The sequence below is a fragment of the Thioalkalivibrio sp. ALJ12 genome (genome assembly GCF_000378305.1).
Taxonomy (GTDB): Bacteria; Pseudomonadota; Gammaproteobacteria; order Ectothiorhodospirales; family Ectothiorhodospiraceae; genus Thioalkalivibrio.
Window position 1 is genome coordinate 394936 of the sequence record NZ_KB899538.1, and the last position, 114193, is coordinate 509128.

Consider the following 114193-nt stretch of genomic DNA (forward strand, 5'->3'; position numbering starts at 1 on the left):
CAAGAAAGTCGTCGCCCCCGGCGGCGATGGCCCGCAGCAGCGTGTGCTCGTCGTCCAGGGCCGTCAGGAAGATGACCGGGACAAACCGCCCGTCGCAGTCGGCCTTGATGCGGCGAGTCGCCTCCAGGCCATCCATCTCCGGCATCATCACGTCCATCAAGATCAGATCCGGTGGATCGTCCCGACAGATCGCGATGGCCTCGAGGCCATTCTCCGCCTCTACGGTGGTATAGCCGCAGCCTTCCAGCATCATGTGCAGCAGACGGCGATTGTGCTTGTCATCATCGACAACCAGCACGCGGCCCTCGCCGCTGAGGGGATCTTCAGCCGCCTCCTGCCGCGAGAATGCGTCGGAGGCGTACGTCACTGGATGGTGAACAGGCGGCCGAAGTTTGCGATATCCAGCACCTTGCGCACGCCCTCGGACGGGCCGGCAATCGTTACTTCGGCAAACTCGCCCCCGGCGTGTTCGCGCAGCAGGAGCAGCATTCCAAGGGCGGAGCTGTCCATATATTCCGTCTGCGAAAGGTCGACTACGTAGCGAATACCCGTGCCGGGCGTATTGCGATAGGCCGCGCGGAATTCCTGATGGGACTCGAAATCGAAACGGCCGCGGACGCGAATGCGAACTTCCTTGCCGTCGGCGCTGGAGTGGGATTCGATACTCATGCGTTCCTCGCTGTTTGTTGTCGGGGAATGGGTCTTCGACGGTTCAGAACAGTTCCACCTCGCCGGCACTCAGCCCCTCCTGGCTGACCGCGCGGTGATGCGTATTCTGCCGCTCCTCGCGCCACGCCCGCACCCGCCCGGCCATCGCATGGGCATCGTCGGTAGCATGCGCCTCCTGCAGGATGCCCTGCAGCTCGTGCAGGTGAGCGAGGGCATCCTCGGCCGTGCCGAGGGACTGCCGGGCGATATCCTCGAACTGCAGTGAGCGCACGGCGGTGGCCACCGCCTGGTGCATGCGCTCGCTGAGTTCCGCCTCTTCCTGCATGCGCATGTCCAGTTCGTCGGTGGCGCGCTGCACGTAGCCGAACAGCTCCTGGATGCGCTCCTTCTCCTCCAGGCTCTGGTTCATGTCGCGCGAGGCCATGTCGTGCACGGTGCCCGTGACCTTGGCGATCGCCTCACGGGCGGCATCGATCTGGCCGCGAATGTCCTCGTGGAAGGTCGCCGAACGCTGCGACAGGGCGCGCACCTCGTCGGCGACGACGGAAAACCCGCGCCCGGCCTCGCCGGCCCGCGCCGCCTCGATGCTGGCATTCAGCGCGAGCAGATTGGTCTGGCCGGCGATCGCCCCGGCCGAGTCGAGCAGCTTGAACACCCCGTCCATGTGCTGGCCCATGTCTTCCATGTGGTGCGCACTCTCGACACTCTGGCGCGAGATCTCCACCAGGGTGTCAATGAACATCTGCAGGGTCTCGTCGGAGCGCCGCGTAAGCTCCGCGATGATCTGGGTCTGGCTCATGCCTTCGTCGCCACCTTCCGCCTGCAGGTTGCTGTTCATCAGCTGCATCTGGCGCTCGGTGATCTGGTGCATGCTGGCAAAACTGTCGTTGAGGTCCCCGACCGCATCCGCGATCAGTCCCTTTTGTCGCGTCAGTTCTTCTTCCAGCTGCCCGAGCTCGAACTGCATGGCCTGATCGAGCTCCTCCGAGAATTCGGCGCCCCCGGTCACGCGGGGAGCATGGGAGTCAGTCCCCGATGGTTCACCGGAAGTCGCGGCCTCGCGCAGGCCAAAGCCAACGACGAGGAGCCCAGCCAGCACCAGGGGCAGCACCATCAGCGCGGCCTGGCCAGGATGTCCGCTGGCCGCGATCGCGAGGGCCAGAAGGAACAATACGCCGACCAGGGCCAACGCCAGCCCCCGCAGCGTGCCACTACGCACAATCCAGTCCTTGAGAGTTTGCATGACGACCTCCTGTTCAGATGCCCGTTCGGGCGGATTCGCGGTGGTCGCGGATCAGGGCGGCGGCGATACGGTTCAGTGGCAATACCTGCACGGCTGCATCCCGCTTCACGGCCTCCCCGGGCATGCCCCAGACGAGGCTGGTGGCCTCGTCCTGGGCAACGGTGTGGGCGCCCGCCTCGCGCAGGGCCAGCAGACCCTCGGCGCCATCATCCCCCATTCCGGTCAGCAGGGCGGCGACCACGTTGGCCCCCGCCTGTTCGGCGGCCGAGCGGAACAGCACATCCACACTCGGCCGGTGCCGGTTGACCGGCGCCGAGGTGTCGAGGCGGCAGACATAGCGGGCACCGTCGCGAGCAAGGCGCAGATGGTAGTCGGTGCCCGGGGCGACATAGGCGTGACCGGACATCACGACATCGCCATCGGCGGCCTCCTTCACGCTGAGCGCGGTGTTGCGGTCCATGCGCTCGGCGAAGGCCTTGCTGAAGCCCGCCGGGATATGCTGGGTAATCAGGATGCCGGGGGCGTCCGGCGGCAGCGCGGTCAGGACCTCGCGCAGGGCCTCGGTGCCCCCGGTAGAGGCCCCCAGCACGATGACCCGATCCGTGGTCTTCAGGCGACCGCCCACGGCGGCCAGCCGCTGCGGGGCTGGCGTGGCGGCACTGCGGGCCTGCAGGCGCATCCGCGCGGCCGCGCGCACCTTCTCGGCCAGCACGTCGCTGTAGGCCTGCAGCTCGTGCGACACATCGACCTTCGGCTTGGTGACAAAGTCCACCGCGCCAATCTCCAGCGCCTCCAGGGTCACCTCGGCCCCGGCCTCGGTCAGCGAGGAGACCATCACCACCGGCATCGGGCGCAAGCGCATCAGGTTGCGCAGGAAGGTGATGCCATCCATCTTCGGCATCTCCACGTCCAGGGTCAGCACGTCCGGTTCCAGCTGCTTGATCTTCTCGCGGGCATCATAGGGGTCAGTCGCGGCACCCACGACCTCGATCCCGTCCTGCGCGCCGAGGATCTCGGTCAGCAGCTTGCGGATCAGGGCCGAGTCATCGACGACCAGGACGCGAACGGGCTTGGCGGTGGCGGGCATCTAGAACAGCTCCACGTCGCCCCGCAGGGGATCGTCCTGCAGCCGGCGGCGGTAGTCCTGCTCGCGCTCGAGCAGGGTGTTGTTGTGCAGGGACACGAGCTTCTTGATGCGCACGCGCCCGGTGGCGGGGAAGAACACGACCTTGCGCGGCCAGTGTCCGCCGACGTCCTCGGCGACCAGGTCCAGGTTCTCCTCGCGCAGGAAGCGGCGCAGGAAGGTGATGTTGCCGGCGCCGACATCGGTCATCCCGGCCATTACGCGGCCGCCGCCGAACATCTTTACGCGCAGGTCGGTTCGCTCCGCGCCCAGCTTCAGCAGTTCGTTGATCAGGAACTCCATCGCATGGGTGCCGTAGCGCGTGGCATTGGAGACCGCCGGTCCCCAACCGCTGTCACGGGCGCCGTCCGGCAGCATGAAGTGGTTCATGCCGCCAACGCCGGCCGTGGGCGACCACACGCAGGCGGACACGCAGGAGCCCAGCACCGTGGTGATCAGTTCGGTCGGCGAGACCGATACGTAGCACTCCCCCGGCAGCAGCTTCGCGGCCGGGCAGGCGTGCACCCGGTCCCAGTAGCGGTTGATGTGCGCGAAGGCCCCATCGTGCAGCTGCGGCAGGGCGGACATCAGGCCGCTCTCCGGTACAGCGTCTGCTCCAGCAGCCGGAAGTCCTCGGTCACGCGGAACAGCGACTCGGAATGCCCGATGAACAGGTAGCCCTCCGGGCGCAGCAGGCGCGCAAAGCGTTCCACCAGCTGCTTCTGCGTCGGCTTGTCGAAATAGATCAGCGTGTTGCGGCAGAAGATCACGTCCAGCGGGCCCTTCATGGGCCACGGGTCGAACAGGTTCAGCTGGCGGAAGTTCAGCATGGCGCGCAGCTCGTCGCGGATCTTGACCCGGCCCTCGTTGGCGCCGGTCCCGCGCAGCAGCCAGCGCTTCTGGCGCGCCTGCGGGATGCCGGTGACGCGCTTGGCGTCATACACCCCGGCATCGGCATGGGCGACCACGCGCGAGTCGATATCGGTGGCGAGGATGCGCACATCCTCCGGCGACGGCAGGGCCTCGGCCAGCGTCATCGCGATGGAGTAGGGCTCCTCGCCGGTGGAGCATCCGGCCGACCAGACCTTAAGCGGGCCGGTCGGGTTAGCCCGCCGGAGCTCCTCCAGCACCGGACCGCCCAGCATCTCGAAGTGGTGCGGTTCGCGGAAGAACGCGGTCAGGTTGGTCGTCAGCGCATTGATGAACTCCTCCAGCTCGCCCTCGTCGCCGCCCTCGACCCGGTCCAGGTAGGTGTCGAAGGCATCCAGGCCGAGCACGCGCAGCCGCCGCGAGAGCCGGCTGAAGACCAGCTCCTTCTTGCTCTCGTTGAGCATGATCCCGGTGCGTTCCTGCGTCAGGCGCGCCACGCGCCGGAAGTCGCGTTCGCTCAGGCGATCGGAGGCGGCCATCTAGCATCGAGCCCCCATCCTCAGAACTCCTCCCATTCTTCGGAGGCCTCCTGGCGCGACGGGGCCGGGGTCGGGCGCTTGCTGCCGGCGTTGCCACTGGCAGAGGCCGGCCGCTTCAGCGCAGAGGCGCCGCTCTGGGCGCGGGCGCCCGCCGGGGCCGAACGGGCACTCGGTTGCCTCATAGCCTGCCCGGCGGCCGCGGCCTGCTCGCCCTTGAAGAAGCTCATCAGGTCCAGCAGCTCGCGCGACTGGTCGTCCAGCGATTCGCTGGCGGCCGCGGCCTCCTCGACCAGGGCGGCGTTCTGCTGGGTGACCTCGTCGAGCTGGGTCACGGCCTTGTTGATCTCGTCGAGGCCGGTGGACTGCTCCTCGCTGGCCGCGGCGATCTCGGCGATGATGTCGGAAACCTTCTTCACCGAGTCGACGATGTCCTCCAGGGCCTTGCCGGAGTTGTCGACCAGCTTGCTGCCCTCGCCGATGCGCTCCACCGAGTCGTTGATCAGGGTCTTGATCTCCTTGGCGGCCTGAGCGCTGCGCTGCGCCAGGTTGCGTACCTCGGTGGCGACCACCGCGAAGCCGCGGCCCTGTTCGCCGGCCCGCGCCGCCTCGACCGCCGCGTTCAGTGCCAGCAGGTTGGTCTGGAACGCGATCTCGTCGATCACGCCGATGATGTCGGCGATCTTCTTCGAGGACTGGTTGATCTCGCCCATCGCGGTCACGGCCTTGTCGACCACCTCGCCGCCTTCCTGGGCCTTGTCGCGGGCGGCGCTGGCGAGCTGATTGGCTTGCTTTGCGTTGTCCGCGTTGGACTTGACCGTGGAGGTCATCTCTTCCATTGACGAGGCGGTCTCCTCCAGCGAGGAGGCCTGTTCCTCGGTGCGCTGGGACAGGTCGGTATTGCCCTGGGCGATCTCGGCCGAGGCCGAGCGCACGTTGCCGGCGCCCTCGAGGATCTGCCCGACCAGCTGGTCGAGGTTCTCCAGCGAGGTGTGGATGGCGTCGCGGAACTCGGCGAATTCGCCCCGGAACTCGCCTTGCATGCGCACGCTCAGATCGCCCTCGGCCATGGCCTGCATCACCCGCGAGCCCTCGCGCACCGGCGGGACGACGGCGTCGAGCAGCTCGTTCAGGCTCTCGGCGATACTTTGGGTGAATCCGCTGTAGCGCTCGGTCTCCAGGCGTTCGCCCAGATTGCCGCTCGCCGCGTCGCGGATCAGGGCATCGATCTCGGCCTCGGCGGTCCGCATCTCCGTGACATCCCGCCACTCCAGCATGTTGCCGGCATAATTGCCTTCGTCGTCGATGATCGCGGTCGCGTTAATCCAGAAGCGCAGGTCGCCCAGGCTGATTTCGGTTTCGTACGGCAGCCTGGACGGGTCCTTAAGGATCGAATGCTGATGCGACGGAACCGAGTGAAACTGGTCGATGGACTGACCGACCAGGTTGTGGGGGTTGAAGCCCGGGAAGGCCTGGGTGAAGGCCGCAAGATGCTTCTGGAACATGGCCGTCAGCGATGTGTTGGCGAAGGTGATGGTCATGTTCTCGTCGCACATCATGAGCGGGGTGGTCGCGCCATCAATCGCGGCCTTGAAGCGTGCGCGCTCGCGCTCCAGCGTGTTGACCTCGGTGATGTCCTGCCACTCGACCATGTTGCCGATAATCTGACCGCTGTCGTCCGTGACGCCGGAGGCCAGCAGCCTGAACTCGATGCCGCCGACCTCGATCTCCGCGGTGTAAGGCAGCATGGCGGGGTTGCTCAGGATCACGCGCTGGTGCGACGGATCCTTGTGGAACTGGTCGATGGACTGGCCGATCAGGTTTTCCGGATCGAAGTTCGGAAATACCCGGCGGATTGCATCGCGCCGCTCGCGCAGGAAGGACAGCACGGACGGGTTGGCATAGATGATGTTCATGTCCGCGTCGCACATCATCACGGCCATCTTCGAGCCTTCGCAGGCGGCCTGCATGAAGCGGTTGTCCATCAGTTCGTCCGGGGCAGTGCCGGCAACGTTCGGTTTCGGATTGGCGGCCATTGCTGTGTCCTCGCTTGGCGTGTTCGTCTGTCGCGCAGCCGGTTTCCGGCGGCGCGTGGATTGGCGTGTCTTCTGTGTCGGAACCGGTTCCGGGCCGGGTTCGGGCGCGGCAGTCGCGACCTCGGTGGCGCTGTCGTCGGGACTCGCGTCGGACGCTGAGGCAGCGGTGTCCATCCAGCCCAGCGGGTCGGTGCCCAGCTTGTTGCGCTTGCGTGTGGTCATGGTCCGTTCTCCCCGGCTCAGGCGTGTGCCGCCGGTGGGCGGGTCGTCGGTTGTGCCCCGGCCGCGACCAGGTCGGCGGCCAGCTGCTGGAAATCCCTGGCCGCGCGATGGCGCGGCTGGTACTCGAAGATCGTCTGCCCGAAGCTCGGGCTCTCGGCCAGCACCACCGTTTCGCGGATGGTGGTGGGCAGCAGGGCAGCGGCGAAGTGTTCGCGTATGCGCTCGCGCACCTCGCGGGCGTGACGGCGCTGCTCGACAAAGCGCGACAGCACGATCCACTTGGTGCGCGCCCGGCCCAGGCGCTGTTCGATGCCCTGCAGGATGCGCATCAGCCGCGACAGCCCGTTCAGGGCCAGAAAGTCTCCGGCGACCGGGATCAGCATCTCGTCGGCGGCGATGATCGCATTCACCCCCAGCAACCCGGCCGAGGGCGGGCAGTCGATCAATACGAAATCGAACGGTTCCGGCAAATCGTCGAGCGCACGCTTGAGGCGCCAGCCCCGCTGGGCCCCTCCCGCGTTCAGGTTTTCCACCTCCTGCAGCTGCGCCCCGGCGGCGACGATCTGCAGGCCGTTGCCGGCCTCGCTGAAAGCGTCCGCCAGGCGCGCCCCGCCGTGCAGGACGCGGTCCAGCCCGGCGGGGTCCTCCAGGCCGAAGGCCATGGACAGGTGACCCTGCGGATCGGCGTCGATCGCCAGCACGCGATACCCGGCCAGCGCCAGGGCATGCGACAGGTTCAGGGTCACGGTCGTCTTGCCGACCCCGCCCTTCTGGTTGATCACCGCGATCGTCCGCATCGTCCTTGTCGGGCCGGCCTCAGGCCGTAGCCCCCGCTTCGATGGCATCGGCGCTGGCGATCAGGCCGGCGCCGAGCAGGGTGTCGATATCCAGCATCAGGATCATCTTTTCGTCCAGCGTCGCCAGGCCACGCACGAAGTCGACTCCGATACGGGTGTTGAAGTCCGGCGCCGGCTGCAGGTCCTCGGCGCCGACGTTGTAGACCTCGGAGACGGCGTCGACCACCACCCCCATCACGCGCTCGCGGTCCTCGTTGATCGCGCGCAGCATGATCACCACGGTGGTGGGACCGTAGTCCAGCGGTTCCATGCCGAAACGCAGGCGCAGGTCGATGATCGGAACGATCATTCCGCGCACGTTGATCACGCCACGGATGTAGTCGGGCGTGTTCGGCAGGGGTGTGGGGCGTTCCCAGCCCTTGATCTCCTGCACCCGCAGGATGTCCACGCCGTATTCCTCCTCGGCGAGGATGAAGGTCAGGTACTGGTCTTCGCCGGCCGTGGCCGGGTCGTGGATGGACTGGGTTGCGTCGTTCGCCATGATGCTTGGCTCCTTTTAGGTCAGGCCGCGCGGGTATCGCGCCTGGCGGCCATTCGCGCGATGCCCGCCGCATCCAGAATCAGGGCGACCTGACCATCCCCGAGGATGGTGGCGCCAGCGGTACCGGGGACCTTGCGGAAGTTGGTTTCCAGTGTCTTGATCACGACCTGCTGCTGGCCGAGCAGGTCATCCACCCGCAAGGCCACGCGCTGGTCGTCGGCCTCGGCTACCACCAGCAGGGCCGGGTCCGGCAGCGGGCTGGGCTCGGCGCGCCCGAACAGGGCGGCCAGGTCCACGATCGGGATGTACTCGTCGCGCAGTCGGTAGAGCGGCAGCTTGCCGAAGGCCTGCTGCACGCTGCCGGCCTGCGTCTGCAGCGACTCGACAATCGCGATCAGGGGGATCACGAAGGTCTCCTCGCCCACCTTCAGTAGCTGGCCGTCCATGATTGAGAGCGTCAGCGGCAGGCGGATGGTCAGGCGCGAGCCCTTACCGGGTTGAGACTCCAGCTCCACGTTGCCGCCGAGCCCGCGGATGTTCTTGCGGACCACGTCCATGCCAACGCCGCGCCCGGAGAGGTCGCTCACCTGGTCGGCGGTGGACAGCCCGGGCTCGAAGATCAGCTGCAGGACCTCGTGGCGTTCCAGGTGCTGATTCGGGCCGACCAGGCCGGCATCGCGCGCCTTGGCGAGGATGCGTTCGGCATCCATGCCCTTGCCATCGTCGCGGATCTCGATGATCACGTTGCCGCCGCGATGGTAGGCCTCCAGCGTGACCTGGCCGGTCTCCGGCTTCCCGGCCGCGCGACGGGCCTCGGGCAGCTCGATGCCGTGGTCCACCGCATTGCGCACCAGGTGGACCAGCGGGTCGCCCAGGTGCTCCATCACGGTCTTGTCGATCTCGGTGTATTCACCCTTGAGCGTCAGCTCGATCTGCTTGCCGAGCTTGCCGGAGATGTCGTGCACCAGCCGCGGAAAGCGATTGAAGATCTGCGCGATCGGCACCATGCGGATGCCCATCACGCTCTCCTGCAACTCGCGGGTGTTGCGCTCCAGGTCGGCCAGGCCGGTGCGCAGGCGTTCGATCTGTGCCTCCACCTGCGACGGGTCGTCCTCCAGCTGCTCGCTGATATCGGTCAGCATGGACTGGGTGATCACCAGTTCGCCGACCATGTCGATCAGGGCGTCGATCTTGCCGGTATTGACGCGCATGGAGCTGGACTCGGCCCCCCGACTGGCGGCGGGCTGACGGGCGCCACCTTCGGCGGGCTCTCGCTCCCCGGTTGAGCTTTCCTCCACAACCGGCACGTCCTGGCCGCTGGGCGCGGAGGGGGATGGCAGCGGCTCAATGCTCAGGTCGCACTCATCCTCGACCCACTCGAAGACCTCGCGCAGCTGATCCTCGGTCGCGTCACCCTCCAATTCCATGGTCCAGGCAAGGTAGCAGTCCTCCGGGTCGAAGCCGGCGGCGGTATCCGGCAGATCACCGGTCTCGCAGGTCACCCGCAGCTCGCCGAGCTCCTCCAGCACCTCGAACATACGCAGCGGGTCATTGCCGGTGCGCATCAGGTCGCGGTGCGGCCGGAAGTGGATACGCCAGCCCGAGCCGGCGCGCGACTCCCCACCGGCACTCCCGGGTGCCGGCTCGGCCGATGACGGCTCGCCCAGATGGGCCTCGATCAGGGTGCGCACCTCGGCCACCTCGGCCGGGTCCGCCTCGCCGCCGTCGCGCGCGGCCTCCAGCTGCGCGCGCAGGATGTCCACCGCGCGCAAAAGCAGGTTGACCGTGTCACGGTCGGCGGCCTGTTCGCCATTACGCAGGCGGTCGAGCAGGGTCTCCACGCCATGGGTGAATTCGGAGATCGCGGCAAAGCCGAAGGTCCCGGCCCCGCCCTTGATGGAGTGCGCGGAACGAAAGATGGTATTCAACGTCTCCGGATCGCCACCGCCCTCGAGCGCCAGCAGCTCGGTCTCCATGCGCTCCAGCCCCTCGAAGCTCTCCTCGAGAAAGGCGTCGACGAACTGGGCCATGTCGATGGACATGACTAGCGCAGCACCCGGTTCACGGTGTTCATCAGCTGGTCCGGGTCGAACGGCTTGACCAGCCAGCCAGTCGCGCCGGCCGCCTTGCCTTCCTGCTTCTTCTCCGGGCCGGCCTCGGTAGTCAGCACCAGGATCGGGGTGAACTTGTAGTCGCCGAGCTTGCGCAGCTCGCGCGTCATCTGCAGGCCGTCCATACCCGGCATGTTCACGTCGGTGATCACGAGATCCGCCTTCTGGCCCTGGGCCTTGCTCAGCCCATCATTGCCGTCGCGGCCTTCGGTGACCTCGTGGCCCGCCTGCTTGAGCGTGAATGCGACCATCTGGCGCATCGAGGCCGAGTCGTCCACCACCAGTACCTTCGCCATACGTTATGTCCTCAAATCGGGTCGTGAGTGGCAGGCGCGGCCTGCATCCGGGCATGCAGTTCAGCCAGACCCAGTGCGGCCAGCGCCTGTTCAAGGGTGTTGTTGCAGGACTCGTAGACCAGGGCCTGACCCTGGTGGCGAGCGGCCTGTTCTGCCATCAGCAGCATCTGGGCGCCCGCAGCGTCGACATCCCGCACACCCGCTGCCTCCAGCGCGACCGGCTGGCCTGCCTCGATCGCCCCTCGCAGGCTCTCCCAGCATTCGCCCACCGTGTCGATGCGCAGCCTTTCCGGCAGCAGAACCTTGTTCATGTGCAGTACCCTTTGTGAGTGACGAAGCGACGGATCCCCATGCTCCGGACTCTTTTGTACAGGATCTGTACAAGAAAATACAGGGTCCCTGTAGAATACTTGTACGGCCTCCGAGTCGAAAACTTGAGAACCCGTTCTCAACAATCTGCTGGCAGCGTGGGGCCGCGCGGGCCTCTGCACGATTACCCGGATATTTTGCCGGGCACGCCGAAAGGCGAATGGGGATGGCGGTGAACACCCTTTTTCGGCGCGTGCTCGCGCTCCGCGGGTCGAACCAGGGTCGGGACCAGGCGACGCGCTGGCTGGCGCGCATGCCGGACAACTGCCAACCGCTCTGGGTGGGCAGCCATCCACCAGAAGGCGTGCCCCGTACCCGGCCGGCCCAGGCCGGCCACTGGCTGGGCCACGAGTGTGATGCAGTGGTGTTCGAGGCCACCACACCCCTTCCCGGTGATGCCCTTGCGATCGCCGCCGGGCTCCTGCGCGGTGGTGGGATTCTGCTGTTGCTGGTGGACGAACCCGGCCACGGGGCCTGGTCCAGGCGCTGGCGCACAGCGCTGCGGGCGCCACTGGTGGAATGGGTCCAGGAAGGACCGGATCGCTGGCCACTCCCGCGTAGCGAGAGAACACCCTTTGAGTGGACGCCGGACCAGCAGGCGGCCCGCAGACTGCTGGATGCACTGGTACCCGGCGAATGCGGCGTCCTGACCGCAGCCCGCGGCCGCGGCAAATCGACCCTGCTGGGGGACTGGATGGCCGGATCCTCTCCGACCCCCACGCCCAGGGGCATGGCCCTGACAGCCCCGACCGAGGCGGCTGTCCAGGCGGTACACAAGGCCATACAAGCGCACCTGGGCCGTGTCCCCGAAGAGCTGCGCTACCACGCCCCTGCCGCGCTGGAGGCGGCGGCCGCCCAATCGGAAACCCTGGTGGTGGACGAGGCCGCCGCACTCCCGGTCGACCACCTCCTGCGGCTGGCACGGCGGGGGCAACGACTGGTGCTGGCGACTACGACGGGTGGCTTCGAGGGGAGCGGGCAGGGCTTTCGGCTGCGCGCCTTGCCCGCGCTGGAACAGGCGGGTCTTCGCATGCGCCACGCGCGCCTGGAGACGCCAGTGCGCTGGGAACCCGGCGACCCGCTGGAGCGCTGGATCGATAACCTGTTCCTGTTGGGGGCCCGCAGTGCCGCGCCAGAGCCGCAGGCGGTGCGATGGCACTGGAGCCATGCATCCGAGCTGGCGACGCAGCCCGGGCGACTGGAGGCCGTGGCCGGCCTGCTGGCCGATGCGCACTACCGCACCCGGCCCTCGGATCTGCAGCGCTGGCTGGACGAAGCCGCCATCCACCTGCTGACGCTCGAGGGCATCCGCGACGGGGCCCTGTTCGGCGTGGTGCTGGTGGGCGTGGAACCGGGACTGGACGCCAGCATGGCCGAAGCGGTCTGGGCAGGAGAGCGCCGACCCCAGGGGCATTTTCTGCCCTGCGTGCTGGCAGCCCAGGGGGCGTTCGACCTGGCCCGGCACCCGGTCTGGCGCATCCAGCGCATCGCGGTGCATCCGCACTGGCAGGGTCGCGGGCTGGGACAGCGGCTGCTGCACCAGATCACCGAACGCGCTCGGGCCGAGGGTATCGGCATGGTCGGGGCCAGCTTTGGCCTGGATTCCGGCCTGCTCGGGCTGTGGAAACGCGGGGGCTTCGACCTGCTACGTGCCGGCCTGCGCCCGGATCCCTACAGCGGCCGCCCAGGGGGTGTAGTCCTGAAGGCGGTCGATGACGCGCTCGCCGGGCCGATACGATGCCTGGCAGCCGCACAGGCCCGGGACTGGCCCGCATGGCGGGATCGTCTGTGGCCCTGGCACGAAACGGCCCTGGCACGGGCGCTGGAAGCCCTTTTTCCGGAGGCCGGACCTGATCCGGCGATGACAAAGGACTTGGCGGAGCTCAAGGCCTTCGCCGAGCGCGCCCGGCCACTGGAATGGGTACTCCCGGCCCTGGTCCGCCAGCTACGCGCGCAGCCGCCGACCGATACAGAAGGAACCGTGCTGGCCACCGCCCTGGAGCCACCGATCGACTGGGACGACCTGGCTGTCCGTCTGGGGGTCTCCGGACGCCGCGGCGTGGTACGGCGTTTGCGTCAGGCCGCGCAGGCCTGGCGCACCCGGGTCGAGTCCGGGGGGCAGCCCCCGGGCTGATCCAGCCGTCATCAGAGCCGGAACTGGGCCAGCGCCTGCTGGATCTCGCGCTCGACCTGCTTGAGCTCGTCGGAGGCCGCGCTGACCCGATCGGCGGTGTTGGCAGACTGATCGGCCCCGTCGGAGATCTGCACGATGTTGCGGTTGATGTCCTCGACCACGGTGCTCTGCTGACGCGCGGCAACCGCGATCTGATCGGTCATCTCCACGATCGTGGTCACCGACTGGCGGATCTGCTGCAGGGCGCCGTTCACCTCGGCGGTGTGCTCCATGGTGGTCTCGGCCTCTTCCTGGCCGTGCTGCATCGCCTTCACCGCAGAACCTGTGGCGGTCTGCAGACGCGAGATCATGCTCTCGATCTCGTCGGTCGACTCCTGCGTGCGGGTCGCCAGCTTGCGTACCTCGTCGGCCACCACGGCAAACCCGCGGCCATGTTCCCCAGCACGGGCGGCCTCGATCGCCGCGTTGAGGGCCAGCAGGTTGGTCTGCTCCGCCACGCCGCGGATGACTTCAAGGATGGTGCCGATCTGCTTCGAGTCTTCACCCAGCTTGGCCACGGTGCCGGCGGCCTGCTCGACCGTGCCCAGCAGGGAGGACATGGACTCGATGTTCTTCTCCATCACGTCGGCGCCGTTGTTCACCGCACCGCTGGCCTCCTGTCCGGCCTGGGAGGTGGCGTCGGTATTACGCGCGATCTCCTCGGCGCTGCTTTGCAGCTCGTTGATCGCCGTGGCGACGCGCTCGGTCTCGTCGCGCTGACGCGAGACCACCTCGCGGGCCTGATAGGCCTCCTGATTCAGGTTCTCGGTCGCACGGTTCAGGGTCTCGGTACCGCTACGGGCGTTGCCAATCGCCTGCGCAATCTTGTCGGTAAAGCGGTTGAACGCACGCCCCAGCTGGGCCGTCTCCATCAGACCGTTTTCGTCCAGACGGCGGCTGAGGTCGCCATCGCCGTCGGCGATCTCTTCCAGCGCCTCGGTCGAGTGAGCCAGCGCACGGCGCACCACCAGGATGATGAAGACCGCGCCGACCACTCCCAGGATCACGCCGATCAGCGCCAGGACGCCCTGCGTCACCTGGGTATTGCGCATGGTCGCGGTCAGCTCGGCGGCGGACACTTCAGCACGGCCGGTGATGCGCTCGGACAACTGCTGCAGTTCATTACGTGCCTCGAAGATCACCGGGCCGACCTCGGTACGGATCAGGAAGGCGTCCTGCAGGGCCTCCTCGCTGCCGTGGATGCGAACGATGTCCTGGATCGCGCTATCCAGCTCGTTCAGGAGCCCTTCGAAGTCCTCGACCGCGATCTGCTGCTCGAAATCGAGCTCGTCGTACTGTTCCAGCAACCGCGCCAGCACGTCGTGTGTCTGGCCAAGGTACAGACGCAGGTTCTGCTCGAAGGAGTCATCACGAAACGCGATGAAACCGCGCAGGTTCGAGGTGATCTGCAGAAGGTTGGTGCGCAGGCTGTAGAAATCGCCGAGACGCTCGAACGAGCGCTGGAAGCGTGCCCGCGCCATCTCCTCGTCGATCATGGTGCTGGTCAACTGGGTCATCTGCATGGTCGCCGGGTTGGCGCGCGAGTTGGCGACACCCTGGGCCGGCATGTTCTGGGCCACGTCCTCGGCCACCTCGATCAGGCGCTCACGGTGCGCGGCGAAGCCGTCAATGTTCGCGCGCACCTGTTCCGCGGAGGCAGTCAGATCATCCGAGCCCTGCACGACCGGATCGTTGACCAGGGCATCCATGGCGACGTCCAGCTCGTCCATCGCATTCAGCCAGGCGTCGCGGTGTTCGTCCTCCTCGCTCATCAGGTAGAAGCCTAGGAAGGCGGCGCTCTCCTGCAACAGCTGCTCCACGTCGTTGACGCGTGCCACCGCCGGATAGTCGGACTGGGTCAGTTCAGCCACGCCCTGTCCACCCACATTCAGGGCACGCAGTGCCAGCAGCGAATTGATGATCAGGATCGCGACGACCAGCCCGAAGCCGGCGATCAGCAGCCCCCGAATGGAGAGTTTGTCCAGCATGGTGTTGACTCCTTCCTCAGCGCCTTCTGCCGGGCGCATGCCATCACGTGCAAACGGATCATTCCGCTGCCTGTAGAGACGATTCATCCCCTGTTACGGCCGCCTTCCCCTGAAGTTGAGCCCTGGCCGTTTTGAGAATCACATCACACCGAATGACGCGGAAAGAGTCAGGGTGATTCCAGCGCCTCCCAGCGCTCGTAAGCCACCGCCAGGTCTCGTTCGACCTGTTCGAGCCGGGCCTGCAACTCGCGCACGCGCTCCCCATCGCGCAATACCTCTGGATCCGACAGGGCCTCGGCCAGCGACTGGTGCTCGTTTTCCAGCGCCTCGATCTGGCCTGGCAGGGCCTCCAGCTCGCGAGCCTCCTTGTAGGAGAGTTTGCGGGCGCGGGGCGGCGGTTCCGCGACCGCGGACGTCGGCTCGGAGCGGGCCTCGGGTGCGGCGGGCGCCTCCTGGGCCCCGGTATCCGCTTCGCGCGTGAGCAGGCGTTGCGTGACGCGTGCGGGCAGGTCCGACCAACCGCCGACGAATTCCTCGGCCGTGCCATCGCCGGGCAGCACCAGCGTGCTGGTCGCAACGTTGTCGAGGAACGCGCGGTCGTGGCTGACCACGATCACCGTGCCGGTGTACTCGATCAGAAGCTGTTCCAGCAGCTCGAGGGTCTCGACATCCAGGTCGTTGGTGGGCTCGTCGAGTACCAGCAAATTGGCCGGGCGCAGAAACAGCTTGGCCAGCAGCAACCGGTTGCGCTCGCCACCGGACAGGGCCGATACGGGCTGGCGCGCGCGTTCCGGCGGGAACAGGAAATCCCCGAGATAGCTCAGCACATGTCGGGTCTCGCCATTCACGGTGACGCGGTCACGGCCCTCGCCGACCGCATCCTGCACGGTGGTCGTCTCGTCGAGACGCGCCCGTGCCTGGTCGAAATAGGCGATCTCGAGCTGGGTGCCCAGCTTGACCGTTCCGGAAAGTGGCTCCACCTGGCCCAGCAGCCCGCGCAGCAGCGTGGTCTTGCCGGCGCCATTGGGGCCGATGATGCCCAGGGCGTCGCCACGCTGGAGCAGCAGGTTCACGTCGCGCACCACCGGCGTGTCGCCGTAGCCGAAGTCCGCATGCTCCGCCTCGATCACCAAACGGCCGGAACGCTGCTCGGGGGACAGCTGCATGCGTACCTGCCCCCCCAGCTCGCGTCGTTCGGCGCGCTTCTTGCGCAGGGCCTGCAGGGCGCGCACCCGCCCCTCGTTGCGGGTACGCCGGGCCTTGATGCCCTGGCGGATCCAGGTCTCCTCCTGCGCCAGCTTGCGATCGAACTCGGCGCGCTGACGCGCCTCGACCTCCAGGCGCTCGGCCTGGCGCGTGCGGAAGGCCTCGATCGAGGGCGGGTGTTCGTACACCTGGCCACGATCCAGCTCCAGGATGCGAGTGGCGACCTGTTCCATGAACTGGCGGTCATGGCTGATGAACACCACCGTGAGCCCGCTCCCGCGCAGGAACTCCTCCAGCCAGCGGATCGCAGCCACATCCAGGTGGTTGGTCGGCTCGTCCAGCAGCAACAGCTGCGGCTCGCGCACCAGCTCGCGCGCCAGCCAGACGCGGCGCTTGAGCCCGCCGGAGAGCGCAGCGAATCCGGCCTCGGGGTTGAGCTCCAGGCGCGAAAGCGTCGTTTCGACCCGGTTTTGCAGGCTCCAGCCGTCGATCGCCTCCAGCCGGGCCTGGACTGGGCCCATCTTCTCCAGGGCCTCGGCGTCACCACTGGCGGCGGCCTGGCTCAGGTGATGGAAACGCTCCAGCAGTTGCCCGGCCTCGCCCAGCCCCTCGGCGACCACATCGAACACCGTGCCCTCGACCCCGGGCGGCAGCTCCTGGGTCAGGTATGCGGTCGCCAGGCCGTCCTGGCGGACCACCTCGCCCGAGTCCGGCTGGATTGCACCCGCAATCACCTTGAGCAAGGTCGACTTGCCCTCGCCGTTACGCCCGGCTACCGCCACGCGTTCGCCGGGCTCCAGGCTCAGATTCAGGCCATCCAGCAACGGCGCCATGCCATAGGCCAGGTGGATATCGCGCAGGGTCAGCAGAGCCATCGGAATCTAGGGAAACACTGATTCATGTACACGCTCGCTGCTTCGTCGCTTTTGCGTGCGAACAAGGCGCGGTGACCGCCGTGCAGTCATTCTGCACAAGGGAGCCGCAACGCCGTGCGCGCGCCCGTTTTTGATAACAACGGGCGGCCGAGCCCCTTCGTTTATTGAGTTGTGGGGTTGGTACCCCAGGTTCCCCGATCCTGCGTTGCGCCGCTTGCGGGTAGAACCACTACCCGCTGCGCGACGCGCCTTGTCTCGGAAAACCTGGGGTACCAACGCGAGTGTGTACATGAATCAGTGTTTCCCTAAAGGAATCCAGTTGAAGAACCCGGCAAGCGCCGAGCGAGAAGGGTTTCAGGGGCAGACGCGCCGCATCGACACGTGATCAGACGGTAGCGTTCTTGACCACCAGCACCGGGCAGTCAGCACCGCCAATCACGCGCTCGGACACCGAACCCATCAGCAGACGCTTGAGGCCGGTACGTCCGTGGCTGCCCACGACGATCAGGTCGCGATTGTCGCGCCGCGCCACGTCAATCAGGGTGACCTCGGCGCGGCCTTCCTCGAAGGTCGCGTCCGCCTGAAGGCCCTGCTCCCGGGCCTCGCCCTGCAGGCGCTGGATCGCATCGACGCCCTCCTGGCGGCGTTCGTCACTCTGGCCGGGCACGGCGACCGAGGCGATGGTGATCGGCAGCTGACAATAGCCGGCCAGTTCGATCGCCGCACGCGCCGCCTGATCGCCCAGTTCGGAGCCATCGGTGCCGACCAGCAGCCCCCGGTGCGGCGCCTGCGCGCCACGCGGAACGACCATGACGTTACACGGCGCCGTGCCCACCACCTTGCGCGTCGCGTCGCCGACCATCAGACGCGCGAGATCGTTGCGGTCGCGGCGCCCGATCACGATCAGGCCGGCCTTGTACTCCTCGGCGATCTTGACGATCTCCTGATGCCGGTCCACTCCGTGGCGCAGGATGGGCAGGGCATCGAGGCCCTGCTCGCGCGCCTTTTTCTCGAGCACGTCCAGGTCGCCCTGCGCGGTCACGCTCGCATCGTGGCTACGCCGGGGCGACAGTGCGTCGTGCTGCGTATCGGTAGGAATGATACGCGCGAGGATGAGCCGGGCCCCGCAACGCTGGGCCAGATCCAGGCCGACAGCCTCGGCCGACTCGCTGAACTCGGAGCCGTCAGTCGCGAGCACGATCGTCTCGAAACGGCAAAGCGGGGCATCGGACATGGGGCGTCTCCCTGACAGTTTTCGACCAGCATAACCGACCGGCCGGCGCACGACAGCCAACGTCTCGCGAAAGGTCCGAACGGCCCGCTTTTTGCGTCCAACCGCCCGGGATGAAATAATCGCGCGCTTTCAAGGGGAAGCACCGGCGACGCCTCCCACGCCACTGGCCACCGGCCAGGGCCACTCGCCAGCCCCCTCAGCCCCGGCTCTGCACCGTCCGGTGCGGGTCTTCAGGATACGAAATCGATACATGGAAAACCTTACGCTGACCACCGAGATGATCGTGGTGCTCGCGCTACTGGCGTTCACCATCTTCCTGTTTGTGACGGAGGTCATCCGTGTGGACCTGGCTGCCATCTCGGTGATGGTGCTGCTCGGCCTGCTGACGCTGGTGCCCGGGCTCGGGCTGCTGGTCGCGCAGGACGAACTGTTCAGCGGTTTTGCCTCCAATGCGGTGATCGCGATCATCGCGGTGATGATCATCGGCGCCGGTCTCGACAAGACCGGCGTGATGCACAAGGTGGCCGCCTTCATCATGCGCGTGGGCGGCACCACCGAGAAGAGCATCATCCCGACGGTCTCCGGCACCGTCGGCGTCATCTCGAGCTTCATGCAGAACATCGGCGCCGCCGCGCTGTTCATGCCGGTGATGAGCCGGATCTCCAGCCGCCTCGGGATCCCGCTGTCGCGCCTGCTGATGCCGATGGGCTTCGCCGCGATCGTCGGCGGCACCATCACCCTGGTCGGTTCCAGCCCGCTGATCCTGCTGAATGACCTGCTGCCGTCGAACATGGAGCCCTTCCAGCTGTTCGACGTCACCCCGATCGGCCTCGCGCTGCTGGCCACTACCATCGTCTACTTCGTGGTGCTGGGCCGTTTCGTACTGCCTTCGGTCAAGTCCAAGTCCGCGCAGCGCGAGAGTGCACAGGAGTATTTCCAGCGGGTATACGGCCTGTCCTACGAGATCCACGAAGTATTCGTTCCCGAGAAGGACCCGCTGGTGGGCCGCACCGTGGCCGAGATCGAACGCGAGACCGGGATCGCCATCGTCGGCACCTACGTGCGCGACGAGCTGCGCATGGCCCCCTGGACCGGCTACGAGATCCAGGCCAACTCGCACCTGGCGGTGCTCGCCAGCCCCGCGCGCATGGAAAAGCTGTGCGAGGGCACGCGCAAGCGCCCCACCACGCGCCTGGACGTGTTTGCGAACGCGCTGGACACCAGCCGCTCGGGGGTCGCCGAGGTCGCCATCGCGCCTGGCTCCAACCTCGCCGGCAAGACCGTGACCGAACTGGCCATGCGCCAGACCTACGGCCTGTCGGTGATGCGCATCCAGCGCGGCAGCGAGACCTTCGGCGAGGGCCTGCGTGACATCCCGCTGGAGATCGGCGACATCCTGGTTGTGCACTGCACCTGGGAGTCGCTGGCGCGCCTGGACAAGGATCGCGACTTTGTCGTGATTACCTCCGACTACCCGCGCGAGGAGCTGCGCCCCTCCAAGGTCCCGCATGCGCTGTTCTTCCTGGCGCTGACGGTGGGCTTGATCCTGTTCACCGACCTGATGCTGTCGGTCGCGCTGCTGACCGGCGCGCTGGGCATGATCCTGACCGGCGTGATCAGCCTCGACGACGCCTATCGCTCGGTGAGCTGGAAGACGGTGTTCCTGCTGGCCTCACTAATACCGCTGGGGATGGCGGTGGAGAACACGGGCACCGCCGCGTGGATTGCGCAGAACACGCTGGAACTGCTGGGGACCGTCCCGCCCTGGGTGCTGCAGGCGACGATCTTCGCGCTGGCCACGTTCTTTACGCTGGTCATGTCCAATGTCGGTGCGACCGTGCTGCTGGTGCCGCTGGCGATCAACTTCGCGATCGCCGCCCAGGCCGCGGGGATGGACGCCGACCCGCGCGTGTTCGCGCTGACCGTGGCGATCGCCACCTCGAATTCCTTCCTGATCCCGACCCACCAGGTGAACGCCCTGATCATGGGCCCCGGCGGCTACCGGGTGAAGGACTACATGAAGGCCGGCGGCATCATGACGCTGCTGTTCGGTATCGTGGCCATGCTGATGCTCAATCTCATTTTCTAAACTCGTCCGTACACTATTCGTCGCAAGAAGCTATGCAAGGAGAAACCCCATGTCGCAAAAACATCCCGTGATCGCGGTCACCGGCTCCTCGGGAGCCGGCACCTCCACCGTGAAGCGCTCGTTCGAGTCGATCTTCCGCCGCGAGCAGATCAACCCGGTCGTCATCGAGGGCGACAGCTTCCATCGCTATGACCGCAAGGCGATGAAGGAGGCCATGCAGAAGGCCGCCGACGAAGGCAATCAGCACTTCTCCCATTTCGGCCCCGAGGCCAACCTGTTCGATCGCATCGAGGATCTGTTCAAGACCTACGGCGAGACCGGCCAGGGCCAGAAGCGCTACTACCTGCACTCCGACGAGGAAGCCGCCGCTCACAACGAGCGTCTCGGCACCAACCTCGGCCCGGGCGAGTTCACCCCCTGGGAAGAGATCCAGCCGGGCACCGATCTGATGTTCTACGAAGGCCTGCACGGCCTGGTCGTGAACGGTGAAGTAAATGCCGCGCAGCACGTGGACCTGGGCATCGGCGTGGTGCCGATCGTAAACCTCGAGTGGATCCAGAAGATCTTCCGCGACAATGCCGAGCGTGGTTATTCCGCCGAGGCGATTGTGGACACGATCCTGCGCCGCATGCCGGATTACGTGAACTACATCACCCCGCAGTTTGGCCACACCGACATCAACTTCCAGCGCGTGCCGACGGTGGACACCTCCAACCCGTTCATCGCCCGGGACATCCCCACCCCCGACGAGAGCATGGTGGTCATCCGCTTCAGGGAGCCGAAGAAGTTCGGTGTGGACTTCCCCTACCTGCTGAACATGCTGCCCGACTCCTTCATGTCCCGGCCGAACACCATCGTGGTGCCCGGCGGCAAGATGAGCTTCGCGATGGAGGTCATCCTCGCGCCGATCATCCACGACATGCTGTCGCGTCGCGGCTGAGCGCAAGCGCTCCGGAAGTTCCCCTAGCCCCGCTCCGGCGGGGCTTTTTTGTGGCGACAGGTGTTTGGGCTAGCATTCCGGCGATCCCACCTGGACTCATGGAGTTGCCGTGTTCGGACTGTTCGGGCCACGCCCTGCGCAACAGATGGAACGCTTTCGCAGCCGCTATACCGGCCGCTCGCTGATCGTGCACCAGGGCTTCGAGGGCGACTGGCTGGAGGAACTGCTGAAGCAGCCCGGCGGCGGCGGGCACTTCCGTATCGACAGCCGCCGTCTGCCGACGCGGCGCCCCACGCCGATCGAGTGGCTGGTACAGACCCATGTGCTGCCCCTGGCGCTGCCCCAGCCGCTTTACCTGGACATCCGCGAGGATGCGATCCTCGCGCGGCACCTGATGCGGGGCGAACGGGCGGTCCACCCCTCCGAGATCGCCTGGTTCCTGGAGGAGCTGGACACCCGCCACCATGCCCGCCTGGAGTTCACAGAAAACGACCAGATGACCATCCGGCGCGGCATCCCCGAAACCGACAACGAGGCCCTCAGCATGCTGGAACAGCTAGGGAAGCACTGATCAATGTACACACTCGCGTTGGTACCCCAGGTTTTCCGAGACAAGGCGCGCCGTGCAGCGGGTAGTGGTTCTACCCGCAAGCGGCGCAACGCAGGATCGGGGAACCTGGGGTGCCAACCCCGAAGGGGCTCGGCCGCTTTTGCATGCGCACGGCGTTGCGGCTCCCTTGTGCAGAATGACTGCACGGCAGTCACCGCGCCTTGTTCGCACGCAAAAGCGACTCGAGCGCGAGCGTGTACATTGATCAGTGTTTCCCTGGGGCTGTAATGGAGTCCTGAACGTTGATGGAACGCTTTGTCAGTACCGCCGCCAGCGGCAATGATCCGCGCACCCTCGCCGCCGAACTGATCCAGGGGCTGGGCACGCTGCCGCCCCGGGATCCGGAGACCGTGCGCGTGGGCTTTATCTACGTGTCGGATGCGCTGAGCCGCAATGTTCGCCTGGTCATGGACACGCTGCGCAAGGCACTAGGGGTGGACCATTTCGTCGGCGGCATGGGCATGGCCGTGATCGGGCCAGAACGGGAATTCTACGAAGACCCGGCGATTACCCTGATGATCGGCGACCTGCCGACCGGTTCCGCGCGCGTGATTCAGCGTCCGGTCCACAGCCTGGACGAGCTGAAGCAGGCCCTGGACGGTTTCCTCGACCCCGCCACCCCGGGCCGGTTGCTGCTGAACGCCGATCCACGCACGGAGGGTGTCGAGGCCGTGCTGACCGAGATCGGCGACCAGACCGCCTGGTTCGCCACCGGCGGCATACACTCCGGCGAGAATGGGGCCGGGCAGATCGCCGATGGCGTGGTCGCCTCGGGCATCACCGGGCTCGCGCTGCGCGACGATGTCGCGATCGCCGCACGCCACAGCCAGGGCTGCACCCCGCTGCCCGGCCAGCACGAGCTGACCGAGACCTGGCGCAACATCATCGTGCAGCTGGATGGTCAGCGAGCACTGCCGGCATTCAAGGGCATCATCGGCGACGTCCTGTCGCGCGACCTGGAGCGGGCGCTGGGCTACATCCTGGTCGGCTTCCCGATCGCCGGCTCGGACACCGGCGACTACCGGGTCCGCAATATCATCGGCGTGGACCTCGATCAGCAGGTGCTCGCGGTCGGCGAACTACTGGAGCCCGGGCAGAAGATCCTGTTCGTACGCCGCGACGGCCAGGCCGCTCGCGACGACCTCGAGCGCATGCTGGAGCAGATTCGCGCCCAGGCCCCGAACGGGATCCGCGGGGCGATCTATGTATCCTGCATCGGACGCGGGCGCCACCAGTTCGGCCAGGAGGGCGCGGAACTGGCAATCGTGCAGCAGGGTCTGGGGGATGTACCCCTGATCGGCTTTTTCGCCAATGGCGAGATCTTCGCCAACCGCCTGTACGGCTACACCGGGGTCCTTACCCTATTCACCTGAACCAAGGGACTGGCATGCAATACCGCAAACTGGGACGCACCGATATCGAGGTCAGCCTGATCGGCCTGGGCACCATGACCTGGGGCGAGCAGAACACCGAGGCCGAGGCACACGAGCAGCTGGACTACGCGCTCGACCAGGGCGTGAACCTGATCGATGCGGCCGAGATGTACCCGGTCCCGCCGCGCGAGGAGACTCAGGGGCTGACCGAGACCTACATCGGCAACTGGCTGGCGAAGCGCGGCAACCGCGACCGCGTGGTGCTGGCCAGCAAGGTCGCCGGCCCCGGGATGATCGACTACCTCCGCGGTGGCCCGCAGCTGAACCGCGAACACATCGAGCAGGCCCTGAACGACAGCCTCCGGCGCCTGCAGACCGACTACCTGGACCTCTACCAGGTCCACTGGCCGGCGCGCGCCACCAACTTCTTTGGCCAGCTCGGCTACGTTCACAAGCCGGACGAGAGCGCGACCTCGATCGAAGAGACCGCGGCGGCGCTGAAGGCCGTGGTCGAGAGCGGCCGCGTGCGCGCCATCGGCATCTCCAACGAGACCCCGTGGGGGTTCATGGAGTGGATACGCGCCCATGACCGCGGCCTGTCCGAGCGCATCGTCTCCATCCAGAACCCCTACAACCTGCTCAACCGCAGCTTCGAGGCGGGGCTGGCGGAGATGGCCATCCGCGAGGACGCCGGCCTGCTGGCCTATTCGCCGCTGGCCTTCGGCATGCTCTCCGGCAAGTACCTGGACGGGGCAAAGCCCGCGGGGGCGCGCCTGACGCTGTTCGAGCGCTTCCAGCGCTACAGCAACGAATCCGGCCTGGCCGCGACCGCGGAGTACGCGCGCCTGGCCCGCGAACACGGCCTGACCCCGTCACAGCTGGCGCTGGCCTTCATCAACCAGCAGCCCTTCGTGACCAGCAACCTGATCGGGGCAACCACGATGGAGCAGCTGCGCGAGAACATCGCCACCGTCAACATCACCCTGTCCGATGCCGTGCTGGAGGCCATCGAGGCCATCCACGCCCGCTATACCTACCCCTGTCCGTAGGACCACCGCCGGTGCACCTGATCGATACGCATGTCCACCTGGACCTGGACGCGTTCGATCCGGATCGCCCGGCGGTGCTGGACCGCGCCCGCGCCGCCGGGGTTCAGGAACTCGTCCTGCCCGGCGTCACCCGCGCACGCTGGCCGGACCTCGACGCCTTGTTCCGCCAGCACGCGGGTCTGCATGTCGCCTACGGCCTGCACCCGATCTTTCTGCAGGCGCATGCGGACGCGGACCTTGACGCCCTGGAGGCCTGGCTGGATACGCACCCGGAGACCATCGCGGTCGGCGAGATCGGGCTCGATGGCTATCAAGAGGGGCTCGACTGGGACCGCCAGTGGCGCTTCTACACGCGGCAGCTGGCCATCGCGCGGGAGCGCGACCTGCCGGTGATCATCCACAGCCGGCGCGCGCTGGACGCAGTGCTGAAAGGCCTGCGCCAGCAGCCCGGCGTGACCGGGATCCTGCATGCCTTTATCGGCTCGCCGCAGCAGGCCCGACAAGCGGCGGATCTCGGCTGCTGTCTGGGCATCGGCGGGCCGGTGACCTACGAACGGGCGAAACGACTGCACCGCGTGGTGCGCGAGGCCCCGCTGGAGGCGCTGGTCGTGGAGACCGATGCCCCGGACCAGCCACTGGCCGGGCACCAGGGCGAGCGCAACGAACCGATGATGACCGCCGAGGTGAACCGCCATCTGGCCCGCCTGCGGGACATCGACCCGGCCGAGATGGCTATAATCACGTCACAAAATGCACGCCGGGTCCTCCGGCTCCCGAACGACCCGGATCCATGAGCACGCCCCACAATCCCTACAGCGAACGCACCGACCTCCTGCTGGGTCCCGACGTCACCGCCGGCCTGCGCGACCGGCATGTATTCATCGCCGGGCTGGGCGGGGTCGGGAGTTTTGCCGCCGAGGCGATCGCACGCGCCGGGGTCGGACGCATGACGCTGGTGGATCACGATGTGGTCGCCGCCTCCAACCTGAACCGCCAGCTGGTCGCACTGCGCTCCACCGTGGACCAGCCCAAGACCGCGGTGATGGAGGCACGCATCCGCGATATCGACCCGGAGATCGAACTGAACATCCAGCGCGAGTTCCTGCGTCCGGACAGCATTGCCGACCTGGTGCCGGAAGACGCCGACTTCGTGCTCGACGCAATCGACTCCATCGCCTGCAAGGCGGCGCTGGTCGCCGGGGCCCAGCGCCGCGGCCAGGCGGTGATCTCGAGCATGGGGGCCGGCGGGCGCATCGACCCCACGGCCGTACGGGTCGGCCCGCTGGAGTCCACCCGCGTCTGCCCGCTGGCGCGGCAGATGCGCAAGAACCTGCGCCGCATGGACGCGCGGCTCGACTACCCCGTGGTGTTCTCGATCGAGCAGCCGCGCAAGGGCACCGAACACCGGCCGGTCGAGGGCGGCCGGCCACGCTCGGTCAACGGCACGATCTCCTACCTGCCCGCGATCTTCGGCCTGACCGCCGCCGGCCACGTGATCCAGACCCTGATCGCCCGCGCCTGACTCGCCCAGCCCCGTCATTGCGAGGCGCAAAGCGCCGCGGCAATCGCCGAGGAGCTCCCCCAGCGGTCCTGCTATTCGTCGAACACGGCCTCGATGCGGGCCTGGATGTGCTGGTCGGCGTCGGGGCCGTACTGCGTGCCGGCCGGGTCGAAGCGGTCGCAGAAGGCGTAGGCGAACTTCAGGTCCTTCACGCCCAGGGCGCCGAACAGGCGCGCCTCGAAGGAATGATCGTCCGGCGTCTGGATCAGCGTGGGCCAGCCATCCGCCCCCGGCGCCAGCGCGGGCCCGAAGAACACGACGCCCGGCAGGTTCTTCAGCCGCAGGGCACAGGTGCCCTCGGTCACCCCGGCCATCGGCAGGAAATCGATGGTGCGCGACAGGCGCTGCTTGCGGTTGAAGGCGATGTCGATCTCGCCGCCGGCCGCACGGATTGCCGGTGCCTCGGCCTCGAACGCCAGGGTCTCCAGCCCAGCCGCCCGCCAGGCATCCAGGTCCTGCGCGCCATGGCGACTGGGCAAAAACAGGTAGGCGGGCTTTGTGATCGCCCGAATCGCCTCCAGCAGGGATTCGGAATACGCCGGGGCGTTGACCAGCACGCCCCCCAGCTCGCGGTCGTCGATCAGCCAGACGGTCGGGTCCGAGGCGCCCACGCGGTAGATGCTGCGGTCACGCAATTCGACCAGCGGGGCACTGATCAGCGGTTCACTGCCCATGCGGCTCCTCCGACGGCGATTTCGCGGGACGCGGCTCGATCTCGGCCATGGTGGTCTCGATCCATTCTTCGGCTTCGCTTAGTACCTCGACGGGCTTGCGCCCGGCGGTCTCGACTGGCGGGCCGACCACCACCTCGATGGTGCCGGGGTAGCGCCGGAGGCCCTTTTTCGGCCAGAAGCTCCCGCTGTTCAGCGCCACCGGCAGCACCGGGTATCCGGTGCGTGCCGCCAGTATTGCGCCGCCCTGGCGGTAGCGCCCGTGCTCGCCCGGTGCCACGCGCGTCCCCTCGGGAAAGACGATCACCCAGCGGCCCTGGTCCAGGCGCTGCTGACCCTCCGCGACCAGGTTCTCCAGCGCCTGACGCCCGGCCTCGCGGTCGATCGGGACCGGGTCCAGCATGGACAGGGTCCAGCCGAACAGGGGGATGCGCATCAGCTCGCGCTTGAGCACCCAGGTCTGCATCGGAAAGATCGCCACATAGGCGACCGTCTCCCACGCGGACTGGTGCTTGGAGAGCACCACATGCGGCCGCGAGGGGTCGATGTGCTCGGCACCGCGCACCCGGTAGTCCAGCCCGCAGGTGATGCGCAGCCACCAGACGTTGAAGCGCCCCCACTGGGTCAGGACGCGATAGCGCGCCGGGCGCGTAAGCGGCCAGATCAGCGGCGGGACCAGCAGGCCGAACACCAGCGTGGAGCCGATAAACCCCAGTTGGAACAGGAGGCCACGGATCAGGGGGAGCATGCGGCGGCGCTATCCCGTGGCCAGGCGGCCGATGTCGGCCACGGTCTCGAACGCGCGGCGCAGTTCGCGCAGCAGCGCCAGGCGGTTGCGCCGCTCGGCGGCATCCTCGGCCATCACCATCACCTGGTCGAAGAAGGTATCGACACGATCACGCAGGCCCGCCAGCTCGCCCAGTGCGTGCAGGTAGTCGCCATCGGCCACCGCCTGCTCGACGCCGGGACGCACCGCCTGCAGACCCTGGTAGAGCTGGCGCTCCTCGTCCAGCGCCAGGGCCTCGGGGTCGAGGTCGGCCTCGGCCTCCTCGCCGGCCTTGCGCAGCAGGTTGTGGATGCGCTTGTTCGCCGCGGCCAGGGCCTCGGCCTCCGGGCGCTCGCGGAACAGGCTGACCGCGCGCACGCGGCGGACGAAGTCCAGCGGGGTATCGGGCACGACCGCGGCCACCGCCTCGATGGTCTCGTGCGCCTGGCCCTGCTCCAGCAGGTAGCCGCGCAGGCGCTCCAGGATGTACTCGCGCACCGGTTCCACCGCCTGGTCGGCCTCCGGCACCCGTTCGCGGATCGGCTCGGCCGCGGCTTGCAGCAGCGGGGTCAGGGCCAGCGGCAGTTCGCGCTCGACCAGGATGCGCACCAGCCCCAGCGCGGCGCGGCGCAGGGCGAACGGGTCCTTGGTACCGGTGGGCTGCTTGCCGATCGCGAAGATCCCGACCAGCGTATCCAGCCGATCCGCCAGCGCCAGTGCCTGGGCCAGCGGGACATCCGGCAGCTCGGAGCCGGACTGGCGCGGCCAGTAGTGCTGTTCGATCGCGGCCGCGACCGCTTCGTCCTCGCGGTCGTGCAGGGCGTAGTAGCGGCCCATCGTGCCCTGCAGCTCGGTGAACTCGAACACCATCTGAGTCACGAGATCGCACTTGGCCAGGCGCGCGGCGCGCGCGGCCAGCCCGGCATCCAGCCCCATCAGGCCGGCCAGGCGCTGCATCAGGGCCTCCAGACGCACGGACTTGTCGCGCAGCGTGCCCAAGCGCTTCTCGAATACCACCGAGTCCAGCGCGTCCAGCCGCTCCTCCAGGCGCTTCTTGCGGTCCTGCTGCCAGAAGAATTCGGCATCGGCGAAGCGCGGGCGCAGGACGCGCTCGTTGCCGTCGCGCACCGCGTGCGGGTCGCGCGACTCGATGTTGCTGATCACGATGAAGTGCGGCTGCATGCGCCCGGCCTCGTCGACCACCGGGAAGTATTTCTGGTTGTCCTGCATGGTAGAGATCAGCGCCTCCTGCGGGACATCCAGGAAACGCGGATCGAAACCGCCGGTCAGGGCCACCGGCCACTCCACCAGCGCGGTCACCTCGTCCAGCAGGTCGGCATCGACCAGTGCGCGCCCGCCCAGGGCCTTGGCCTGCTCGTGCACCTGCGCCAGGATGTTCTCGCGCCGCGCCTCGAACGACGGCTCGACAAAGCCAGGGCTGCGCAGCCGCTCGGCGTAGTCGTTGCCGCGCTTCAGCTCCAGCGCACCGGGCTGGTGGAAGCGGTGACCATGCGTGGCCCGCCCGGCGGTCTGCTCCAGCACCGTCATCTCCAGCACCTCGGTCCCGTGCAGGACGACCAGCCAGTGCGCGGGGCGCACGAACTCGGTGCGGCTGCTGCCCCAGCGCATGCGCTTGGGCGTGGGCAGGGCCTCCAGCGCGGCCTCCAACATCTCCGGCAGCAGCTCGCCGAGGGCGCGGCCCGGCTGCATCTGGCGGAAGACCAGGTATTCGCCCTTGTCGGTGGTCTCGCGTTCCAGGCGCTCGACCTCCACTCCGCAGGAGCGGGCAAAGCCCAGCACCGCCTTGGTCGGCTCGCCGGCGGCGTCGAAGGCGGCGGCCACGGCCGGGCCGCGGCGCTCCTGGAGCTGGTCGGGCTGGCGCGCGGGCACATCGGGGAACAGCACGGCCAGCCGCCGCGGGGTGGCGAAGGCCTCGGGCGCGCCCGGTTCCAGCCCGGCCTCGCGCAGGCGGGTGGCCAGGCCCTGGGCCAGGGCGTCACGCAGGCGGGGCAGGGCGGTGGGGGGCAGCTCCTCGGTGCCCAGTTCGATCAGGAGTTCGCGGGCTTCAGCCATGTCGGGTCCAGTTCGGGTCCATCAGGGCCGCGCGGTCGGGCGCACGGTCCGGAAAAGGGTTCAGGCGGCGTCGGGCTTGTTCGCGTCGTCGTCGGCGCATAGCGGGAAGCCCAGGGCCTCGCGCGACTCGTAGTACTTCTGGGCGACGTTTCGCGACAGCTCGCGCACGCGCAGGATGTAGCGCTGGCGCTCGGTGACCGAGATCGCGCCGCGGGCATCCAGCAGGTTGAAGCTGTGGGAGGCGCGCAGCATCTGCTCGTAGGCCGGCAGCGGCAGGCCCAGCTCGATCATGCGGTCGCTCTCGTTTGCGTGCTGGTCGAAGGCGGCGAACAGGGCATCGCGATCGGCATGCTCGAAGTTGTAGGTGGACTGCTCCACCTCGTTCTGGTGATAGACGTCGCCATAGGTCACCGGGCGGCCGTCGGGCCCGACGGTCCAGACCAGATCGAATACGCTCTCCACCCCCTGCAGGTACATCGCCAGGCGTTCCAGCCCGTAGGTGATCTCGCCGGAGACCGGGTGGCAGTCCAGCCCGCCGACCTGCTGGAAGTAGGTGAACTGGGTGACCTCCATGCCGTTCAGCCAGACCTCCCAGCCCAGGCCCCAGGCGCCGAGGGTCGGGGACTCCCAGTTGTCCTCGACGAAGCGCACATCATGGGTGAGCGTGTCGAAGCCCAGGGCCTCCAGGGAGCCCAGGTAGAGATCCTGGATGTCCGGCGGCGACGGCTTCAGCAACACCTGGAACTGGTAGTAGTGCTGCAGGCGGTTGGGGTTGTCGCCATAGCGACCGTCGGTGGGACGGCGGCTGGGCTGCACATAGGCCGCGCGCCACGGCTCCGGCCCGATCGAACGCAGGAAGGTCGCCGGATGGAAGGTACCGGCCCCCATCTCCATGTCGTAGGGCTGCAGGACCACGCAACCGTGGTCGTTCCAGTAGTCCTGCAACCGGCGAATCAGGTCCTGGAAGGTGGGGCTGCTGCTGGACGGGGTGCGTTCGTGCGCCATGCGGGATCCCGGGTCAGGGCAAAGCGGACAGTATATCGGCCGGGCTCCGGCTGCGGCCACCGCTGAAGGCAGTGCAAGCGTCTTGCATGTGGCGGAGGCACGCCCATACTGAGGGCCTGACCCTGTTCGGGAGGGATGTCCTGAGCGACCCCCGCGCCAACTCCGAGGCCACGATCTCGCCCGAAAACGGCCGGCGCTACCGTGCCACGCGCCGGGTAACGGTCGTGGGCGCGGTGGTGAATGCCTTTCTTGCCCTGGCACAGCTGCTGAGCGGATGGCTGCTGAACTCGCAGGCGCTGATCGCCGACGGCGTGCACACCCTGTCGGACCTGATCACCGATGGTGTGGTGCTGTTCGCCGCTGGCAAGGCCGCGGCCTCGCCCGATCATGACCACCCCTACGGACACGGGCGTATCGAGACCCTGGCCACCGTAGTCGTCGGAGTGTTCCTCGCACTGGCCGGCCTCGGGATCGCCTGGGCCGCCGGACAGCGGCTGATGGATACCAACGCCGCGACCCCAGGGCCGGCCCCGGCCGCGCTCGCCTTTGCGGTGCTGACGCTGGTGGCCAAGGAGGGGCTCTATCAGTACACCCACCGTGTGGCGAAACGGATCGGCTCGCGGATGCTGGATGCGAACGCCTGGCATCACCGCACGGATGCGATCTCCTCGCTGTTCGTGCTGGTCGGGGTCGGGGCCGCGGTGGCGGGCTTCCCGTGGGCGGATGCCCTGGCGGCGCTGATCGTTGCCCTGTTCATCCTGCATATCGCCGGGCGCCTGATCGTGCGCAGCGCGGCCGAACTGATTGACACGGCACTGGATCCGGAGGAGGTCGCGCGCATCCACCGCACGATCATGGAAGTGCCCGGGGTGAAGGATGCGCACATGCTGCGCACGCGGCGGCATGGGAGCGACGTGGTCGCCGATGTGCATATCCAGGTCGCCCCGATGATTTCGGTTTCCGAGGGACACCGGATTGCCGATGCGGTGTACGGGGCCGTCACCCAGCGCCACGAGCGGCTGCGCGATTTTACGGTCCATGTGGACCCGGAAAACGACCAAGATCAGGCTCGAAGCTCGAACCTGCCCCTGCGTCCGGAGATCGCCGAAGCGGTGCGCGAGGCCTGGGCCGACACCCCGGAACTGGATCGCCTGGAGCAGCTTTCCATGCACTATCTGAACGGGCGCATCCACCTGACCCTGACGCTGCGCCTTGACGGGGCATGCACGCCCGCGGACCTGAACGCGCGGGGCGAGGGCCTGTCACAGTCGCTGCAGGGCCATCCGCGCCTGAAGGACCGGCTGGGTGAGGTGAAGATCCTCTATCGCCCATGCACCACTGGCGTGCAACAAAAGACTTGATGCACTACTGTGGTGCCGATGGCGCACGGATATTGTGCAGCCCGCCGCGTGGTACGGGCCTGATGAGTCCTGAACGACCGTCACAGGGCCAATCGATCGAACTGGCATGATGCCTGCATAGAACCGATTCAACGCCGGCCGGGCTCGAATCGGCGCGGCGAACCCAAAGACCAAGAGCAAACCTAAGGAGACTCCCATGTCCGCAGCCGACGTGCTGAAGCAGATCCAGGAAAAGGAAGTCCGCTTTGTCGACTTCCGCTTCACCGACTCCAAGGGCAAGGAACAGCATGTAACCGTTCCAGCCCATGACCTCGACGAAGAGTCGTTCGAGGAAGGCAAGATGTTCGACGGGTCGTCGATCTCCGGCTGGAAGGGCATCAACGAGTCCGACATGATCCTGATGCCGGATGCGGAGTCCGCGGTCATCGATCCGTTCTTCGAGGACATGACCATGAACATCCGCTGCGACGTGGTCGAGCCGGCCACCATGCAGGGCTACGACCGCTGCCCGCGCTCCCTGGCGCGCCGTGCCGAGGCCTATCTGCAGAGCACCGGCATTGCCGACACCGCGCTGTTCGGGCCGGAAAATGAATTCTTCGTGTTCGACGATGTGAAATGGGGCTCGGACCTCTCCGGCTCCTACTGCCGCGTGGACTCCTCCGAGGCCTCCTGGAATTCCGAGCGCGTCTACGAAGACGGCAACATCGGGCACCGCCCGGGCGTGAAGGGTGGCTACTTCCCGGTGCCGCCGGTCGACAGCCTGCACGACATCCGCTCGACCATGTGCGAAGTGATGACCGAGATGGGCCTCGTTACCGAGGTGCACCACCACGAGGTGGCCACCGCCGGCCAGTGCGAGATCGGTGTCGGCCCCGCAACGCTGACGCAGAAGGCCGACGAGGTGCAGGTACTGAAGTACGTGGTGCAGAACGTGGCCCACATGCACGGCAAGACCGCGACCTTCATGCCCAAGCCGATCGTCGGCGACAACGGTTCCGGCATGCACGTGCACCAGTCGCTGTCCAAGGACGGCAAGAACCTGTTCTCCGGTGACCTGTACGGCGGCCTGTCCGAGACCGCGCTGTACTACATCGGCGGCATCATCAAGCACGCCCGCTCGCTGAACGCCTTCACCAACCCGTCCACCAACAGCTACAAGCGTCTGGTGCCGGGCTTCGAGGCGCCGGTGATGCTGGCCTACTCCGCGCGCAACCGCTCCGCGTCGCTGCGCATCCCGTTCGTGATGAGCCCGAAGGCCCGCCGCATCGAGCTGCGTTTCCCGGACTCCACCGCCAACCCGTACCTGGCGTTTGCCGCGATGCTGATGGCCGGCCTGGACGGCATCCAGAACAAGATCCACCCGGGCGACGCGATGGACAAGAACCTCTACGACCTGCCGCCGGAAGAGGAAAAGGGCATCCCGCAGGTCTGCCATTCGCTGGACCAGGCGCTGGAAGCCCTGAACCAGGACCGCGAATACCTGACCCAGGGTGGCGTGTTCACCGACGACATGATCGATGCCTACATCGACCTGAAGATGGAAGAAGTCACGCGCATGCGCATGACCACCCATCCGGTCGAATTCGACATGTACTACAGCCTGTAAGGCATCCGCATCTGGCCCCTCGGGGCCAGATGCACCGGCCGCCGCGACCTTCGGGTCCGGCGGCTTTTTTTGTGCTCGGAACCTGGCTCGACCGGGTGTCAGCGATAGGGGTTGGGCTGGCCCTCGGGGGCCGGGTGGAAACGCTTGTAGGCCCAGTTGTACTGCTCGGGGCAGCGCCGGACCAGGGCCTCCACATGGGCGTTGATCGCGGCAGCGGCGCGGGCGAAGTCGCGGTCGGCAACCTCCGGCCCGGCCTCGATCTCGTGATAGCGAAACCCGCGCCCCTTCGGCAGGCGCTCGGCGAACAAGAACACGACATGGTCCTCGCGCCCACGCAGCAGGCGCGGCAGCAGGGTCATGGTCAGCGCCGGGTGGCCGAAGAACGGCGCATGCGTACCCGAGGCGCCCTTCGGGCTCTGATCCGGCAGGATGCCGATGATCTCGCCGCGATCACGTGACTGCTGCAGCACGCGCAGCCCGGAGCGGTCGGCCGGGGCCAGGGTCGCGCCGGTGGAGGCGCGGGCGTCGCGCACCCAGCGGTCGATCTCGGGGGTCTTGAACGGGCTGTACAGGGTGGCCATCGGCCCGTGGCAGGCGGCCTGCAGCCCGGCGAACTCCCAGGAACCCAGATGCGGGGCACACAGGAACAGCGCCCGCCCGCCCTCGCGTTCGCGCAGGCGGGCGTAGCGGGGCGGCTCGACCGCCAGTCGCTCGAGGGTTTGCGGCGTAGCCTGCCAGAGCCAGGGGGACTCGGTCAGTGCCCGGCCCATCGCCATCAGCGATCCACGCCCGACCCGGCGGCGCCAGGCGGTGTCCTTGTCCGGGAAACAGAGTTCGAGGTTGCGGCGGGTGATGCGGGCGGAGCGCGTCGGCCAGTACCAGGCCAGCGCGCCGAGCAACCCGCCCAGCGCATGATTTACGCGCAGAGGGAGGCGGGCGAGCAGGCGCAGACCGCCGGCGATCAACCGGTCACGCAGATGCCGGCGTTCGGCCATGATCGCGGGATTCGGGTGGATCGGCCGGGGTCCGAGGCGGGATGCCGCCCTCGGTCATCAGCGGCTTCAGGGTTGTGCGCAGGTTGCGGAACAACCGCGGGTGCTGGGCCTCCTCCTGCGCGAGCAGCTGCTTCATGTGTTCGCGCTGGGTGGGCATCGCGAAGCAGGCCGGGCAGTTGTCCAGGATCACCGGCAGCCCGGCGGCCTCGGCGAAATCGCGGGTCTGGCGTTCGCGCACATAGACCAGCGGGCGGATCACCCGCAGGTCGCCTGCGTCGATCGCGTAGTGGGCCTTCATCGTACGCAGCTGGCCACCGTGGAAGGCACTCATCATGAAGCTCTCGGCCAGGTCATCCAGGTGCTGGCCCAGCGCCAGCACGTTGTAGCCGTGTTCGCGCGCGGTGCGATACATCAGGCCGCGTTTCATTCGCGAGCAGAAGGAGCAGAACGAGTCGTTGTCCATGTGCTCGCCGGCCAGCTCCGCGATTGGCTCGGAGACGAAGTGATACGGGATGCCGTAACCACCGAGATAGTCCATCAGCCGCTGTGGCTCGAAGCCCTCGATCTCCGGATTGATCGTGACCGCGCCGACCTCGAAGCGCACGGGCGCCCGCCGCGCCAGGCCATGCAGCAGCCACAGCAACGTCAGCGAATCCTTGCCACCGGACAGCCCGACCAGGATCCGGTCGCCCTCGCGGATCATGTCGAAGTCCGCGATGGCGCGGCCGGCCAGGCGGCGGATGGAGGTGGGGACGGCGGGCGTTTCCATGGCCCGCAACATAGGGCGGCGAGGCCCGCTTCGCAAGCGCCGCCATACCCGCAGCGGTTGCCGGATGGCGCCCATTGTCGGTGCAGCCATGCGCCGTTATGCACCCGGTGGAGGCAAGAAGCCCCGGCGCCCAGCGCCGGACGCGGGCCACACGCATGGCACCGCGCTTGCATACGGGTTGGACAGGCGCTTCAACGGTGGGGGACCGGTATGCACGATCGCAAGAGCTTGAGCCTGGCCGCCGAGCTGCGCCGGAACCTGCGCGCAGAGTTCCCGGCGGTGGCGCGGCTGTCGGTCACCAACCCCGACTTCATGGAGGCCATCCTGGACTACGCCTCACGCTCGCAGTCGAGCGCCGCCCAGGCCGCCGCGCTCTCGCTGCGCAGCGAATTGCAGCGTTCGGGGCACCTGGCACCGCCGGAAGCTGGGCCGGACTCGTCGGAACGCCACGTGGAGCCGCAACGGCGCCGGGTCTATCGGGGGCAGATCATCGACGAATAGACGGACTGCGGACTTTCCCTGCGCGAACGTTTTGGCGACACTCGGGGCCCGCAATCTAGGAAACACTGATCAATGGACACCCTTTACCCGGAGATCGAACCGCACAGCACAGGAAGGCTCGCGGTCGGTGACGGCCACGAGCTCTACTTTGAAGAATGCGGCACACCCGACGGGATTCCGGTCGTGTTTCTGCATGGCGGGCCGGGCTCGGGCTGCGAGCCGTGGCATCGGCGCTTCTACGACCCGCAGCGCTACCGCATCGTGCTGTTCGACCAGCGCGGCTGCGGGCGCTCGACGCCTCACGCGAGTCTGGAGGCCAACACCACCTGGCATGCAGTGGCCGATATCGAGCGCCTGCGCGAGCACCTGGGCATCGAGCGCTGGGCGGTGTTCGGTGGTTCCTGGGGCTCGACGCTGGGGCTGGCCTACGCACAGACCCATCCCGATCGCGTGCTGGGACTGATCCTGCGCGGGGTATTCCTGTGCCGGCCGCGGGACATCCAGTGGTTCTACCAGTCGGGGGCCGACCGCCTGTTTCCCGAGGCCTGGGCGCACTACCTACGGCCGATTCCAGCGGAGGAGCGCGACGACCTGGTCGGGGCCTACTACCGTCGGCTGACCGACCCGGATCCGGAGATCCGGCACACCGCGGCTCGCGCCTGGTCAGGCTGGGAAGGACACACCTCCTGCCTGATCCCGAACGATGACGTGATCGCGCATTTCGACGATCCGGAGGTGGCCGTAAGCCTGGCGCGGCTGGAGTGCCACTACTTCATGCACGACACCTTCCTGGAACCGGACCAGCTGCTGCGGGACGCACCACGCCTGCGCGACATACCGGGCTGGATCGTGCACGGACGCTACGACGTGGTGTGTCCGGTGGAGCAAGCGGTGGAACTGCATCGGGTCTGGCCGCAGGCGCGCATGGCGATCATCGCGGACGCCGGGCACTCGGCGGCCGAGCCAGGCATCGTGCGCAAGCTGATCGCGGCGACCGACACCCTGGCCGATGATCTCGAGGGGCAGGTCTCGGGCGGGACCGGGGCTGCCTCGACGTGATCGCGCTGATCCAGCGGGTGACCGAGGCCGCGGTGAACATCGGCGGCGAGCGCGCCGGTGCGATCGGGCCAGGGCTGCTGGCGCTGGTCGCGGTGCAGCCCGATGACAGCGAAGCGGCGGCCAGGCGGCTGCTGGAGCGGCTGCTCGGCTACCGCGTATTCGCGGATGCCGAAGGCCGCATGAACCTGAGCCTTCAGGATACCGGCGGGGGGCTCTTGCTAGTGCCGCAGTTCACGCTGGCCGCGGATACGCGCAAGGGGATGCGCCCAAGCTTTACCAGCGCCGCGAGCCCGGAGCACGGCCAGGCGCTGTTCGACTATCTGGCGAAGCAGGCGCAGGCATCGCATCCGCAAGTCGCTAGCGGGTGCTTTGGCGCAGACATGCAAGTCAGCCTGGTGAACGACGGCCCAGTGACCTTCTGGCTGGAGACGCGCGGCTGAGGAGGCCTGACCGAGGGCCCAAACAAAAGACCCGGCGCAAAGGCCGGGTCCTCGACATCACCAGTCTGGAGACCGGATCAGGCGGCGCGACGCAGGAACGGACGCTGGCCGGACTGCACGGCACGACGGATGAAGTCGGCGCGGCCGGCATCGCGACCATTCAGGTTGTCGGCGCACTGGGACGGCTCGTAGGCAGCCGCGGACAGCATCACCTCGAGCTCGCAGAGGTCGACCTTGGGCTCGGTCAGCTCTTCGGGGGTCACGTTCAGCTTGCGGCCGACGTTCCAGAACATGCGCGGGTTCCAGAGCTTGGTCTGGATACGCGGGGACTGAAACAGGGTGACGCAGCGGTTGTTGAGCTCTTGCTGATCCATGGGATACTCCTGATCGTACGGTTATTCGAGCGCGGCCGAATCTAGCCGACCCGCCCGGCGAATACAAGCGTTTCCTGATAGAAACTCCGGGAGTACCGCGTGCAAGGGGCTATTCCACGGTCACCGATTTCGCCAGATTGCGCGGCTGATCAACGTCCGTGCCCTTGAGCACCGCCGTATGGTAGGCCAGCAACTGCAACGGCACGGTCAGCAGGATCGGCGCCAGCCAGGGGCTCAGCGGCTCGCTCTGCGGCAGGCCGATCCAGATGTCCTCCGGGGCCAGGGTACGCGCCGCACTGGACTCGCCAATCACGATCAGCTGCCCGCCCCGGGCGCGCACCTCCTGGAGGTTGCTGGAGAGTTTTTCCAGCTGCGCGTCGTCGGGGGCCACGGCGACTACCGGCATCTCGGTGTCCACGAGCGCGAGCGGTCCGTGCTTCAGCTCGCCCGAGGGATACGCCTCGGCATGGATGTAGGAGATCTCCTTCAGCTTGAGCGCGCCCTCCAGGGCGATCGGGAAGTGCGCCCCGCGCCCGAGGAACAGGGCGTGGTGCCGCTCCATCAGATCCTCGGCGACGCGCGCAATCGGGTTGTCCAGGGCCAGGATGCGCGCCACCTGATCGGGGAGGCTGCGCAGGGCCGTCACCGCAGCGACGCGTTCCTCGGCGGTCATACGGGCGGCCGTAGCGGTCTGGCCCAGCAGGAGTACGAGGGTGGCGAGGGCGGCCAGCTGGGTCGTGAACGCCTTGGTCGAGGCGACGCCGATCTCGGGTCCGGCATGGGTCATCAGGACCAGATCGGCAGCCCGCGCCATGGTGCTCTCGGGGACATTGCAAATGGCCAGACGGGCCAGGAACGGCTCGTCCTGGGACTGGCGCAGCACCGCGAGGGTATCGGCGGTCTCCCCCGACTGGGAGATCACCACCAGCAGCGTGGCCGGGGCCAGCACGTGACGGCGATACCGGTATTCGCTTGCCACATCGACGCGGGCGGGCAGGCCCAGGTGCTCCTCGATCCAGTGGGCGGCCACCATTCCGGCGTGATAGCTGGTGCCGCAGGCCACGATTTGCACGGCGCTGACCTCGGCCAGGCGCTCGCTGGTACCGGGCCCGAGGATGTTTTCCAGGACGGCGTCCTCGCCCAGACGGCCGGACAGGGTCTCCGCCAGTGCGTGCGGTTGCTCGTAGATCTCCTTGAGCATGAAGTGGCGATACTCGCCACGATCGGCAACGCTTGCCTGGCAGCGGGTCTCGCGGACACTGCGCTCGACCGCCTGGCCGTGCAGGTCCTGGACCTCCACGCCCTTGCGCGTCAGGCGGGCGATATCTCCGTCCTCGAGGTCGACGAATCGCTGGGTCACCGGCAGCAGGGCCTGGACGTCCGAGGCGGCAAAGAACTCGCCGATTCCGAGCCCGAGGATCAGGGGGCTTCCGAAACGCGCGACGATCAGCTCGTCGGGATAGTCGGCAAAGACCGCCGCGATGGCATAGGCCCCTTCAAGGTCGGCACAGGCGCGGCGCATGGACTCGAGGGGCGAGGCCCCGTCGACCAGGGCCTGCTCGATCCGGTGGGCAATGACCTCGCTGTCGGTTGCCGACACGCAGTGCCAGCCGGCAGCGGCCAGCTCGTCTCGCAGCCGGGCATGGTTTTCGATAATGCCGTTATGGACGATGGCGACCCGGCCGTCACGGGAACGGTGGGGGTGGGCATTCACCTCGGTGGGCGGCCCGTGGGTGGCCCAGCGCGTATGGGCGATTCCCACCGGCCCTTGCAGGCCGGCCGCGTCGATCTGTTCCTCCAGGGTGGCCACCTTGCCGACCGCACGGACGTCGCGTAACGCGCGGTCCTCGATGACGGCTATACCGGCGGAGTCGTACCCGCGGTATTCCAGTCGATGCAGACCCTCGACGAAGATCGGGACCAGGTTGCGCTCACCAATACCTGCCAGCAGACCGCACATGCAAACTCCTTATGTCGAGTCGGACTTTTGTGTCTAGTCGGACTTCTTCTTGGGGCGCGGCCAGTCCTGGATAACGCGCGGGCGTGCACGGGTCAGCGCCAGCGCACGCGGGTCGACATCGTCGGACAAGGTCGAGCCCGCCCCCACCGTCGCGTCATCGCCGATGCGGATGGGCGCCACCAGGGCCGTGTTGGAGCCGATGAACGCTCGCTCGCCGATCTCGGTGCGATGCTTGTTGGCACCATCATAGTTGCAGGTAATCGTCCCTGCGCCCAGATTGGCGCCGGCCCCGACGCTGGCATCCCCGACGTAGGTCAGGTGGTTCGCCTTCGCGCCCGGACCCAGCGTGGAGTTCTTGATCTCGACAAAGTTGCCGACGCGGGCACCGGGGCCGAGCTCGGTCCCCGGGCGCAGACGGGCGAACGGCCCAACATTGGCCCCCTCGCCGATCCTTACACCTTCCAGGACACTGTGTGCCGCGACCTGCGTGCCGGATCCAATCTCGCAATCGCGCAACACGCAGCCGGGGCCAATATAGACATCGTCCGCCAGCGTCACCGTGCCCTCGATCACGACGTTCACGTCGATCGAACAGTCGTGTCCGAATTTCAGGACGCCGCGCACATCCAGGCGGTCGGGGTCCGCCACTGCGAGACCATCCCGCATCATCCGGGAGCACTGCTCCGCCTGGTGCAGGCGCTCCTGGACGGCCAGCTGCTCGCGGTCGTTCACACCCAGCACGGCGACGGGATCGGAACTGCGCACGACATCGATCACCCGTCCTTGACCTCGTGCCACGGCCACAATGTCGGTCAGATACCACTCGCGCGGCCCTGCCGGATCGGGCTCGCAGGAAGCTAGCCAACCACGCAAGTCCCCGGCCGGTGCGGCGAGCACGCCGGTATTGATCAGGTCGACCGCACGTTCCCCGCTGGTGGCCTCCTTGTGCTCGACGATCCGCTCCAGCTGGCCCGCGGCATCGAGGATCAGGCGACCGTATCCGGTGGGGTCGGGAACCTGAGCGGCCAGGACGGTTACGCCAGTGCCGCGAGCACAGGCCTCCAGGTCCGCGACCGGGATCCGCGGGACGTCCCCATAGGTCACCAGGACACGCGCATGGTCTGGGATGTGCTGCAGGGCCTGATAAACCGCATGCCCGGTCCCCCGCGGCTCGCCCTGGTCGATCCAGTCAAGTGCGGGGACGTGCTCGGCAAATGCGGCTCGCACACGTTCCTGTTCGTGGCTCACCACGACGTGGAGCGCGTCGGCTTCCAGCGGCGCCACGCGTTGGAGGACATGGTCCAGCAGGGGGCGTCCGGCTAGAGATTGCAGGACCTTGGGGAGGCGCGACCGCATGCGCGTCCCCTTGCCGGCCGCGAGGACCGCGATATGAAGGGGTGTCGTCTCAGGCATGGGTGCAATCATAAAGGGCCAACCGAATCGGTTGGCCCTTGGGGTCGGTCATTCGTCGCAGTTTGCCGGATTATTTCCGGCGCAACTTCTGGATCATCTGCAGGCGGGCGGCGGCCTCCACGAGTTCCGCCTGCGCCTTGGCGTAGTCGAAATCGGCCTTGGAGTTCTCCAGGGCCTCCTCCGCACGTTTCTTCGCCTCCAGCGCCTCGGCCTCGTCCAGATCCTTGGCCCGCACCGCCGTATCCGCCAGGACCGTCACATGATACGGCTGGACCTCGAGGATACCGCCCGAGACGAACACCGGCTGCGGATCGGCGCCTTCCTTTTCCAGGATGCGCAGCTCGCCCGGGTTCAGGCGCGCCAGCATCTGGGTGTGGCCCGCATAGACACCGACCTCGCCACCCTCGGCCGGGGCCGCGATCATCAGCGCGGTCCCGGAGTAGATGGACTCCTCGGCACTGACCACATCCACGTGCATCGTCATGGGCATGTTGCTCACTCCTTAGCCGAGCTTCTCGGCCTTCTCGACGGCTTCCTCGATGGTGCCGACCATGTAGAAGGCCTGTTCGGGCAGATGGTCATACTCGCCAGCCACGATGGCCTTGAACGCGCGGATGGTGTCCTTCAGAGACACGTACTTGCCCGGCGCCCCGGTGAACACCTCGGCCACGAAGAACGGCTGCGACAGGTAGCGCTGGATCTTTCGCGCACGGGCCACGACCAGCTTGTCGTCTTCCGACAGCTCGTCCATGCCGAGGATCGCGATGATGTCCTTCAGCTCCTTGTAACGCTGCAGAGTGTTCTGCACCGCACGGGCGGTGTCGTAGTGTTCCTGCCCGATGATCTGCGGGTCCAGCTGGCGCGAGGTCGAGTCCAGCGGATCCACGGCCGGGTAGATGCCCAGCTCGGCGATCTGGCGCGAGAGCACGACGGTCGCATCCAGGTGCGCAAAGGTCGTGGCCGGCGACGGGTCGGTCAAGTCATCCGCCGGCACGTAGACCGCCTGGATGGAGGTGATCGAGCCCTTCTTGGTCGAGGTGATGCGCTCCTGCAGCACACCCATCTCTTCCGCCAGGGTCGGCTGGTAGCCCACCGCGGACGGCATACGCCCCAGCAGCGCGGAGACCTCGGTCCCGGCCAGGGTGTAACGGTAGATGTTGTCGATGAACATCAGCACGTCGCGGCCTTCGTCACGGAAGAACTCGGCCATCGTCAGGCCGGTCAGCGCGACACGCAGGCGGTTACCCGGCGGCTCGTTCATCTGGCCGTAGACCAGGGCCACCTTGTCGAGGACGTTGGAGTCCTTCATCTCGTGGTAGAAGTCGTTCCCTTCACGGGTACGCTCGCCCACACCGGCGAACACGGAGTAACCGGAATGCTCGATCGCGATGTTGCGGATCAGCTCCATCATGTTCACGGTCTTGCCCACGCCGGCACCGCCGAACAGGCCGACCTTGCCGCCCTTCGCGAACGGGCACAGGAGATCGATCACCTTGATTCCGGTTTCCAGCAGCTCGGTGGAGCCCGCCTGCTCGTCGAAGGTCGGGGCGGCACGGTGGATCGACCAGGTTTCCTGGGCCTCCACGTCGCCGGCGTTGTCCACCGGGCGGCCGAGCACGTCCATCACGCGGCCCAGGGTCCCCTTGCCGACCGGCACGGAGATCGGCTTGCCGGTCGCGGTGACCGGGGTCTGACGCTTCACACCCTCTGTGGTCCCCATGGCGATCGTGCGCACGACGCCGTCACCCAGCTGCTGCTGGACTTCCAGGGTCAGGCCGTTTTCCAGGGTCAGGGCGTCGTAGACCTTGGGCACTTCGCCGTGGGGGAACTCCACGTCCACGACGGCGCCGATGATTTCGACAATTTTTCCGGAACTCATTTGTTCATCCTCGTAAGTCGTAATTCGTGCCGGCGGGCGCTAGACCGCAGCCGCGCCGCTGACGATCTCGGAGATCTCCTGGGTGATCGCGGCCTGGCGCGCCTTGTTGTAGACGAGCTGCAGGTCCTTGATCATCGTGCCGGCGTTGTCGGAGGCCGACTTCATCGCGACCATGCGCGCGGCCATTTCGCAGGCCACGTTCTCGACCACCGCCTGGTAGATCAGCGACTCGACATAGCGCTCGAGCAGGGTATCCATCACCGGAACCGTATCGGGCTCGTAGATGTAGTCCCAGTGATGCTTCAGAGACTCGTCCTTGCTCGGCGCGGTCGGCAGAAGCTGGGTCGCCTCCGGCTGCTGGGTCATCGTGTTGACGAACTTGTTCTCCAGCAGCACGACGCGGTCGACCTTGCCATCGCGGAAGTTGTCCAGCACCACCTTGATGGAGCCAATCAGGTCCGTGATGTGCGGGCGATCACCCAGATCGCGCGCCTCGGCCACGATGTTGCCACCCAGGCGCTTGAAGAACTGCAGCGCCTTGTTGCCGACGACGCACAGGTCCACCTCAACGCCCTCTTCGCGGTAACGCCGCATCTCGCCGACGGCCTTCTTGAACAGGTTGGTGTTCAACCCGCCGCATAGGCCACGATCGGTCGAGACGATGATCAGCGCCACACGCTTCACTTCGCGCTCGACCATGAACGGATGCTTGTACTCCGCGTTGGCCATCGCGACGTGACCGATCACGTCGTGGATCTTCTGGGCGTAAGGCCGGGACTCTTCCATACGGTCCTGGGCCTTGCGCATCTTGGACGCTGCGACCATCTCCATGGCCTTGGTGATCTTCTGAGTATTCTGGATACTCTTGATCTGCGTCCGGATCTCCTTAGTGCCCGCCATTGCGTGCTCCCGTTACCAGCTGTGCTTGGCCTTGAACTCTTCCAGGGCCTTCTTCAGCTTTTCCTGGATGGAGTCGTTGTAGTCGCCAGAGCTGTTGATTTCGTCCAGGAGCTCCTTCTGCGAGGAACGCGCGTAGGCCATCAGTTCCTTTTCGAAGCTCACGACCTTGTCCGCCTCGACGTCATCGAGGTAGCCCTCGTTGGCGGCGTACAGCGAGAACGCCATCTCGCCGATGGACATCGGCTGGTACTGGCCCTGCTTCATCAGTTCGGTGACGCGCTTGCCGCGGTCAAGCTGCTTGCGGGTCAGCTCGTCGAGATCGGAGGCGAACTGCGAGAACGCCGCCAGTTCACGGTACTGCGCCAGCGCCAGACGCACACCACCACCAAGCTTCTTGATGATCTTGGTCTGCGCGGCCCCACCGACTCGGGAGACCGACAGACCAGCGTTGATCGCCGGGCGGATGCCCGAGTTGAACAGGTCGGTCTCGAGGAAGATCTGGCCGTCGGTGATCGAGATCACGTTGGTCGGCACGAACGCGGACACGTCGCCCGCCTGGGTCTCGATGATCGGCAGCGCGGTCAGCGAGCCGGTCTGGCCCTTCACTTCGCCGTTGGTCATCTGCTCGACGTAGTCGGCGTTCACGCGGGAGGCGCGCTCCAGCAGGCGCGAGTGCAGATAGAAGACGTCACCCGGATAGGCTTCGCGGCCGGGCGGACGACGCAGTAGCAGCGACACCTGACGGTAGGCCCAGGCCTGCTTGGTCAGATCGTCGTAGACGATCAGGGCGTCTTCACCACGGTCGCGGAAGTACTCGCCCATCGCGCAGCCGGCGTACGGGGCGATGAACTGCATCGCGGCCGACTCGGAGGCGTTGGCGGCCACAATGATGGTGTTATCCATCGCACCGGCCTCTTCCAGCTTGGCCACCACAGAGGCAACCGACGAGGCCTTCTGACCCACGGCGACGTAGATACACTTAACGCCGGAGTCCTTCTGGTTGATGATCGCGTCGATCGCCACCGCGGTCTTACCGGTCTGGCGGTCACCGATGATCAGCTCGCGCTGGCCACGGCCCACGGGGACCATCGCGTCGATCGCCTTGATGCCGGACTGCAGCGGCTGGTCAACCGACTGCCGGTCGATAACACCGGGGGCAATCTTCTCGATCGGGCTGGAGACTCCGGTTTCCACCGGACCCTTGCCGTCGATCGGGCGGCCGAGGGAGTCGACCACGCGGCCCAGCAGGCCCTCGCCCACCGGCACCTCAAGGATGCGACCGGTGCACTTGGCGGTATCGCCTTCTTTAATGTGCTTGTAGTCACCCAGGATCACGACGCCGACAGAGTCACGCTCGAGGTTGAGCGCCATGCCGAAGGTGTCGCCGGGGAACTCGATCATTTCGCCCTGCATGACATCGCCAAGGCCGTGCACGCGAGCGATACCGTCGGTCAGGCTGACCACGGAGCCCTCGTTGGCGGCCTCGGAGGAGGCATCGAATTTCTCGATGCGCTGTTTGATCAGATCACTGATCTCGGAGGGATTCAGTTGCATGTTAAATATCCTCTTAGCGACTCAAATTGGCAGCCAGGCGGTTCAGCTGGCCTCGCACGGAGCCGTCGATTACCAGGTCGCCGGCGCGGATGATGGCCCCGCCGAGCAGGGAGCTGTCGACTGAACACTCGAGATCGACTTCGCAGCCCAGGCCTTTGGCCAGGGCATCGTGGATCTCTTTCTCCTGCGCCTGCGTGAGCTTGCGGAAGGCGATTACGTCGGCGTGGACGCGCTTTTCGGCCTCGGCCTTCATCGCGGAGAACGCGTCGTAGACGGCGGGCAGCGCGGGTAGGCGACCATTTTCGGCCAGCAGCCGAACCAGGTTGCCGGCCTCGGGGCCGACCTTGTCGCCGGCCACGTCCAGCACGAGCTGCGCGCGATCGGCACGCGGGAGCCGCGGGTTGGAGAGGAGACTGTGCATCTGCGAGTCGGCGGCGATGGCCGCCAGCAACTCGAGCTGCTCGGCCCAGCCAGCGAGATCGTTTTTCTCCTGGGCCCGCTCGAAAGCGGCGCGGGCGTAGGGTCGGGCGACCGAAATCAGGTCTGACATAACGTCTCCTTAGAGCTTGGCCGCGAGCTTCTTCAGCAGATCGCCGTGGGCCTTGGCATCGATCTCCTTGGCCAGGATCTGCTCGGCACCGGCAACCGCCAGCTGGGAGACCTGCTTGCGCAGTTCTTCCTTCGCACGGTTGATCTCCTGCTCAATCTCGGAGTGCGCCTGTTCCTTAATACGCTCGCCTTCCTCGCGCGCGGTGGTCTTGCTTTCCTCGACCAGCTCTGTCGCACGCTTCTGCGCAGAGGCCATGATCTCGTTGGCCTGCTGCTTGGCCTCCTTGATCACCGCGGTCGCGCGCTCCTGGGCGAGCTCCTGTTCCTTTTCGCCACGCTCGGCGGCGGCCAGGCCGTCCGCAATCTTCTTGCGGCGCTCTTCCAGGGCGGCGGACATGGGCGGCCAAACGTAGCGCATCGTGAACCACACGAATACGGCAAACGCCAGGAGCTGGCCGATGATGGTCAGATTGATATTCATCCTGCTACCTCAGGTTGACGAGTGGAGGGGACCTCGGGACTCGCTCAGCCTTGTTAACCCAGGGCGAACAGAACGTACAGGCCGATACCCACGCCGATCATCGGCACGGCGTCGGTCAGACCCATCACGATAAAGAACTGAGTACGCAGCATCGGGATCAGTTCCGGCTGACGCGCGGCGCCTTCCAGGAAGCGACCACCCAGGGTACCCACGCCGATGGCGGCGCCGACAGCGGCCAGACCCAGAAGCAGAGAGCCAGCCAGGACGATCAGAGCGTTAGCCATTTCCATTTTTGTATCTCCAGTCGAGTGTTGAAACGGTCAGTTTGAAGGTGAATCGAATCAGTGGTCTTCGCTGTACGCCATGTCCAGATAGACGACGGTCAGCACCATGAAGATGAAGGCCTGCAGCGGCACCACGAGAATGTGGAAGATCGCCCAGCCGACATGCAGCACACCACCGGCCAGACCCAGGATCAGGCCCGCGGAGTACATAACGCCGATCAGGATGAAGATCATCTCCGCCGCGTACAGGTTGCCGAACAGTCGCAGGGCGAGCGATGCGGGCTTGGCCAGCAGGTTGATGAACTCCAGCGCGAAGTTGATCACCCAGAAGATCGGCTTCAGGAACACGATGTTGGTCTGGAACGGGATGCCCGTCAGTTCCTTGATAAAGCCCACCGGGCCCTTGATCTTCAGCGAGTAGTAGATGATCAGGACGAACACGCCCAGCGCCAGACCCGCGGTCACGTTGATGTCCGTGGTCGGCACGATCTTGAAGTAGGGGATACCCAGCAGATAGGCGATGTGCGGCAGCAGATCCACCGGCACCAGGTCCATCAGGTTGAGCAGGAAGATCCAGACAAAGATGGTCAGCGCGAGTGGTGCGACCATGTCGTTCTTGTGCTTGAACGAGCCACGGACGTTGTCGTTAACAAAGTCCATCGTCATTTCGACAAAGTTCTGCCAGCCACCCGGGACGCCAGCGGTGACCTTCTTGGCGGCAGCGCGAAACGTGAGGATAAACAGGAGGCCAAGACCAATCGACCACAGCATGGAGTCGACATGGATCGCCCAGAAGCCCATTTCGGCGGCCTGGGTGCTGGTCGTGGCGAAGCTCAACCCGTTCTCGGGGTGGAGCCCAAAGGTGAGGTTCGTGAGATGGTGAGCAATGTGCTCTTCCATCGTGGGCAGTTCGCTTTCTGAAGCCATGCAGTTATCTCGTCATTGCTTGATCAGAAACCCGGTGCAGCCACCAGAGCGGGGCCAGATGCACCAGGAGGAAGATGCCGAACAAAGCCAGCAAGTTCGGCTCGTCCAGGTAAGCGAACGCCACCCCGAATGCCACCGCGATGATTACGAGTCGTCCCAGCTCGGCGCCCATCATTCGCGCCGTGAGCGAGCCCACCTGATCAGAGCGGTAGGCTCGAAACACAACGACCGCGGCCACGGCATTGCCGAGGGTCGCGGTCAAGCCGCCGACCATGGCCGAGATCGCCACGATCGGGGGGAACAGGGCCAGTAGTAGGCCCGACAGTATCAGCGTTAGGGCGAGCTGCAGACCGATCGATTGTAAGGCGTGTCTGAAGCGTCGCGGTGTCATTCAGCGGATGGGCACACCCACCCCTCTCCCAAAAAGTGCGCGCATTATAAGAGCACCCTTCTATTAGGTCAAACCGTTATGGGGTGGCCAAAGGGGCGTGGGGAGAGGCTTTGGGCGAGGCAGACGGGCTTTTTACTGGATGTGTTCGAGGATGCCGTCGAGCTCGTCGAGGCTGTTGTATTCGATGACCAGTCGGCCCTTGCCCTGGCGGTTGTAGCGGACCTGGACGGGGGCCCCGAGGCGATCAGACAGGCGGCTTTCGAGTTGCCGGACCTCTGGCGAGGGGCCGGCCTCCTTGCGCGGCTCCGGCTGCGCCGAGAGGACCTTCTTGACCAGTTGCTCGGTGGCGCGGACGGTCATGTCACGCTTGACGACCGTCGCGGCAACCCCCGGCTGGTCGTCCAGCGGCAGGGCCAGCAGAGAGCGGGCATGGCCCATCTCCAGCCGGCCCTCGTTCACATGTTCCTTGACCACGTCGTGCAACTCCAGCAGACGCAGCAGGTTGGTGACGGAGGTGCGCGAACGGCCGACCGCATCCGCCGCCGCCTGATGGGTCATCTCGAATTCGTCGATCAGGCGCCGGATGGCCTGCGCCTCTTCCAGCGGGTTCAGGTCCTCGCGCTGGATGTTCTCGATCAGCGACATCGCGGCCGCGGCCTGATCGGGGATGTCGCGCACCACCGCCGGCACGCTCTCCAGCCCCGCAATTTGGGCGGCTCGCCAGCGGCGTTCGCCAGCAATCAGTTCGAAGCCGCCCTCGACCCGGCGCACGACAACCGGCTGAACAATGCCCTGGGCACGAATCGACTCGGCCAGCTCCGCGAGCGCGGGCTCGGACATGTGCACGCGCGGCTGATACTGACCGCGGCGGATCTGTTCGATCGGCAGCTGCGCCAGGGAGTCACTCTCGTTGCCGCCGCTTTGTGCCCCCGACAGGAGGGCATCGAGCCCGCGGCCCAGTCCACGTTTTGCCATCGTTTCAGTCCTGCTCGTGTATGCGGGATCAGCGGCGCAGCATCTCGCCGGCCAGCGCGAGGTAGGCCACCGCCCCGCGCGAGGAGGCATCATACAACAAGGCCGGCTGACCAAAGCTGGGGGCCTCGGCCAGGCGGATGTTGCGCGGGATCACAGTCCGGAACACGCGTTCGCCGAAGTGCCCGGTGAGCTGGTCGGAGACGTCACCGGACAGCCGGTTGCGCGGGTCAAACATTGTGCGCAGCAACCCGGCGATGCGCAGCTGCGGGTTGGGCCCCTTCTGGATGCTCTCGATCGTGCGCATCAGCGCGGTCAGGCCCTCGAGCGCGTAGTACTCGCACTGCATCGGGATCACGACCCCGTCGGCGGCCACCAGCCCGTTGACCGTCAACAGGTTCAGCGACGGCGGGCAGTCGATCAGGATGTGGTCGTAGTCGGCGGCCACCGGGCCCAGGGCGTCGCGCAGCCGATATTCGCGTCGCTCCTGATCCATCAGGCGCACCTCGGCCACGGTCAGGTCCCCGTTCGCCGGCACCAGATCGAAACCGCCCTCCACACGGTGAGCGGCCTCCGGAACCGTGGCCTGGCCCAGCAGCACCTCGCAGGAGGTCGGGTCGTCGGCGTGCTTGTCCACGCCGGAACCGGTGGTGGCATTCCCCTGTGGGTCCAGGTCCACGACCAGCACGCGCTTGCCCAGCCGGGCGAGCGAGGCGGCGAGATTCACGCAGGTCGTGGTCTTGCCCACCCCGCCCTTCTGATTGGTGATGGCCAGCGTATCGGTCACGTCTCGGCTCTCTCGATAATGGCGATGTGCCGCTGGGCGGCCTCGCCGGGAATGGTAACCGGGTCCACAGCCCGGTACGACCACGGGGCGGGCAGCGGCGCGTCCGCCACCGAGCGCTGCCCGAGCATGGCCAGCACCCGCCCGCCCGTGGCCACCTGCGGTGCGACGCGCGCGACCATGTCCGCCGGTGCCTTGAATGCCCGCGCCAGGACCGTGGTGTAGGGCGCGGCGGGTCCGAAATCCTCGATCCGCATATGCACGGCCTCGACCCGGGTCAGCCCGGCCAGCCCGATCACGTTGCGCAGGAAGCGGATGCGCTTGGCCGCGCTGTCCAGCAGGCAGAAATCGCGCTCGCGCTCGCAGGCAGCCAGTATGAAGCCCGGCAGGCCGGCGCCCGTCCCGACATCCAGGATGCGGTCCCCGTGAAGATACGGGCGCAGGGTCAGGCTGTCGAGGATGTGCCGGGGGATCCACTGCGCGGGGTCGCGCACGGCGGTCAGATTGTGCACCCGGTTCCAGCGCCCGAGCTGCTCGAGATAGATCGCCAGGGCCTCGATGGCGGCTGCGTCCAGCGCCCACTCGTCGGCGACGGCGCCCAGGGCCGCCCGCCAGTCGTTACTCGCCACTGGCGCGCTGCTTCAGGTGAACAGCCAGAGCCGAAAGCGCGGCCGGGGTCACGCCCGGGATGCGCTGGGCCTGACCCAGCGTGTGCGGACGGAATTCGGCGAGTTTCTGGCGGATCTCGTTGGACAGACCATGCACCCGCGCGTAGTCGAGGTTGTCCGGCAGCGCCGTCTGATCGGCCTTCGCCTGGCGCGCGACCTCGGCCTGCTGGCGTTCGATGTACCCGGCGTATCTGGCCTGAATCTCGGCCTGCTCGCGCACGTCCGGCGTGCAGCCCGCATCCAGTTCCGGGAGTGCCTGCATCAGGGCGTCATAGTCGGCCTCCGGTCGGCGCAGCAGGTCGAGCAGTGTGGCATCCGGCTCCGGGGCCTTGCCGAGGAGCTCGACTAGGGCCGGGCGGCTGCGCTGATCCCGGTCCGGTCGCGTCTGTGCAAGCCTGCTCATTTCCGACTCGATCGCGGCGGCGCGGCGCTCGAACCGTGCCCAGCGGGCATCGTCGACCAGGCCATGTTCGCGCCCGACCGGGGTCAGGCGCAGATCCGCGTTGTCCTCGCGCAACAGCAGCCGGTACTCGGCGCGCGACGTGAACATGCGGTAGGGCTCCTGCGTGCCGCGGGTGACCAGGTCGTCGATCAGCACACCGATATAGGCCTCGGAACGCTGCGGGATCCAGGGTTCGGCGTCCCGGGTCAGGCGGGCGGCATTCAGTCCGGCGACCAGGCCCTGGGCGGCGGCCTCTTCGTATCCGGTGGTGCCGTTGATCTGCCCGGCGAAGAACAGATTGGCCACCTCCCGCGTGGCCAGCGATGGGCGCAGGCCGCGCGGGTCGAAGTAGTCGTACTCGATCGCGTAGCCCGGACGGGTAATGCGCGCGTGCTCGAAGCCCTCGATGCTCTGCACCAGCGGCACCTGGATCGCATAGGGCAGGGAGGTGGAGATGCCGTTTGGGTAGAGCTCGTGGGTGGTCAGCCCCTCCGGCTCGACGAAGACCTGGTGGCTGGTCTTGTCGGCAAAGCGCACGACCTTGTCCTCGATCGAGGGGCAGTACCGCGGTCCGGTGCTGTCGATCTGGCCGGAATACATCGGCGCCTGATCGAGGTTCGCCCGGATCAGGTCATGGGTCCGCTCGCTCGTGCGCGCGATATGACAGGGGCGCTGAGCCGGGTGATCGGCCGTGGAGCCGGTGAACGAGAATACCGGGCGCGGGTCGTCGCCCGGCTGCACCTCGAGGCGCGCGAAGTCGACGCTCCGCCCGTCGATGCGCGGCGGGGTGCCGGTCTTCAGGCGCCCGACCGCAAAGGCCATCTCGCGCAGGCGCGCGGCCAGGCACACGCTCGGCGGATCGCCCGCGCGCCCGCCCGGCTGCTGGGTCAGCCCGGTATGCATCTGGCCGTTGAGGAAGGTCCCCACCGTCAGCACGACGGCGCGGGCCTGGAACGCAAGGCCCGCCTCGGTGACCACACCGGTCACGCGATCGCCCTCCATGGTGATGTCGGCCACCGGCTGCTGGAAGATCTGCAGATTCGGTTCGGCCTCCACGAACTGGCGGATGGCCTGGCGGTAGAGCTGCCGGTCGGACTGGGCGCGGGTCGCGCGCACCGCCGGACCCTTGCGCCTATTGAGGATGCGGAAATGGATGCCGGCGGCATCCGCCGCGCGCGCCATCACGCCCCCCAGGGCATCGATCTCCTTGACCAGGTGGCCCTTGCCAATGCCGCCGATCGCCGGATTGCAGCTCATCTGGCCAATGGTCTCGATGTTATGGGTCAGCAGCAGCGTGCGCGCACCCGCGCGTGCCGCGGCCAGAGCGGCCTCGGTGCCGGCGTGTCCGCCGCCAATCACGATGACATCAAATTCTTCTGCCATGACCTCTTGAAACCCGGCCGCTGGGCGGCCCGAAAAAGTAAAATCAGCAGTTTAGCAGGAGTGGCGGTGGCGTCGAAGCGGCCGCATGGGGATCCATGTTTCCCTACGCCATCACTTGCCGATGCAGAAACCGGCGAAGATCTCGCCGAGCAGGGCCTCGTGGTCCTGGCGACCCAGCAGGGCGTCCAGCGCCGCCTCGGCCAGGCGCAGCTCCTCGGCGATCAGGTCGGGCGCAGCGCTGGCCTCAATGCGGCCCAGATGCAGCGCCGCCAGGCGCAGGCCATCGAGGTGGCGCGCACGCACGCTGAAGCGCTGCTGCCCGCCCTCGCTGGCACCCAGCCGCTCGACGATGGCCTGCTTGAGTTCATCAATGCCCGCACCGGTGCGCGCCGAGATGACGATCCCCTCTGTAGATCGGGAATCCGCGACGCAATCCTGCTTGTTCCAGACCGTGAGCCGCGGGATCTCGGGCGGGGCCTCCAGCTCGGGGACGGCCTCCGGCCGGGTCAGATCCCGAAGGTCCAGGATCAGGTCGGCCCCGGTCGCAGCCTCGCGGGCGCGCTGCATCCCGATCTTTTCCACAGGGTCGTCGCTGGCGTGCAGCCCGGCGGTGTCGATCAGTTCCACCGGGATCCCGTGGATGGCGATCGGCGAGCGCAGTACGTCCCGGGTGGTCCCGGGGCGGTCGGTGACGATCGCCACCTCGCTCTCGGCCAGTCGATTCATCAGGCTGGACTTGCCGACATTGGGGGCACCGACCAGGGCCAGACGCAGGCCCTGGGCGAAATAGCGGGCCGGGCGCAGGCGCTCGAGGAGCGCGAGGATGGTCGTGTGCAGGACCTCCGCCCGCCGGGCGATGTCCGGGGCGGCCTCGGATTCGAGGTCAGTCTCGCCGAAGTCGATCTCGGCCTCGATGACCACGCGCATGTCGCGGATGGCCCGGGAGACCGGCTCCAGCTCCGCGGCCAGCGCCCCGTCGAGGCTGGAGCGGGCCAGGCGCGCGGCCTGGGCCGTCTGGGCATGGATCAGATCGGCGACGGCCTCGGCCTGCGCGAGGTCGAGGCGGCCGTTCAGAAAGGCCTGTTCGGTGAATTCGCCCGGCCGCGCGCGGCGCGCACCGAGGCCGACCGCCGCCGCGACGAGCGCCTCCAGGAGCACCGGGCTGCCGTGGCCTTGCAGTTCGACCACGTCTTCACCGGTATACGAATGGGGCGCGGGGAAATAGAGGATCAGGCCATCGTCGATGGTCTCGCCGCTGGCCGGATCAGTGAGGCGGCCGTAATGAGCTTGGCGTGGTCGCAGGCGGTCGCGCCCGGTCAGGCGCCGTGCGATCACCAGCGACTGGGGGCCCGACAGACGGACCACGCCAATGCCGCCGACCCCCGGCGGGGTGGCGACCGCGACGATGGTATCCGCCACGGTCACGGCCCGGTCAGCTCTTCTGCTTGTCCGGGTCCTCGCCGCCCTCGATCTTGCGCGTGATGTACCACTGCTGGGCGATGGAGAACAGGTTGTTGGTGAACCAGTACAGCACCAGGCCCGCCGGGAAGAAGGCGAAGAAGATCGTGAACACGAATGGCAGCGCCATGAAGATCTTCTGCTGCACCGGGTCCATCGGCGGCGGGTTCAGCTTGTACTGCACGAACATGGACACGCCCATCAGGATCGGCAGGATGAAGTACGGATCACGCGAGGACAGATCCTGGATCCACAGCCACCACGGGGCCTGACGCAGTTCCACGCTCTCCAGCAGCACCCAGTACAGGGCGATGAACACCGGGATCTGCACCAGGATCGGGAGACAGCCACCCAGCGGGTTGATCTTCTCCTTCTTGTACAACTCCATCAGCGCCTGGTTCATGCGCTGCTTGTCGTCCTTGTAGCGTTCCTTCAGGGCCTGCAGCTTGGGCGCAACCTTGCGCATGCGCGCCATCGAGCGATAGCTGGTGGCGGACAGCTTGAAGAACGCGAGCTTGATCAGGATGGTGAGCAGCACGATCGACCAGCCCCAGTTGCCGACGACGCTGTGGATCAGATCCAGCAGCCAGAACAGCGGCTTGGCCAGGAAGGTGAACATCCCGTAGTCGACGGTCAGTTCCAGGCCCTGGGCGATCTGGGAAAGCTCGTCCTGGAGCTTCGGTCCAACCCACAGTCGGGTCTGGAGCTGCCCGCTCTCGCCCGGGCGCACGGTCAGGGGCTCGGCCGAGTGCAGGCCGATCAGGTATTCCTCGCCAACCTCGCCAGGCACGGCGCGGGCATACAGCGCGTTCACCTCGTCATCGCCCGGGACCCAGGCAGAGACGAAATAGTGCTGGATCATCGCGACCCAGCCGCCATGCAGGCGTTGCTGGATGGGGTCGTCGGCGAGCGACTCGAAACGCTCCCGCTGGTAACTGCCGTCGAAATACGCGGCCCCCGTGAACGTATACAACCACCAGGACTCGCGGTCCGGGGTCGGCCCGTGGCGCAACTGTCGATACTGGCGCCCACTCCAGGTGGAATCGCCCTGGTTGCGGACCTCGTAACCCACCTCGATCAGATGAGTCCCGCGGGTAAAGGTGTAGGTCTTGATGACCTCGATCTCGCCATCGTCCGAGACCCAGCGCATCGGGACCTGAAGGGTATCGTCGCCCTCGGCCATCTCGAAGTGGTCGCCGTCAACCTCGAAATTGGCGTGGTGCGAGGGGGCCCGCCCCTCCATCGCGCGGTCGTTGACGCGGTCGTGCGTCAGGCCACTCTGAGCCACGTAGCCGCGCACGCGGTGGTCAAACAGGCGAACCGGAACCAGCGGGTCATCCTGCAGATCGCGCGGATACTGCAGCAGGTCTGCGCGCAGGATGGTGCCGCCACGGGTGTCGATCAGCAGCTCGTGCTTGTCGGTGCGGACGGTGAACTGGCGACGATCCGGCTCCTGGATCGGGCTGATCTCGGACACATCCGCGGCGGCGGCACGTGGATCGTCCTCGTCCTCGAACTGGGGCGCGTCGGGGACATCCTCCGGGCGGGCATCGGGATCCTCCGCCTCTTGCTCGGCCGTTTCCGGCTGGGCAGGGGTGCCGTAGTCCTGGTTCCAGGCCTGCCACATCAGGAACAGGACAAAGGCCAGGCTGAGCCACAAAAGGGGACGCAAGTTATCCATGAGCGCGACTATTTCCGGGATCGATGCGAGTGGGCGGACAGATGGGGTTCCGGCACGGGGTCATAGCCCCCGGGGGACCACGGGTGGCAACGCAGAATGCGCCGCAGTCCGAGCCAGAAGCCGCGTGCGACGCCGTGTTTTTCCACCGCCTCGACGGTGTAGGCCGAGCACGTCGGGTAATGCCGGCAATGCGGCGCCATGAACGGGGAGATGCCGTACTGATAGGCCCGAATCGGCAACAGGGCAATCTTGCGTACAAGGGTCATTGCAGGCGATCCAGCAGCGTTTCCATCTCCGAGCGCAGGGCCCGTCGGTCACAGGTGCCCGCAGCGGCGCGGGCCAGGACAATCAGGTCCACAGGTGGCAGCGCCGCGCGGCGTTGGCGGAAGGCCTCGCGCGCGATGCGCTTGACCCGGTTGCGATCCGTGGCGTTGCGCACATGGCGCTTGGCGATCGCGAGCCCCAACCGGGGCTCGCCGCCGCCCTCGCGGGCACGGTACAGCAGCGTCAAATAGCGGCCACGGATCGGACGCGCGTCGGCGAAGACGTGCCGGTAATCAGCACCGACCAGCAAACGCGCCTGGCGCGGGAAGCCCTGCGCCCCGGCGGTCATGATGGCCAGCCGGACAGCGCGATCAGTTGGTCGGGCAGAGACGCTTGCGGCCTTTGGCGCGACGGGCGTTCAGGACCTTGCGACCGCCACGGGTGGCCATGCGGGCACGGAAGCCGTGGGTACGGGCGCGGACAAGCCGACTCGGTTGAAAGGTGCGCTTCATGACGAATCTCGGACAATGGGATAAAGGGCGGAGAAAACTACCGTCAACCGTGCGCGAAGTCAATCAGCGAGCGAGACTTGGCTAGCGCACGGGGTCACCATCGGCGTAGACTCAGGGGCCCCCGAACCCTCGTGATCCCGGAGACCCGCGTGTGACTGCCAATACCCTGTGGACAGCCTGTCTGGATCGCCTGCAGGGTCGTGTGAGTGAGCAGCAGCTGAATACCTGGCTGCGACCCCTGCACGCCGAGGAGGAAGCCGGGGCCTTGCGCCTGCTGGCACCCAACCAGTTTGTCTTCGAACATGTCCGCGACCATCTCCTGAGTTCCATCGAAGAGGCCGTCAGCGAACTGCGCCCCGGCACCGAAGAGACCGATAGGCAACGCGTTCGCCTGGGGATCGGGGGGACGGAGTGGACCGCCGCGGAGCCCGAAGGCTCCGCACCTTCACGGGCACCCGCGAGCGCGCCAGCGCGGCGAGCAGCGGTCCCCAAGGGGCCGGTCAGCAACCTGAACCCGGCCTTCACCTTCGACACCTTCGTCGAGGGCAAATCGAATCAACTGGCGCGCGCGGCCAGTCTGCAGGTGGCCGAGAACCCGGGGGTCGCGTACAACCCGCTGTTCATCTATGGCGGCGTAGGCCTGGGCAAGACCCATCTTATGCACGCGATCGGCAACAGCATCCTGAGCCGGCTGCCGGAAGGCCGGATCATCTACCTGCACTCCGAGCGCTTCGTCGCCGACATGATCAAGGCGCTGCAGCACAACGCGATCGACGACTTCAAGCAGCACTATCGCACGGCCGATGCCCTCCTGATCGACGACATCCAGTTCTTTGCGAACAAGGAACGTTCCCAGGAAGAATTTTTTCATACATTCAACGCGTTGCTTGAAGGTCAGCAGCAGATCATCCTGACCTCGGACCGTTATCCGAAGGAGGTCGAGGGGCTTGAGGAACGGCTGAAATCACGTTTTGGCTGGGGCCTGACCATCGCCATCGAACCCCCGGAGCTGGAGACGCGCGTGGCCATCCTGCAGCGCAAGGCGGAACAGGCCGGGATCGAGTTGCCAACCGAGGTCGCCTTTTTCATGGGCAAGCGCATCCGGTCCAACATCCGGGAGCTGGAGGGGTCGCTTCGCCGGGTCATCGCGAACGCGCATTTCACCGGCAAACCGATCACCCTGGACTTCGCCAAAGAGGCGCTGCGCGACCTGCTCGCCGTCCAGAACAAGCTGATCACCTTGGAGAACATCCAGAAGACCGTGGCCGATTACTACCGCATCAAGGTGGCGGATCTGCTCTCCACTCGCCGCAGCCGCTCGGTGGCTCGACCGCGCCAGATGGCGATGGCACTCGCGAAGGAACTCACGCAGCACAGCCTGCCGGAGATCGGCCAGGCCTTCGGCGGACGGGACCATACGACGGTCATTCATGCCTGTCGCAAGATCGTCGAGTTGCGCGAGGCGGATGCGAGCCTGGATGAAGACTATGCAAATCTGCTGCGGACCCTGAGCAGCTGACGCTGACGCACATCCCTGCAGGTTGACCGAACAAGCTGTGGATAAGATGGGGGGAAGTCGTGCGCAGTCAGCGTAAATTTTTGGTGCCTGATTTCATCCACAGGATAGACACAGGCGATACAGAGGTTTGAAAGCCGTTTTTTGAATAATAAAAGTCGACAAATCAATTGGTTAAAGGTTTTCCGCACAGGGAGAAGCGGACCTTATTATCATCAGTTTTAAATTACTTAAACCCAATTACAGGACACCGCCATGGAACTCTCTTTCCAGCGCGAAGCGATGACTGACGCCCTGCAACGGATTGTCGGGGCGGCCGAGAAACGTTTGACGATGCCGATCCTCGGCAACGTGCGCTTGCGACCGGATGAACGGGGCGGCATTCGCATGGATACCACCGACCTGGAACTGGCCTGGCAAGGTGAGGCGACGGGAACCATCCCCGGCGAGTGCGACGTGACAGTATCGGTACGCAAGCTGCTGGATGTGGTAAAGGCGGCACCGGAAGACAGCGAGATCCGGGCGACGATCGATGGAGAACGGATGTCCGTGGGGTTCGCTGGCTCGCGTTTCAGTCTGGCCACGTTGCCGGGTGCGGATTTCCCCGACTGGGAGAGCAAGAGCTCGGAGTGGACCCTGGACATCCCGCAGAACCGGCTGCGTCGGTTGCTTGAGGCGACGATGTTTTCGATGGCGCAGCAGGACGTTCGCTATTACCTTCAGGGATTGCTGTTGGTAGCCAGTGGTCACAGCCTGCGCGCGGTGGCAACCGACGGGCATCGACTGGCACTGGCCGAGGCCGAGCTTGACCAGGCGATCGATGGACGGATCGAGAAGATCGTGCCGCGCAAGACGATCGCGGAGCTGCGCCGCAACCTGTCGGACGACGATGTACCAGTTCGCGTCGGGTTCAGTGAGGATCAGGTGCTGTTCGATCTTGGGAATGCGGTGCTGCGCAGCAAGGTGATCGAAGGGCGGTTCCCGGATTACGAGCGCGTGATTCCAGCGGACCTTCCGGCGACCCTGACGGTGGAACGCGAGCGTCTCAAGCAGGCACTGGCACGCGTATCCATCGTCGCGTCGGACAAGTACCGCGGGGTGCGGATGACGCTTGGCGATCAGGGCTGTCAGGTCATGACCCACAACGCGGATCGTGAAGAGGCCCAGGAGTCAGTCGAAGCCGAGTATCAGGGCCCGCCGATGGAGATCGGATTCAACCTCGGATACCTGGTCGATGTCCTCAATGCCATTGAAACCGATCAGGTCCGGATCGGGCTGCGGGACGGGAACTCCTCGATCCTGGTGCAGGCCGATCCTACGGGTGGCGCGCGTTACGTCGTGATGCCGATGCGCCTGTAGTCGCGACCGGGCGAACAGACGCCGTGCTGGAAGCCCTGTGGTGGAGGGGGGTGCGAAATCTCTCGGAGCAGACGTTCGAGCCGGGCAAAGGTATCAACCGGCTCGTGGGTCCAAATGGCGCAGGCAAGACGTCGGTGCTGGAGGCCTGTCATGTGCTTGCCGCGGGACGATCGTTCCGGACGCCGCAGCTTCGTCGGGTCGTTCGGTCAGGCGAGAAGGGCCTGTGGATCGGGGGGCGGGTGCGTGACCTGCGTGGAGGTGAGCATCGCCTGGGCGTGAGCTGGGAAGGCACACGGCGGTCGCGGGTCGACGGGCGATGGATGGAAGGGCATGCCAGCGTTGCGGAGTGGCTGCCGGTCCGGGTGCTGCATGCGGGATCCTTTGAGCTGCTCACGGGATCGCCGGAGGAACGGCGCCGTTTGCTCGATTGGGGTTGCTTTCATTCCGTTCAGGGGTATCGGTGGCACTGGCAGCAATGGAGGCGGGCGCACGAGCAACGCAACGCCGCTTTGCGCAAGGGCGATCGTCGTGCGGCGCGAGAATTTGAACGCCCGCTAGTCGCCGCCGGTGAGATCATCACGCAGGCGCGACAGGCCTATATCGATCGCTGGGAGAGCAGCACTGCGGAGGCGGCGCGGGCCTTCGGATTTTCGCAGCGCCTGGAAGGCTTCCAGGTGCACCTTCGTGTTGGCTGGGAACGGGATCGTCCGCTCTCGGACGCAATTGCACGCAGCCGGGCCTCGGACGAAGAGAGGGGCTTCGGACAGGTCGGGCCGCAACGCGCAGACATCGACCTCCGCTTTGATGGTCGGGTGGCGGCGGAGGCGTCGCGGGGTGAACAAAAAAGGCTGATCACGGCGTTGACCGGCGGGCAGGCCAGGATGCTCGAACGTGAGGCCGGTAGGGCACCGGTCGTGCTACTGGATGATGTGGTTTCGGAACTGGATGTGGATGCGGTGGAAGGGTTGATGTGCGGCCTCCAGAACTTCGGGTGGCAGGTACTGGTCACCGCAGTCGAGTCGCGTATCCCCGGGCTGGAGGGTGGGCGATCCACGCGATTGTTTCACGTGGAACATGGTGTGGTGACCCCGGACTGAGCCGCGCCCCGGCCCCCGCCTTTGCGTTATACTGCAGTGTCTGTTACCCGCCGGATGCCGTAATCCATGTCCGAATCTGAACCGCTCGACCCCGAAACCTACGATTCTTCCCAGATCCGTGTGCTCAAGGGCCTGGATGCCGTGCGCAAGCGCCCTGGCATGTACATCGGGGATACCGATGACGGGACCGGTCTCCACCACATGGTGTTCGAGGTCGTCGATAACTCGATTGACGAGGCCCTTGCCGGCCATTGCGACACCATCGAGGTCACGATCCACGAAGACAACGCGGTGTCGGTCTCGGATAACGGGCGCGGTATCCCGGTGGATATCCATGAGGAAGAGGGCACGTCCGCCGCAGAAGTGATCCTGACGGTCCTCCACGCCGGCGGTAAGTTCGATAACAACTCCTACAAGGTGTCCGGGGGCCTGCACGGCGTCGGGGTATCGGTCGTGAATGCCCTGTCGGAAGAGCTCCGATTGGAGATCCATCGTGCCGGCCAGCGTCACGAGCAGATCTATCATCTCGGTGTACCTGATGCCCCATTGGCGGTCGCAGGCCCCACCGATCGGACTGGCACCAGGATCTGGTTCCGCCCCAGTGACGAAATCTTCACCGACATCGAATTCCACTACGAGATCCTCGCCAAACGCCTTCGCGAGCTCTCATTCCTGAATTCCGGTGTCCGGATTACCCTGCGCGACCAACGCGACAACCGCGAAGAGACCTTCCTGTTCGAGGGCGGTATTCGTGCGTTTGTCGAGCACCTGAATCAGAAGAAGACGGCGTTGCATCCCACCGTGATCTACGCGAACCAGACACGCGAGGATGACTACGTCGTCGAGGTCGCGCTGCAGTGGAACGACTCCTATCAGGAGAACATCTTCTGCTACACCAATAACATTCCGCAGCGCGATGGCGGCACCCATATGGCCGGTTTCCGCGCGGCGCTCACGCGTACGGTCAATCAGTACCTGGAGAAAGAGGGGCTGATCAAGAAGGCCAAGGTCGCCACCGCCGGGGATGATATGCGTGAGGGCTTGACCGCTGTACTCTCGGTCAAGGTCCCGGACCCGAAGTTTTCATCCCAGACCAAGGACAAGCTGGTCTCCTCAGAGGTCAAGCCGATCGTCGAGAGCGTCTTGTCCGATGCACTGACCAACTTCCTGCTGGAGAACCCTCCCGAGGCCAAGGCGATCACCGACAAGGTTCTCGAGGCGGCGCGTGCGCGCGAGGCGGCTCGCAAGGCGCGCGAGGTGACGCGCCGCAAGGGTGCGCTGGACATCGCCGGCTTGCCCGGCAAGCTGGCCGATTGCCAGGAAAAGGATCCGGCGCATTCGGAACTCTACCTGGTGGAGGGCGACTCAGCGGGCGGTTCTGCCAAACAGGGACGGGATCGGCATTTCCAGGCGATCCTGCCGTTGAAGGGGAAGATCCTAAATGTCGAGCGAGCACGCTTTGATCGCATGCTCGGATCCGCCGAGGTCGGGACCCTGATTACGGCGCTGGGTTGCGGGATCGGGAAGGACGAATACGATCCGGACAAGCTGCGCTACCACCGCATCATCATCATGACCGACGCGGACGTGGACGGATCGCACATCCGCACCCTGCTGCTGACTTTCTTCTTCCGTCAGATGCCCGAGCTGATCGAGCGTGGCCACGTCTATATCGCGCAGCCGCCGCTATACAAGATCAAGCGCGGCAAGCGCGAGCAATACGTCCGCGACGAAGCCGAGATGGGCGAAATCGTGGTCTCGCTTGCCCTGGACGGCGCCGCGCTGCATCCGGGTCCGGACGCCCCGCCCGTCACGGGCGAGGCCTTCGAAGAACTGGTGAAGGGCTACCAGAAGGCCGCCCGCGCGGTCGAGCGGCTCGGACGTCTGTACGACTCGCGCATCCTCTGGGCCATGCTCGAGGCCGACGCGATTCCCGAGCCGCGCAGCGTCACCAACCCAGAAGTTCAAGCCTGGTTCTCGCGCATCCTGGAGTCTATCTCCAGTGATCGCGCCGGTGCTACCCGCTACAGCCTGGGTCCGGTTAACAATGTCGACGGTCACGCCCAGCTGAGCCTGGATCGTCTCGAGCACGGCGCCGCGTTGTCGCAGTACATCACCGACGATACGCTCGCCTCGCGCGATTTCCAGACGATCCTGGACCTCTCTGCCCGCCTCAATGCCCTGCTTGAGTCTGGTGCCTACATCAAGCGAGGCGAACGCGTTCACCGCATCCAGGGCTTTTCCGAGGCCATGGAATGGCTGCTCCAGGAGGGCCGCCGGGGCCTGGCCACCCAGCGTTACAAGGGCCTGGGCGAGATGAATCCGGATCAGCTCTGGGAAACGACGATGAATCCCGAAACCCGTCGCCTGCTCCAGGTCCGGGTAGAGGATGCGATCCGCGCGGACGAAATCTTCACCACCCTGATGGGGGATCAGGTCGAACCGCGCCGGGACTTCATCGAAAGCCGAGCTCTGAGCGCGGAGAACGTTGACGTCTGATCCCGGATGGCGATCTTCGTCATCGTCACGATCGCCGGGCTCGTGGGTCTGACTCTGGGCATTGCGCGCTTGTACTCCCATCTGGCCGTCCAGGAACGCCAAGTGGTCGGCACCTGGGATCAACTGGAGCGCCTTCTTGTGCAGCGCAACGGCCACTTGCAGAAGGTCTGCATCCAAGCTGACAGCGGACCACCGGCCGTCCAGGATCTGCACCGATCCTTGCAGCGTCAGGAGACGGCTCGTCGCCGGGGCGACCTGACCACCGTCGCCGAAGCGGAGCGCGAAATCCGCGCCCTGTGGGACTCGATATACCAACAACCTATTGATATTAATAGAGAAAGTTTGGACGAGTCGACGCGACGGGTCGTCGCTCTGGATCAGGCCATTCGCGACACCCTGATTCGCTATAACGCCGCCCTGCAGACGTATCGGCACACCTGCCGCTCGCCCTTCTACGCACCGCTCGCCTGGCTCGCCGGAATGGGCCGTTACACACCCTTGCAACCCCCATCCTCCGATCCGGACAATCCTGCCTAGCCTTTCCAGCACCCTCCAGCGACCGGTTCGATGGAGTCTCGCAACGGCGGAACACCCTCCCGGGCCTGTGGTCCGAATGGCATAATTCCCGTCCTACTCGAATCTGGAGTCCACGTGACCAACCCTCTGCTGCAAACGGATCGCCTGCCCGCGTTTCGATCCATCGTCCCGGCACACGTTCTCCCCGCTATCGACACCGTCCTTCAGGAGAATCGCGACGGGATCGAACAGCTCGTCGCCCAGGCTGGCGACGCCCCGACCTGGGACGGACTTGTGGCGCCTTTGCAGCACCTGGATGCCCGTCTCTCTCAGGTATGGGCACCGGTCGGACATCTTAATGCGGTGATGAACAGTCCGGAGCTGCGCCAGGCATACAATGCCTGCCTGCCCAAGTTGTCCGAGTTTGGGAGCTGGGTGTCGCAGCATCAGGGGCTGTATGCCGCCTTTCGCCGCCTGGCCGATGGCCCGGAATACCCCCAGCTCGCGCCCGAGCGACGCAAGGTAATTGATGACGCCCTGCGTGATTTCCACCTCAGTGGTGTCGATCTCCCCGAGGATGCGCGCGCCCGCTTGCGGGAAATCGATGCCCGTCTGTCCGCACTCACGGCGCGATTCGAGGAGAACGTCCTCGATGCGACCCAGTCCTGGACCTGGCAGACCGACAATCAGGACGAACTTGTCGGCATACCCGCAGCAGAACAGGCCATGTTGGCCCAGAACGCCCGCGCCCACGAGCAGACCGGTTACGTCGTCACACTGGATTTCCCAAGCTATTTCGCGGTGATGAGCCATGCTGACAACCGCCAGCTTCGCCGCCGCGTCTACGAGGCCTTCGCGACCCGCGCATCTGACCAGGGCCCCGATGAAGGTCGCTTCGACAACAGCGAGGTCATGGTCGAAATCCTCCAGCTGCGGGAGGAGAAGGCGCGCATCACGGGATTTGCGCACTACGCGGAGCGCTCACTGGCGACCAAGATGGCCGAGAACGCCGGTCAGGTCGATACCTTTCTGCAGGACCTCGCCCAGCGGGCACGTCCCCGGGCCGAACAGGATCTGGACGGGCTGCGTGCCTTCGCCCGCGATGAGCTCGGGCTCGACTCCCTGGAAGCCTGGGATATGGCCTATGCCGCCGAGAAGATGCGTGAGCGGCGTCTTGGACTGAGCCAGGAAATGCTGAAGCCCTATTTCCCCGCCAGCCAGGCGGTGGAAGGCCTGTTTCGCCTGGTCGAGCGCCTGTTCGGCGTGCATTTCGAGGCCGACCCGACTGTCGAAAGCTGGCATGACGACGTTCGCTACTATCGAGTCGTTGACGCGAACGGCGTCGAACGTGCGGGTTTCTACTTTGATCTCTACGCCCGCAAGAACAAGCGAGGCGGTGCCTGGATGGATGTCTGCCGCCAGCGTTTTGTCTCGGCAGAGGCCCAGCAGGTCCCGGTCGCCTTCATGACCTGCAACTCCACCCCGCCCGTGGATGGCAAGCCTGCGCTGTTTACCCACGACGAGGTGATCACCCTGTTCCACGAGTTCGGCCATGGCCTCCACCACATGCTCACACGCGTGAACGAGCCCGAGATCGCCGGGATCAATGGCGTCGAGTGGGACGCCGTCGAACTGCCAAGCCAGTTCATGGAGAACTGGTGCTGGGAGCGCGAGGCCCTGGATCTGTTCGCCCTTCATTACGAGACCGGCGAGCCCATGCCGGATGACCTCTATCAGCGCCTCGTCGATACCCGCCACTTCCATGCCGCGCTGCAGCTCCTGCGACAGGTCGAGTTCTCCCTGTTCGATATGCGCCTGCACGCGGGGCCGGCACCCGACAGCGCCCAGGCCATCCTCGACCTCCTGGAGACGGTGCGTGACGAGGTCGCGGTGGTCCGTCCGCCGGCGTTCAACCGCTTCCCCCATGGCTTTGCCCATATCTTTGCCGGAGGCTATGCGGCGGGTTACTACAGCTACAAGTGGGCGGAGGTCCTGTCCGCCGATGCCTTTGCACGATTCGAGGAAGAGGGTCTGTTCTCGCCCGAGGTCGGTGCAGCCTATCTGCGCGAGATCCTGGAGGTCGGAGCCTCTCGTCCAGCCGCCGACTCCTTCCGGGCCTTCCGCGGTCGTGACCCCGAGATCGACGCCCTGCTGCGGCACAGCGGACTGGAGAACGCCGCGTGAAGATCGCCAGCTGGAACGTCAACTCCCTGAAGGTCCGCCTGCCCCAGGTCCTCGACTGGCTGGGTAGCTCGCGCACGGACATCCTCGCCTTGCAGGAAACCAAGCTAACCGACGAGAACTTCCCGGTCAGTGCGATCCAGGATGCCGGTTACGAGGTGGTCTACTCCGGCCAGAAGACCTACAACGGCGTGGCCATCCTCTCGCGTACACAGGCAACGGACGTCGTCACTGATCCGCCGGGGCTGGAGGACGCCCAGCGCCGCATCCTGGCGGCCACGATCGGCGATATCCGTATCGTGAACCTCTATGTGGTGAACGGCGAAAATGTCGGGACCGAAAAGTACGCCTACAAGCTCGACTGGCTGGCACGCATGCGCGCCTGGCTGGCCGCCGAGATCGAGACCTACCCGAACCTCGTGGTGCTGGGCGATTTCAACATCGCCCCGGAAGACCGCGACGTGCACGACCCCGAGGCCTGGCACGAGCGTATCCTGTGCTCGACCCCGGAACGGGAGGCCCTGGCGGCCCTCACGGACCTTGGTCTCGCGGACACCTTCCGAGCGTTCGAGCAGCCGGAAGAGGAATTCTCCTGGTTCGATTACCGCGCCGCTTCCTTCCGGCGCAACCGCGGCCTTCGGATTGACCTGGTCCTCGCCAGCCCCGCACTGCAAAAACGCCTGACCGCTGCCGGGATCGACCGCGAGCCCCGCGGCTGGGAACGGCCCTCCGACCACGCCCCCGTCTGGGCCGAATTCAGCGACTAGGCCCGGCCGACGGCCGCGCCCTGGGAGACACCTTTGAAATACAGGGACCTGCGTGACTTCATCGACGGGCTAGAGGCCCGCGGCGAGCTCAAGCGCATCACCACCGAGATCGACCCGAACCTCGAGATGACCGAGATCGCCGATCGTGTCCTGCGCGCCGGCGGACCCGCGTTGCTGTTCGAGAACCCCAAGGGTTCCGATATCCCGGTCCTGGCTAACCTGTTCGGCACGCCGGAACGGGTGGCCATGGGCATGGGCGAGGACTCGGTCGAGGCCCTGCGCGAGGTCGGCCGGCTGCTGGCCTTTCTCAAGCAGCCGGACCCGCCCAAGGGCCTGAAGGCGGCCTGGGAACAGCTGCCTGTGTTTCGCAAGGTGCTCGACATGGCGCCCAAGAAGACGCGCGGGGCCGCCTGCCAGCGCCATGTGATCGAAGGCGACGACGTGGACCTGTCCACCCTGCCGGTGCAGACCTGCTGGCCGGGGGATGCCGGGCCGCTGATCACCTGGGGCCTGGTCGTGACCCGCGGGCCGGAGAAGTCGCGGCAGAACCTCGGCATCTACCGTCAGCAGGTGATCGGCCGCAACCGTGTGATCATGCGCTGGCTGTCGCATCGCGGGGGCGCGCTGGACTACCGGGAATGGTGCCAGGCCCATCCAGGTGAGCCGTTCCCCATTGCGGTGGCCCTGGGGGCCGATCCTGCGACCATCCTCGGCGCGGTCACGCCCGTGCCGGATACGCTGTCGGAATACGCCTTTGCCGGGCTGCTGCGCGGCAGCCGCACGGAGGTCACCCGCTGCATCGGCTCCGATCTCGAGGTCCCGGCATCCGCCGAGTTCGTGCTGGAGGGCCATATCCACCCCGGCGAAACCGCGCCCGAGGGCCCGTTCGGCGATCACACGGGGTACTACAACGAGGTGGACGAGTTCCCGGTGTTCACCATCGACCGTATCACCCACCGTGAACAGCCGATCTATCACTCCACCTATACCGGGCGTCCGCCCGATGAACCGGCGGTCCTGGGGGTTGCCCTGAACGAGGTCTTCATCCCGATCCTGCAGAAGCAGTTTCCGGAGATTGTGGACTTCTACCTGCCGCCTGAGGGTTGCTCCTACCGTATGGCGGTGGTTTCCATGCGCAAGCAGTACCCGGGCCACGCGAAGCGCGTGATGATGGGGGTGTGGTCGTTCCTGCGCCAGTTCATGTATACAAAATTCGTGATCGTCGTCGATGATGACGTGAACACGCGCGAGTGGAACGATGTAATCTGGGCGATTACCACGCGCATGGACCCTGCGCGTGACACGACGCTGGTGGAGAACACGCCGATCGACTACCTGGATTTTGCCTCACCCGTCTCGGGGCTGGGCTCCAAGATGGGTATGGACGCGACCTCCAAGTGGCCGGGCGAGACCGATCGCGAGTGGGGCCGACCGATCACCATGGATCCGGCCGTACGTGAGCGGGTGGATGCCCTCTGGGACGAGCTGGGGCTGTAGCCGTCGCCACAGCCCCGCCCGGCCCCTAGTTGCCCAGGTGTGCGCCGTCCTCGGGTAGCCGCACCCAGGCCGCGATGTCGGCGCCCATGGCCCGTACCGTGCGACCCATCACCGCGCAGCTGCCCTTGAACCCGCCGAATGCCCCGCCGCCAGACACCCGGCGTGAGGTGAAGTCAGCCACCGCCTCGCCGTTCTCGTACAGCGTGCCCTCGGCCTCCGCCAGGGACCGGTGTCCGGACCAGGCGCTGCCGTCATTGCGGGCCTGGGTGATCTCCACCACCAGTACCTTTCCAGCATCCCCGGGGCTCACGTCCGCGCCGGATTCCACGCGGACATCATGGCGAGCCCCGAACTCCTGCACGAAGCCGGGGAAGCGCTCCTCCAGCTCGCATTCGCGGCGAATGGCTTCGGACACCGTTGCATCGTCGCTGTAGGCGAACCGCTCCGGGACCGCGACGATCACCTCCGGATCGGTGACCTCGGCAGCGGCTTCGGCCCCTGCATCGGTCGTCGTGTCACGGGTTTCGTTGGCTGCACATCCGCCCAGAACCATCACCCCGACGGCGGCCAGTGCGGCTGTCCATTTTTCTCCTTGCATTCCTTTCTCCCTGCCTGTGATTGGCGCCCCCGAGTCTGCCCCATCCCGTCCATGGAATGCACCCCGGGACCGCTACATGCGGCTTCCGGGGTTGCTTGCGTTCGCCCGGACCGTGGAGACAATAGGCCCCCTTGTTGGACCAGCAGCGGGAGCAGCGCATGGCCTTTGACGTGATCATCCAGCCCAGCGGGCAGCAACTCGAGGTCGAAGACGACGAGACCGTACTCGAGGCCGCGTTGCGCCAGGGGTTTGCGTTTCCCTATGGCTGCCGTAACGGCGCCTGCGGATCCTGCAAGGGGCGCGTCCTCGCGGGCGAAGTGGACCACGGGCCGAAAAAGCCGCCGGGCATTACCGAGGCCGAACTGGCCGATGGCTGGGCCCTGTTCTGCCAGGCGGTCCCGGTGGATGACCTGGAGATCGAGGTGCGCGAGATCGGCGCGGCCAAGGATATCGTCGTGAAGACGCTGCCCTGTCGTGTCGCGCAGCTGAACCGCCTGGCCGACGATGTCATGGAGCTGCGTCTTCAGCTCCCCGCAACCGAGCGCATGCAGTTCCTCGCCGGACAGTACCTGGATGTCCTGCTCAAGGGCGGCGGGCGCCGTAGCTACTCGCTGGCCAATGCCCCGCATGACGACGAACAGCTGGTCCTGCATGTGCGCAACCTGGAGGGTGGGCGCTTCTCGAAGATGGTGTTCGAGGAGATGCAGCCCAAGGCGCTGTTACGGATCGAGGGGCCGCTCGGCACGTTCTTTGTCGACGAGGAATCGGAGCGGCCGCGCCTGTTCGTTGGTGGTGGCACGGGCTTCGGCCCGCTCAAGGGGATGCTGGACCATCTGGCGGTCGAGGGCTTCGACCGCCCGCACCACCTGTTCTGGGGCGCGCGCAGTGCAGAAGGGATTTACGCCCCCGATTGGCTCGGCCGCATGAGCGCCGAACACGGTGAGCATTTTCGTTTTACGCCGGTGCTCTCCGATGTGCCGGCGGACACGGCGGGCGGGTTCCCGGCTGTCGCGGGCTGGCCACACGATGCGGTACTGGCCGAATACCCCGACCTGTCCGGCTTCGATGTCTACATGGCCGGTCCGCCGGCGATGATCGAGGCGGCGACCAATGCCTTCCTCGCCGCGGGCCTGCCGACCGAACAGCTCTACTACGACAGCTTCGAGCCGGCCGCGCCCCACGAATAGGGGCGCGCGACCCCGCTGATCAGCTGGTCGCGAGTTGCGCGGCCAGGCGGTGCACCGCCTGCTGCATCGCGGCGTCAGTCGGGTCCTCTGCGACCTCTACGGCGGCCTTGAACCCCAGCTCGTGGGCGATCTCGCCGATCCGTTCGGAACCCACCACCAGCGGTGTCTTGCGCAGCCACATGCGCCCGAGCTTGCCGACCATCTCGTAGAGATTGCGCAGCCCCTCGCCACTGGTGATCGTGATGATGTCGATCTGGTCGCGCGAGAACGCATACATCAGCGCGCCGGTATCGCCCTCCGGGCGCCCGCGCCGATAGGCCTCGGCAAAGGTGACCTCCGCGCCGCGCGACTTCAGCGTATCGCCGAGGTATTCGCGCCCGCCGTCGCCGCGAAAGATCACCACGCGCTGGCCGGCCACGTCCTGCATCGCCGGCTGTTCCAGCAACGCCTCGCTGTCGAAGCGCCGCGGCGGGGCGATATCCACGTTCAGCCCGAAGCCCTTCAGCTCCTTCGCGGTGCGGTTGCCGATGGCTGCGATTCGCGTCCCTTCGGGCCAGGTGCGGTCGGCCAGCGCCAGGTTCAGCACCCGCTGCACCGCGTTCGGGCTGATAAAGACCGCAATATCGAAATTATCCAGCTGATTCAGTACCGCGCGCAGGTCGGTCGGGTCGCTGGGCGCCAGGATCTCCAGCACCGGAAAGCGGATCACCTCGGCGCCATCGCCAGCCAGCAAGGTGCAGAACTCCTCTGCCTGCGCCGCCGGCCGCGTGACCAGGATCCCGCAGCCGTTCAGGGGGCCGTCCGCGGTGGGCTTCATGATATCCAGCTCGGCCATTTTCAGGATCCTTTCGTGGAGGCTGCGTTCTCGGCGTGGGCGGCGGCCAGCAGCTCGCCAGCCCCCAGTTCCAGCAGTTGTTCGGCCAGCTGTACCCCGAGGGCCTCCGCGTCGCCGCGCGGCCCTTCCACCTGCCGTCGCAGGAGCTGGCTGCCATCGACGGCGCCGACCAGACCGTCCAGGCGGAGCCGGTCGCCGTCCAGGGTTGCGTGGGCGGCCAGAGGGACCTGGCAGCCGCCCTCCAGGCGGCGATTGAACGCGCGTTCTGCACGCACGCGGTCGGAGGTGTCGCGGTCGTTCAGGGGTGCGATCAGCGCCGCGATCTCCGGGTCGTTCTCGCGGCACTCGATGGCGATTGCCCCCTGGCCCACCGCCGGCAGGCTGACAGCCGGTTCCAGCCGGGCGCGGATGCGCTCGTCGAACCCAAGGCGCTTCAGTCCGGCCGCCGCCAGCAGGATCGCGTCGTACTCGCCGGCATCCAGCTTGCCCAGCCGGGTGTTCACGTTGCCGCGCAGATCGGTGATCTTCAGGTCCGGCCGCCGTGCCCGCAGCTGGCACTGCCGGCGCAGGCTGGACGAACCCACGCGCGCGCCCTGGGGCAGCTCGTCGACATGGGCATAGGTGTTGGAGACGAACGCATCCAGCGGATCTTCCCGGTCGAGGATCACCGGTAGCACCAGGTCCGTCGGCAGCTCCATGGGCACGTCCTTGACCGAATGGACCGCGATGTCCGCACGATCCTCCAGCATTGCGACCTCCAGCTCCTTCACGAACAGCCCCTTGCCGCCGATACGGGCCAGCGGGGAGTCGAGCACGCGATCGCCCTGGGTCGTCATGCCGACCAGTTCCACCGGAAGATCCGGGTGCAGGCCCCGCAGGCGCGCGGCGACATGTTCCGCCTGCCACATGGCGAGCGGGCTTTTTCGAGTGGCGATACGCAGGGGTTTCATGCGGGGTCCGGCGGCTGGAGAATAAAGCGCCGTAGTATAACGGTTTCGGCGCAGTGGCCCGAACCCTCCCGGATCGCGGGGCTACCGGGTTCCGTTATGGGAGATCGCCGCGCAGGAAGGCCCGTACCTGCGGCAGCTGGCGGCGGCTGACGGCGACCGGATCGAGCTGACCATGAAACAGCAGGCGGTGATCGGCCGGGCCGCGCGTCTCCAGCCCCCGGATCGCCGTGCGTACCACCAGACAGCCGCGGCGCACGCACAGGAGGGCATCGCCGAACCGGGATTCCAGTTCGTGCAGTCGCGTATCCACAAACCCCTCGAGCTGTTCACCGCGCGCAATCACATAGCCGTCTTCGGCCGTGAAGTAGGCGATACGGTCCAGGGCCACGCGTTCCTCGCGCCGCCCGATGGTCAGGCGAACCGTCCGTGGAGCGGGTGCCGAAGAGCCGGCCTTGTGCCGGGCCGCGCGCTCCAGGGCCTGGGTCAGGCGCTCGCCGCGCACGGGCTTGAGCACGTAGTCGCGCACGCCGGCCTCGAAGGCGTCCAGGCTGAACTGCTCGTGTGCGGTGACCAGGATCACCATCAGGTCGGGTCGCCGGGCGCCGATCTCGGCGGCCAGCTCCATGCCCGACTCACCGGGCATCTCGACATCCAGCAGCACCAGATCGGGTGCCTCGCGGGTGATGGCGTCGCGTGCGCTGATCGCCTCGGCCGCCTGGCCAATCACCTGATGTCCGGCGTCGTTGACCATCCCGGCCAGGCGCTGACGCGCAATCGGTTCGTCGTCCACGATCAGGACGCGCAAGGCTTCACTCGACATGTTGATTCCCCCGTTCCAGTGGCAGGCGAATGCGGACTTCGAACTCGCGCTTCCGGGCCACGGTTTCGAAGCGACACCGATCACCAAACGCATGGTGCAGGCGCAGGCGCACGGCCTCGCTGGCGGTGCCGGTCCCCTCGCTGTGCGCGTCCGGGTCGACACTGTTGGTCAATGACAGCATCACTGTCCCGGAGTCGAGCCGACAGCGAACGCGCACAAAGCCGGGACCCCGGGCCGGTCCGATCCCGTGCTGAATCGCGTTTTCCGCCAGCGGCTGCAGGATCAGGGTGGGCACGCTGACGTCCAGACCGGCCTGGTCCGGACAGTCCCATTCCACCTCCAGGCGCTCGCCAAAACGCGTCTGCTCGATATTCAGGAAAGCTCGCACCAGCTCCAGCTCCGCGCGCAGGGACTGGCGATCCGCGGTCGCGAAGGTGGCGCGAAAGAGATCGGCCAGATCCAGCGTGATCTGCTCCGCGCGCGCGGGTTCGCTGCGGCACAGCCCGGCAATGGTGTTCATGCTGTTGTAGAGAAAGTGCGGCCGCAGCCGCGCGCGCATCGCCTGCTCGCGGGCGCGGGAGACGGCCCGGGTCTCGCGCTGCCAGGCCGCCTGCAGGTAGAGGTAATGCATCGCCACCAGGCTCAGGATCGTGGCCACCGCGATCGCCGGCCAGCGCCAGGCCGGATCGGCCAGCTGCAGGCCCTCGGCCCCCAGAAAGACCGCCGCCGTGTTGGCGATCGGCACCAGCGGGGGCAGGACGATCTGGCCCCACAAGGGCAGGCGCACCAGCAGCCGCTTGCCGGCGCACAGGATCAGCAGGCTGGTCAGCGCGACCCAGAAGATGAACAGCGCATGCAGGGCGAGCCCCGGCACCCAGTCCTGCCCGCCTCCGCGCAGCAGAGTTACGGCCAGGGCCAGCAGTACCGCGACCATCAGCACGCGCAACAGCGTCTCGGCGCTGCAGAAATCCGGCAGCGGCGATTGTTTCGCCAGTTCGGTGGTCTCGTCGTCCGGCGCAGGTGCCTTCACGACCCGTCTCCCCTCCGGGTGCCGTCCATCCTTGTATTTGGTCGGGGGACACTGTGCCGCGTCTCCCTTATACTTCCGTGTCTTTCCAACCCGGTTCAGGGTGCACCATGACGCAGGATTCCGCACGCGACAAGCCACAGGCCCCGGCCCCCGAGGGCGAGGCCAAGCTCTGGGGCGGCCGTTTCTCCGAACCCACCGATGCCTTTGTCGAACGCTTTACCGCCTCGGTCGAGTTCGACCAGCGCCTGTACCGGGAGGATATCCAGGGATCGCAGGCGCATGCGCGCATGCTGGCCAAGGTCGGCGTGCTGACCGACGCCGAGGCCGAACAGATCCTGCAGGGGCTGGACGCCATCCGCGACGAGATCGCCGCCGGCAAGTTCGACTGGCAGATCGGCCGCGAAGATGTGCACATGAACATCGAGGCGCGGCTGATCGAGCGGATCGGTGATGTCGGCAAGAAGCTGCACACCGGCCGTTCGCGCAACGACCAGGTGGCGACCGACATCCGCCTGTGGCTGCGCGCCGCCATCGACGACATCCTGAGCCTTGTCCGGGCCTACCAGCGCGGGCTGGTGGATCTGGCCGAGCGCGAGGCCGAGACGGTGATGCCCGGCTTTACCCATCTGCAGACCGCGCAGCCGGTCACCTTCGGGCACCACATGCTGGCCTGGTACGAGATGCTGGAGCGCGATGCCCAGCGCCTGGTCGACTGCCGCGCGCGGGTCAATGTCCTCCCGCTGGGCGCGGCCGCGCTGGCCGGGACACCGTATCCGCTGGATCGCGAGTACACCGCCGAGCTGCTGGGCTTTGACGGGGTGACGCGCAACTCGCTGGACGCGGTCTCGGATCGCGACTTCGCGATTGAGTTCACCGCCGCCGCGGCGACGCTGATGATGCACCTGTCGCGCCAGGCCGAGGAGCTGATCCTCTGGACCAGTGCGCAGTTCGCGTTCATCGACCTGCCGGATCGCTACTGCACCGGCTCGTCGATCATGCCGCAGAAGAAGAACCCGGACGTGCCCGAGCTGGTGCGTGGCAAGACCGGCCGGGTCTATGGCCACCTGATGTCCTTGCTGACCCTGATGAAGGGCCAGCCGCTCGCCTACAACAAGGACAATCAGGAGGACAAGGAACCGCTGTTCGACACCGTGGATACCTTGCTCGGCTCGCTGCGCGCGTTTGCCGACATGGTGCCCAACCTGGAGGTGCGTGCGGAGAACACCCTGGCCGCCACGCGCAAGGGCTTTGCCACGGCAACGGATCTTGCCGACTACCTGGTCGGGCGGGGTGTGGCCTTCCGTGATGCCCACGAGGTCGTGGGTCGTGCGGTACGGGTGGCGCAGGATCGTGGGGTCGATCTGGCGGAACTGCCGCTGGCCGACCTGCAGGCCATCAGCGACGCGGTGGGCGACGATGTTTACACGGTGCTGACGCCGGAGGGGTCGGCCGCTGCTCGCAACCTGACCGGCGGCACCGCCCCGGAGCAGGTCCGGCGCCAGGTCGCGGTCGCCCGCGAGCACCTTGCGGGCACGATGGGCTGAGACACGATCGAGGTGGTGCGAAGGCGCACCACCTGATTTACCAGGATCGTCAGTAGGCCAGCGTCGAGTCGATCACTTCCCACATCACGTTACCGTGCACCACCTCGTAGCCGAGCAGGACCTGGCCATGGGCATCGTCGCCCTCGAAGTTCGCCAGTACCCAGCGGTGGTTCAGCACGTGGATGCCGTCGGGCCGGAACGCAAAGCCCTCGTCACCCTCCGCCTCGTGCGGGATCAGCTCCGGATGTTCCATCAGATCTGCACGCAGGCGCTCCTCGGCGCGTGCCATGCCGCGGCGTTGCAGGTCCTGGATGTGCGCGTTCGTCAGGCCCAGTTCGACCGGGCGCGGAATCTCGTGCCGGGTGTATTCCTGTAGCTGCACCTGCGTCTGGTACAGCTCGCGCTGGGCCTCGGTCACATCCTGCTCCAGCCCGGTGGCACGGGCGATGTAGATGGCGAGGATGATGACGAAAAACAGCATGAAGCCCAGCCAGGCCAGGCGCTCGCTGTTCTTCAGGCCACCCTGATTCTTGTTGTCCTGTTCTTCGGTCACGAGTCTCCTCCCGGGAAAGGGGCACACCATATGAAAGCCGTGCCCGCGTGACGGAACACCCGGGCTGTGTGGGCCCAAAGGTGCAAAATCGAAACGTCGCGCATCATAACGCCTGAAGCCGCGATCTGCCGAGGTATCGATGTCCCGCGCCGAAGCCCCAGCGCCCAGCACACCCGAACTGCAATGGGTGAACCGCTTTGCGAGTCTGCCGGAGGCCTTTTATGACCGTCCGGCGCCGGCCCCGTTCCCGGATGCCACGTGCCTGGCGACCAGCGCCGAGATGTGCCGGCGCCTGGGGCTGGCCGCGACCGACCTGGCCCGCCAGCCCTGGCTGGGGGCCTGCACCGAAGGACACCCGATGGAGGGCCCCGACCCGCTGGCCAGTGTCTATGCCGGGCACCAGTTCGGCGTCTTTGTCCCGCAGTTGGGGGACGGACGCGCAAAGCTGCTGGGCGAGGTTCGAACCACCTCCGGTGAGCACTGGGAACTGCAGGTGAAAGGGGCTGGCCGCACGCGCTATTCGCGCGGCGCCGACGGCCGCGCGGTACTGCGTTCCTCGATCCGCGAGTACCTGATCTCCGAGGCGATGGCCGCACTGGGCGTGCCGACCACCCGCGCGGTGGCCCTGTTCGGCTCCAGCCTGCAGGTCCTGCGCGAGCGCGTGGAACCGGGGGCGATCGTGCTGCGCGCGGCACCCAGCTTCCTGCGCTTCGGGCACTTCGAGTATTTCCACTACAGCGGCTACAGCGAACGCCTGCGCGAACTGATCGACTATGCGCTGGCGCACGACTATCCCGAGCTGGCGGACGCCGACGACCCGGTGGCCGCGATGCTCGAACAGGTGATCGCGAACACCGCCGAGATGATCGCCGACTGGCAGGCCGTCGGGTTTTGCCACGGGGTGATGAATACCGACAACATGAGCCTGCTGGGGCTGACCATCGACTATGGCCCGTTCGCGTTCCTGGATGCCTACGACCCGGGCTACATCTGCAACCACACCGACCAGGGCGGCCGCTACGCCTTCGACCAGCAGCCGGCGATCGCGCAGTGGAACCTGATCCGTCTGGCCGAGACCCTGGTAATCCATTTCCAGGACGCCACCCGCGAAGCCGCGATCGAGCGGGCCAAGGCACTTCTGGTGGACTTCATGCCCCGGTTCGAGCAGGCCTGGCTGACGCGCATGCGCGGGAAGCTGGGGCTGGTGGAGGAACGCGAAGGGGATCTGGAGCTGATCCACGACCTGCTGGCACGCATGGCCGCGGAGGGTGTCGACTACACGCGCTTCTTCCGCCAGCTGCCGGATCTGGAGCAGCCCGAGATCCGCGAACAGCTCGAGGCCGAGCTGGAGGACGCGACCGCCTGGCGCGGATGGTGGTCGCGCTATCAGGCGCGCCTGGAGACGGAGGCCCGCCCGTTCGAGGCACGCCGGGCGGCGATGAACGCGGTCAATCCGAAGTACATCCTGCGCAACCACCTGGCGCAGGCCGCGATCGAGCAGGCCGAGGCGGGCGATACCTCCGAGCTGCTGCGGCTGCAGGCCATTCTTGAGCGTCCGTTCGACGAGCAGCCCGAGCACGAGGCCTACGCGGACCTGCCGCCCGCCTGGGCCGCCGGCATCCAGCTGAGCTGCTCCTCCTGACGGTGCCCTGATCGGCCTTTGCGCTACGGCCCCTGGGAGGGCTTAGTTGACCGCGCCCTCGGGTGGCAGCTTCTCCTTCATCGAGTCGGACAGTGGCACGTCGTGCACGACCAGCACCGGCAGGCGGGCGTTGCGCACCAGCCATTCGGTCGCGGACCCGGAGAGCATGCTGGCGATCTGGCTGCGACCGCGCGTGCCCATCACGATCATGTCCGCACCCCATTCCTCGGCATGGCGGGAGATCTCCTCCGGCGCACTGCCCACGGCGATGGCGACCTCGTCATCTGCCTCCGCCCACTCCTGCAACTGCGACCGGATTTTTTCTTCCGCCGAATGGCGCATTTCCTTTGCATTCAGGGGCGACGACCCCGCACCACTGAACGCACCAGCGGAACTGGGCCCTGCCACGTCCGACGGCTTCATCACATAGAGCAGCCGCTTCTTCGCCCCCGGACAGTGCTGGCGTGCAACGGCCAGGGCCGCGGCAGAGGCGGGCGAGAAGTCGACGGCGATGATGACGCGCTGCAGCATGAAGATCCCCAATTGAACGCATGGAAGAGCCCCGGCAAAGGCTTGAGCGGGGCGGCAAACTTCAGGACGGGCTTATGAAGTGCTAGACTTTGTCGCCTTTCCTGGCGGTTTCAGTCTGTACCGGCATTGAACCGCTTGCAACCGCGCCATCCACTGGTGGCAACCGGGCCCGGCTACTTCGCACAAGTCTCTGGTACCTGTTCGTTCACCCGTTGATCCCGACGCATGTCGGCTTCGGCGCGCATGGGTATTGGGGACCATATCGTGCAGCAGACCCTACAAGACTTCCTCTCCCGCCAGCGCAAGATCTGGTTGTTCAATGTGCGCGCGGACCTGATCGCCGGGATCGTGGTCGCGCTGGCCCTGATCCCCGAGGCGATCGCGTTCTCGATCATCGCCGGGGTCGACCCGAGCGTGGGCCTGTACGCCTCGTTCACCATGGCGGTGGTGATCGCCTTCGCCGGAGGGCGCCCCGGGATGATCTCGGCCGCGACCGGGGCCATGGCCCTGCTGATGGTGACACTCATCGCCGAGCACGGACTGCAGTACCTGCTGGCCGCGACCATCCTGACCGGGATCATCCAGATCCTGTTCGCCTGGGCCAAGCTCGCGCGCTACATGATGTTCATCCCGCGCACGGTGCTGGTCGGCTTCGTGAATGCGCTGGCGATCCTGATCTTCCTGTCGCAGGTGCCCTACCTGGTGGATGGCGACACCACCATGTGGGCGCTGGTCACGGCCGGCCTGATCATCCTCTATGGCCTGCCGATGATCCCGGGCTATCCGAAGCTGCTGCCGCCGCCGCTCGTCGCGATCGTGGTGCTCAGCGTCCTGGTCTACTTCATGGGCCTGCCGACGCTGGAGGTCGGCGACATGGGCGAGCTGCCGGACGGCCTGCCGGTGTTCCTGTTCCCGGACATCCCGCTGAACTGGGAGACGCTGCAGATCATCTTCCCGACCGCCTTCGCGCTGGCGATCGTCGGCCTGCTGGAGTCGCTGCTGACCGCCTCCATCCTCGACGACCTGACCGACACGCCCTCCGGCAAGAACCGCGAGGCCCAGGGCCAGGGCATCGCCAATGTCGTCACCGGCTGCTTCGGCGGTATGGCGGGCTGCGCGATGATTGGCCAGTCGGTGATCAACATCAAATCCGGGGGGCTGGGGCGGCTGTCCACGCTGTCGGCGGGGATCTTCTTGCTGATCTTCATCGTGTTTCTCGGCGACCTGGTCTCGATGATCCCGATGGCCGCGCTGGTCGCGGTGATGATCATGGTCTCCATCGCCACCTTCGACTGGGGCTCGCTGACCACCCTGCACAAGCTGCCGCGCACCGACGCCACCGTGCTGATCGTGACCGTCGGCACCACCGTGATCACCCACGACCTGTCGCTGGGCGTATTCGCCGGCGTGCTGCTCTCGGCGATCTTCTTCGCGCGCAAGATGGTCAAGGCCGTCGAAGTCACCAGTGCGCTGTCGGAGGACGGCCGGACTCGCATCTACACCGTGCGCGGCCAGCTGTTCTTCGTCGCCGTGGACAAGTTCATCGACAGCTTCGACTACCGCGAGGGCATCCACCACATCGAGATCGACCTGACGCGCGCCTCGCTATGGGACAGCTCGGCGGTGGCTGCCATCGACAAGGTCGTCGGCAAGTTCCGCCGCAACGGCATGGAGGTCGAAGTCAGGACGCCGCGTGGCGAGAGCGGCGAACTCCACGACAAGCTCGCGCAACACGACAAGGGCGCCGACCTGGGGCCGGGCGGGCACTAATGCCGCCACCGTCATTGCGAGGAGTGCAGCGACGAAGCAACCTCCCTCCGAAACCCTCGGACCCCGACACTGCGCAAGCTTCGGGAGGTTGCCGCGGCCCCTGCGGGGCCTCGCAATGACGGTGCCCGTGGCGGCGCCGGGGGATGGGAGAGATTGGACCTCTTGTCCAGGCATGGCAGGCTAGGCGGATGATGAATCTTCGCCGGCCGGCGCCTCCGGCCGACCCCCGGGTCGAGCAGGAGCGGATTCGGCGTGCGCTGCTCTGGCCGATGCTGGGGGCCGCCGTCCTGATCGTGATCCACGCCCTGCACGACCTGCTGGGCGGGGACTGGTCGCGGCTGGGTATTCTGCCGCGCGACGCGGTCGGGGCGCTGGGCATCATCACCTCGCCGTTGATCCACGGCTCCTGGGGTCACCTGCTCGCCAATGTGCCGACCTTGTGGGTGCTCGGCATGCTCACGCTCTACGGCTTTCCGCGTGCCACGCGCGTTGCAGTCCCGCTGATCTGGCTGATGGGGGGGCTGGGTGTCTGGCTGTTCGCCCGCGAGGGGCTGCACATTGGCGCCTCGGGCCTGACCCACGGGCTGATGTTCTTTGCCGTGGTGATCGGGATCCGCCGGCGCGATGCGCTGTCCATCGCGGTGGCCATCATCATCCTGTTCCTCTACGGCAGCATGCTCTGGGGTGTCTTCCCCAGCGGCCCCAAGGTCTCGTTCGAAGCGCACCTGTTCGGCGCGGTCGTGGGTGCGGTCTGTGGCTGGTTCCTCTATCGTCGAGATCCGTTCCCGGTGTATCGGCGGCACGACTGGGAGGACGACGACCCCACCGACCCCGAGACCCTGCGCAAGATCGAACAGGGGCGGCTCGACGAGATCGAGCCGAAGGAACCGCCGGAGGGGCCTGGGCGGCGCGATTAGCCGGGCACCCTTTCTGGATGCCGTTCGTCGCGCTCGGTGCATCCCGCGACGTAGCGGCTACGGTCCATCTTCACGGCACCGTCATTGCGAGGAGGCGAAGCCGACGAAGCAATCTCCCTCAGGAAGCACCGCATTGCCAGCGTTCGGAGGTTGCCACGTCGGCTTCGCCTCCTCGCAATGACGGCTCAGGGTCCGGCGTGGTGGCGCTCTAGCGCCCGAAGGTCATGCGCATGCCGGCCATCAGGGTCAGGCCGGGGGCCGGCTCGTAATAGCGGCGGTTGCCGTCGTTGATGCGGATGTTGTCGACGTTGTCCGCGTCCAGCAGGTTGTTCGCGGCCACGAAGGCCTCGACATGGGCGTTGCCATCCTGCCAGTGGCGGCCCGCGCGCAGGTTCAGCGTGGTCTGTCCGCCCACCCGTTCGTCGTTGGCGTCGTTCACGTAGCGCCCGCCTGTGTACAGCGCATCGATGGTGAAAAAGTATGGCCCCTGGCGCCAGTCGGCCTCCACGAACAGCTGCTCGCGCGGCAGCCCGGGCAGGCGGTTGCCGTCGCGCCGTTCGCCCTGCTGGTCCACGAAATCCCGATAGCGGAAATCGTTCAGGCTGAGCGCGCTGGACAGCGTCCACTGCTCCGTCGCGGACCAGTCGACCGCCAGTTCGAAGCCGCTGCGCGCGGTTCGGCCAGCGTTGGTGTAGAACGTGCGACCGTCCACGTTGGGCTCTTCGAACGGGGCGATCTCGTCGCGCACGCGGGTCGCGTAGACCGAGGCATCCCAGGCCAGGCGACCGGTCTCGCGGCGGATCCCGACCTCGATGCTGCGTGCCCGCTGAGGGTCGAGATCGGCGTTGAATCCGCCCCCGCCCTCGGGATTCGCGAACTCGGTGAAGGTCGGGGTCTCGAAGTTGGTGGCTACGTTCACGTAGGCCCGGTAGTCCGGCTGGAAGTGCCAGATCAGCCCCGCCATCGCGCTGGTCTCGCGGAAGGTCCGCGCATCCGAGCGATCCGGTTCGCCCACCCGGTCGGAGAAGTGGTCATCGATGGACATGCGGATGCGGTCGTGGCGCGCGCCGAGCACCATGTTCCAGTCCGACCCCAGCGCGGTGTCGGTCTGCACGAAAACCCCGCGCGAGCGGGCGCGCTCGCGCTGGTCCAGCGCCAGATCCCCAACGACTTCGTCTTCGTCACAGTCCAGCTGCCCTGGTGCGAAAGTACCAGACGTACAGCGCCGGGTGCGATCGTCACGCTGTTCCTCCAGGTCGATCCCGGTCAGCACCCGGGTCGGGCCGATGTCCTGTTCGTACTGGGCGTTGAGCCCGTAGAAGTCGCGCTCGTAGGCTACCCGCGAGTCGCCGGGAAATGGCAGTTGCTGCGCGTAGTCGCGCTGGGTCCAGAAACCACCCAGGCGCAGCTCGCCGGGGCCGAGCGACTGCTCCCACTGCAGCCCCGTTGTGAGCTGCTCGGCTTCCTGGGTGCTGTCGAGGGCCGTGGCCAGCGGGGCGGCCGCGCGCCGGTTCTGGCGCATCTCCTCGCGCGTGAGCCCGCCGGGGTCGTCGGTGCGCGGGGCATCGAGGTAACGCAGGTGAAAATTCAGCGTCCCCGCCTCCAGCTCCGAGGCGGTGTGCAGGCGCAGGTAGCGCTTCTCGGCGGTGGACTGGTCGCGGTAGCCGTCGATGGCGAAGTCGTGTGCCGTCAGGGAGTAGCGATGGGTCCCGTGATCCTGCTCGGCGATGGCCTCGGCGCGGCGATAGCCGTAGCTGCCCAGCATGACTCCGCCGCCAAAGCCACGCGCGTCGCGCCCGTCGCGGGTGCGCGCCGAGATCACGCCTCCGGAGGCATTGCCGTACAGCGCGGCGCTGGGCCCGCGCAGGACCTCGATGTCGCGCAGGTTCAGCAGGTCGATGGCGTCCACCTGCGATTGGCCGTCCGGGGTGGTCTCGGGGATGCCATCCTGCAGGATGCGCAGCCCGCGTACCCCGAACGGCGCGCGCGAGCCGAAACCGCGGATGGAGATGCGCGCGTCCTGCGCAAAGTTGTAGCGGTTCTGGGCGAACAGCCCTGGTACGCGATTCAGCGACTCGTCCAGCTGCAGGCCCTGACGCCCCTCGGTGGCCTGGCGCTCGTCCACCCGTGATACCGCCGCCGGCAGGTCCGCCAGCGGCGTGGCCAGCCTGGGCGCGGTCACCGTGATCTCGACCGGGTCGAGCACGGGTACGTCGTCCTCGGCGATGGCCGTCGGAGCGGCCAGGCCCAGCACCGGCAGGGACAGCGGCAGCAGAGCGACCGGTCCCCTGAGGCTCCGGGTCTGCCCGTCTGCCGGTCGCCTGGGCATCGCGCGTTAGTCCCGGAGGATCAGCTGCTGGGTCAGGAGCTCGCCATGATCGAGGAAGGCGTCGTACAGCGCCCGGCTGCGTTCCGCCAGCGCCTCGTCGTCGCCCCAGGACCCTGGGCGGTCGAAGACCTCGCCCGTACGGTAGCCATTGGCCACGGCCATCATGAAGGCCGCGACGGACCGGGTGGTCACGGTCGGGTCGGTCACCGACCCATCCTCGTAGGCCAGGCGTGTGGGGACGATGGTGGACTCGAGCTGGTATTCGAGCGCGCCCTCGAGCAGGCGGTCAATCGCCGCACCCAGTTCGCCTTCCAGCTCCGGCGCCCGCTCGCTCAGCAGCTTTGCGGTCCCCTCGCGTTCGCGCAGCAGGGAAAAGCCGCCGGTGACCTGGTGGACGAACCGCCATTGCGCGGCGACGTCGACGTGGTCGGAGGCCGCACGGGCCTCGCCGTCCTCGAACGCGATGTGTGCGGGCAGGCCCCAGTCGCGGATCGGCCCGTCTTCGGACACGATGGCGCGGGTGATGGACGCAGTGCGGTCCGCCAGCGTCTCGGCGCGCCCCTGATCGTCCGCATCCCCGAACAGGTAGAGCGTCTCGTAGACCCCCTTGAGGCCACGCAGCAGCGCCCCGACCTGATCCACCGACCACTCCGCGCCCTGGTCGCGGACAAACATCCCGGCATCATCATCCCAGGCCGCGTCGGCGGTGTCCGCCATGGCCCGGGCGATCTCGACCATGTCGTCGCGCGAGTGGCCCAGCCAGCCCGCGAGGGTCTCATGCTCCAGCTGCCCCATGTCGTCCTCGCCACCCGGCTTGTGCTGGCGCACCCAGGCGTATGCGGGGCCGTGCAGGGCGTCGAGGCCGAAGGCGAGGGCATCGGTGCCCGAGTCATTCGCCGCTGCCACCTCGCCGTCGGCGTAGCGTTCGTTGACCAGGTGGTCCGCCAGCGCCGACATCAGCGGTGCCGGGTTGTGGGTGATCTCGTCGTACAGGCCCAGGTGTTCGAAGCGACCCCCGCTGTGATGCATATGGTAGAGATACGCGGCATCGGCATAGGCCGCCGGAGCAGCCTCGTCGTCACTGCCGGACTGTGCGCGGATGCGCCCTTCATCTACCAGCTTGCCGTGCACCGTATCCAGCAGGCCGAGCCAGGTCTCGCCGATCTCCCGCATCGGGCCATCGGCGAGTTCCGGACGGTAGTCGTCATGCCCCAACTCACTGTCGCGCATCAGGCGGCCCTTGACCGTCAGTGCCCCCAGCGTCATGAACGCATCATCGGCGGTCATCCCGTCGGCATGCACCAGCACGCGGTCCTCGCCATCGAGCCCGTGAGCAATTCCGAGCGGAGCGGCCTGTGCTGTCGTGGCCAGTGTCACAGCGATGGCCGCTGTCAGCGGTGCAAAGGCTGCCTTCATGGTCTTGTATCCCCTTCTCGCGAATGTTCCGGCCCGAACTGTATGGACCAAACCCTACTGAAACTCCTGACTCCGCACACGGGTAGCGGTTCAATCGGAGGGGGTCTCGGGCCTCCCGCGTGCGTTAACAAAACTTCATACGAGTGCAACGGGTTCGTCATCCGCTCCGCGTAGCGTGGGTGCGCCATTCGTGCAAGACAGGAGCAACCCGACATGCAAGATTTGAAGCCTTCCGCTCGTCTGGCCCCCTTGGTGCTGGCCATCAGTGCTGCATTCAGCGGTGGTACCGCCATGGCTGGGCAGGCGATCGATGCCGATGATGTCGATGCCGGCGAAGTCGCGCTCTCCGACGACGTCCTGACGGTCTATCTGCATGACCATGGTGATTCGATCGCCGCTCGTTTCACCGAGGATACCGGCATCGACGTGCAGATCGTCGACATGAGTGGCGGCGAGATCCTCGCCCGCATCGAGGCCGAGCGCGTGAACCCTCAGTGGGATGTGGTCTACGTGATGGGTCACGGCAGTGTCCATCGGCTCCACGAGGACGGCATCCTCCTGAAGGACGACTGGCAGCCCGAGGCCGTCAGCGACTATACCGAGCAGGCCCAGAAGATCTACGAGCGTCACCCCGATGCCTCGTGGTGGCCGGTCACCATCAGTGCCCCGGCCCTTCTCGCGTACAACCCGAGCTGCGAGGGGACCGAGGACATCACCGGCTGGGACGCCCTGCGCGATCCACAGTTCGAGGGCCGCATCGGGATGCCCAACCCGAACATCTCCGGCCCGGCCTATCCCTACGTGGCCTCGTTCTTCGAGGATGACATGGATGCCGGCTACGAATTCTGGCAGGACGTCTTCGACAACGGTGTGCGGATGTACCGCTCCAACAGCCCGGTGGCCGAGGCCCTGATGACCGGCGAGCTTTGCGTGGCCGGTCTGGAAGAGCCCAACACCTACGGCGAGGTGGAGAAGGGCGAGGACATTGGCATCGTATACCCGGAAGAGGGTGTGCCGGGCGCGGCCCGTGGCGTTGGCATCTCCGCCGACACGAGCGTTAGGGACGACGCCCGTGCCTTCGTCGAGTGGCTGCTTTCCGCCGAGACGCAGGACTACCTGACCGAGATCGAGCATCGCAACAAGTTCTTCCAGCCGGTGAATCGCAACGCCTCGCCGAACGAACTGCTGCCGCCGAACGATTTCCTGGACGGGGAAACTCCGTACGTCTTCAGCGACTACGTCTGGATGGGCGAGGTAGAAGCCGAGATCAAGCGCTGGTTCGCTGACCAGGTGATGTAACCCGGCCCCTCCACTGCCGGATGCAGTAATGGGGCTCTGCTGGGACACGGCAGGGCCCCTTCTTCTTGTAGCGACCCGGGCGTGGCTCCATACGCCCAAGGAAATCCGATGACCTCAGTCCCCGTGCGTTCGATCGCCCCGACACCGTCGCCGCTTGCCCGTCTGATGGGCCGCCTGCCGGCCAGTGATTCCCTGGTGGTCTGGCTGGTGACCGGGGCGCTGCTGATTCTGGTCGCCCTGCCGCTGACCGCGATGCTGTTGCACCTGGCGTTCCCGCGCCTCTATCTCGGCGATTTCACCCTCGGGGATTTTCAGCTCTTCCGGGATCTCTGGGAACGCCGGCTCTGGCGTACTTCGGTGACCAACTCCCTGTTGCTGGCGACCGGGACCATGGTGCTCGGGACTATCATCGGCGCCGGTCTCGCCTGGATCCGCCACAACTACCGCTTCCCCACCGCCAGCCTGATCGATTTCGCCGCCTGGTTCGTGCTGGTGATGCCGTCGTTCATCATCGCCCAGGGCTGGGTGCTGTTTTCGCGCAGCAGTGGCACGGCCGCCCAGCTCGGCATGCACTGGGTGAACGACTTCGTGTTCTCCCTGCCGGGGCTGATCACGGTGATGGCGCTGACCAACTTTCCGCTCGCCTATCTGGCGACCAGCGCGGCCCTGCAATGGGATGTCTCGCGCTATGAACAGGCAGCGCGGCTGTGCGGCGCGAACGCTGTCCAGACCCTGTGGCGGGTGCGTCTGCCACTGCTGATTCCGGCCTTCGCCTCCGCCGCGATCCTGGTATTCGTCGACAGCATCGGCGACTTCGGGTTGCCGGCGGCCTTTCTCTCGGTATTCAGCTTTCCGCTGATCCCTTACAACATTCGGGCGGAGGTCGCGACGGTTCCCGTATCCTTCGAAGGTGCTGCTGTACTGTCCTTCGTGCTGGTGAGCCTGGTCGGGGCGGCCATTGCCCTGCAGATCCGGGTGCTCCGCAACGGCGGTCGCGACTTTCTGACCGCGGCCGCGGCGCCGCGCAACCGCCCGAAGCCGAGACTGTGGCCGCTGCTGACTGCAATCAACCTGGTATTCCTGACGCTGGCCATCTTTGCACCGCTGGGAACCAGCCTCTCGGTCTCGTTCATGGACCGCTACAGCCAGGGCCTGACCCTGGGCAATCTAACGCTGAACAACTACATCGACGTCCTGTCCGAGGGATCCTCCCTGCTGCCGGCGCTGCGGAATTCCTTCTTCATCGCCTTCACGGCCGCGGGCATCTCGATGGTGGTCGGTTTTCTCGCCGCTTACCTGCTGGCCTTCAGCAGCAACCGCATGAAGCAGTTCATCGACGTCGCCTCCACGGTTACGCTGGCGGTGCCGGGGATCGTCCTGGCGGTGGGCTACATCTTCATGTGGAATCAGCGCTGGCTGGCCGATCTCGGGATCCAGGTCTACGGCAGTCCCTGGGCGATCATCCTGTGTTCGGCCGCGGCCTCGGTCCCGATCGCCGTACGCATCGTGCTCGGTGCGATGTCGCAGACGCCGGGGTCGTTCATGGCCAGCGCCGCCTTGCAGGGCGCCGGGCTGTTCACGCGCCTGCGCAGCATCCTGATGCCCATGGTCCTGGCCGGCCTCCTCTCGGCCACGCTGGCGGTGTTCGCGACCAGCGTCTTCGACCTGGCGATCACCATCATGCTGCAGCCCCCGGGCTACCCGACCATTCCGGTGATCATCGACGAAGCCTTCCGCACCGTGGAGTACGGCTGGGCCACCGCCGCCACCGTGATCGTCTGCAGCCTGACCGCCCTGATTATCGTCGCCGCCCGCTGGGCCGTGCGACGCGCCTTCCCGTCCTTTTTCCTTGTCAGCGAGGACCACGCGAAATGAACCAAGACAGCGTAGACGTCAGTATCCGCGGCCTGACCCGCCGCTACCAGGACAGCATCGCGCTGGACTCGGTGGACCTGGATATCGCCTCCGGCGAGGTGATCGCCGTGCTTGGTGCCTCGGGCTGCGGCAAGTCCACCCTGCTGCGGCTGCTGGCAGGTCTCGATACCCCCAGCGAGGGCACGATCACGATCGGCGGTCACCAGGTCAACGGGCCCGGCTTCCATATCCCGCCGGAGCGGCGGCCGGTGAACATGGTCTTCCAGGACTTCGCGTTATGGCCGCACATGAACGTGCGCAAGATCATCGAGTTCGGGATGCGTCACCGGCGCATTCCCCGTGCGGAATGGAACACGCGGCTACGGGACCTGCTCGCGCTGCTGGAGCTTGGCGGGCTGGAAGATCGGCTCCCGCGCCAGCTATCCGGGGGGCAGCAGCAGCGGGTCGCCATCGCGCGGGCCCTGGCCACGCGGCCCCGGCTGCTGCTACTCGACGAGCCGCTGTCCAACCTCGATTCGCAGCTGCGCCTGCAGATGCGCGACGAACTCGCGGCCCTGTTGCGCCGGATCGGTACCACCGCGCTGTATGTGACCCATGACCTCCACGAGGCCATGACCCTGGGCCACCGGCTGGTGGTCATGCGCGACGGCCGCATCGAGCAGAGCGGGACTTCGGGCGAGATCTTCCGCAATCCGGGGAGCCCCTGGGTTGCTGGTCTGGTCGGTTTCTCCAACCGGATTCCCGTGGTCGTGGAAGACGTGAACGGCGGGCGGGTCCGCGTGCGCAGCGGCAGCCATCTGCTCGAGGCCAGCAGCGGCGAGGCGTTAAAAGTCGGTGACGAGGCACTCCTGCTGGCCCAGCCTCAGGCGCTAACCCTGACCACTGGCGATGGGGCCAATCGGCTGCGGGCCCGCGTCCAGAGCTGCCACTTCGAGGGCACTGGCTGGCGCCTGCGCTGTCAGAGCGAGGCCGCGCCCTTGACCGTTCATACAGAAAATCCTTTTGACGAAGGCAAGGTGGTGACTATCGAGGTTCCGGCGGATAGCGCGCGCGCCTATTCCCGAACGGCGGCCTGATTCCGCTTTCCCGGAACCCTTGACGGCGTTTGGCAAGCGCCGTGAACAGGCTCGCCTGTCCCACTATCAAGGTGTCGCCATTGTTCAGCCCCGTGGGCCATCCAATCTTCCACTCGCCAGCGGAGTGGTTTCGACAAGCGCACAAAAAAGGCCACCGGACGGGATGTCCGGTGGCCGAAGGCCCCCGAGGAGGCTACGGGGAGATCAGAAGTTGTACTGCATGCGGGCGAGGAAGATGTTCGGGCTGTCATCACGGAAGGCACCGTTCGACAGACTGTCCACCGCGTCGCTGTCCTTCACGTCCACCATCACGTAGTTGGCCATGAAGCGCAGGTTGGAACTGACGTAGTAGTTCAGGCCCAGCGTGAAGTTGTTCTGCTCGCCGCCCAGGATGTCGGCATCGCCGAGGTCCACCGAGCTGTAGCGCGCGGCGATCTCCCAGGCACCGGAGGGGCGCTGCGGATCAATGGTCCGGAAGCCGGTGGGTCGGTAGCCGCGGGTCTCGCCGGTCAGGACGTAGCCGGCCTGGACATGCCAGCCGTTGAAGGTGAGGTCGGAGCCCGAATCGCGATCCACCTCGGCCTGCAGGTACTCGGCACTGGCATGGAACGGGCCGCTGAGGAAACCGAACTCCAGCCCGGCCTTGGTGGTGGAGCGCGCGTCCAGCGAGCTCGTATCGATCAGGCGGGTGCCTTCGGTCGGACGCGACTCCGGGCGATCCCGGAAGCGCACGCTGCCTTCGCGCGCGTTGCTGGAGAAGGCCTCGTGAGAGAGCGAGGCGCCGAGATGGATCGTCTGGTCACCCCGGATCGGGTTGAACGTGACACGGCCGGCCATGCCCAGGGGGGCGTCGCCATCGGGATCACCCTCGATGGAGTGGGAGTAGCCCATCACCGAGAAGTGGTAGTTGTCGCCGGACTGGCCGTAACCCAGGCCGATGCGGCGGGAATCCGTGAAGACCTGCGAGGATGCGCGCTCGATGAAGGTCATGCGATTGGAGCTGGTCAGCTGCTCCATGCCCTGGGGCACCTTGAACTGACCGAACTGCCAGGTGCCGGCATCAGTGTCGTAGGTGACCTTCAGGTCGTTGTAGCTGATGCTTCCACCGGAGAAATCGAACTCCAGCTGGTAGCCCCAGTTCCCGATGAGAGAACCGCTGCCGCCCAGGCGTGCCCGACGCACAAGAAAACCGTCCTGGAAGGCCTCGTCTTCAAGGTTGTCGGTGTCGTGGAAGGCGGCATCGAGGTGCAGGCGTCCGCGCGGATCGAATGTCAGATCGGCCGAGGCCGGGGCGCTGATCGCGATCCCCAGCCCAAGGATCAGCGAAGTATTTACGGTGTATCTGACGGCTTTCATGTACTCCCTCCTGTAATCGAAAGCTTGTTCGGATATTCCGGACCGGTAGCCGAAGACCGGCGCCGGGCAGGAGGGATGCCACCCTAGTGGTGGGGTATGGCAGGGCGGTTACATGCGGGCTTCGATTTGGTGACATCCGGCCAGGGGGGGCGCGCGGCTCATTTGTCACGGTCTTGTCATGCGGAAGCCACGTGAGCGCAACGTGGGGCAGGCAGGGTAGCGCCTCGAATCGCCGGACCCTGATGGTCGGCACACCGCCCCCTCGTGACCTGCATGGAGAGACCATGAAAAAGACTGCACTTGCATTGACGATGAGCCTGACCCTCGGTGTCTCGGCCTCCGCTCAGGCTGACCCCTGTCCCGACACTCTGCGCTTTGCCGATACCGGCATCGAGGGTATGGAAGAGATGGTTCGCACCTTTGGCCCGTTCGGCGAGGCCCTGGGCGATGCCGTGGGATCCAGGATCGAGTTCTTCCCGGTTAGTGACCGCACCGCCGCGGTCAATGCACTGCAGTTCGACCAGGTCGACATCATCCTGGCCGGCCCGTCCGAGTACGCGGTGATGCGCTCACGTCAGGATGTGCAGTTGATGGTCGGTCTCGAGCGCGCCGAGTACGGCACCGCCTTCGTGGTCCATGCCGACAGCGATATCCATTCGCTGGAAGACCTGCGCGGCAAGGACATCGCGCTGAAAGATGCGGGATCGACCACCGGCCACATCGTGCCGTCCTGGATGCTGGTGAATGCGGGTCTGGACCTTGATCGTGACGTGAACACACACCTGCTGGATGGCGCGCGCTTCGAGGCCCTGATCAACCGCGACGTGGATGCCATGGGATCCGGTGTGCGTGATGTTGCGCGTCTGAAGGAGCGCGACCCGAATGGCGACTACCGCGTCATTGCCGAGAGCGACACCATGCCCCGCGATGCCTTTGTCGCCCGCGGCGGCCTCGACCAGGCCTGTGTGGCCCATGTCAACGAGCAGATCATGGCCGATGCCGAAAATCTGATGGAGGCCATACTCGGGCCGGGTCGTCGTGACAAGTACACCAATGCCCGCTTCGTCAATGACCTCACCGAAGAGGAATTCGACCTCATCACCGAGGCCTATGATCTCGTTGGCATTCGCCTGAACTAAGCCCCGGCAGCAACATTTGCAGCAGGAGACCCGGTGCCCTTGGGCATCGGGTCCTCGCTCCGTGGAGTGATGTGATGAACCCCATTGTAGTCAAGGATCTGCACAAGCACTTTGGCTCGATCCATGTATTGCGCGGTCTCGATTTCGAGGTCGCCCCCGGAGAAGGTACCGTCCTTCTCGGGGCGAACGGCTGCGGCAAGTCGACCCTGATGCGCTGCCTGATTGGCCTCGAGCGGCCGGATGCCGGCACCGCCGAGGTCGCTGGCATCGACATCGCCACCGCTGGCCGACGCCGTTTGCGGGAAGTACGCCGCTCCGTCGGGATGGTTTTCCAGCGGTTCAACCTGGTCGCCAATCTGTCGGTCCTGCAGAACGTCCTGTTCGGTGCGCTGGGACGCCAGCCACTGGGCGTGATGGCACTGGCCTCCCCCTGGGCACCGCAGGAAGAGCGCGACCGCGCGATGCACTGCCTGCACCGAGTAGGGCTCGCCGATCGGGCCGGCCAGCGTGCCGACACGCTCTCCGGCGGCCAGCAGCAGCGAGTAGCCATTGCACGCATGCTGATGCAGGCCCCGCGATTGGTCCTGGCGGACGAACCCGTCGCCAGCCTCGACCCGAGATCCGGGCGCGAGGTGATGGACCTGCTCTGGGAGATCGTGCGGGAAGAGGGCATGACCGTGGTATGCACCCTGCATCAGCTGGACCTTGCTCGTGAGTACGGCGACCGCCTGCTTGGCATGAAGGCCGGCAAGATCCAGCTCCAGGGGCGTATCTCCGATTTCGATACCGGCAGCCTCGAATCGCTTTACCACGGCGAGGTCCGGGTGGATGGTGACCCGCGGGAGGAAGTGCCTCTCGCAACCGCTGCCTCTGCCTCCTGACGCGCCCAGACCTTTCACGGAACCAACCCAATGCATCCAGTCGATCAACGAGTGGCGGCGCTTGCGCCCGCCCGATTCACCTCGCCCTCGGTCTTTACCTGGGTGATTCTTGTAGGTTTCGCTGCCTTCTTCATACAGGGCTTTCTGTCCGTTGATGTCACCCTGGCCCGTCTGGCTCAGGGATTCGGCAATCTCGGGGGATTCTTCGCTCAGGCCTGGCCGCCCGAGACCAGCCGGCTGGAGCCGATTGCCTGGTCCATGCTGGAAACCCTGAACATGGCCATTGTGGGCGTGACGGTCGGCGTAATCCTGAGCGTGCCGATGGCCCTGCTGTGCGCCTCGAACACCGCCCCCAATCGCCTGGTGCGGACCCTCAGCCGGACCATCGTGGCCACCATGCGCACCATCCCCGATCTGATCTGGGCGCTGATCTTCGTGGTTGCGGTGGGGCTTGGGCCGCTGGCCGGAATCCTGGCCATCATCATGGACACCATCGGTTTTTGCGCACGCTTCTTCTCCGAACGTATCGAGGAGGTCTCGAAGGGGCCATCCGAGGCCCTGGCCTCCACCGGCGGGGGCCGGCTCTCGGTGATCTTCGGGGCCATCCTCCCCGAGTCGACGGCCTCGATGACCGCCACCAGCCTGTACGGGGTCGAAAAGGCGATCCGCTCGGCCGTGGTGCTGGGGCTGGTCGGGGCCGGCGGCATCGGGGTCGAACTGTCCACCGCAATGCGCATGTTCCAGTTCGATCAGGCGTTGACGATCATCCTGGTGATCCTGGTCGTCGTCATTGGTTTCGAACAGATCTCCTCAGCAATCCGTCGTCGAGTGATCTAGACGGTCAGGGACTGTGTCGATATGAGAAGGGTGAGCACGGCGCAGAAAAAACCCCGCCGGTCGAGGGACCGGCGGGGTCTGGGTCGCCTGGGGTAACTTTTGCCGACGGCTTACCCGGTTGCCTCCTTCAGACGGATCAGCTTGAGCTCGTGGAACAGCCCCATCATCAGGCTGACGCACATGAACAGCAGCACGATCACGAAGGGCAGGCCGGCGCTGACGGCACCGGCCTGCAGGGCCTGCAGCGCGGCCGCGCCACCCACCGCCAGCAGCACACCGGCGATCACGCCCTCGACCGTGGCCCAGAACAGGCGCTGGGACTGCGGGGCGTCGGTCTTGCCGCCGGAGGTGATCGAGTCGATCACCAGCGAGCCGGAGTCTGACGAGGTGATGAAGAAAACCAGGACCAGGGTGATTGCCAGCAGTGAGGTGATCGTGGTCAGCGGCAGGTGCTCGAGCATCTGGAACAGCGCCAGCGAGGAGTCACTGATGCCGTCGGCCAGTGCACCGACCCCGTCGCGGGCCTGATCCAGGCCGGTCCCGCCAAAGGCACTCATCCAGATCACGGTCACGGCCGTTGGCACCAGCAGCACCGCGGTCACGAACTGGCGTACCGTGCGCCCGCGCGAGACCCGTGCGATGAACATGCCGACAAACGGCGACCAGGAGATCCACCAGGCCCAGAAGAAGATCGTCCACTCGTGATAGAAGGTCTGGTCGTCACGACCCACAGGGTTGCTGAGCGGCCACATGTACTGGGCGTAGGCGCTCAGCGTGATGCCGGTATTGGAGAGGAAGGCGATAAAGCCGCCGAACAGGGCCACGAACAGTAGCAGTACCACCGCCAGCGTCAGGTTGATGTTGCTGAGCACGCGCACCCCGCCATGGATGCCGCGCATGATCGACAACAGGGCAATTACCGTGACGCCGATGATGATCGCGACCTGGGTGTTCAGGCCGGCTTCGATGCCGAACACCGACTCCAGCCCCGATGCCGCCTGCTGCGCCCCAAGACCCAGGGAGGTGGCCAGGCCGAACAGGGTGGCCAGTACCGCCAGGGTGTCGATCACATGCCCGAGCGGGCCCCAGATCCGCTCGCCGAAGATCGGGTAGAACGCGGAGCGAATGGTCAGCGGCAGGCCCTTGTTAAAGGCAAAGAACGCCAGCGCCAGGCCTACCACGGCATAGATCGCCCATGGGTGCAGGCCCCAGTGATACATCGTCGCACCCAGGGCCGCGTGCTTCGCTTCCTCGGTGCCGCCCTCGATGCCCAAAGGCGTCCCGAACCACTCGGTGAAGTAGCCTACCGGTTCGGCCACGGCCCAGAACATCAGGCCGATGCCCATGCCGGCGGCGAACAGCATCGAGAACCAGGACAGCACGCTGAAGTCCGGCTTCGCATCCTGGCCGCCAATCCGGATGCTCCCGACCGGCAGCAGGATCAGGGCCAGACAGAACAGCACGAACAGGTTGCCGGCCGACAAGAACAGCCAGTCAAAGGTCTCGCCGATCCAGGCACGCGTGGCGCCCAGGCCCTCGTCGGCCTGTTCCGGGAACATCAGGGACAGGATCACGAACGCGAGGATCAGCAGGGCGCTGACGGCGAATACCGGGTTGTGCAGATCCAGCCCCAGCGGGTTGATGTTCTGTTCCCCGATCTCGTGATCGGTCTCGTAACGGGCCTCGAGCTCCTCGATCTCCCGTTTCGGGTCTTGTGCGTTGTCGCTCACGCTCACCTCCTTGGTGTGATTGGGGGACGCTGGTCCAGACGTTCTCCGGTCCATCGCCTGGAACTGTCTGACCGCCAGGGCGGTAGTCTTCGATTGAGACCGCGTCTCCCGAGGTACGAGTCGTTTCGTTCTGGCATCCGGCCGTCGGAATCCGAAACGAAAAATTCGGGACCTTCATGGCTGACTTCCATTGCTCACCCGCTAGCGGGTGAGCAACAAACGTGCGCGGCGGATTGGCTTCTAGAAGCTGTAGTGCATGCCGACCATGAACACGTTGTTGCTTCCATCCTCGGGAAAGTCAGCCCCGGCCCGGCCGGTGTCTCGGGCCCTTGATGCCGGTACCGCACCGGTTGCTTCTTCTTCGTAGTAGTACTCGGCAAACAGGGACAGCCCGTCCATCCAGTTGAACGCGTAGCCCAGGTGGAAGACGTCTCCGCCGTAGTTGTCGACGTTGGCGTAGGTTCCGTGGAATATATGTTGCCCCACGGCGTAGGCGGCGTAGATGTTCGCGGCGACGTCGCCGTCGTCCCCGAAGGCCCCGGCGTCCTGGTCGCTTTCAATGTATTCGACCTTGGCACCCATCGACCATGGGCCCATGCTGTGCATCGCGGACACCCCCCAGATCCGAGTGTTCTGCTCGCCATTGGCATCATCGACCCCGACGGAAAGAGTCGTGTCGCCGAAGGCGTACGAACCGGTCACCTGGTAGCGATCATCTGGAGAGCCCGATGCATCGTCGTAGCCGCCGTTCGCGCTGTAGGAGGCCGCGAACGAGAAGCCGTTGAAGTCCGGAGAGTAGTACATGAGGCTGTTGCTCTCACGGAAGGTCGTATAGGTCGCGAAGCCGCTCTGGTAGGAGTAGAACATGTCCACCGGGAAGGCGATCGCGTTGTAATACGGCAGCCAATCGCGGCCATACGCCACGGTACCGAATGCGCCGTCGAGCCCGACCTTGCCGATGCGGACGTCCTCGTCTTCGCCACTGAAGGGGTCCTGTACTCGGCCGTTGGCCAGGTCGAGCGGGATTTCCAGCTGCGCAAACGCGTTCAGGCTTTCATTGATCTCATAGTTGGCGTTGAAGCCGATGCGTGAATAGGCATCCCGGAAGCCGTCATAGCTGTCCTCGCCATCCGGGTCCGCCGTTTCGTACTGCAGTCTCAGTGAACCGTAGAAATCGAACTCGACGCCCCCTGCACCCTCCTGTTCTGCGGGGCTGACCGCTGGCGCCAGAAGAAGCGCCGTGGCAACGGCCCCGGCCAGTGGAGTGAGATTCCACGAAATGTTGTTTTTCATTATTCGTTCCTTTTGGCAGTTCGATCCTGGAATCCGAAAGAGAAACAGGCCCCTGTACCCCCGGGGGACCGATGGCGAGCTCCCGAGGAACCGCCACAACCGTTTCTGTCGCGTATGGCTAACGAGAGGCCCGTTTTGTTGCCCAGAGACCGGATCCTGGTGACCTCGGCTAGCCGGAAACCCCATTAATAGAACGCGCTCGCCGCTTTCGCCACCAAAGGACAAGTTGCAACTCCATTATTTTTGTACAAAACTATATGGCATTTGCCATACTGAGTCCGACTGTGATGTCAGCTGTTTCTGCCCAGAACGAACCTCATCGCCCCGCGACGGAAGGGGAACCGGATCTGTCGCGTTCCGTGATCCGTCAGCTGCGCGTGATCATCCGCGCCCTGCAGGGGCATTCGCGGGCAGTGGAGCGTGCCTGCGGGATCAGTGCCTCGCAGTTGTGGGCCCTGTGGGAGCTGCAGCGCACGCCCGGGCTGAATGTCAGCGACCTTTCGCGCCGGCTGTCGGTGCATGCCTCGACCACCTCGAACCTGCTGGACAAGCTGGAATACAGCGGGCTCGTCGAGCGCCGCCGCCCGGAGAAGGACCAGCGCATCGTGCGGCTGTATGTCACGCCCAAGGGGGAGGCGCTCCTGTCCGACGCCCCGGCAGCCCCCCAGGGCGAGTTGAACCGCGCGTTGCACGCTCTCCCGCCCGAGCGGCTGGCGGATCTGGACGAAGGGCTTACCCTCCTGGTCGAGGCGATGAACACCACCGAGCCTCGTGCCGGTCTGCAGCCGTTCGAGGTGAAAACCTGAGCGGCGTGGCCGCCAGGTAACGCGCCATGCGCTCCCTCCTGCCCGCCAGCCTGCTGCTTCTGCTGCTGCCGCTGGTTGTACTGGCCGAGCCCCGATTCGACGACCCGCCCACGGACTCGCGTGATGGCGGTCTAACCCTCGAATGGAACGCCGAGGGGCCCGTCGAACTCGAACAGGCGAGCGGTCCGGACTTCGACGACGCCCGCGTGATCTATCGCGGTGGCGACACCAGCAGCGTAGTCAGCGGCCTCCCGGACGGCGAATATCGCTTTCGCCTGCGGGCCGATGGCGCGGACGACTGGGCCGACGAGGCCCGGATCGATGTGGCGCACCACAGCCTGGCCCGCGCGTTCGGCTTCTTCGCGCTGGGAGGCGTCGTCTTTCTGGTCCTGATCGTGGCCATCCTGCGCGGTCGCCCGCGCGACTGAATTCACCTGCCCCGCCCCGTCGATCCGCGTGTACCGCGACCGGGGCCGGCGGCCCTATCGGAGAACACGATGCACGAACTCAAGATCAACATGCAGCGCCTGCAGCAGGACATTACCGAGCTGGGGCAGATTGGACGCGATGCCGACCGTGGCTTGCACCGCCGGGCGTTCAGCGAGGGCGACCGCGCGGGGCGCGAGTGGTTTCGCGGCCGCCTGGAGGCCGCGGGCCTCGACGTCTGGCAGGATGGCGCCGCCAACCTGCACGGTCGCCTGGACTACGACGGCAAGCGCCCGGTGGTCGCCATGGGCTCGCATCTCGATACCGTCCCCGGTGGTGGCCCGCTGGATGGTGCCCTGGGGGTGCTGATCGGGCTGGAGGTGCTGCGCACGGCCAAGGAACATGAGGTCGACTTGCAGTACCCGCTGGAGGTCATCGACTTCACTGACGAGGAGGGCCGCTTCGGCGGCATGTTCGGCTCCCAGGCGATGGCCGGAAAGCTGACCCCGGAGAGCATCAGCCATGCCCGTGACCTCGAGGGCATCACCCTGGTCGAGGCGATGGCCAACTGGGGCCTGAATGCCGACGACGCCCTGAGCGCGCGACGCGACCCGCACACCCTGCATGCCTTCATCGAGACCCATATCGAGCAGGGCCCGGTGCTGGATCGCCGCGGCCTGAGCGTGGGCGTGGTCGAGGCCATCACCGGCCTGTTCAAGTGGGAGGTGCGCCTGAAGGGCCAGCCGAACCATGCGGGCACCACGCCGATGGACATGCGCATCGACGCCTTCCAGGGGCTGGCCGAATTCGGCGGCGAGATCAATCGCCTGCTGGAGGAGCACGGCAGCCCGAACTCGCGCGCGACTATCGGCCGCGTGGAGCTCTCGCCGGGCGCGGCGAACACCGTGCCGGGCATGGCGACTTTCTCCTTCGAGGTGCGCGATACCGACGAGAAGGTATTGACCGCGCTGGCCCACGCGGCCCGCCGCACGCTGTCCAGCCTCGCGCGCCGGCGTGACCTGATGTTCGAGTTCGACGTGCTCTCGGAGATCGATCCGGTGCGCTGCGACACGGGCATCGTGCAGACCATCGAGGCGACCGCCGAACGCATGGGGCTGGAGTACCTGACCATGCCCAGCGGCGCTGCGCACGACACCCAGAGCATGAGTGCAATCACGCGTACCGGCATGATCTTCGTACCGAGCCTGCAGGGGCGTAGCCATTCCGCGGCGGAATGGACAAACTGGGAGGACATCGAGACCGGCGCCAACCTGACGCTGCAAAGCGCCCTGGCCCTGGCCGCCCGTTCGTGAGCATCCCCGATCACCGCGACCCAAGGACCGCCCGGCATGGCCAATAACGACAACGTCTCCCAGCTCACTGACTACGACTCTCTGGACCCGCTGCGCGAGCAGTACCAGGAGAGCCTGATCACGACCCCGGTGCTGCGTCAGGAACTGCGCGAGCACCACGTCGCTCTGCTGTGCATTGACCTGCAGTACCTGGATGCCGCGCGCGGTCATGGGGTGTTCGCCGACTCGGTGCAGTCCGGCGTGCCGCCCGAGGCACAGGAGTACTACTTCAACCGCCTGGAGCAGACGGTGCTGCCGAACGTGCGCCGGCTGCAGGATGCATTCCGCGAGCAGGGGCTGGAGGTCATCCACACGCGTATCCGTTCGCTGACCCACGACGGGCGCGACCGCAGCCCGGGCCACAAGCGCCTGAACCTGCATGCCGCGCCCGGCTCCAAGGATGCGGAGTTCGTCGAGCAGGTCGCACCGGTGGGCGACGAGATCGTGCTGGACAAGACCGCCAGCGGCGTCTTCAATTCGACCAACCTGCACTACATCCTGCGCAACCTGAACATCTCGGCACTGTTCATCGTGGGTGTGTATTCGAACGAGTGCGTATCCACGGCCGTGCGCGATGCCTGTGACCTGGGTTTCTATGTCACGCTGATGGACGACGCTACCGCGACGGTGACCCCGGAGATGCAGAAGGCGACGATCACCACCATCAAGGATCGCTACGCCCGCGTGATGACCACCGACGAGGCGATCCGCGAGATCAAGAAGGTGAAGGAGGCCTCGTGACCGGCCTCGACGACCCGATCCTCCCGAGTTCCATCGCCTGGGGGCTGCTGATCGCGTTCAGCATCCTCTGGGTGGCGCTCGGCTGGTGGCTGGGTCGTCACAACAAGACCGCCGAGGACCACATGCTGGCCGGGCGCAACGTCGGGCTGGCGCTGGCCACCGCGACCGCGATGGCCACCTGGGTGACGGCCAACACCACGATGACCGCCCCGCAGCTGGCGTTGCAGCTGGGCGTCTGGGGCATGCTCGGGTATTCCCTGGGGGCGCTGGGCCTGATCCTGTTCGCGCCGCTGGCTCGTCGCATCCGCGAGCTGATGCCGCGCGGCTTCACCTCCGGGGACTTCATCCGGCTGCGCTTCGGCACCTTTACCTGGCGGGTATTCCTGGTGGTCTCGCTGATCTACGCCTTCGGCTGGCTTGTGTCGATGGCGATGGCCGGCGGGGTGCTGATCAATGCCCTGGCCGGGATCGACTATCGCGTGGGCATGACCGTGATCCTCACGGTCTGCGTGATCTACACCCTGCTGGGCGGTCTGCGCGCGGTTATCGGTACGGACTTCATCCAGACCATCATCATCATCGCGGGTGCGGCGTTCATCGCCTGGCTGACCATCGACAAGGTTGGGTTCGAGGCGATCCATTTCAACCTGATGGAAGAGCGCCCGGAACTGCTGAGTCTGCTGTTCCCGGCCGCAATCATGTTCCTGTTCAACAACCTGCTGTTCGGGGTCGGCGAGATCTTCCACTCCAACGTCTGGTGGTCGCGCGCCTTCGCGTTTGGCCGCAACGTCGGCTTTCGTGCCTACCTGCTGGGCGGGCTGCTGTGGCTGCCGATCCCGATCGTCGCCGGCTTCATCGCCCTGGCCACGCCGGCGCTGGGCATCAACGTGCCCGCCGCGGACATGGTCGGGCCGCTGGTCGCGGCCGAGGTCCTCGGCCTGACCGGCGCGATCGTGGTCTTCATCGTCGTCTTCGCCGCCTTGGCCTCGAGCCTCGACTCGCTGCTGGCGGCCACCTCGGACCTGGTCACCCGCGATATCTACCGCGGCCATATCCGCCCGCAGGCCAGCGAGCAGAGCCAGTTCCGCGCGACCAAGGTGATCGTTGTGCTGCTGGGTCTGCTGACCTGGCTGGCCGCGAGCTATCGCGGCTCGCTGCCGATCATCGGCTCGCTGGCCGAACTGCTGTACTTTACGGGGGCCTTCGTGGCCTCGGCGATCTGGCCGATCGTCGCCGGGCTGTACTGGCGGCGGGCGAACCCTCAGGGCGCGGCCTGGTCGATGATACTGGGGTCGGGCATTGGGCTGGCCAGCTATTTCCTGATCGGCTTCTATGTCGCGGCACTGGTGGGCGCGGCCGTCTCCCTGGCCGTGATGGTGCTGAGTACCTGGCTGGCGCCGCGGCCGTTCGACTGGGGTCGCCTGTCCCGCGACGCCGCGGCCGAGGAGGTCCGGACCGCATGATGATCTCGTCGACTGCCTTGTCCGTGATCGTTGTGGTTGCCACGCTGGTCGCCACCCTGACCCCGATCCTGCTGCTGGCCCTGTTCATTCGCGACTGGAAAAAAGGATGCCTCTGGTGAACTACACCGAAGATCCCCTGCACGTGCTCCACCCGAAAGACGGCGCCGCCGGCACCGACCGCCCGAAGGCGCTCCTTGAGGCCGTGGAGGAAGACCCGGACCCGCTCCTGAAGCTGGCGGCCGCGCATGTGGTTTCCAGTCAGCAGTTCTCGCGCGATGAACTGCTGCAGCTGTTCCGTCTGGCGGCGCAGTACGAGACCACTCCGGCGCTGATGCACCTGCCGCTGGCCGGCAAGATTCTGATCAGTGCGTTCTACGAGCCGTCCACGCGCACGCGGCTGTCCTTCGAGAGCGCCTGGCACCGGCTTGGCGGGGCGGTGATGTCGATCACCGACCCCAAGAGCACCGGCATCGCCAAGGGCGAGTCGCTGGCGGACATCGCCGAGATGTTCAACAACTACGGCGACGTGCTGGTGCTGCGCTCCTCGGATGGCGAGGCGGCGCACAACATGCTGGAGAACCTGCGCATCCCGCTGGTCAACGCGGGCAACGGGATCGACGAGCATCCGACCCAGGCGCTGGCGGACGTCTACACCCTGGCCAAGTGGCGACCGGAGCTGTTCACCGGCCCGGTGGCGCCGGAGGACCGCATCAAGGTCGGTATCATCGGGGTGCCCTCGCGCATGCGCACGGTGCGTTCGCTGCTGCGCCTGCTAAGCCTGTTCCCGGAGGCAATCGAAGAGGTCGTGATCATCTCGCGCGAGGACGAGAACTTTGACCCGGGTCAGCGCGAGGAGCTGGAAGAGGCCGGCCTGAAGCTGCGCGTGGTGCACGAACTGGACCCGCTGCTGCCGGAGCTGGACGTCGTCTACATCAACGCCATTGCCTGGGTGGGGGATACGTTCGAGTCCATGGGCGAGGGCCTGAAGCTGGATCGCAACTCCCCGCTCAAGAAGGGCGCGGTCATCCTGCACCCGCTGGCACGCGGTGACGAGCTGTCCACGGACCTCGACGACACCCCGCACAACTGGTACTTCGCCCAGGCCCGCGGGGCCGTGTTCGTGCGCATGGCGCTGCTGACCACGGTGGTCCGCCGGATCAGCGCGGTCATGGATACCCCGGAAGACTGAGCCAAAGTCGAACTTGAACCGCGAGCGGCGTGGCGCGCCGTAAACCGCGCCCCGCTCGCACCCACGGAATCGAACCAAGGAGACATGCCATGTGTGGCATCGCCGGAATCTTTCACGCCGACCCCAACCGCAAGGTGGACCCGCAGACCCTGGTCAACATGGCCGCGATCCAGTATCACCGCGGCCCCGACGGCTTCGGCTACAAGACGCTGGACGACCGCGGCGTGGGCTTCTCCCATGCCCGCCTGTCGATCATCGACCTGGACGAAAACCGCGGCCGCCAGCCGTTCTGTATGACCGACGGATCGATCATGACCGCGGTCAACGGCGAGCTGTACGACTACAAGCGCATCCGTACCGACCTGACCTCGCGCGGCGTGCAGTTCCGCACCAAGAGCGACTCCGAGATGGTCATGCACCTGTACCGGCGCGAGGGGCTGGAGGATGCGATCAAGCACTTCCGCGGCGAGTTCGCGATCTCGCTGTATGACCGCGAGCATGATCGCCTGGTGCTGATCCGCGACCGCTTCGGCATCAAGCCGCTGTATTTCACCGAGGCCAATGGCAGCTTCGTGTTCGGCTCCGAGCTGAAGGTGCTGTTCGCCAATCCCGACGTCCCGCGCCAGTTTGCCGATGACGGCCTGTACCACCAGCTGATGCAGACCATGGTCCCGGGCACCACTGCGTTCGAGGGCATCCACCAAGTGAAGCCCGGCCACATGGTCATCGTCGAACGGGCCCACGGCAAGCTGAAGGTGCGCCAGGAGAAGTACTGGGACATGGACTTCCCGCTGGCCTCCGAGCGCCCGCCGGAGGAGGATGCCGACGAGAACTACTGGATCGAGGGCGTGCGGGAACAGTTGATGGAGGCCGTCCAGCTGCGCCTGGAGGCCGACGTGCCGGTCGCCTGCTACCTCTCCGGCGGGATCGACTCCTGCATCACCCTGGGCCTGGCCTCGGCCAGCCAGCAGTCGCCGGTCAAGGCCTTCACCATCGGCTTCGACAACGACGACTACGACGAAACGGCGATTGCCCGCGAGATGGCCGAGAGCGTCGGCGCCGACCAGGACATCCTGAAGCTGAATGCGGATCACCTCTACGACAACTTCGAAGAGGCCCTGTGGCACGCCGAGCGCACCATCTACAACACGCTGGGGGTGGCCAAGCTGTTGATGAGCCGGCACGTGAACGAGGCGGGCTACAAGGTGGTGGTGACCGGCGAGGGCTCGGACGAGCTGTTCGGTGGCTACCCGGCCTTCCGCCGCGACATGTTCCTGCACGGCCTGGACACCCTGCCGGAGGCTGACCGCGCCGCCTGGCAGCAGATGCTGAACGAGTCCAACGAGCTGTTCTCCGGCGCGATGCTGGCCGAGGACGAGGTCGACGACCCCGAGTTCACGAAGATGATGGGCTTTACGCCGTCCTGTCTGCAGCCCTGGCTGGCGGCAGCCGAGCACGTGCCCGGCCTGCTGGCGCCGGAGCGCCGCGAACGCATGCAGGACTACCAGCCCGGCAAGGCGATCGCCAACGCCCTGGACGACGACATGCTGGATGGCCGGCATCCGCTGGACAAGGCCCAGTACGTCTGGATCAAGACCATGCTGGAGGGCCAGATCCTGACCTGGGGTGGCGACCGCATGGACATGGCCAACTCCATGGAGGCGCGCCCGCCGTTTCTCGACCACCACCTGGCCGAGTTCTGCGCCCACCTGCCGCCGACCCTGCGCATCAAGGGCCGCACCGAGAAGTACGTGCTGCGCGAATCGATGAAGGGCCTGCTCCCGAAGGTGCTCTACGAGCGCGAGAAGTTCGCGTTTATGGCCCCGCCGGCGCACACCGACCCGGTCAAGTGGGCAGCGATGAAGGCCCTGGCCGACCGCTACCTGTCGCCGGAGAAGGTGGCCGAGGCGGGTCTGCTGGACCCGGAAGGCGTGCGCCGCGTGTTCGAGATCCACGAGGACGAGACCACCCCGGCAGCCACCCAGGTCCAGCTGGACGCGGTGATCAACCACATGATCGGGGTGCAGGTCCTGCACGAGAAGTTCGTCGCCACTGACATCCCGGCGCTGGCTCGCCAGAAGGCCGACGAGTTCGGCTGGCGGCCGTAAACCCGGGTTACGGACGGCCAGGAACTGCCTCGCAAGAGGGGACCGGGTGGTCCGGTGCTCAATCCCAGCTGTTGCGGGCGTCCTGGTAAAAGCCGGGGTCGTCGCTGGTGGCGCCCTGCAGGGTGCAGACCGCCGCCGCGAACGCCAGCGCGCGTTCGAGGGTGGTCGGCCAGCCCCAGTCCTGTCGCATGCCGAGCAGGACGACACTGGCAAAGGCATCGCCGGCCCCGACCGCATCGCGCAGCTCGGGTACCGGCGGGGCCGGGGCCGCAAAGCGCTCGCCGTTGACGGTACGAATGATCGCCCCGCCGGCCCCGGCGGTGACGACCAGGGCCTGACGGATGCCCGCCTGCTCGAGCAGGGCGGTCTCCGCCTCGTCGTCCGCAGCCCCGGGGACCAGGGTGGCCAGCTCGTCCTGGTTCAGCTTCACCACGTCGGCGTCCCGTATCAGGTCCAGCGTCGTGTCTCGCGTATACCAGGGGTCGCGCAGGTTCACGTCCACGAAGCGGTGCCCGGCGCGTTCGCGCAGGCGTGCCAGCAGGTCGTGATTCCCCCGGCGCAGGGCCAGTGTGCCGTGGTAGAGCAGTGGCGTGGAGGCGGGCAGCGCATCGGCCCAGGCTGCGGGTACGTCGTCGTAGGCCTGGTCCGGCACGATGGTGTAGCTGGGCTCGCCGCGGGCGAGTTCGACCCGGACTTCGCCGGTCGGGGCTTCGGGGTGCCGATACAGCCCGCGGGCGTCCATGCCGATCGCATCCATGCGGGCCTGCACCGCGGCGCCCGCCGGGTCGTTGCCTATGCCGCCGACGAAACAGACCGGCTCCCCGAGCTGATGCAGGTTCCAGGCGACATTGAACGGCGCTCCGCCCAGGACGCGCTGTCCATCGGGAAAGACATCGAACAGGACCTCGCCAAAGATCAGCTGGGGGGATGGCTCGGCAATCACAACGGCCTCCTATCAGGGAAATTCTCCCGGGGGATCAGGAAGGGTGTGGCTCGCGGTCGGCCCGCTCCACGCGATCGCGCCCGAGCTTCTTCGCCTGTAGCAGGGCGTGATCCGCGGCGTCGAAGATGGCCGCGGTGGACTGTCCGGCCGCGATCGGGCACATGCCCGCCGAAATGGTCACGCGCAGCCGCGTCTTGCCGGCCCGTACGATCAGGCGATCCACGGCCTCGCGGATCGAATCGGCACGGCGCTGGCAGGTGTCCGGGTCGGAGGTGAGGATCATCACGAATTCCTCGCCCCCGTAGCGCGCAACGAAGTCCTCGCTGCGCACGCCCTCGGCCAGGATCTCTGCGACGGCCTTCAGCACCTTGTCGCCGGCACTGTGGCCGTATTCGTCGTTGATCGCCTTGAAGCGGTCGATGTCCCAGACCAGCAGGCAGGCCGGTTGCTCCGCCCCCAGGTCCTCCCGCAGGCCATCAAGGTAGCGCTCGAAAGCCGTGCGATTGGGCAGCCCGGTCAGGCTGTCGCGGTAGGCCTCCGCCCGCGCCTGATCCAGCCGCTTGCGCAGGGCACTGACCTGCGACTCCAGCGTACGGCCCTTCGCTCGCAGCAGGCGGTTGCGCTCCAGGGCCTCGAGCAGATCGTTCTCCTGCTGATTGCGAAAGGCCGCCACATGTTCGACCACGCGATCCAGACCCCGGCTGATCTCCTGGCGCAGGGTGGCGATGTCCTCCAGGTCGTCCATGCGGCCCTTCATGGCCCGGACATTGTCCGAGATGCCATCGTGCAGGGTGGCAACCGAGGCGCGTGTACGTTCGCTGCGTTTCTCGTCTTCCGACAGGGCCGAGTCGACGTCTTCCAGGCGATGCCAGATCTCGCCCACGACGTCCGACAGCTCGTCGCGCTCGTGCATGGCGCGCTCGCACTTGTCGTGCAGCACCCGGAAGAGCTGAGAAAGCGTTCGTTCGATCTCCGAGCGGTCGCGCCGTTCGGTCGCGCGATGCAGGTCATCCAGGCCGGGGTCCAGGAAATCGAACCCGTTCAGTCCGCGGCGCACGACCTCGAGCACAGCGCTGGCCAGGTCCTCGTGGTGATCGGAGCTGCGGACCGCGTCGGCCAGCTGTGCACCCAGCCGATCCATCCAGGCAGAGTCGGGCGGGCTGGACTCCACCGCGCGGGACAGGTCCTGAACCGCGCCATCCAGTGCCGGCACGCGGGCGCTGACCACCGCCAGTGCCCTCAGGGCCACCCGCCTCAGTGCATCCTGCTGGACCTGCTCGCGCTCCAGGCGGCGCTCGAGGTCGATGATGGTCCTGCGCATCTCGCTGGCGGACATGGGGCTCCCGAAAGGGCTGTGGGGTCTGGACGTGCCGGGATCATTTAACCGCGTCCGCGACGCGGACGCCAGCGATGGGACTCAGGCGGTGTGGCGGGTTCCGTGCAGCGACTGGGCGGCTGGCAGCTCGATCTCGATACCGACCGGGAGGTGGTCGGACAGGGCCACGTTGTACACGCGCATGTCGCTGACATGCAGGTCCGGGGTCAGCAGGATGTGGTCGAACACGAGGCGCGGATCCCAGGAGGGGTAGGTGGCCGGGCAGCTGATCGGCTCCAGCAGCCCGGTACGGGCGACCAAACGCCGGATCTCCAGGCTGTCCTGCTGGCAGTTGAGATCCCCCATCACCACGGCGTGGCGTTCCGACTGGATCCGTTCGGCGACGTAGTCCAGCTGGGCCTGGCGTGCGCGCCGGCCGAGTGCCAGGTGCAGCAGAAACAGCACCAGCTCCTCGCCATTTTCCATTGCGTAACGGGCCTCGATGGCCCCGCGCCCCGGCAGCGGCCCGGGCAGGCGGTGCATCTCGACCCGTTCCGGCTCCAGCCGCGAAAACAAGGCCAGCGAGTGTTTGGCGAACTGGCCGAGATTGCGGTTGATGCGATTGTAGGTATGCGGGAAGCGGGCCTTTTCCGACAGATAGGAGGCCAGGTCCACGAAGTTCGAGCGCAGGCTGCCACCGTCCAGCTCCTGGACGCCGACGATGTCGAAGTCGGAGATGAAACGCGCCACGCGATCCAGGTTGCCGATCCGCCCCTTATAGGGAAGGACGTGCTTCCAGGAGTTGGTCAGATAGTGGTGCAGGCGCGACGAGGGGATGCCCACCTGGGCATTGAAACTCAACAGGCGCAGGCGCTGCGCGCCCTGGTCGTGCTGATAGGTCAGTCCGCGTACCTCCGGCGAGGCCGGTTGTGCGCGAACGGGTTCGGCATGCTTGCCGCTGGCCGTGGCCGTCATACTGCTTTGTTCCCCAGAGAACGGCGGAAGGTCCGCCCGGATACTACCTAGAATGGACAGACCAACTCGCCCAAACGTTCCGTCAGCTTCAGGTTTTCGCTGTAGTCGACCGGGCAGTCGATGATGGTGACACCGGGGGTGGCGAGGGCCTCGCGCAGGGCGGCCTCCAGGCTGTCGCCCGGGCCGATGCGCACACCGCTGGCGCCGAACGAGTGCGCCAGCTGGACAAAATCCGGGTTGCCGAAATCGACGAAGGCCTTGCGCCCGTACTCGCGCACCTGCTTCCACTCGATCAGGCCGTACGCATTATCGTTCCAGATCAGCACGACAAAGCTCTGGTTCAGGCGCACCGCCGTTTCCAGTTCCTGCACATTCATCAGGAAGCCGGCGTCTCCGGTGACCGCGATGACCTGGCGTTCGGGGTAGAGCGCCGCCGCCGCGATCGCTCCCGGCAGGGCGATGCCCATGCTGGCGAACCCGTTCGAGATCAGGCAGGTGTTGGGGAGCTCGCAGCGGAACATGCGCGCCATCCAGAGCTTGTGCGCCCCGACATCGGTAATCACCACGGCGTCGAGCTCGGCCGCGGTGCGAAGGTCCCAGATCAACTTCTGCGGCTTCAGCGGGAACTGGGTGTCCTCGCGATGCTCGTTCATGTCGTCGATCAGGTTCTGGCGCAGCGGGCGCAGGATGGTCTCCTCGCGCGGGTCCACGAGATCCGTGAGGCGGGCGAGGCAGGTATTTAGGTCGCCGATCACCTCGGATGAGACATTGTAGTGGCCATCGACCTCGGCCGGGGCGGAGTCGATGTGGATCAGCGTGCGGTCGCCGGTCGGGTGCCAGAGCCTGGGTGGATATTCCACCAGGTCGTAGCCGATACAGACGATGACGTCGGCCTTGTGAAAGCCGAAATTGACGAAATCCTGGCTTTGCAGGCCCACCGAGCCCAGGGCCAGCGGGTGGCGGAACGGCAACACGCCCTTGGCCATGAAGGTGTTCGCGACCGGGATATTAAGCGCGGAGGCCAGCTGCGAAAGGGCTCCGCTGGCTCCCGAGCGGATGACGCCGTTGCCCGCCAGGATCAGCGGATGCTGGGCCTCGTTGAGCAACTTCGCCGCGGCCTCCAGGGAGGCCTCGGCCGGCACCGCCTCGGGTCCGGCATGGACCGGGAGTGGCGGGTTGGGGCATGGCAGGGCGGCCACGTTTTCCGGAAGTTCAATGAAGCTGGCGCCGGGCTTGCCGCCCTCGGCCCACTTGAAGGCTTTGCGGACAACCTCCGGCAGTATCTCGGGCTCGACCACGCTGGAGCTGTACTTGGTGATCGGCTGGAACAGGCCCTTCAGGTCAAGGACCTGGTGCGACTCCTTGTGCAGCCGGTGAGTGCTGGCCTGGCCCGCGATCGCGACCAGCGGGGCGTGATCCATGTTGGCATCGGCGACACCGGTGATCAGGTTGGTCGCCCCCGGGCCAAGGGTCGCCAGGCAGACCCCGGCACGGCCGGACAGGCGACCATGGACGTCGGCCATGAAGGCCGCGCCCTGCTCGTGGCGCGTAGTGATGAACTCGATCGGGGAATCGGCCAGGGCGTCGAGAACGGCCATGTTCTCTTCGCCCGGCAGGCCGAACACGCGCTCGACCTGTTCCTGTTCCAGGCATTCGACCAGTCGCTGGGCCGTAGTGACGGTTGTGCTCACGCGTTACGCCACCCGACGCTGGACCCTGGACACGGGCGGGGTCAGCCCCGGGCCCGTTCGATCAGGAAATCGGCGACGTCGAGCATCTCCTCGTGGCTGCGCGTCATGCTGGCCGAGACCACGGCCTCGCCGTCGATGACCAGGGTGGGCACACCCTCGACGCCGTACTCCTGAACGTCCTGGCCGGCCTCGGTGACCTTGCGGCGGATCTCCTCGGAGCGCATCACCTCGCGGAACTCGTCGGCGTCGAGGCCGCGCTGGTTGATAAAGCGCAGGATGGCGCTTTCCGAGCGCAGCTCGCGCCCCTGGTCATGGATGGCGTCGTAGAACGGTTGATGGACCTCGTTCAGCACTTCCAGCTTCTGTGCGGTGTAGAAGACGCGCGCATGCAGGGCCCAGACATCGTTCATCGGCGCGGGCAGATAGACGAACTCGACATCGTCATCCAGCCCCTTCTGCCACTCCTGCACATAGGGCTCGAACGAGTAGCAGTGCGGGCAGCCATACCAGAAGACCTCGACCACCTGGATCTTGCCATCCTCCAGGCCGGTGTCGACCGGCGGCTGGATGGTGCGGAAGTTCTGACCATCCCGGTATTCGCGGGCCAGGCTGGTGCCGGTTGCCAGCAGCAATCCGGCACCGCCCATGGCACCCAGGAAATCACGACGCCTCATTTACAGCTCTCCGTAGGAATGCAGCCCGGACAGGAACATATTCACGCCCAGGAAGGTGAAGGTGGTCACGAACAGACCGATGATGGCCCACCAGGCCATGACCGGGCCGCGCCAGCCCTTGGTGAAGCGCATATGCAGCCAGGACGCGTAGGTCAGCCACAGAATCAGGCTCCAGGTCTCCTTCGGATCCCAGGTCCAGTAGCCGCCCCAGGCCTCGGCCGCCCACATCGCGCCCAGTACGGTGGCGATGGTGAAGAAGGCGAAACCGATCGCGATGGCCTTGTACATCACACTGTCCAGCGCATCCTTGCTGGGCAGCCGATGGGTGATCGCGGCATCCGGCCGGGTGCGCTCGAAACGGTGCTTGATCAGGTAGGCCACACCCAGCATGGCCGCGATGGCAAAGCCGCCGTAGCCGACGAAGTTGGTCGGTACGTGGATCTTCATCCACCAGGAGTTGAGGGCCGGCACCAGCGGTTCGATCTCGTGCGCCTGGCGGTCCCACATGTACCACAGCAGGAAAGTCACCGAGGCGGCGATCACCAGCATCACGAAGGCGCCCATGGTGCGCTGACCGGTGCGCTGCTCGTAGTACAGGTACATGAGCGTGGTCATTACCGCCAGCAGGATGAATACCTCGTAGAGGTTGGACACCGGGATGTAGCCCCAGCTGGGGTCGGTCAGGTAGATCTCGCGCCAGCGCACCATCAGCGCCATCATGCCGGCGCCCGAGCCGATCCAGGCGAAAGCGGCCCCGAGGCGCGACGGGAAGTCGGATTTGCTGAACAGGCCGAGGATGTAGGTCGCGGTGGCCATGTAGAGCATCACGCTCATCCACATCACACCGGCCTGGCCGGAGCCAATGTAGTTCAGCCAGAAGTTGGTGCTGCCCCGGGCCAGATCGTCACCGTACAACCAGACCCCGAACAGCGAGAGCGCGGCGACGATGATCGAAAAGAGCTGCCAGGGGCGCCAGAACCAGCCCAACCAGGCACTCATGCCGGCGGCGAGGATCAGGCCGCCGGTGTCGTAGCGATCCATCAGGTGGCCATACTGCCAGTGAGCGATCACCGCAACGGCGAGCACCAGCGCAAAGTATGCCCAGTCGAGCGGCCGGATGCGCCGGAAGATACTGGGCCGTTCAAAATCCAGGGCCTCATGGGGTACTGACATGGATCGCTCCTCCGACTGCTACCGGTTAGTCGTTCTTATTAGTTGATTCACTTCTGGCCATCGCCCGAGCCGTTGGCCGGCTTCTGATCGATGATCCAACGCTTAAGATGCGCGAAACGGTTCTCGAATTCTACCTTGTGCCGGTTACTGGTTCCGGCCATGGTCACCTGCGTCCCGCTGCCGTCTTCACGGCGTCGGGCGATGATCCACAGACGCTGATACGACACGTAAAACATCAGGAAAATCCCGATGATCAGCATCACGCTGCCGGTGTACACCGTGCTTTGCCCCGGGGCGCGCGCAATCTGGAGACCGGAGGCCTCGCGGTGCTCGAAGTCGCTCAGGTGGAAATAGAACGGTGACTCGTAGAGGCTGATCGCGTTGATTGCGGAGACAGCGTCTTCCAGCCAGCGCTGCTCCTCTTCCTGGATCGAGACCACACCCTCGTCTTCCAGGACCTCCATGTACAGGCCCTGTAGTCCGGCGTGCAGCACCCGCATCAGGAGCTGGCCGACCTGCTCGCGCTGTTCTTCCGGCACGCGGCGGTCAATCTCCGCGTGCACCGCGCCGTATCCGCCCTCGGCGAACAGGCGCATCAGCTCCGAGGTCGTCTGGGCGATCGCGGTGCCGGAGGGATCGTCGGCCGCGACTTCGCGCGCGATGGTGTTGCGCACCTCGGCGTTGTGCAGCATTGCCAGGTAGGTGCGGAAACGGTCCAGCGAGTCATCGGCATCCGCCGGCAGGAACAGGTACACGAACTCGTCACTCGGGCTCTCGCGTACGCCACTGAGGAAGTACATCGCCCCTTCCTGCAGTGCAGGCCGCATGTAGTTGCGGTAGTAAAGCCCGTGCCCGGTGCGATCCATCAGGCGGAAATCGAAGCTCGGGCCCAGCTGACGGTTCTCGCGCTGGCCTTCTTCATTCAGCAGCGGTACGACATTCTGGTCCTTGAAGTCGATGAACTCGATGATGCGCGTGTCACCCTGCGGGGTCGGGATTTCCTGCTCCTGGAATACGCGCCCGGGGACTTCCAGCGAGCGCAGGGCTTCGCCGCCGAGCGGGATCGCCTCGATATCGAGGCGGGTGCCGCCATCGGCGAAGCTGGCCTGGTAGATCGCGTACCCGTTGTAGATCAGCGGGTGGTTGACCGAGATGGTATGCCGCAGCGGCTCGTCGCGGTTGGGGTCATGGATCACGAGATCCGACTCGTAGGAGCTTTCCGCGCCGGTCGAGAAGCGCTCGATTCGGAACTCTTCCAGCTCGATACGAAACGGCAGTTGCTGGACGAAATAGCCCTCGCGCATCGGCAGGAACACCACGTCCGCGGAGGAGCCCTCCGGGATTTCGACCATGCCGCGGAACGAGGGATTGGAGACCGGCACCCAGGCCGAGCGCGGTACTTCGGACACCGGGACGCCCCGGGTCTCGATCTCGATGATGCCCAGCCACTCTTTGGCCTTGAGCAGCGTCGAGCCGTCTGCCAGCGCGCCCACGCAGATCACCACGATCCCGACGTGGGTCAGCAGATAGCCGAGGCGGTTCCAGCGGCCCTTCATGGCCGCGATCACCGTCTGGCCCTCGGATTCCTTCTCGCGTGCCTTGAAGCCCTGGGCCTTCAGCACACGCCGGGCATGATCAATGAATTCTTGCTGCGACTGGTCCAGCTCCCCGGTCGCGCTCGAGTGGAACGAGCGCAGGGACTTTTCCTTCACCTGCAGGTTGTAGCGCCGCAGGTCCTTCAGGATGCCCGGGCTCTGACGGTAGACGCAGAACGAGGTGGAGACCACCAGGAAGGTGACGATCAGCAGGAACCAGGTGGCGGAATAGACCTGATAAAGCCCCATGCCGGCAAAGATCTCGTGCCAGAAGGGACCGTAGTCGATCAGGTAGTCGGTATAGGGCTGGTTCTGGACGAGCACTGTACCGATTACGGAGGCGATGGCCAGTGCCACCAGCAGGGTGATCGCCAGGCTCATGGAACCCATGAACTCGACCAGGATGCGGCTGCGCCGCGGGGCGCGGGCGGACTTGCTGCGGGCACCGGTCGCGGGAGCAGACCCGGCCACCTGTTCGTTATTCGACATGCTGAAACCTGCGTTGACCTTCGCGACTATGCGAAGCACCCCTGTCGGGGTTCAATTTCCTAGACAAACTGCACGGAAGTTTCGTGCAAACCCTGTTACTGGAGCTGGCCAGTTTCTCTGATCCGACCTGTCTGACGTGCCGAGCCCCCGCTCCATTCCCGGTGGCGGAAAAATTTGTCTGCCCCGGACAGCAAAAAAGGGGCGGCCTATGGCCGCCCCTTCCCTGGGAGGTTCGCCGCCCGGACTGCACGGCGCTCCGGCACGATCAGTCGGACGACAGCCCGGCCATGTACTGTGACACGGCCTCGATGTCTTCGTCGGACATGCGCTGAACCACATTGCGCATCATCCGACCCGCGTCGTTGGAACGCTCTCCGTCACGGAATTTGTAAAGCTGGTCCGCGCTGTAGGTGGCGTGCTGCCCCGCAACCTTCGGGAACATCGCCTCCGGGTTGCCCTGGCCATTCGGGCCGTGGCATGCGATGCAGGCGGCGACGTTCTGGGAGGGGATGCCGCCACGGTAGATGCGCTCGCCGCGTTCGACGACGTCTTCGTCGGCGGTTTCGGTGGTGATGGACTGCTCGGCGAAGTAGGCCGCCAGGTCGCGCATATCCTGCTCGTCCAGATCCGCGACTTCGCCCGCCATCAGCGAATCATAGCGGGTCTCGCCTTCCTTGAAGTCACGCAGCTGCTTGACGGTGTACTTCGGGTGCTGGCCCGCGAGCTTCGGCCACTCCGGGTTGGTCGAGTTGCCGTCCGCCTGGTGGCAGGCCGCGCAGGACTGGGAGATTTCCTGGCCGCGCTGAGGATCGCCCGCCTGAGCCGCCGACAGCGGGAGCAGCAGGGAGACGGACAGGGCAGCAAAGAGAGCGGAAAGCTTGTGGTTCATGATCGAAGATTCTCCTGCATGTAAATGCGTGCCGGGTCGGACCCGCGTTCCTTGTGCCCCTTGGCAGGGCGATCAACATGAAGGAAACACTGGTCAATGTACACCCTCGCGCTCGAGTCGCTTTTGCATGCGAACAAGGCGCGGCGACTGCCGTGCAGTCACTCTGCACAAGGGAGCCGCAACGCCGTTCGCGCGCAAAAGCGGCCGAGCCCCTGCATTGTAATGGGTTATGGGGTTGGTACCCCAGTTTCCCGATCCTGCGTTGCGCCGCTTGCGGGTAGAACCACTACCCGCAAGCGGCGCGCCTTGTCTCGGAAAACCTGGGGTACCAACGCGAGGGTGTACATTGACCAGTGTTTCCTTGAGCGGCGCAGTTTATAGCACAATGCTAAATTGCGCTCAAAAATATTCCGAGCTCCGCACTCGGCCAAGGACGTCCCCCGCCCCATGGAACCCCGTTTTCGCGAGACCGCCTTTATCAAGGGCGTGGCCCAGGTCGAGCAGCTCCCGGAGGATGACGGCATCGAGATTGCCTTCGCCGGGCGCTCGAATGCCGGCAAATCCAGCGCCCTGAATGCCCTGTGCGGGCGCAAGGCCCTGGCCCGGGTGGGCCGCACGCCCGGGCGCACCCAGGAAATCAACCTGTTCGCCCTGCCGCCGGACGAGGCATGGCGGCTGGTGGATCTGCCCGGCTATGGTTACGCGAAGGTGTCCGCCGGCCAGCGCCAGCATTGGGATCGGCTGCTGGGGGATTACCTGCAGTCGCGCGAGTGCCTGGCAGGGCTGGTGCTGATCATGGACATCCGTCGTCCCCTGACCGAGCTCGACCGTCAGCTGCTGGAGTGGGTGCCGCTGGAGCGTTGCCAGTTGCACTGCCTGCTGACCAAGGCCGACAAGCTCTCGCGGCAGGCGGCCGACAAGCAATTGCACGCGACCCAGCGTGAGCTGGAAGGCTTGGGGATCGAGGCGACCCTGCAGACCTTTTCTTCATTGAAAAATCAGGGGGTCGATGACCTGCGCGGCCTGTTGACCGAGTGGCTCCAGCCGGTCGAAGACTGACCGTGGCCCGCCCCGGGCGCGAACTATGAACCCCAGACAAAAAAATGCCCCGGCCTTGGGGAGGGCCGGGGCAAGATTCGGCCTCGACAGGGGGGAGCGAGGCCTGCCCGCTCAGGGAGAGAAGCGGGCTCGCGCTGGGCTAGAGCGCTTGTAACGTAAGAAAGCGTCAGTTGCCTTGAGTTCCATCCGTTCCCGAAAATGAACGTGATTGGCTTCACACTCCTGAATGCAG

The 114193-nt window shown here is 66.2% G+C and carries 101 protein-coding genes and 3 pseudogenes (1 of these 104 cut by a window edge); 41 read left to right on the top strand and 63 right to left on the bottom strand.

What is annotated here, in order from left to right; all coding sequences use genetic code 11:
- The 13 genes and pseudogenes from F467_RS0101915 to F467_RS0101970 form a co-directional block, all read right to left on the bottom strand.
- Window positions 1-367, bottom strand: partial view of a SpoIIE family protein phosphatase gene (locus F467_RS0101915; RefSeq protein ID WP_018139554.1) — the start only. The gene continues 1361 nt to the left of window position 1, outside the view; 367 of the gene's 1728 nt are visible here — the first part of the coding sequence; the start codon lies at window positions 365-367; its stop codon lies beyond the left edge, outside the window.
- Complete coding sequence (locus F467_RS0101920) at window positions 364-669, bottom strand: STAS domain-containing protein (protein ID WP_018139555.1); 306 nt, start codon at window positions 667-669, stop codon at window positions 364-366. The genes F467_RS0101915 and F467_RS0101920 overlap by 4 nt, the downstream gene beginning before the upstream one ends.
- Before the next feature lie 43 nt (window positions 670-712).
- Window positions 713-1912 carry a methyl-accepting chemotaxis protein gene (locus F467_RS0101925; RefSeq protein WP_018139556.1) on the bottom strand — a complete coding sequence of 400 codons (1200 nt, stop codon included), beginning with the start codon at window positions 1910-1912 and terminating at the stop codon, window positions 713-715.
- A 13-nt stretch (window positions 1913-1925) separates the two neighbouring features.
- Entirely contained in the window at window positions 1926-2999 is a 1074-nt protein-coding gene (locus tag F467_RS0101930) for a chemotaxis response regulator protein-glutamate methylesterase (RefSeq protein ID WP_018139557.1), read from the bottom strand.
- Window positions 3000-3623, bottom strand: coding sequence for a chemoreceptor glutamine deamidase CheD (cheD, locus tag F467_RS0101935; RefSeq protein ID WP_018139558.1), 624 nt, complete (start codon window positions 3621-3623; stop codon window positions 3000-3002).
- Window positions 3623-4444 (bottom strand): protein-glutamate O-methyltransferase CheR, encoded by an 822-nt coding sequence (locus F467_RS0101940; protein WP_018139559.1) that lies wholly within the window; start codon window positions 4442-4444, stop codon window positions 3623-3625. The genes cheD and F467_RS0101940 overlap by 1 nt, the downstream gene beginning before the upstream one ends.
- Window positions 4445-4464: 20 nt before the next feature.
- Complete coding sequence (locus F467_RS0101945) at window positions 4465-6699, bottom strand: methyl-accepting chemotaxis protein (RefSeq protein ID WP_018139560.1); 2235 nt, start codon at window positions 6697-6699, stop codon at window positions 4465-4467.
- A 17-nt stretch (window positions 6700-6716) separates the two neighbouring features.
- On the bottom strand, window positions 6717-7496 hold the full coding sequence (locus F467_RS0101950) for a ParA family protein (protein WP_018139561.1): 780 nt from the start codon (window positions 7494-7496) through the stop codon (window positions 6717-6719).
- A 19-nt stretch (window positions 7497-7515) separates the two neighbouring features.
- Window positions 7516-8037, bottom strand: coding sequence for a chemotaxis protein CheW (locus F467_RS0101955; protein WP_018139562.1), 522 nt, complete (start codon window positions 8035-8037; stop codon window positions 7516-7518).
- A 20-nt stretch (window positions 8038-8057) separates the two neighbouring features.
- A pseudogene (locus F467_RS13890) lies at window positions 8058-9269 on the bottom strand (chemotaxis protein CheA); the annotation flags it as partial.
- Between the two features lie 92 nt (window positions 9270-9361).
- Window positions 9362-10079: pseudogene (locus F467_RS13895) on the bottom strand (Hpt domain-containing protein); the annotation flags it as partial.
- 2 nt (window positions 10080-10081) lie between these two features.
- A complete protein-coding gene (locus F467_RS0101965; protein ID WP_018139564.1) occupies window positions 10082-10444 on the bottom strand; it encodes a response regulator in 363 nt (120 codons plus the stop codon).
- A gap of 11 nt (window positions 10445-10455) precedes the next feature.
- Window positions 10456-10755, bottom strand: coding sequence for an STAS domain-containing protein (locus F467_RS0101970; RefSeq protein ID WP_018139565.1), 300 nt, complete (start codon window positions 10753-10755; stop codon window positions 10456-10458).
- 224 nt (window positions 10756-10979) lie between these two features.
- Between F467_RS0101970 and F467_RS0101975 the strand changes: the two genes are divergently transcribed.
- Window positions 10980-12947, top strand: coding sequence for a GNAT family N-acetyltransferase (locus F467_RS0101975; RefSeq protein ID WP_018139566.1), 1968 nt, complete (start codon window positions 10980-10982; stop codon window positions 12945-12947).
- A gap of 11 nt (window positions 12948-12958) precedes the next feature.
- On the opposite strand, the gene F467_RS0101980 is transcribed toward F467_RS0101975, so the two are convergent.
- The 3 genes from F467_RS0101980 to F467_RS0101990 all read right to left on the bottom strand — a co-directional run bounded on the left by F467_RS0101980 (window position 12959) and on the right by F467_RS0101990 (window position 18289).
- Window positions 12959-14974, bottom strand: a complete 2016-nt coding sequence (locus F467_RS0101980; RefSeq protein WP_018139567.1) for a methyl-accepting chemotaxis protein — start codon at window positions 14972-14974, stop codon at window positions 12959-12961.
- Between the two features lie 167 nt (window positions 14975-15141).
- The gene (locus F467_RS0101985; RefSeq protein WP_018139568.1) at window positions 15142-17055 is read right to left on the bottom strand and encodes an ATP-binding cassette domain-containing protein; all 1914 of its coding nucleotides are present in this window, start codon (window positions 17053-17055) and stop codon (window positions 15142-15144) included.
- Between the two features lie 385 nt (window positions 17056-17440).
- Window positions 17441-18289, bottom strand: coding sequence for a universal stress protein (locus F467_RS0101990; protein WP_018137577.1), 849 nt, complete (start codon window positions 18287-18289; stop codon window positions 17441-17443).
- A 250-nt stretch (window positions 18290-18539) separates the two neighbouring features.
- Here F467_RS0101990 and F467_RS0101995 point away from each other — a divergent pair, with 250 nt between their 5' ends.
- The 7 genes from F467_RS0101995 (at window position 18540) to F467_RS0102025 (ending at window position 25872) form a co-directional block, all read left to right on the top strand.
- Complete coding sequence (locus F467_RS0101995; RefSeq protein WP_018137576.1) at window positions 18540-20378, top strand: SLC13 family permease; 1839 nt, start codon at window positions 18540-18542, stop codon at window positions 20376-20378.
- Window positions 20379-20427: 49 nt separating this feature from the next.
- On the top strand, window positions 20428-21318 hold the full coding sequence (locus tag F467_RS0102000; protein WP_018137575.1) for a phosphoribulokinase: 891 nt from the start codon (window positions 20428-20430) through the stop codon (window positions 21316-21318).
- A 109-nt stretch (window positions 21319-21427) separates the two neighbouring features.
- On the top strand, window positions 21428-21889 hold the full coding sequence (locus F467_RS0102005) for a hypothetical protein (RefSeq protein WP_018137574.1): 462 nt from the start codon (window positions 21428-21430) through the stop codon (window positions 21887-21889).
- Between the two features lie 284 nt (window positions 21890-22173).
- Window positions 22174-23301: an FIST C-terminal domain-containing protein gene (locus tag F467_RS0102010; RefSeq protein WP_018139717.1), complete on the top strand. Its 1128-nt coding sequence runs from the start codon at window positions 22174-22176 to the stop codon at window positions 23299-23301.
- Window positions 23302-23315: 14 nt separating this feature from the next.
- Window positions 23316-24350, top strand: a complete 1035-nt coding sequence (locus F467_RS0102015; RefSeq protein WP_018139718.1) for an NADP(H)-dependent aldo-keto reductase — start codon at window positions 23316-23318, stop codon at window positions 24348-24350.
- Between the two features lie 11 nt (window positions 24351-24361).
- On the top strand, window positions 24362-25144 hold the full coding sequence (locus F467_RS0102020; RefSeq protein ID WP_018139719.1) for a TatD family hydrolase: 783 nt from the start codon (window positions 24362-24364) through the stop codon (window positions 25142-25144).
- Entirely contained in the window at window positions 25141-25872 is a 732-nt protein-coding gene (locus F467_RS0102025; protein ID WP_018139720.1) for a ThiF family adenylyltransferase, read from the top strand. The genes F467_RS0102020 and F467_RS0102025 overlap by 4 nt, the downstream gene beginning before the upstream one ends.
- Window positions 25873-25943: 71 nt before the next feature.
- On the opposite strand, the gene F467_RS0102030 is transcribed toward F467_RS0102025, so the two are convergent.
- Genes F467_RS0102030 through glyQ form a run of 4 tightly spaced genes read right to left on the bottom strand, consistent with a single transcriptional unit; the run spans window position 25944 to window position 30426 of the window.
- Window positions 25944-26585 (bottom strand): hypothetical protein, encoded by a 642-nt coding sequence (locus F467_RS0102030; protein WP_018139721.1) that lies wholly within the window; start codon window positions 26583-26585, stop codon window positions 25944-25946.
- Window positions 26575-27330 carry a 1-acyl-sn-glycerol-3-phosphate acyltransferase gene (locus F467_RS0102035; protein WP_018139722.1) on the bottom strand — a complete coding sequence of 252 codons (756 nt, stop codon included), beginning with the start codon at window positions 27328-27330 and terminating at the stop codon, window positions 26575-26577. Before F467_RS0102035 ends, F467_RS0102030 begins: the two co-directional genes overlap by 11 nt.
- Window positions 27331-27339: 9 nt before the next feature.
- A complete protein-coding gene (gene glyS, locus F467_RS0102040) occupies window positions 27340-29421 on the bottom strand; it encodes a glycine--tRNA ligase subunit beta (protein WP_018139723.1) in 2082 nt (693 codons plus the stop codon).
- 60 nt (window positions 29422-29481) lie between these two features.
- Window positions 29482-30426, bottom strand: coding sequence for a glycine--tRNA ligase subunit alpha (glyQ, locus tag F467_RS0102045; RefSeq protein ID WP_018139724.1), 945 nt, complete (start codon window positions 30424-30426; stop codon window positions 29482-29484).
- An 86-nt stretch (window positions 30427-30512) separates the two neighbouring features.
- Between glyQ and F467_RS0102050 the strand changes: the two genes are divergently transcribed.
- Window positions 30513-31787, top strand: coding sequence for a cation diffusion facilitator family transporter (locus F467_RS0102050; RefSeq protein ID WP_018139725.1), 1275 nt, complete (start codon window positions 30513-30515; stop codon window positions 31785-31787).
- Between the two features lie 196 nt (window positions 31788-31983).
- Window positions 31984-33393 (top strand): glutamate--ammonia ligase, encoded by a 1410-nt coding sequence (gene glnA / locus F467_RS0102055; RefSeq protein WP_018139726.1) that lies wholly within the window; start codon window positions 31984-31986, stop codon window positions 33391-33393.
- A gap of 98 nt (window positions 33394-33491) precedes the next feature.
- On the opposite strand, the gene F467_RS0102060 is transcribed toward glnA, so the two are convergent.
- Window positions 33492-34388, bottom strand: a complete 897-nt coding sequence (locus tag F467_RS0102060) for a lysophospholipid acyltransferase family protein (RefSeq protein WP_018139727.1) — start codon at window positions 34386-34388, stop codon at window positions 33492-33494.
- Entirely contained in the window at window positions 34363-35157 is a 795-nt protein-coding gene (locus tag F467_RS0102065; RefSeq protein ID WP_020146083.1) for a tRNA 2-thiocytidine(32) synthetase TtcA, read from the bottom strand. The genes F467_RS0102060 and F467_RS0102065 overlap by 26 nt, the downstream gene beginning before the upstream one ends.
- A 210-nt stretch (window positions 35158-35367) precedes the next feature.
- Here F467_RS0102065 and F467_RS0102070 point away from each other — a divergent pair, with 210 nt between their 5' ends.
- The 3 genes from F467_RS0102070 (at window position 35368) to dtd (ending at window position 37157) form a co-directional block, all read left to right on the top strand.
- Window positions 35368-35658 (top strand): hypothetical protein, encoded by a 291-nt coding sequence (locus F467_RS0102070; protein ID WP_018139729.1) that lies wholly within the window; start codon window positions 35368-35370, stop codon window positions 35656-35658.
- Between the two features lie 72 nt (window positions 35659-35730).
- Window positions 35731-36717, top strand: a complete 987-nt coding sequence (gene pip / locus F467_RS0102075; protein WP_018139730.1) for a prolyl aminopeptidase — start codon at window positions 35731-35733, stop codon at window positions 36715-36717.
- The gene (gene dtd / locus F467_RS0102080; protein WP_018139731.1) at window positions 36714-37157 is read left to right on the top strand and encodes a D-aminoacyl-tRNA deacylase; all 444 of its coding nucleotides are present in this window, start codon (window positions 36714-36716) and stop codon (window positions 37155-37157) included. Before pip ends, dtd begins: the two co-directional genes overlap by 4 nt.
- 77 nt (window positions 37158-37234) lie before the next feature.
- Here dtd and F467_RS0102085 read toward each other — a convergent pair whose 3' ends face one another.
- The 21 genes from F467_RS0102085 to rpmH form a co-directional block, all read right to left on the bottom strand.
- On the bottom strand, window positions 37235-37531 hold the full coding sequence (locus tag F467_RS0102085) for a hypothetical protein (RefSeq protein WP_018139732.1): 297 nt from the start codon (window positions 37529-37531) through the stop codon (window positions 37235-37237).
- A gap of 109 nt (window positions 37532-37640) precedes the next feature.
- Entirely contained in the window at window positions 37641-39491 is a 1851-nt protein-coding gene (glmS, locus tag F467_RS0102090) for a glutamine--fructose-6-phosphate transaminase (isomerizing) (protein WP_018139733.1), read from the bottom strand.
- A gap of 33 nt (window positions 39492-39524) precedes the next feature.
- On the bottom strand, window positions 39525-40904 hold the full coding sequence (gene glmU / locus F467_RS0102095; RefSeq protein ID WP_081601233.1) for a bifunctional UDP-N-acetylglucosamine diphosphorylase/glucosamine-1-phosphate N-acetyltransferase GlmU: 1380 nt from the start codon (window positions 40902-40904) through the stop codon (window positions 39525-39527).
- A 70-nt stretch (window positions 40905-40974) separates the two neighbouring features.
- On the bottom strand, window positions 40975-41394 hold the full coding sequence (locus tag F467_RS0102100) for a F0F1 ATP synthase subunit epsilon (RefSeq protein WP_018139735.1): 420 nt from the start codon (window positions 41392-41394) through the stop codon (window positions 40975-40977).
- 12 nt (window positions 41395-41406) lie between these two features.
- Window positions 41407-42783 (bottom strand): F0F1 ATP synthase subunit beta, encoded by a 1377-nt coding sequence (gene atpD / locus F467_RS0102105; RefSeq protein ID WP_012983948.1) that lies wholly within the window; start codon window positions 42781-42783, stop codon window positions 41407-41409.
- Between the two features lie 39 nt (window positions 42784-42822).
- The gene (gene atpG / locus F467_RS0102110; RefSeq protein WP_018139736.1) at window positions 42823-43683 is read right to left on the bottom strand and encodes a F0F1 ATP synthase subunit gamma; all 861 of its coding nucleotides are present in this window, start codon (window positions 43681-43683) and stop codon (window positions 42823-42825) included.
- Between the two features lie 12 nt (window positions 43684-43695).
- Window positions 43696-45237 carry a F0F1 ATP synthase subunit alpha gene (gene atpA / locus F467_RS0102115; RefSeq protein WP_018139737.1) on the bottom strand — a complete coding sequence of 514 codons (1542 nt, stop codon included), beginning with the start codon at window positions 45235-45237 and terminating at the stop codon, window positions 43696-43698.
- A 13-nt stretch (window positions 45238-45250) separates the two neighbouring features.
- Window positions 45251-45787 carry a F0F1 ATP synthase subunit delta gene (locus tag F467_RS0102120; protein WP_012983951.1) on the bottom strand — a complete coding sequence of 179 codons (537 nt, stop codon included), beginning with the start codon at window positions 45785-45787 and terminating at the stop codon, window positions 45251-45253.
- 9 nt (window positions 45788-45796) lie between these two features.
- On the bottom strand, window positions 45797-46267 hold the full coding sequence (locus F467_RS0102125; RefSeq protein ID WP_012983952.1) for a F0F1 ATP synthase subunit B: 471 nt from the start codon (window positions 46265-46267) through the stop codon (window positions 45797-45799).
- A 53-nt stretch (window positions 46268-46320) separates the two neighbouring features.
- A complete protein-coding gene (gene atpE / locus F467_RS0102130) occupies window positions 46321-46557 on the bottom strand; it encodes a F0F1 ATP synthase subunit C (protein WP_012983953.1) in 237 nt (78 codons plus the stop codon).
- Window positions 46558-46608: 51 nt separating this feature from the next.
- The gene (gene atpB, locus F467_RS0102135; protein WP_018139738.1) at window positions 46609-47451 is read right to left on the bottom strand and encodes a F0F1 ATP synthase subunit A; all 843 of its coding nucleotides are present in this window, start codon (window positions 47449-47451) and stop codon (window positions 46609-46611) included.
- 31 nt (window positions 47452-47482) lie between these two features.
- Window positions 47483-47869, bottom strand: a complete 387-nt coding sequence (locus F467_RS0102140) for an ATP synthase subunit I (protein WP_012983955.1) — start codon at window positions 47867-47869, stop codon at window positions 47483-47485.
- Between the two features lie 132 nt (window positions 47870-48001).
- Window positions 48002-48844: a ParB/RepB/Spo0J family partition protein gene (locus tag F467_RS0102145; protein WP_018139739.1), complete on the bottom strand. Its 843-nt coding sequence runs from the start codon at window positions 48842-48844 to the stop codon at window positions 48002-48004.
- A 28-nt stretch (window positions 48845-48872) separates the two neighbouring features.
- Window positions 48873-49628, bottom strand: a complete 756-nt coding sequence (locus F467_RS0102150) for a ParA family protein (RefSeq protein WP_018139740.1) — start codon at window positions 49626-49628, stop codon at window positions 48873-48875.
- Window positions 49625-50254, bottom strand: coding sequence for a 16S rRNA (guanine(527)-N(7))-methyltransferase RsmG (rsmG, locus tag F467_RS0102155; protein ID WP_018139741.1), 630 nt, complete (start codon window positions 50252-50254; stop codon window positions 49625-49627). The genes F467_RS0102150 and rsmG overlap by 4 nt, the downstream gene beginning before the upstream one ends.
- Window positions 50244-52118 (bottom strand): tRNA uridine-5-carboxymethylaminomethyl(34) synthesis enzyme MnmG, encoded by a 1875-nt coding sequence (gene mnmG / locus F467_RS0102160; protein WP_018139742.1) that lies wholly within the window; start codon window positions 52116-52118, stop codon window positions 50244-50246. Before mnmG ends, rsmG begins: the two co-directional genes overlap by 11 nt.
- Window positions 52119-52229: 111 nt before the next feature.
- Complete coding sequence (gene mnmE / locus F467_RS0102165; RefSeq protein WP_018139743.1) at window positions 52230-53543, bottom strand: tRNA uridine-5-carboxymethylaminomethyl(34) synthesis GTPase MnmE; 1314 nt, start codon at window positions 53541-53543, stop codon at window positions 52230-52232.
- A gap of 7 nt (window positions 53544-53550) precedes the next feature.
- Window positions 53551-55257 (bottom strand): membrane protein insertase YidC, encoded by a 1707-nt coding sequence (yidC, locus tag F467_RS0102170; RefSeq protein WP_038049808.1) that lies wholly within the window; start codon window positions 55255-55257, stop codon window positions 53551-53553.
- A gap of 8 nt (window positions 55258-55265) precedes the next feature.
- Window positions 55266-55523, bottom strand: a complete 258-nt coding sequence (gene yidD, locus F467_RS0102175) for a membrane protein insertion efficiency factor YidD (RefSeq protein WP_018139745.1) — start codon at window positions 55521-55523, stop codon at window positions 55266-55268.
- Window positions 55520-55870 carry a ribonuclease P protein component gene (gene rnpA, locus F467_RS0102180; protein WP_018139746.1) on the bottom strand — a complete coding sequence of 117 codons (351 nt, stop codon included), beginning with the start codon at window positions 55868-55870 and terminating at the stop codon, window positions 55520-55522. The genes yidD and rnpA overlap by 4 nt, the downstream gene beginning before the upstream one ends.
- A 22-nt stretch (window positions 55871-55892) precedes the next feature.
- Window positions 55893-56033, bottom strand: a complete 141-nt coding sequence (gene rpmH / locus F467_RS0102185) for a 50S ribosomal protein L34 (RefSeq protein ID WP_012983964.1) — start codon at window positions 56031-56033, stop codon at window positions 55893-55895.
- Between the two features lie 151 nt (window positions 56034-56184).
- On the opposite strand from rpmH, the gene dnaA reads away from it, so the two are divergent.
- The 8 genes from dnaA (at window position 56185) to ubiD (ending at window position 67465) form a co-directional block, all read left to right on the top strand.
- Window positions 56185-57552, top strand: coding sequence for a chromosomal replication initiator protein DnaA (gene dnaA / locus F467_RS0102190; protein WP_012981417.1), 1368 nt, complete (start codon window positions 56185-56187; stop codon window positions 57550-57552).
- 252 nt (window positions 57553-57804) lie between these two features.
- On the top strand, window positions 57805-58908 hold the full coding sequence (gene dnaN / locus F467_RS0102195; RefSeq protein ID WP_018139747.1) for a DNA polymerase III subunit beta: 1104 nt from the start codon (window positions 57805-57807) through the stop codon (window positions 58906-58908).
- A 23-nt stretch (window positions 58909-58931) separates the two neighbouring features.
- Window positions 58932-60005 carry a DNA replication/repair protein RecF gene (locus F467_RS0102200; protein ID WP_081601234.1) on the top strand — a complete coding sequence of 358 codons (1074 nt, stop codon included), beginning with the start codon at window positions 58932-58934 and terminating at the stop codon, window positions 60003-60005.
- Window positions 60006-60071: 66 nt separating this feature from the next.
- Window positions 60072-62504, top strand: a complete 2433-nt coding sequence (gene gyrB, locus F467_RS0102205) for a DNA topoisomerase (ATP-hydrolyzing) subunit B (RefSeq protein ID WP_018139749.1) — start codon at window positions 60072-60074, stop codon at window positions 62502-62504.
- 6 nt (window positions 62505-62510) lie between these two features.
- Window positions 62511-63041 (top strand): hypothetical protein, encoded by a 531-nt coding sequence (locus tag F467_RS0102210; RefSeq protein ID WP_018139750.1) that lies wholly within the window; start codon window positions 62511-62513, stop codon window positions 63039-63041.
- Between the two features lie 114 nt (window positions 63042-63155).
- Window positions 63156-65204 (top strand): M3 family metallopeptidase, encoded by a 2049-nt coding sequence (locus F467_RS0102215; RefSeq protein WP_018175070.1) that lies wholly within the window; start codon window positions 63156-63158, stop codon window positions 65202-65204.
- The gene (xth, locus tag F467_RS0102220) at window positions 65201-65968 is read left to right on the top strand and encodes an exodeoxyribonuclease III (RefSeq protein WP_018139753.1); all 768 of its coding nucleotides are present in this window, start codon (window positions 65201-65203) and stop codon (window positions 65966-65968) included. Before F467_RS0102215 ends, xth begins: the two co-directional genes overlap by 4 nt.
- A 33-nt stretch (window positions 65969-66001) precedes the next feature.
- Window positions 66002-67465 carry a 4-hydroxy-3-polyprenylbenzoate decarboxylase gene (ubiD, locus tag F467_RS0102225; protein WP_018139754.1) on the top strand — a complete coding sequence of 488 codons (1464 nt, stop codon included), beginning with the start codon at window positions 66002-66004 and terminating at the stop codon, window positions 67463-67465.
- A gap of 25 nt (window positions 67466-67490) precedes the next feature.
- Here ubiD and F467_RS0102230 read toward each other — a convergent pair whose 3' ends face one another.
- Complete coding sequence (locus tag F467_RS0102230; RefSeq protein WP_018139755.1) at window positions 67491-68063, bottom strand: hypothetical protein; 573 nt, start codon at window positions 68061-68063, stop codon at window positions 67491-67493.
- Between the two features lie 158 nt (window positions 68064-68221).
- On the opposite strand from F467_RS0102230, the gene F467_RS0102235 reads away from it, so the two are divergent.
- Window positions 68222-69250, top strand: coding sequence for a CDP-6-deoxy-delta-3,4-glucoseen reductase (locus tag F467_RS0102235; protein WP_018139756.1), 1029 nt, complete (start codon window positions 68222-68224; stop codon window positions 69248-69250).
- 19 nt (window positions 69251-69269) lie between these two features.
- On the opposite strand, the gene F467_RS0102240 is transcribed toward F467_RS0102235, so the two are convergent.
- The 4 genes from F467_RS0102240 to F467_RS0102255 all read right to left on the bottom strand — a co-directional run bounded on the left by F467_RS0102240 (window position 69270) and on the right by F467_RS0102255 (window position 72885).
- Window positions 69270-70085, bottom strand: coding sequence for a uroporphyrinogen-III synthase (locus F467_RS0102240; protein ID WP_012981427.1), 816 nt, complete (start codon window positions 70083-70085; stop codon window positions 69270-69272).
- Window positions 70086-70087: 2 nt separating this feature from the next.
- Entirely contained in the window at window positions 70088-71035 is a 948-nt protein-coding gene (hemC, locus tag F467_RS0102245; protein WP_081601235.1) for a hydroxymethylbilane synthase, read from the bottom strand.
- Window positions 71036-71129: 94 nt separating this feature from the next.
- Window positions 71130-71855 (bottom strand): LytTR family DNA-binding domain-containing protein, encoded by a 726-nt coding sequence (locus F467_RS0102250; protein WP_018139758.1) that lies wholly within the window; start codon window positions 71853-71855, stop codon window positions 71130-71132.
- Window positions 71845-72885: a sensor histidine kinase gene (locus F467_RS0102255; RefSeq protein WP_018139759.1), complete on the bottom strand. Its 1041-nt coding sequence runs from the start codon at window positions 72883-72885 to the stop codon at window positions 71845-71847. The genes F467_RS0102250 and F467_RS0102255 overlap by 11 nt, the downstream gene beginning before the upstream one ends.
- A 107-nt stretch (window positions 72886-72992) precedes the next feature.
- Here F467_RS0102255 and argH point away from each other — a divergent pair, with 107 nt between their 5' ends.
- Complete coding sequence (gene argH, locus F467_RS0102260) at window positions 72993-74429, top strand: argininosuccinate lyase (RefSeq protein ID WP_018139760.1); 1437 nt, start codon at window positions 72993-72995, stop codon at window positions 74427-74429.
- A gap of 49 nt (window positions 74430-74478) precedes the next feature.
- On the opposite strand, the gene F467_RS0102265 is transcribed toward argH, so the two are convergent.
- Window positions 74479-74982, bottom strand: a complete 504-nt coding sequence (locus tag F467_RS0102265) for a hypothetical protein (protein ID WP_018139761.1) — start codon at window positions 74980-74982, stop codon at window positions 74479-74481.
- A 139-nt stretch (window positions 74983-75121) separates the two neighbouring features.
- Between F467_RS0102265 and F467_RS0102270 the strand changes: the two genes are divergently transcribed.
- On the top strand, window positions 75122-76624 hold the full coding sequence (locus tag F467_RS0102270) for a YdiU family protein (RefSeq protein ID WP_018175078.1): 1503 nt from the start codon (window positions 75122-75124) through the stop codon (window positions 76622-76624).
- Window positions 76625-76666: 42 nt separating this feature from the next.
- Here the strand turns inward: F467_RS0102270 and F467_RS0102275 are convergent, their stop codons facing one another.
- Window positions 76667-77155 carry a universal stress protein gene (locus tag F467_RS0102275; protein ID WP_018139763.1) on the bottom strand — a complete coding sequence of 163 codons (489 nt, stop codon included), beginning with the start codon at window positions 77153-77155 and terminating at the stop codon, window positions 76667-76669.
- Between the two features lie 264 nt (window positions 77156-77419).
- On the opposite strand from F467_RS0102275, the gene F467_RS0102280 reads away from it, so the two are divergent.
- Both F467_RS0102280 and F467_RS0102285 read left to right on the top strand, forming a co-directional pair.
- Entirely contained in the window at window positions 77420-78925 is a 1506-nt protein-coding gene (locus F467_RS0102280) for a SulP family inorganic anion transporter (RefSeq protein ID WP_026182238.1), read from the top strand.
- Between the two features lie 188 nt (window positions 78926-79113).
- On the top strand, window positions 79114-79842 hold the full coding sequence (locus F467_RS0102285; protein WP_018139765.1) for a rhomboid family intramembrane serine protease: 729 nt from the start codon (window positions 79114-79116) through the stop codon (window positions 79840-79842).
- 208 nt (window positions 79843-80050) lie between these two features.
- On the opposite strand, the gene F467_RS0102290 is transcribed toward F467_RS0102285, so the two are convergent.
- Both F467_RS0102290 and F467_RS0102295 read right to left on the bottom strand, forming a co-directional pair.
- Entirely contained in the window at window positions 80051-82171 is a 2121-nt protein-coding gene (locus tag F467_RS0102290; protein WP_369699444.1) for a TonB-dependent receptor family protein, read from the bottom strand.
- Between the two features lie 6 nt (window positions 82172-82177).
- Window positions 82178-83587 carry a hypothetical protein gene (locus F467_RS0102295; protein ID WP_018139767.1) on the bottom strand — a complete coding sequence of 470 codons (1410 nt, stop codon included), beginning with the start codon at window positions 83585-83587 and terminating at the stop codon, window positions 82178-82180.
- Window positions 83588-83800: 213 nt separating this feature from the next.
- Between F467_RS0102295 and F467_RS0102300 the strand changes: the two genes are divergently transcribed.
- From F467_RS0102300 to F467_RS0102310, 3 genes are all read left to right on the top strand, one after another.
- Window positions 83801-84886, top strand: a complete 1086-nt coding sequence (locus tag F467_RS0102300) for an ABC transporter substrate-binding protein (RefSeq protein ID WP_018139768.1) — start codon at window positions 83801-83803, stop codon at window positions 84884-84886.
- Window positions 84887-84994: 108 nt separating this feature from the next.
- On the top strand, window positions 84995-86761 hold the full coding sequence (locus F467_RS0102305) for an iron ABC transporter permease (protein ID WP_018139769.1): 1767 nt from the start codon (window positions 84995-84997) through the stop codon (window positions 86759-86761).
- Complete coding sequence (locus F467_RS0102310) at window positions 86758-87837, top strand: ABC transporter ATP-binding protein (RefSeq protein ID WP_018139770.1); 1080 nt, start codon at window positions 86758-86760, stop codon at window positions 87835-87837. Before F467_RS0102305 ends, F467_RS0102310 begins: the two co-directional genes overlap by 4 nt.
- Window positions 87838-88041: 204 nt before the next feature.
- Here the strand turns inward: F467_RS0102310 and F467_RS0102315 are convergent, their stop codons facing one another.
- Window positions 88042-89193, bottom strand: a complete 1152-nt coding sequence (locus F467_RS0102315; RefSeq protein WP_018139771.1) for an OprO/OprP family phosphate-selective porin — start codon at window positions 89191-89193, stop codon at window positions 88042-88044.
- A gap of 284 nt (window positions 89194-89477) precedes the next feature.
- Between F467_RS0102315 and F467_RS0102320 the strand changes: the two genes are divergently transcribed.
- From F467_RS0102320 to phnE, 3 genes are all read left to right on the top strand, one after another.
- The gene (locus F467_RS0102320) at window positions 89478-90332 is read left to right on the top strand and encodes a phosphate/phosphite/phosphonate ABC transporter substrate-binding protein (RefSeq protein WP_231362268.1); all 855 of its coding nucleotides are present in this window, start codon (window positions 89478-89480) and stop codon (window positions 90330-90332) included.
- A gap of 74 nt (window positions 90333-90406) precedes the next feature.
- Window positions 90407-91213, top strand: a complete 807-nt coding sequence (phnC, locus tag F467_RS0102325; RefSeq protein WP_018139773.1) for a phosphonate ABC transporter ATP-binding protein — start codon at window positions 90407-90409, stop codon at window positions 91211-91213.
- Window positions 91214-91243: 30 nt separating this feature from the next.
- Window positions 91244-92050 carry a phosphonate ABC transporter, permease protein PhnE gene (gene phnE, locus F467_RS0102330; protein ID WP_018139774.1) on the top strand — a complete coding sequence of 269 codons (807 nt, stop codon included), beginning with the start codon at window positions 91244-91246 and terminating at the stop codon, window positions 92048-92050.
- Between the two features lie 110 nt (window positions 92051-92160).
- Here the strand turns inward: phnE and F467_RS0102335 are convergent, their stop codons facing one another.
- Window positions 92161-93780 (bottom strand): BCCT family transporter, encoded by a 1620-nt coding sequence (locus tag F467_RS0102335; protein ID WP_012981439.1) that lies wholly within the window; start codon window positions 93778-93780, stop codon window positions 92161-92163.
- 240 nt (window positions 93781-94020) lie between these two features.
- Window positions 94021-95073: a porin gene (locus F467_RS0102340; RefSeq protein WP_018139775.1), complete on the bottom strand. Its 1053-nt coding sequence runs from the start codon at window positions 95071-95073 to the stop codon at window positions 94021-94023.
- A 287-nt stretch (window positions 95074-95360) separates the two neighbouring features.
- Here F467_RS0102340 and F467_RS0102345 point away from each other — a divergent pair, with 287 nt between their 5' ends.
- From F467_RS0102345 to asnB, 8 genes are all read left to right on the top strand, one after another.
- Window positions 95361-95879 (top strand): MarR family winged helix-turn-helix transcriptional regulator, encoded by a 519-nt coding sequence (locus F467_RS0102345; RefSeq protein WP_012981441.1) that lies wholly within the window; start codon window positions 95361-95363, stop codon window positions 95877-95879.
- A 26-nt stretch (window positions 95880-95905) separates the two neighbouring features.
- Entirely contained in the window at window positions 95906-96307 is a 402-nt protein-coding gene (locus F467_RS0102350; RefSeq protein ID WP_012981442.1) for a hypothetical protein, read from the top strand.
- A 69-nt stretch (window positions 96308-96376) separates the two neighbouring features.
- Entirely contained in the window at window positions 96377-97618 is a 1242-nt protein-coding gene (locus F467_RS0102355) for a Zn-dependent hydrolase (protein ID WP_012981443.1), read from the top strand.
- Window positions 97619-97654: 36 nt separating this feature from the next.
- Entirely contained in the window at window positions 97655-98398 is a 744-nt protein-coding gene (locus F467_RS0102360; protein WP_012981444.1) for a cysteine hydrolase family protein, read from the top strand.
- Window positions 98395-99861 (top strand): sodium:solute symporter family protein, encoded by a 1467-nt coding sequence (locus F467_RS0102365; RefSeq protein ID WP_018139777.1) that lies wholly within the window; start codon window positions 98395-98397, stop codon window positions 99859-99861. Before F467_RS0102360 ends, F467_RS0102365 begins: the two co-directional genes overlap by 4 nt.
- The gene (locus F467_RS13860; RefSeq protein ID WP_012981446.1) at window positions 99858-99980 is read left to right on the top strand and encodes a hypothetical protein; all 123 of its coding nucleotides are present in this window, start codon (window positions 99858-99860) and stop codon (window positions 99978-99980) included. Before F467_RS0102365 ends, F467_RS13860 begins: the two co-directional genes overlap by 4 nt.
- Window positions 99968-101050 (top strand): aspartate carbamoyltransferase, encoded by a 1083-nt coding sequence (locus tag F467_RS0102375; protein ID WP_012981447.1) that lies wholly within the window; start codon window positions 99968-99970, stop codon window positions 101048-101050. Before F467_RS13860 ends, F467_RS0102375 begins: the two co-directional genes overlap by 13 nt.
- Window positions 101051-101139: 89 nt before the next feature.
- On the top strand, window positions 101140-103158 hold the full coding sequence (gene asnB / locus F467_RS0102380) for an asparagine synthase (glutamine-hydrolyzing) (protein ID WP_018139778.1): 2019 nt from the start codon (window positions 101140-101142) through the stop codon (window positions 103156-103158).
- A 58-nt stretch (window positions 103159-103216) separates the two neighbouring features.
- Here asnB and F467_RS0102385 read toward each other — a convergent pair whose 3' ends face one another.
- The 8 genes and pseudogenes from F467_RS0102385 to F467_RS0102420 form a co-directional block, all read right to left on the bottom strand.
- Window positions 103217-104101 carry a carbohydrate kinase gene (locus F467_RS0102385; RefSeq protein WP_018139779.1) on the bottom strand — a complete coding sequence of 295 codons (885 nt, stop codon included), beginning with the start codon at window positions 104099-104101 and terminating at the stop codon, window positions 103217-103219.
- Between the two features lie 34 nt (window positions 104102-104135).
- A complete protein-coding gene (locus F467_RS0102390) occupies window positions 104136-105437 on the bottom strand; it encodes a GGDEF domain-containing protein (protein ID WP_018139780.1) in 1302 nt (433 codons plus the stop codon).
- 81 nt (window positions 105438-105518) lie between these two features.
- Window positions 105519-106391 (bottom strand): endonuclease/exonuclease/phosphatase family protein, encoded by an 873-nt coding sequence (locus tag F467_RS0102395; protein WP_012981451.1) that lies wholly within the window; start codon window positions 106389-106391, stop codon window positions 105519-105521.
- 47 nt (window positions 106392-106438) lie between these two features.
- Window positions 106439-108082 (bottom strand): acetolactate synthase large subunit, encoded by a 1644-nt coding sequence (locus tag F467_RS0102400; protein WP_012981452.1) that lies wholly within the window; start codon window positions 108080-108082, stop codon window positions 106439-106441.
- Between the two features lie 41 nt (window positions 108083-108123).
- Window positions 108124-108756 (bottom strand): thiol:disulfide interchange protein DsbA/DsbL, encoded by a 633-nt coding sequence (locus tag F467_RS0102405; protein WP_018139781.1) that lies wholly within the window; start codon window positions 108754-108756, stop codon window positions 108124-108126.
- The gene (ccsB, locus tag F467_RS0102410; protein ID WP_012981454.1) at window positions 108757-109929 is read right to left on the bottom strand and encodes a c-type cytochrome biogenesis protein CcsB; all 1173 of its coding nucleotides are present in this window, start codon (window positions 109927-109929) and stop codon (window positions 108757-108759) included.
- A 25-nt stretch (window positions 109930-109954) separates the two neighbouring features.
- Window positions 109955-112013 (bottom strand): annotated as a pseudogene (locus tag F467_RS0102415) (cytochrome c biogenesis protein ResB).
- A gap of 265 nt (window positions 112014-112278) precedes the next feature.
- Window positions 112279-112902, bottom strand: a complete 624-nt coding sequence (locus tag F467_RS0102420) for a cytochrome c (RefSeq protein ID WP_012981456.1) — start codon at window positions 112900-112902, stop codon at window positions 112279-112281.
- Window positions 112903-113349: 447 nt separating this feature from the next.
- Between F467_RS0102420 and yihA the strand changes: the two genes are divergently transcribed.
- A complete protein-coding gene (yihA, locus tag F467_RS0102425; protein ID WP_012981457.1) occupies window positions 113350-113961 on the top strand; it encodes a ribosome biogenesis GTP-binding protein YihA/YsxC in 612 nt (203 codons plus the stop codon).
- Window positions 113962-114193: the final 232 nt, after the last annotated feature.

Excerpts from the sequence above, each read along its gene's own strand:
- F467_RS0102145 (WP_018139739.1), bottom strand. The coding sequence starts at position 48,844 with ATGGCAAAACGTGGACTGGGCCGCGGGCTCGATGCCCTCCTGTCGGGG.
- yihA (WP_012981457.1), top strand. The coding sequence starts at position 113,350 with ATGGAACCCCGTTTTCGCGAGACCGCCTTTATCAAGGGCGTGGCCCAG.
- gyrB (WP_018139749.1), top strand. The coding sequence starts at position 60,072 with ATGTCCGAATCTGAACCGCTCGACCCCGAAACCTACGATTCTTCCCAG.
- phnE (WP_018139774.1), top strand. The coding sequence starts at position 91,244 with ATGCATCCAGTCGATCAACGAGTGGCGGCGCTTGCGCCCGCCCGATTC.
- F467_RS0102065 (WP_020146083.1), bottom strand. The coding sequence starts at position 35,157 with ATGGAAACGCCCGCCGTCCCCACCTCCATCCGCCGCCTGGCCGGCCGC.
- F467_RS0102060 (WP_018139727.1), bottom strand. The coding sequence starts at position 34,388 with ATGGCCGAACGCCGGCATCTGCGTGACCGGTTGATCGCCGGCGGTCTG.
- F467_RS0102340 (WP_018139775.1), bottom strand. The coding sequence starts at position 95,073 with ATGAAAAACAACATTTCGTGGAATCTCACTCCACTGGCCGGGGCCGTT.
- F467_RS0102050 (WP_018139725.1), top strand. The coding sequence starts at position 30,513 with ATGTGGCGGAGGCACGCCCATACTGAGGGCCTGACCCTGTTCGGGAGG.
- F467_RS0101940 (WP_018139559.1), bottom strand. The coding sequence starts at position 4,444 with ATGGCCGCCTCCGATCGCCTGAGCGAACGCGACTTCCGGCGCGTGGCG.
- F467_RS0102120 (WP_012983951.1), bottom strand. The coding sequence starts at position 45,787 with ATGTCAGACCTGATTTCGGTCGCCCGACCCTACGCCCGCGCCGCTTTC.
- F467_RS0101995 (WP_018137576.1), top strand. The coding sequence starts at position 18,540 with ATGGAAAACCTTACGCTGACCACCGAGATGATCGTGGTGCTCGCGCTA.
- F467_RS0101925 (WP_018139556.1), bottom strand. The coding sequence starts at position 1,912 with ATGCAAACTCTCAAGGACTGGATTGTGCGTAGTGGCACGCTGCGGGGG.
- ccsB (WP_012981454.1), bottom strand. The coding sequence starts at position 109,929 with ATGTCAGTACCCCATGAGGCCCTGGATTTTGAACGGCCCAGTATCTTC.
- F467_RS0102025 (WP_018139720.1), top strand. The coding sequence starts at position 25,141 with ATGAGCACGCCCCACAATCCCTACAGCGAACGCACCGACCTCCTGCTG.
- F467_RS0102015 (WP_018139718.1), top strand. The coding sequence starts at position 23,316 with ATGCAATACCGCAAACTGGGACGCACCGATATCGAGGTCAGCCTGATC.
- atpE (WP_012983953.1), bottom strand. The coding sequence starts at position 46,557 with ATGGAAATGGCTAACGCTCTGATCGTCCTGGCTGGCTCTCTGCTTCTG.
- F467_RS0102250 (WP_018139758.1), bottom strand. The coding sequence starts at position 71,855 with ATGTCGAGTGAAGCCTTGCGCGTCCTGATCGTGGACGACGAACCGATT.
- F467_RS0101955 (WP_018139562.1), bottom strand. The coding sequence starts at position 8,037 with ATGGCGAACGACGCAACCCAGTCCATCCACGACCCGGCCACGGCCGGC.
- F467_RS0102070 (WP_018139729.1), top strand. The coding sequence starts at position 35,368 with ATGCACGATCGCAAGAGCTTGAGCCTGGCCGCCGAGCTGCGCCGGAAC.
- glyS (WP_018139723.1), bottom strand. The coding sequence starts at position 29,421 with ATGGCTGAAGCCCGCGAACTCCTGATCGAACTGGGCACCGAGGAGCTG.
- F467_RS0102375 (WP_012981447.1), top strand. The coding sequence starts at position 99,968 with ATGCCTCTGGTGAACTACACCGAAGATCCCCTGCACGTGCTCCACCCG.
- atpG (WP_018139736.1), bottom strand. The coding sequence starts at position 43,683 with ATGGCGGGCACTAAGGAGATCCGGACGCAGATCAAGAGTATCCAGAAT.
- glmU (WP_081601233.1), bottom strand. The coding sequence starts at position 40,904 with ATGCCTGAGACGACACCCCTTCATATCGCGGTCCTCGCGGCCGGCAAG.
- atpA (WP_018139737.1), bottom strand. The coding sequence starts at position 45,237 with ATGCAACTGAATCCCTCCGAGATCAGTGATCTGATCAAACAGCGCATC.
- F467_RS0102230 (WP_018139755.1), bottom strand. The coding sequence starts at position 68,063 with ATGCAAGGAGAAAAATGGACAGCCGCACTGGCCGCCGTCGGGGTGATG.
- F467_RS0102300 (WP_018139768.1), top strand. The coding sequence starts at position 83,801 with ATGCAAGATTTGAAGCCTTCCGCTCGTCTGGCCCCCTTGGTGCTGGCC.
- F467_RS0102315 (WP_018139771.1), bottom strand. The coding sequence starts at position 89,193 with ATGAAAGCCGTCAGATACACCGTAAATACTTCGCTGATCCTTGGGCTG.
- F467_RS0102390 (WP_018139780.1), bottom strand. The coding sequence starts at position 105,437 with ATGTCCGCCAGCGAGATGCGCAGGACCATCATCGACCTCGAGCGCCGC.
- F467_RS0102320 (WP_231362268.1), top strand. The coding sequence starts at position 89,478 with ATGAAAAAGACTGCACTTGCATTGACGATGAGCCTGACCCTCGGTGTC.
- rnpA (WP_018139746.1), bottom strand. The coding sequence starts at position 55,870 with ATGACCGCCGGGGCGCAGGGCTTCCCGCGCCAGGCGCGTTTGCTGGTC.
- F467_RS0102125 (WP_012983952.1), bottom strand. The coding sequence starts at position 46,267 with ATGAATATCAATCTGACCATCATCGGCCAGCTCCTGGCGTTTGCCGTA.
- F467_RS0101985 (WP_018139568.1), bottom strand. The coding sequence starts at position 17,055 with ATGGCTCTGCTGACCCTGCGCGATATCCACCTGGCCTATGGCATGGCG.
- F467_RS0102240 (WP_012981427.1), bottom strand. The coding sequence starts at position 70,085 with ATGGCCGAGCTGGATATCATGAAGCCCACCGCGGACGGCCCCCTGAAC.
- F467_RS0102085 (WP_018139732.1), bottom strand. The coding sequence starts at position 37,531 with ATGGATCAGCAAGAGCTCAACAACCGCTGCGTCACCCTGTTTCAGTCC.
- glmS (WP_018139733.1), bottom strand. The coding sequence starts at position 39,491 with ATGTGCGGTCTGCTGGCAGGTATTGGTGAGCGCAACCTGGTCCCGATC.
- F467_RS0102290 (WP_369699444.1), bottom strand. The coding sequence starts at position 82,171 with ATGCCCAGGCGACCGGCAGACGGGCAGACCCGGAGCCTCAGGGGACCG.
- F467_RS0102345 (WP_012981441.1), top strand. The coding sequence starts at position 95,361 with ATGTCAGCTGTTTCTGCCCAGAACGAACCTCATCGCCCCGCGACGGAA.
- F467_RS0102295 (WP_018139767.1), bottom strand. The coding sequence starts at position 83,587 with ATGAAGGCAGCCTTTGCACCGCTGACAGCGGCCATCGCTGTGACACTG.
- yidC (WP_038049808.1), bottom strand. The coding sequence starts at position 55,257 with ATGGATAACTTGCGTCCCCTTTTGTGGCTCAGCCTGGCCTTTGTCCTG.
- F467_RS0101980 (WP_018139567.1), bottom strand. The coding sequence starts at position 14,974 with ATGCTGGACAAACTCTCCATTCGGGGGCTGCTGATCGCCGGCTTCGGG.
- F467_RS0102310 (WP_018139770.1), top strand. The coding sequence starts at position 86,758 with ATGAACCAAGACAGCGTAGACGTCAGTATCCGCGGCCTGACCCGCCGC.
- hemC (WP_081601235.1), bottom strand. The coding sequence starts at position 71,035 with ATGAAACCCCTGCGTATCGCCACTCGAAAAAGCCCGCTCGCCATGTGG.
- F467_RS0101970 (WP_018139565.1), bottom strand. The coding sequence starts at position 10,755 with ATGAACAAGGTTCTGCTGCCGGAAAGGCTGCGCATCGACACGGTGGGC.
- cheD (WP_018139558.1), bottom strand. The coding sequence starts at position 3,623 with ATGTCCGCCCTGCCGCAGCTGCACGATGGGGCCTTCGCGCACATCAAC.
- F467_RS0102350 (WP_012981442.1), top strand. The coding sequence starts at position 95,906 with ATGCGCTCCCTCCTGCCCGCCAGCCTGCTGCTTCTGCTGCTGCCGCTG.
- F467_RS13860 (WP_012981446.1), top strand. The coding sequence starts at position 99,858 with ATGATGATCTCGTCGACTGCCTTGTCCGTGATCGTTGTGGTTGCCACG.
- F467_RS0102235 (WP_018139756.1), top strand. The coding sequence starts at position 68,222 with ATGGCCTTTGACGTGATCATCCAGCCCAGCGGGCAGCAACTCGAGGTC.
- yidD (WP_018139745.1), bottom strand. The coding sequence starts at position 55,523 with ATGACCCTTGTACGCAAGATTGCCCTGTTGCCGATTCGGGCCTATCAG.
- F467_RS0101965 (WP_018139564.1), bottom strand. The coding sequence starts at position 10,444 with ATGGCGAAGGTACTGGTGGTGGACGACTCGGCCTCGATGCGCCAGATG.
- atpB (WP_018139738.1), bottom strand. The coding sequence starts at position 47,451 with ATGGAAGAGCACATTGCTCACCATCTCACGAACCTCACCTTTGGGCTC.
- glnA (WP_018139726.1), top strand. The coding sequence starts at position 31,984 with ATGTCCGCAGCCGACGTGCTGAAGCAGATCCAGGAAAAGGAAGTCCGC.
- F467_RS0102395 (WP_012981451.1), bottom strand. The coding sequence starts at position 106,391 with ATGACGGCCACGGCCAGCGGCAAGCATGCCGAACCCGTTCGCGCACAA.
- asnB (WP_018139778.1), top strand. The coding sequence starts at position 101,140 with ATGTGTGGCATCGCCGGAATCTTTCACGCCGACCCCAACCGCAAGGTG.
- F467_RS0102405 (WP_018139781.1), bottom strand. The coding sequence starts at position 108,756 with ATGAGGCGTCGTGATTTCCTGGGTGCCATGGGCGGTGCCGGATTGCTG.
- pip (WP_018139730.1), top strand. The coding sequence starts at position 35,731 with ATGGACACCCTTTACCCGGAGATCGAACCGCACAGCACAGGAAGGCTC.
- phnC (WP_018139773.1), top strand. The coding sequence starts at position 90,407 with ATGAACCCCATTGTAGTCAAGGATCTGCACAAGCACTTTGGCTCGATC.
- F467_RS0102270 (WP_018175078.1), top strand. The coding sequence starts at position 75,122 with ATGTCCCGCGCCGAAGCCCCAGCGCCCAGCACACCCGAACTGCAATGG.
- F467_RS0101975 (WP_018139566.1), top strand. The coding sequence starts at position 10,980 with ATGGCGGTGAACACCCTTTTTCGGCGCGTGCTCGCGCTCCGCGGGTCG.
- glyQ (WP_018139724.1), bottom strand. The coding sequence starts at position 30,426 with ATGGCGCACGAACGCACCCCGTCCAGCAGCAGCCCCACCTTCCAGGAC.
- F467_RS0102210 (WP_018139750.1), top strand. The coding sequence starts at position 62,511 with ATGGCGATCTTCGTCATCGTCACGATCGCCGGGCTCGTGGGTCTGACT.
- F467_RS0102035 (WP_018139722.1), bottom strand. The coding sequence starts at position 27,330 with ATGCTCCCCCTGATCCGTGGCCTCCTGTTCCAACTGGGGTTTATCGGC.
- F467_RS0102360 (WP_012981444.1), top strand. The coding sequence starts at position 97,655 with ATGGCCAATAACGACAACGTCTCCCAGCTCACTGACTACGACTCTCTG.
- F467_RS0102355 (WP_012981443.1), top strand. The coding sequence starts at position 96,377 with ATGCACGAACTCAAGATCAACATGCAGCGCCTGCAGCAGGACATTACC.
- F467_RS0101990 (WP_018137577.1), bottom strand. The coding sequence starts at position 18,289 with ATGTCCGATGCCCCGCTTTGCCGTTTCGAGACGATCGTGCTCGCGACT.
- dnaN (WP_018139747.1), top strand. The coding sequence starts at position 57,805 with ATGGAACTCTCTTTCCAGCGCGAAGCGATGACTGACGCCCTGCAACGG.
- atpD (WP_012983948.1), bottom strand. The coding sequence starts at position 42,783 with ATGAGTTCCGGAAAAATTGTCGAAATCATCGGCGCCGTCGTGGACGTG.
- F467_RS0102100 (WP_018139735.1), bottom strand. The coding sequence starts at position 41,394 with ATGCCCATGACGATGCACGTGGATGTGGTCAGTGCCGAGGAGTCCATC.
- F467_RS0102420 (WP_012981456.1), bottom strand. The coding sequence starts at position 112,902 with ATGAACCACAAGCTTTCCGCTCTCTTTGCTGCCCTGTCCGTCTCCCTG.
- F467_RS0101950 (WP_018139561.1), bottom strand. The coding sequence starts at position 7,496 with ATGCGGACGATCGCGGTGATCAACCAGAAGGGCGGGGTCGGCAAGACG.
- F467_RS0102285 (WP_018139765.1), top strand. The coding sequence starts at position 79,114 with ATGATGAATCTTCGCCGGCCGGCGCCTCCGGCCGACCCCCGGGTCGAG.
- F467_RS0101930 (WP_018139557.1), bottom strand. The coding sequence starts at position 2,999 with ATGCCCGCCACCGCCAAGCCCGTTCGCGTCCTGGTCGTCGATGACTCG.
- F467_RS0102030 (WP_018139721.1), bottom strand. The coding sequence starts at position 26,585 with ATGGGCAGTGAACCGCTGATCAGTGCCCCGCTGGTCGAATTGCGTGAC.
- F467_RS0102000 (WP_018137575.1), top strand. The coding sequence starts at position 20,428 with ATGTCGCAAAAACATCCCGTGATCGCGGTCACCGGCTCCTCGGGAGCC.
- mnmG (WP_018139742.1), bottom strand. The coding sequence starts at position 52,118 with ATGGCAGAAGAATTTGATGTCATCGTGATTGGCGGCGGACACGCCGGC.
- F467_RS0102275 (WP_018139763.1), bottom strand. The coding sequence starts at position 77,155 with ATGCTGCAGCGCGTCATCATCGCCGTCGACTTCTCGCCCGCCTCTGCC.
- F467_RS0101945 (WP_018139560.1), bottom strand. The coding sequence starts at position 6,699 with ATGACCACACGCAAGCGCAACAAGCTGGGCACCGACCCGCTGGGCTGG.
- argH (WP_018139760.1), top strand. The coding sequence starts at position 72,993 with ATGACGCAGGATTCCGCACGCGACAAGCCACAGGCCCCGGCCCCCGAG.
- rpmH (WP_012983964.1), bottom strand. The coding sequence starts at position 56,033 with ATGAAGCGCACCTTTCAACCGAGTCGGCTTGTCCGCGCCCGTACCCAC.
- F467_RS0102305 (WP_018139769.1), top strand. The coding sequence starts at position 84,995 with ATGACCTCAGTCCCCGTGCGTTCGATCGCCCCGACACCGTCGCCGCTT.
- F467_RS0101920 (WP_018139555.1), bottom strand. The coding sequence starts at position 669 with ATGAGTATCGAATCCCACTCCAGCGCCGACGGCAAGGAAGTTCGCATT.
- F467_RS0102010 (WP_018139717.1), top strand. The coding sequence starts at position 22,174 with ATGGAACGCTTTGTCAGTACCGCCGCCAGCGGCAATGATCCGCGCACC.
- F467_RS0102140 (WP_012983955.1), bottom strand. The coding sequence starts at position 47,869 with ATGACACCGCGACGCTTCAGACACGCCTTACAATCGATCGGTCTGCAG.